General features: G+C 43.8%; 104 protein-coding genes and 1 tRNA gene (1 of these 105 running past the window's edge). 70 read left to right on the top strand and 35 right to left on the bottom strand.

Translation table 11 applies throughout. The features are described 5' to 3' along the window. A protein-coding gene (locus RT064_RS02120) for a PhoX family protein (protein WP_313060878.1) crosses the window boundary here: on the bottom strand, positions 1 to 1217 show its 5' portion. It extends 757 nt beyond the left edge of the window; only the first 1217 of its 1974 coding nucleotides appear in the window; the start codon lies at positions 1215 to 1217; the stop codon falls past the left edge of the window. A gap of 361 nt (positions 1218 to 1578) precedes the next feature. Here RT064_RS02120 and murG point away from each other — a divergent pair, with 361 nt between their 5' ends. The 7 genes from murG to lpxC all read left to right on the top strand — a co-directional run bounded on the left by murG (position 1579) and on the right by lpxC (position 10237). Then, positions 1579 to 2697, top strand: a complete 1119-nt coding sequence (gene murG, locus RT064_RS02115) for an undecaprenyldiphospho-muramoylpentapeptide beta-N-acetylglucosaminyltransferase (RefSeq protein WP_065253591.1) — start codon at positions 1579 to 1581, stop codon at positions 2695 to 2697. Positions 2698 to 2845: 148 nt separating this feature from the next. Then, positions 2846 to 4255, top strand: coding sequence for a UDP-N-acetylmuramate--L-alanine ligase (murC, locus tag RT064_RS02110; RefSeq protein ID WP_313061176.1), 1410 nt, complete (start codon positions 2846 to 2848; stop codon positions 4253 to 4255). A gap of 235 nt (positions 4256 to 4490) precedes the next feature. Continuing rightward, positions 4491 to 5414 carry a D-alanine--D-alanine ligase gene (locus tag RT064_RS02105; protein WP_076774849.1) on the top strand — a complete coding sequence of 308 codons (924 nt, stop codon included), beginning with the start codon at positions 4491 to 4493 and terminating at the stop codon, positions 5412 to 5414. Positions 5415 to 5611: 197 nt separating this feature from the next. Then, positions 5612 to 6487, top strand: coding sequence for a cell division protein FtsQ/DivIB (locus RT064_RS02100; RefSeq protein ID WP_313060874.1), 876 nt, complete (start codon positions 5612 to 5614; stop codon positions 6485 to 6487). Positions 6488 to 6512: 25 nt separating this feature from the next. Next, positions 6513 to 7793, top strand: a complete 1281-nt coding sequence (gene ftsA / locus RT064_RS02095; protein WP_313060871.1) for a cell division protein FtsA — start codon at positions 6513 to 6515, stop codon at positions 7791 to 7793. 149 nt (positions 7794 to 7942) lie between these two features. Continuing rightward, positions 7943 to 9163 (top strand): cell division protein FtsZ, encoded by a 1221-nt coding sequence (ftsZ, locus tag RT064_RS02090; protein WP_313060868.1) that lies wholly within the window; start codon positions 7943 to 7945, stop codon positions 9161 to 9163. A gap of 195 nt (positions 9164 to 9358) precedes the next feature. Continuing rightward, positions 9359 to 10237 carry a UDP-3-O-acyl-N-acetylglucosamine deacetylase gene (gene lpxC / locus RT064_RS02085; protein WP_313061173.1) on the top strand — a complete coding sequence of 293 codons (879 nt, stop codon included), beginning with the start codon at positions 9359 to 9361 and terminating at the stop codon, positions 10235 to 10237. Positions 10238 to 10575: 338 nt separating this feature from the next. Here the strand turns inward: lpxC and RT064_RS02080 are convergent, their stop codons facing one another. Next, entirely contained in the window at positions 10576 to 11064 is a 489-nt protein-coding gene (locus RT064_RS02080; RefSeq protein ID WP_099807562.1) for a DciA family protein, read from the bottom strand. 193 nt (positions 11065 to 11257) lie between these two features. Here RT064_RS02080 and RT064_RS02075 point away from each other — a divergent pair, with 193 nt between their 5' ends. After that, the gene (locus RT064_RS02075; RefSeq protein WP_313060862.1) at positions 11258 to 11956 is read left to right on the top strand and encodes a M23 family metallopeptidase; all 699 of its coding nucleotides are present in this window, start codon (positions 11258 to 11260) and stop codon (positions 11954 to 11956) included. Between the two features lie 86 nt (positions 11957 to 12042). On the opposite strand, the gene RT064_RS02070 is transcribed toward RT064_RS02075, so the two are convergent. Next, a complete protein-coding gene (locus RT064_RS02070; protein WP_313060858.1) occupies positions 12043 to 12813 on the bottom strand; it encodes a DOMON domain-containing protein in 771 nt (256 codons plus the stop codon). Positions 12814 to 12820: 7 nt separating this feature from the next. Then, positions 12821 to 13138 carry a YhbY family RNA-binding protein gene (locus tag RT064_RS02065; protein WP_188874625.1) on the bottom strand — a complete coding sequence of 106 codons (318 nt, stop codon included), beginning with the start codon at positions 13136 to 13138 and terminating at the stop codon, positions 12821 to 12823. A gap of 326 nt (positions 13139 to 13464) precedes the next feature. On the opposite strand from RT064_RS02065, the gene rlmE reads away from it, so the two are divergent. The 6 genes from rlmE to RT064_RS02035 all read left to right on the top strand — a co-directional run bounded on the left by rlmE (position 13465) and on the right by RT064_RS02035 (position 18950). Continuing rightward, a complete protein-coding gene (gene rlmE, locus RT064_RS02060; RefSeq protein ID WP_007116170.1) occupies positions 13465 to 14097 on the top strand; it encodes a 23S rRNA (uridine(2552)-2'-O)-methyltransferase RlmE in 633 nt (210 codons plus the stop codon). 243 nt (positions 14098 to 14340) lie between these two features. Then, complete coding sequence (gene ftsH / locus RT064_RS02055; RefSeq protein ID WP_313061171.1) at positions 14341 to 16242, top strand: ATP-dependent zinc metalloprotease FtsH; 1902 nt, start codon at positions 14341 to 14343, stop codon at positions 16240 to 16242. Positions 16243 to 16346: 104 nt separating this feature from the next. Beyond that, positions 16347 to 17228 carry a dihydropteroate synthase gene (gene folP / locus RT064_RS02050; protein ID WP_313060850.1) on the top strand — a complete coding sequence of 294 codons (882 nt, stop codon included), beginning with the start codon at positions 16347 to 16349 and terminating at the stop codon, positions 17226 to 17228. Positions 17229 to 17275: 47 nt separating this feature from the next. Then, positions 17276 to 17542 carry an FAD assembly factor SdhE gene (locus RT064_RS02045; protein ID WP_007116167.1) on the top strand — a complete coding sequence of 89 codons (267 nt, stop codon included), beginning with the start codon at positions 17276 to 17278 and terminating at the stop codon, positions 17540 to 17542. A 9-nt stretch (positions 17543 to 17551) separates the two neighbouring features. After that, the gene (locus RT064_RS02040; RefSeq protein ID WP_313060841.1) at positions 17552 to 18073 is read left to right on the top strand and encodes a hypothetical protein; all 522 of its coding nucleotides are present in this window, start codon (positions 17552 to 17554) and stop codon (positions 18071 to 18073) included. Between the two features lie 169 nt (positions 18074 to 18242). Then, entirely contained in the window at positions 18243 to 18950 is a 708-nt protein-coding gene (locus RT064_RS02035) for a YidB family protein (RefSeq protein ID WP_313060839.1), read from the top strand. Positions 18951 to 19084: 134 nt separating this feature from the next. Here the strand turns inward: RT064_RS02035 and aroE are convergent, their stop codons facing one another. After that, positions 19085 to 19903: a shikimate dehydrogenase gene (gene aroE / locus RT064_RS02030; RefSeq protein WP_313060837.1), complete on the bottom strand. Its 819-nt coding sequence runs from the start codon at positions 19901 to 19903 to the stop codon at positions 19085 to 19087. Positions 19904 to 20127: 224 nt separating this feature from the next. Here aroE and RT064_RS02025 point away from each other — a divergent pair, with 224 nt between their 5' ends. The 4 genes from RT064_RS02025 (at position 20128) to tmk (ending at position 23918) form a co-directional block, all read left to right on the top strand. Then, positions 20128 to 20889 (top strand): hypothetical protein, encoded by a 762-nt coding sequence (locus RT064_RS02025; protein ID WP_313060833.1) that lies wholly within the window; start codon positions 20128 to 20130, stop codon positions 20887 to 20889. Between the two features lie 60 nt (positions 20890 to 20949). Beyond that, entirely contained in the window at positions 20950 to 21861 is a 912-nt protein-coding gene (locus RT064_RS02020) for an aminotransferase class IV (protein WP_313060831.1), read from the top strand. Positions 21862 to 21947: 86 nt separating this feature from the next. Then, positions 21948 to 23264 carry an endolytic transglycosylase MltG gene (mltG, locus tag RT064_RS02015; protein WP_313060828.1) on the top strand — a complete coding sequence of 439 codons (1317 nt, stop codon included), beginning with the start codon at positions 21948 to 21950 and terminating at the stop codon, positions 23262 to 23264. 12 nt (positions 23265 to 23276) lie between these two features. After that, complete coding sequence (tmk, locus tag RT064_RS02010; protein ID WP_313060825.1) at positions 23277 to 23918, top strand: dTMP kinase; 642 nt, start codon at positions 23277 to 23279, stop codon at positions 23916 to 23918. Between the two features lie 83 nt (positions 23919 to 24001). Here the strand turns inward: tmk and nadB are convergent, their stop codons facing one another. Then, positions 24002 to 25699 (bottom strand): L-aspartate oxidase, encoded by a 1698-nt coding sequence (gene nadB, locus RT064_RS02005; RefSeq protein ID WP_313060822.1) that lies wholly within the window; start codon positions 25697 to 25699, stop codon positions 24002 to 24004. Positions 25700 to 26191: 492 nt separating this feature from the next. Here nadB and RT064_RS02000 point away from each other — a divergent pair, with 492 nt between their 5' ends. The 5 genes from RT064_RS02000 (at position 26192) to RT064_RS01980 (ending at position 30924) form a co-directional block, all read left to right on the top strand. After that, positions 26192 to 27367 carry a metallophosphoesterase gene (locus RT064_RS02000; RefSeq protein ID WP_313060819.1) on the top strand — a complete coding sequence of 392 codons (1176 nt, stop codon included), beginning with the start codon at positions 26192 to 26194 and terminating at the stop codon, positions 27365 to 27367. A 225-nt stretch (positions 27368 to 27592) separates the two neighbouring features. Further along, positions 27593 to 28486, top strand: a complete 894-nt coding sequence (gene dapA / locus RT064_RS01995) for a 4-hydroxy-tetrahydrodipicolinate synthase (RefSeq protein WP_313060816.1) — start codon at positions 27593 to 27595, stop codon at positions 28484 to 28486. Beyond that, entirely contained in the window at positions 28483 to 28782 is a 300-nt protein-coding gene (locus RT064_RS01990) for a hypothetical protein (protein WP_060995311.1), read from the top strand. Before dapA ends, RT064_RS01990 begins: the two co-directional genes overlap by 4 nt. A 141-nt stretch (positions 28783 to 28923) precedes the next feature. Beyond that, complete coding sequence (gene purC, locus RT064_RS01985) at positions 28924 to 29652, top strand: phosphoribosylaminoimidazolesuccinocarboxamide synthase (RefSeq protein WP_313060811.1); 729 nt, start codon at positions 28924 to 28926, stop codon at positions 29650 to 29652. A gap of 195 nt (positions 29653 to 29847) precedes the next feature. After that, a complete protein-coding gene (locus RT064_RS01980) occupies positions 29848 to 30924 on the top strand; it encodes an FUSC family protein (protein WP_313060809.1) in 1077 nt (358 codons plus the stop codon). Between the two features lie 99 nt (positions 30925 to 31023). Here the strand turns inward: RT064_RS01980 and serB are convergent, their stop codons facing one another. Next, complete coding sequence (serB, locus tag RT064_RS01975) at positions 31024 to 32025, bottom strand: phosphoserine phosphatase SerB (protein ID WP_313060807.1); 1002 nt, start codon at positions 32023 to 32025, stop codon at positions 31024 to 31026. Positions 32026 to 32106: 81 nt separating this feature from the next. Here serB and RT064_RS01970 point away from each other — a divergent pair, with 81 nt between their 5' ends. From RT064_RS01970 to RT064_RS01955, 4 genes are all read left to right on the top strand, one after another. Beyond that, complete coding sequence (locus RT064_RS01970) at positions 32107 to 33489, top strand: hypothetical protein (RefSeq protein ID WP_313060805.1); 1383 nt, start codon at positions 32107 to 32109, stop codon at positions 33487 to 33489. 109 nt (positions 33490 to 33598) lie between these two features. Further along, entirely contained in the window at positions 33599 to 33835 is a 237-nt protein-coding gene (locus RT064_RS01965) for a PA3496 family putative envelope integrity protein (protein WP_060995306.1), read from the top strand. Positions 33836 to 33916: 81 nt separating this feature from the next. Beyond that, positions 33917 to 34456: a YecA/YgfB family protein gene (locus tag RT064_RS01960; RefSeq protein WP_313060802.1), complete on the top strand. Its 540-nt coding sequence runs from the start codon at positions 33917 to 33919 to the stop codon at positions 34454 to 34456. A 154-nt stretch (positions 34457 to 34610) separates the two neighbouring features. Next, positions 34611 to 35714 (top strand): RNA-guided endonuclease InsQ/TnpB family protein, encoded by a 1104-nt coding sequence (locus RT064_RS01955; RefSeq protein WP_313060800.1) that lies wholly within the window; start codon positions 34611 to 34613, stop codon positions 35712 to 35714. A gap of 25 nt (positions 35715 to 35739) precedes the next feature. On the opposite strand, the gene argG is transcribed toward RT064_RS01955, so the two are convergent. The 7 genes from argG to RT064_RS01920 form a co-directional block, all read right to left on the bottom strand. Continuing rightward, positions 35740 to 37104 carry an argininosuccinate synthase gene (gene argG / locus RT064_RS01950; RefSeq protein ID WP_036594535.1) on the bottom strand — a complete coding sequence of 455 codons (1365 nt, stop codon included), beginning with the start codon at positions 37102 to 37104 and terminating at the stop codon, positions 35740 to 35742. 162 nt (positions 37105 to 37266) lie between these two features. Further along, entirely contained in the window at positions 37267 to 37743 is a 477-nt protein-coding gene (greA, locus tag RT064_RS01945; RefSeq protein ID WP_036594538.1) for a transcription elongation factor GreA, read from the bottom strand. A 262-nt stretch (positions 37744 to 38005) separates the two neighbouring features. Continuing rightward, the gene (locus tag RT064_RS01940; protein WP_313060793.1) at positions 38006 to 38557 is read right to left on the bottom strand and encodes a phosphatase PAP2 family protein; all 552 of its coding nucleotides are present in this window, start codon (positions 38555 to 38557) and stop codon (positions 38006 to 38008) included. Between the two features lie 154 nt (positions 38558 to 38711). Beyond that, positions 38712 to 41957, bottom strand: coding sequence for a carbamoyl-phosphate synthase large subunit (gene carB / locus RT064_RS01935; RefSeq protein WP_313060791.1), 3246 nt, complete (start codon positions 41955 to 41957; stop codon positions 38712 to 38714). Positions 41958 to 42068: 111 nt separating this feature from the next. Next, on the bottom strand, positions 42069 to 42932 hold the full coding sequence (locus RT064_RS01930) for a PhzF family phenazine biosynthesis protein (RefSeq protein ID WP_313060789.1): 864 nt from the start codon (positions 42930 to 42932) through the stop codon (positions 42069 to 42071). Then, entirely contained in the window at positions 42933 to 44126 is a 1194-nt protein-coding gene (gene carA / locus RT064_RS01925; RefSeq protein ID WP_313060787.1) for a glutamine-hydrolyzing carbamoyl-phosphate synthase small subunit, read from the bottom strand. Positions 44127 to 44380: 254 nt separating this feature from the next. Continuing rightward, positions 44381 to 44614: a hypothetical protein gene (locus RT064_RS01920; RefSeq protein ID WP_313060785.1), complete on the bottom strand. Its 234-nt coding sequence runs from the start codon at positions 44612 to 44614 to the stop codon at positions 44381 to 44383. Positions 44615 to 44748: 134 nt separating this feature from the next. Between RT064_RS01920 and RT064_RS01915 the strand changes: the two genes are divergently transcribed. Both RT064_RS01915 and RT064_RS01910 read left to right on the top strand, forming a co-directional pair. Further along, complete coding sequence (locus RT064_RS01915) at positions 44749 to 46020, top strand: FAD-dependent monooxygenase (protein WP_313060783.1); 1272 nt, start codon at positions 44749 to 44751, stop codon at positions 46018 to 46020. Next, positions 46017 to 47264: an FAD-dependent monooxygenase gene (locus tag RT064_RS01910; RefSeq protein ID WP_313060782.1), complete on the top strand. Its 1248-nt coding sequence runs from the start codon at positions 46017 to 46019 to the stop codon at positions 47262 to 47264. The genes RT064_RS01915 and RT064_RS01910 overlap by 4 nt, the downstream gene beginning before the upstream one ends. Positions 47265 to 47339: 75 nt before the next feature. Here RT064_RS01910 and RT064_RS01905 read toward each other — a convergent pair whose 3' ends face one another. Next, on the bottom strand, positions 47340 to 48554 hold the full coding sequence (locus RT064_RS01905; RefSeq protein ID WP_313060779.1) for an OmpA family protein: 1215 nt from the start codon (positions 48552 to 48554) through the stop codon (positions 47340 to 47342). 523 nt (positions 48555 to 49077) lie between these two features. Between RT064_RS01905 and RT064_RS01900 the strand changes: the two genes are divergently transcribed. The 4 genes from RT064_RS01900 (at position 49078) to purE (ending at position 52454) form a co-directional block, all read left to right on the top strand. Beyond that, the gene (locus RT064_RS01900) at positions 49078 to 49707 is read left to right on the top strand and encodes a rhomboid family intramembrane serine protease (RefSeq protein WP_007116139.1); all 630 of its coding nucleotides are present in this window, start codon (positions 49078 to 49080) and stop codon (positions 49705 to 49707) included. A 113-nt stretch (positions 49708 to 49820) separates the two neighbouring features. Continuing rightward, complete coding sequence (locus RT064_RS01895) at positions 49821 to 50756, top strand: metallophosphoesterase (RefSeq protein WP_313060777.1); 936 nt, start codon at positions 49821 to 49823, stop codon at positions 50754 to 50756. 105 nt (positions 50757 to 50861) lie between these two features. Beyond that, positions 50862 to 51776: a bestrophin family protein gene (locus tag RT064_RS01890; protein ID WP_313060774.1), complete on the top strand. Its 915-nt coding sequence runs from the start codon at positions 50862 to 50864 to the stop codon at positions 51774 to 51776. Between the two features lie 120 nt (positions 51777 to 51896). Next, a complete protein-coding gene (purE, locus tag RT064_RS01885; RefSeq protein ID WP_313060772.1) occupies positions 51897 to 52454 on the top strand; it encodes a 5-(carboxyamino)imidazole ribonucleotide mutase in 558 nt (185 codons plus the stop codon). A 1-nt stretch (position 52455) separates the two neighbouring features. Here the strand turns inward: purE and RT064_RS01880 are convergent, their stop codons facing one another. Both RT064_RS01880 and RT064_RS01875 read right to left on the bottom strand, forming a co-directional pair. Then, positions 52456 to 53118, bottom strand: a complete 663-nt coding sequence (locus RT064_RS01880) for a DUF3226 domain-containing protein (RefSeq protein WP_313060771.1) — start codon at positions 53116 to 53118, stop codon at positions 52456 to 52458. Next, complete coding sequence (locus RT064_RS01875; RefSeq protein ID WP_313060768.1) at positions 53118 to 54191, bottom strand: AAA family ATPase; 1074 nt, start codon at positions 54189 to 54191, stop codon at positions 53118 to 53120. Before RT064_RS01875 ends, RT064_RS01880 begins: the two co-directional genes overlap by 1 nt. A 151-nt stretch (positions 54192 to 54342) precedes the next feature. Here RT064_RS01875 and RT064_RS01870 point away from each other — a divergent pair, with 151 nt between their 5' ends. From RT064_RS01870 to RT064_RS01860, 3 genes are read left to right on the top strand one after another with little or no spacing between them, the layout of a single operon-like run. After that, positions 54343 to 57288, top strand: coding sequence for a valine--tRNA ligase (locus RT064_RS01870; RefSeq protein WP_313060766.1), 2946 nt, complete (start codon positions 54343 to 54345; stop codon positions 57286 to 57288). A gap of 34 nt (positions 57289 to 57322) precedes the next feature. Beyond that, on the top strand, positions 57323 to 59398 hold the full coding sequence (locus tag RT064_RS01865; protein WP_313060764.1) for a DEAD/DEAH box helicase: 2076 nt from the start codon (positions 57323 to 57325) through the stop codon (positions 59396 to 59398). Further along, positions 59395 to 60105 (top strand): DUF2290 domain-containing protein, encoded by a 711-nt coding sequence (locus tag RT064_RS01860; protein ID WP_313060762.1) that lies wholly within the window; start codon positions 59395 to 59397, stop codon positions 60103 to 60105. Before RT064_RS01865 ends, RT064_RS01860 begins: the two co-directional genes overlap by 4 nt. Before the next feature lie 58 nt (positions 60106 to 60163). Here the strand turns inward: RT064_RS01860 and polA are convergent, their stop codons facing one another. Next, positions 60164 to 63010 carry a DNA polymerase I gene (gene polA, locus RT064_RS01855; RefSeq protein WP_313060759.1) on the bottom strand — a complete coding sequence of 949 codons (2847 nt, stop codon included), beginning with the start codon at positions 63008 to 63010 and terminating at the stop codon, positions 60164 to 60166. Between the two features lie 357 nt (positions 63011 to 63367). On the opposite strand from polA, the gene RT064_RS01850 reads away from it, so the two are divergent. From RT064_RS01850 to RT064_RS01840, 3 genes are all read left to right on the top strand, one after another. After that, complete coding sequence (locus RT064_RS01850; RefSeq protein ID WP_313060756.1) at positions 63368 to 64183, top strand: thioesterase family protein; 816 nt, start codon at positions 63368 to 63370, stop codon at positions 64181 to 64183. A gap of 22 nt (positions 64184 to 64205) precedes the next feature. Beyond that, complete coding sequence (locus RT064_RS01845; protein ID WP_313060755.1) at positions 64206 to 64859, top strand: methyltransferase domain-containing protein; 654 nt, start codon at positions 64206 to 64208, stop codon at positions 64857 to 64859. A 101-nt stretch (positions 64860 to 64960) separates the two neighbouring features. After that, complete coding sequence (locus tag RT064_RS01840) at positions 64961 to 65326, top strand: hypothetical protein (protein WP_313060753.1); 366 nt, start codon at positions 64961 to 64963, stop codon at positions 65324 to 65326. Between the two features lie 96 nt (positions 65327 to 65422). Here RT064_RS01840 and RT064_RS01835 read toward each other — a convergent pair whose 3' ends face one another. Continuing rightward, positions 65423 to 66640, bottom strand: a complete 1218-nt coding sequence (locus RT064_RS01835) for an alpha-hydroxy acid oxidase (protein ID WP_313060752.1) — start codon at positions 66638 to 66640, stop codon at positions 65423 to 65425. Positions 66641 to 66828: 188 nt separating this feature from the next. Further along, complete coding sequence (locus tag RT064_RS01830; RefSeq protein ID WP_313060750.1) at positions 66829 to 67116, bottom strand: glutaredoxin family protein; 288 nt, start codon at positions 67114 to 67116, stop codon at positions 66829 to 66831. 135 nt (positions 67117 to 67251) lie between these two features. Between RT064_RS01830 and mtgA the strand changes: the two genes are divergently transcribed. The 5 genes from mtgA to RT064_RS01805 all read left to right on the top strand — a co-directional run bounded on the left by mtgA (position 67252) and on the right by RT064_RS01805 (position 71642). Then, complete coding sequence (mtgA, locus tag RT064_RS01825; protein ID WP_409519519.1) at positions 67252 to 67992, top strand: monofunctional biosynthetic peptidoglycan transglycosylase; 741 nt, start codon at positions 67252 to 67254, stop codon at positions 67990 to 67992. An 87-nt stretch (positions 67993 to 68079) separates the two neighbouring features. Continuing rightward, positions 68080 to 70278: a polyphosphate kinase 1 gene (gene ppk1 / locus RT064_RS01820; RefSeq protein ID WP_313060747.1), complete on the top strand. Its 2199-nt coding sequence runs from the start codon at positions 68080 to 68082 to the stop codon at positions 70276 to 70278. A 351-nt stretch (positions 70279 to 70629) separates the two neighbouring features. Next, the gene (locus RT064_RS01815; protein WP_313060744.1) at positions 70630 to 70833 is read left to right on the top strand and encodes a hypothetical protein; all 204 of its coding nucleotides are present in this window, start codon (positions 70630 to 70632) and stop codon (positions 70831 to 70833) included. 127 nt (positions 70834 to 70960) lie between these two features. Next, a complete protein-coding gene (locus RT064_RS01810; protein WP_313060740.1) occupies positions 70961 to 71311 on the top strand; it encodes a hypothetical protein in 351 nt (116 codons plus the stop codon). Between the two features lie 76 nt (positions 71312 to 71387). Beyond that, a complete protein-coding gene (locus RT064_RS01805; RefSeq protein WP_313060737.1) occupies positions 71388 to 71642 on the top strand; it encodes a hypothetical protein in 255 nt (84 codons plus the stop codon). A gap of 113 nt (positions 71643 to 71755) precedes the next feature. Here RT064_RS01805 and RT064_RS01800 read toward each other — a convergent pair whose 3' ends face one another. Continuing rightward, on the bottom strand, positions 71756 to 72403 hold the full coding sequence (locus RT064_RS01800) for a MiaE family protein (RefSeq protein WP_409519518.1): 648 nt from the start codon (positions 72401 to 72403) through the stop codon (positions 71756 to 71758). Positions 72404 to 72672: 269 nt separating this feature from the next. On the opposite strand from RT064_RS01800, the gene RT064_RS01795 reads away from it, so the two are divergent. The 7 genes from RT064_RS01795 to RT064_RS01765 all read left to right on the top strand — a co-directional run bounded on the left by RT064_RS01795 (position 72673) and on the right by RT064_RS01765 (position 81914). Continuing rightward, on the top strand, positions 72673 to 74850 hold the full coding sequence (locus RT064_RS01795; RefSeq protein ID WP_313060734.1) for a malate synthase G: 2178 nt from the start codon (positions 72673 to 72675) through the stop codon (positions 74848 to 74850). 242 nt (positions 74851 to 75092) lie between these two features. Next, positions 75093 to 76103: a porin gene (locus RT064_RS01790; RefSeq protein WP_313060732.1), complete on the top strand. Its 1011-nt coding sequence runs from the start codon at positions 75093 to 75095 to the stop codon at positions 76101 to 76103. Positions 76104 to 76265: 162 nt separating this feature from the next. Further along, complete coding sequence (locus tag RT064_RS01785; RefSeq protein ID WP_313060730.1) at positions 76266 to 77315, top strand: porin; 1050 nt, start codon at positions 76266 to 76268, stop codon at positions 77313 to 77315. 391 nt (positions 77316 to 77706) lie between these two features. Beyond that, positions 77707 to 78720, top strand: coding sequence for a porin (locus RT064_RS01780; protein ID WP_313060728.1), 1014 nt, complete (start codon positions 77707 to 77709; stop codon positions 78718 to 78720). 147 nt (positions 78721 to 78867) lie between these two features. Further along, positions 78868 to 80496 carry a CTP synthase gene (locus RT064_RS01775; RefSeq protein ID WP_313060726.1) on the top strand — a complete coding sequence of 543 codons (1629 nt, stop codon included), beginning with the start codon at positions 78868 to 78870 and terminating at the stop codon, positions 80494 to 80496. Positions 80497 to 80616: 120 nt separating this feature from the next. Beyond that, positions 80617 to 81480 carry a 3-deoxy-8-phosphooctulonate synthase gene (gene kdsA, locus RT064_RS01770; protein ID WP_313060723.1) on the top strand — a complete coding sequence of 288 codons (864 nt, stop codon included), beginning with the start codon at positions 80617 to 80619 and terminating at the stop codon, positions 81478 to 81480. 140 nt (positions 81481 to 81620) lie between these two features. Then, positions 81621 to 81914: a heavy-metal-associated domain-containing protein gene (locus RT064_RS01765; protein WP_007116109.1), complete on the top strand. Its 294-nt coding sequence runs from the start codon at positions 81621 to 81623 to the stop codon at positions 81912 to 81914. A 9-nt stretch (positions 81915 to 81923) separates the two neighbouring features. Here the strand turns inward: RT064_RS01765 and RT064_RS01760 are convergent, their stop codons facing one another. After that, the gene (locus RT064_RS01760; RefSeq protein WP_313060720.1) at positions 81924 to 82352 is read right to left on the bottom strand and encodes a MerR family DNA-binding protein; all 429 of its coding nucleotides are present in this window, start codon (positions 82350 to 82352) and stop codon (positions 81924 to 81926) included. 107 nt (positions 82353 to 82459) lie between these two features. Between RT064_RS01760 and copM the strand changes: the two genes are divergently transcribed. From copM to RT064_RS01730, 6 genes are all read left to right on the top strand, one after another. Beyond that, a complete protein-coding gene (copM, locus tag RT064_RS01755; protein ID WP_313060716.1) occupies positions 82460 to 83203 on the top strand; it encodes a CopM family metallochaperone in 744 nt (247 codons plus the stop codon). A gap of 40 nt (positions 83204 to 83243) precedes the next feature. Beyond that, positions 83244 to 83456, top strand: coding sequence for a heavy-metal-associated domain-containing protein (locus RT064_RS01750; protein WP_062333783.1), 213 nt, complete (start codon positions 83244 to 83246; stop codon positions 83454 to 83456). A gap of 52 nt (positions 83457 to 83508) precedes the next feature. Continuing rightward, the gene (locus RT064_RS01745; protein WP_313060713.1) at positions 83509 to 85806 is read left to right on the top strand and encodes a heavy metal translocating P-type ATPase; all 2298 of its coding nucleotides are present in this window, start codon (positions 83509 to 83511) and stop codon (positions 85804 to 85806) included. Between the two features lie 179 nt (positions 85807 to 85985). After that, positions 85986 to 87326: a phosphopyruvate hydratase gene (gene eno, locus RT064_RS01740; protein ID WP_313060711.1), complete on the top strand. Its 1341-nt coding sequence runs from the start codon at positions 85986 to 85988 to the stop codon at positions 87324 to 87326. Between the two features lie 146 nt (positions 87327 to 87472). Then, entirely contained in the window at positions 87473 to 87823 is a 351-nt protein-coding gene (locus RT064_RS01735; protein ID WP_313060709.1) for a septum formation initiator family protein, read from the top strand. Between the two features lie 76 nt (positions 87824 to 87899). After that, the gene (locus tag RT064_RS01730; protein ID WP_313060706.1) at positions 87900 to 88733 is read left to right on the top strand and encodes an IspD/TarI family cytidylyltransferase; all 834 of its coding nucleotides are present in this window, start codon (positions 87900 to 87902) and stop codon (positions 88731 to 88733) included. A 168-nt stretch (positions 88734 to 88901) separates the two neighbouring features. Here the strand turns inward: RT064_RS01730 and RT064_RS01725 are convergent. The 3 genes from RT064_RS01725 to RT064_RS01715 form a co-directional block, all read right to left on the bottom strand. Continuing rightward, positions 88902 to 88977 (bottom strand) — tRNA-Glu (locus RT064_RS01725). Positions 88978 to 89225: 248 nt separating this feature from the next. Further along, positions 89226 to 89411: a hypothetical protein gene (locus RT064_RS01720; RefSeq protein WP_313060704.1), complete on the bottom strand. Its 186-nt coding sequence runs from the start codon at positions 89409 to 89411 to the stop codon at positions 89226 to 89228. Positions 89412 to 89498: 87 nt separating this feature from the next. Further along, positions 89499 to 89645, bottom strand: coding sequence for a hypothetical protein (locus RT064_RS01715; protein ID WP_313060702.1), 147 nt, complete (start codon positions 89643 to 89645; stop codon positions 89499 to 89501). A gap of 89 nt (positions 89646 to 89734) precedes the next feature. Here RT064_RS01715 and RT064_RS01710 point away from each other — a divergent pair, with 89 nt between their 5' ends. Together RT064_RS01710 and RT064_RS01705 are read left to right on the top strand one after the other, a co-directional pair. Further along, complete coding sequence (locus RT064_RS01710) at positions 89735 to 91894, top strand: ornithine decarboxylase (RefSeq protein ID WP_313060699.1); 2160 nt, start codon at positions 89735 to 89737, stop codon at positions 91892 to 91894. Positions 91895 to 92233: 339 nt separating this feature from the next. Continuing rightward, on the top strand, positions 92234 to 92746 hold the full coding sequence (locus RT064_RS01705) for a hypothetical protein (protein ID WP_313060696.1): 513 nt from the start codon (positions 92234 to 92236) through the stop codon (positions 92744 to 92746). 1 nt (position 92747) lies between these two features. Here the strand turns inward: RT064_RS01705 and RT064_RS01700 are convergent, their stop codons facing one another. From RT064_RS01700 to RT064_RS01690, 3 genes are all read right to left on the bottom strand, one after another. Then, entirely contained in the window at positions 92748 to 93386 is a 639-nt protein-coding gene (locus RT064_RS01700) for an anthranilate synthase component II (protein WP_313060692.1), read from the bottom strand. A gap of 126 nt (positions 93387 to 93512) precedes the next feature. Beyond that, a complete protein-coding gene (locus tag RT064_RS01695; RefSeq protein WP_409519514.1) occupies positions 93513 to 94925 on the bottom strand; it encodes an anthranilate synthase component I family protein in 1413 nt (470 codons plus the stop codon). Positions 94926 to 95149: 224 nt separating this feature from the next. Next, complete coding sequence (locus RT064_RS01690) at positions 95150 to 95446, bottom strand: Trp family transcriptional regulator (RefSeq protein WP_060996241.1); 297 nt, start codon at positions 95444 to 95446, stop codon at positions 95150 to 95152. 443 nt (positions 95447 to 95889) lie between these two features. Between RT064_RS01690 and RT064_RS01685 the strand changes: the two genes are divergently transcribed. Beyond that, on the top strand, positions 95890 to 97878 hold the full coding sequence (locus tag RT064_RS01685; RefSeq protein ID WP_313060687.1) for an oleate hydratase: 1989 nt from the start codon (positions 95890 to 95892) through the stop codon (positions 97876 to 97878). Positions 97879 to 98033: 155 nt separating this feature from the next. Beyond that, positions 98034 to 98672 carry a glutathione S-transferase family protein gene (locus RT064_RS01680; protein ID WP_313060685.1) on the top strand — a complete coding sequence of 213 codons (639 nt, stop codon included), beginning with the start codon at positions 98034 to 98036 and terminating at the stop codon, positions 98670 to 98672. 129 nt (positions 98673 to 98801) lie between these two features. Here the strand turns inward: RT064_RS01680 and RT064_RS01675 are convergent, their stop codons facing one another. Beyond that, complete coding sequence (locus RT064_RS01675) at positions 98802 to 99758, bottom strand: ketopantoate reductase family protein (RefSeq protein ID WP_313060683.1); 957 nt, start codon at positions 99756 to 99758, stop codon at positions 98802 to 98804. 85 nt (positions 99759 to 99843) lie between these two features. On the opposite strand from RT064_RS01675, the gene RT064_RS01670 reads away from it, so the two are divergent. The 4 genes from RT064_RS01670 to rpmG all read left to right on the top strand — a co-directional run bounded on the left by RT064_RS01670 (position 99844) and on the right by rpmG (position 101906). Continuing rightward, positions 99844 to 100470, top strand: coding sequence for a DUF2059 domain-containing protein (locus RT064_RS01670; RefSeq protein ID WP_313060681.1), 627 nt, complete (start codon positions 99844 to 99846; stop codon positions 100468 to 100470). 6 nt (positions 100471 to 100476) lie between these two features. Beyond that, positions 100477 to 101178 carry a dethiobiotin synthase gene (gene bioD / locus RT064_RS01665; RefSeq protein WP_313060679.1) on the top strand — a complete coding sequence of 234 codons (702 nt, stop codon included), beginning with the start codon at positions 100477 to 100479 and terminating at the stop codon, positions 101176 to 101178. A 300-nt stretch (positions 101179 to 101478) separates the two neighbouring features. Then, positions 101479 to 101715 (top strand): 50S ribosomal protein L28, encoded by a 237-nt coding sequence (rpmB, locus tag RT064_RS01660; protein WP_007116088.1) that lies wholly within the window; start codon positions 101479 to 101481, stop codon positions 101713 to 101715. Between the two features lie 35 nt (positions 101716 to 101750). Next, the gene (rpmG, locus tag RT064_RS01655) at positions 101751 to 101906 is read left to right on the top strand and encodes a 50S ribosomal protein L33 (protein WP_007116087.1); all 156 of its coding nucleotides are present in this window, start codon (positions 101751 to 101753) and stop codon (positions 101904 to 101906) included. Between the two features lie 206 nt (positions 101907 to 102112). Here the strand turns inward: rpmG and RT064_RS01650 are convergent, their stop codons facing one another. Then, a complete protein-coding gene (locus RT064_RS01650) occupies positions 102113 to 103570 on the bottom strand; it encodes a C13 family peptidase (RefSeq protein ID WP_313060676.1) in 1458 nt (485 codons plus the stop codon). A 346-nt stretch (positions 103571 to 103916) separates the two neighbouring features. Here RT064_RS01650 and nhaA point away from each other — a divergent pair, with 346 nt between their 5' ends. Next, positions 103917 to 105134 carry a Na+/H+ antiporter NhaA gene (nhaA, locus tag RT064_RS01645; RefSeq protein ID WP_409519517.1) on the top strand — a complete coding sequence of 406 codons (1218 nt, stop codon included), beginning with the start codon at positions 103917 to 103919 and terminating at the stop codon, positions 105132 to 105134. A gap of 113 nt (positions 105135 to 105247) precedes the next feature. Then, positions 105248 to 105652, top strand: coding sequence for a hypothetical protein (locus RT064_RS01640; RefSeq protein ID WP_313060671.1), 405 nt, complete (start codon positions 105248 to 105250; stop codon positions 105650 to 105652). A gap of 34 nt (positions 105653 to 105686) precedes the next feature. Here the strand turns inward: RT064_RS01640 and RT064_RS01635 are convergent, their stop codons facing one another. Beyond that, entirely contained in the window at positions 105687 to 106724 is a 1038-nt protein-coding gene (locus tag RT064_RS01635; protein WP_062333830.1) for a LysR family transcriptional regulator, read from the bottom strand. A gap of 451 nt (positions 106725 to 107175) precedes the next feature. Between RT064_RS01635 and RT064_RS01630 the strand changes: the two genes are divergently transcribed. Next, on the top strand, positions 107176 to 108765 hold the full coding sequence (locus RT064_RS01630; RefSeq protein ID WP_062333833.1) for an isocitrate lyase: 1590 nt from the start codon (positions 107176 to 107178) through the stop codon (positions 108763 to 108765). A 77-nt stretch (positions 108766 to 108842) separates the two neighbouring features. Here RT064_RS01630 and RT064_RS01625 read toward each other — a convergent pair whose 3' ends face one another. From RT064_RS01625 to RT064_RS01610, 4 genes are all read right to left on the bottom strand, one after another. Next, the gene (locus tag RT064_RS01625) at positions 108843 to 109943 is read right to left on the bottom strand and encodes a potassium channel family protein (protein ID WP_313060664.1); all 1101 of its coding nucleotides are present in this window, start codon (positions 109941 to 109943) and stop codon (positions 108843 to 108845) included. Positions 109944 to 110329: 386 nt separating this feature from the next. Continuing rightward, positions 110330 to 110863: a chalcone isomerase family protein gene (locus tag RT064_RS01620; RefSeq protein WP_313060661.1), complete on the bottom strand. Its 534-nt coding sequence runs from the start codon at positions 110861 to 110863 to the stop codon at positions 110330 to 110332. A gap of 216 nt (positions 110864 to 111079) precedes the next feature. After that, positions 111080 to 114034 carry an excinuclease ABC subunit UvrA gene (uvrA, locus tag RT064_RS01615; RefSeq protein ID WP_313060659.1) on the bottom strand — a complete coding sequence of 985 codons (2955 nt, stop codon included), beginning with the start codon at positions 114032 to 114034 and terminating at the stop codon, positions 111080 to 111082. A 114-nt stretch (positions 114035 to 114148) separates the two neighbouring features. Further along, the gene (locus RT064_RS01610) at positions 114149 to 114532 is read right to left on the bottom strand and encodes a helix-turn-helix transcriptional regulator (RefSeq protein ID WP_138018807.1); all 384 of its coding nucleotides are present in this window, start codon (positions 114530 to 114532) and stop codon (positions 114149 to 114151) included. Positions 114533 to 114642: 110 nt separating this feature from the next. Here RT064_RS01610 and RT064_RS01605 point away from each other — a divergent pair, with 110 nt between their 5' ends. Next, on the top strand, positions 114643 to 114792 hold the full coding sequence (locus RT064_RS01605) for a hypothetical protein (RefSeq protein WP_159675909.1): 150 nt from the start codon (positions 114643 to 114645) through the stop codon (positions 114790 to 114792). 10 nt (positions 114793 to 114802) lie between these two features. Next, positions 114803 to 115093 (top strand): hypothetical protein, encoded by a 291-nt coding sequence (locus tag RT064_RS01600; protein ID WP_138018808.1) that lies wholly within the window; start codon positions 114803 to 114805, stop codon positions 115091 to 115093. The last annotated feature ends 250 nt before the right edge of the window (positions 115094 to 115343 follow it).

Below are 115343 nucleotides of genomic sequence, written 5' to 3'. Positions count from 1 at the left end.
GAGGTATCATTGGGGTCAGTGTATTTAACATCCATGATATCGGTTGGTACTACCATATTGGCTAGGGCTTCGATTTCAGCACTGGTCGCATGTCCCAGATGCATCCATTTGATGCTAAAATCGCTGGCAGCCGCAGGGCCGCCTTTTGCTGACGTTTGGCTGATTTTGGCAACATAGAGATTACCTGCAGACAGGTCAGATGCTTTATCGGCAACAAACATGAATAAACCACTGTTAGTGAAGTCATCGCCCATCAACGCAGTACGTTGGTCAGGCATCACTTGAATCAGTTCGTGAGAGATACGACCTAGATTGAAATGTTTTTTCGCGATACCAGACCCATCCGCATTGACTACGATTTCTGGTAAATGACCATAATGGTATGGGTTTGCTTTGGTTTCATCACCGTATAAGTTTTTACTAAATGCTTTAAATTGGGCGCTGTTTTTAGCCATGAAAGCGTCTGGTTCATACTCTTCTGATGACAAATGCGTATTCCATGGTGAAAGTGATGCACCACAAGTAATCCATAACCCATACACTTTTGACATATCCACGTTGTGGTATTTGACGACTTTGAGTTCGCCTGTTTGTGGGTTTTGGTCAAGTGTTACTACCGCAATGGGTGAAGGTAGTGTACCGTAAGTATTGCTGCCGGCTTGGTCTTTACTTGTATATTCAAATTGCACCACCGCAAATACGGTATTACCTGTTACACCTGCAACACGTGCGCCTTTAACTGTCAATAATGAAGAACCATCGGGACAATCAGAGAAAAACTGGCGAGTAGAGGCTAGCACTGAGCTATCCATGATGGGCTTGTTATAGATATCAAAATAGCCGCCTGCAATGATGTCATTACCCTTTAAGTCTTTTAATTTATCGCCTGTTTTAAAAAACGGTTGATACTGTAGCTTATATTCAGTCGTGGTATTGTCATCAAAGGTTGCTTTTAGCTTTGAATCGACATACACCGTTGCCATATTGGCGGGATTTGATAAATTTGGTGCAGCCATACCGACAAATTCAGTGGATTTGATGGTTTTTTGTGTATTATTGAGTATGCCTGCTGTGCTATTAGTATTACTATCACTCCCACAACCTGTTAATAGGGTGGCAACAGAGCCTGTGGCAAGTGGCAGCGCAGGCACCCCTGCCAAAAAACGAATGACATTACGGCGGCTAATGGTTTGGTGTAATTGATTAACTTCAGTCATGAGTGAATTCCTTGCTGATAGCAGTTAGCAGTTGGCTACGAAATAAATTTTATTGAAATAATGCAGAAACAATTATGCTGAGTATGGTAAAGGGGATATGTGACAGAGGCTTGACTGATTCATGACAGAACGGTTACAGCCAAACATCAAGTATGAAATATAAGCTATGAATTATAAATGGATATGATGACTGCAAAATCTTGATGCTACTTAGCAATTCAAGTGATTTACTTTATTATTGGGTGAAATAATGCTATGATTTTGCCATTTTTATGGTGATTGTTTTGCCCGATAAACGGTCAGTCATACGGGGTTTTCGAATCCCCACCTCACCTAGATTGGATTGGTCAAGGATAATAAGATGAGTGAGCCAACGATGCAAAAACCGCGCGTGCTGATGATGGCAGCAGGCACGGGTGGGCATGTGTTTCCAGCGATTGCAGTGGCTCAAGCGTTACAACAATCAGGTGCCCAAGTGCATTGGCTCGGCACCCTAGTCGGTATGGAAAATGAGTTGCTACAACATTACGACTTTACCTACCATGCCATTAATATGCAGGGGTTACGCGGTAACGGTATCAAACGCTTATTTAAAGCCCCGTCAACCTTACTCAAAGCAACATTAGCGGCTATCAAAATCATCAAAACCAATAAAATCGACATCGTGGTAGGGTTTGGTGGTTATGTGACCGCACCTGGCGGATTGGCCGCCAAATTTTGTAAAATACCAATTCTCATTCATGAACAAAATGCCATCGCAGGCATGAGTAATAACTATCTATCTAAGCTTGCTAATCAAGTGTTAGAAGCCTTCCCAAATACCTTTACCGAACTACCTTCTAATAAAGTAATGACAGTTGGCAACCCCGTACGTGAAGCTATCGTACAAGTACCGCCACCAGAAGCCCGTATCGATGTCAATGATACCAGTCCTTTAAAGCTATTGGTCATTGGCGGTTCTCTGGGTGCTCAGGCACTAAATAATCATATCGCGCCCACGCTAAAAAAATTAGAAAGTATGCCAGACGCCAAGCCGTGGCAAGTGCGGCATCAATGTGGTAAAAACAACCAAGAGGCTACTCAAGCGGTATATAGCGAAGCACAGCTCCAATCAACCCAATATGAGATTTTGCCATTTGTCAAAGATATGGCAGAAGCATACAGCTGGGCAGATGTGATTGTCTGCCGTGCTGGGGCGCTCACGGTCACAGAAGTTGCTACGGTTGGATTGCCTGCGGTGTTTGTGCCGCTGCCCCATGCAGTCGATGATCACCAAACGGCCAATGCCAAAACCCTATCAGAACATGGCGCCGCGTTTTTAATGCCGCAAAAAGAATTAACGGCAGAGAGTTTAAGTGCTATTTTAGCCAAGCTCGACCGTCATCAAATCTTAGCGATGGCAGAAAAAGCACGTGAATTTGCCAAACCCAATGCCACACAGCTGGCTGCCGATGCCATTTTATCCCAATTAAAACCCTAATTATTTTTTACAACTTATAAGTCATTTATCATTGAGCCTGTCTATGTCAAAATCAGCCAAAACTGCCACTGCCCAATCTACTGAAAAACCTGAAAAAACCAAAACTGTCACCAAAAAAATTGCCAAGCGCGTGGTCGAAATTCCAGAGATGCGTCGTATTCGCCACGTGCATTTTGTCGGTATTGGTGGGGCAGGGATGTGCGGTATTGCCGAAGTTGTCCATAATCATGGCTATATGGTTAGCGGTTCAGACATCAAAAAAAGCCCAGTGACTGACCGTTTGACCCAAATGGGCATTCAAGTGTTTATCGGGCATGATTCCAAAAACATCAGTGAAGCCGATGTGGTCGTGGTGTCATCAGCCATTGATCATACCAACCCAGAAATCCAAGCCGCCTTGTCAGGACGTATTCCTGTGGTACGCCGCGCCGATATGCTAGGTGAGCTGATGCGTTACCGTCATGGTATTGCAGTAGCGGGTGCGCATGGCAAGACTACCACCACTAGCCTGCTTACCATGATTTTAACCGAAGCAGGATTAGATCCTACTTACGTGATTGGTGGCAAACTTAACGCGTCAGGCAAAAATGCGTCATTAGGTCAAAGCCGTTATTTGGTGGCGGAAGCGGATGAGTCTGATGCGTCATTTTTATCGCTGCGTCCGATGGCAGCGATTGTCACCAATATCGACCAAGACCATATGGAAACGTATGGCGGCAGTTTTGACAAACTAAAAGCCGCGTATGTGCAGTTTTTACAAAATATGCCGTTTTATGGGTTGTCAGTATTGTGCGGTGATGACAAAGAGTTGTACGGACTGATTGATAAAATCGCGCGCCCTGTGTTGACTTATGGGCTGGAAAAACATAACGATGTGCAAGCCATTGATGTGGTGGCGGACGGCACTAAAACCCATTTTACCGTACTGCGTAAAGACCGTGAGCCACTGCCGATTACTTTGAACATTCCCGGTATTCATAATGTCTATAACGCGTTAGCGGCTATCACCATCTCCACCGATGAAGGTGTCAGTGATGAAGCCATTTGCCAAGCGGTCAAAAAATTTGCCGGCGTGGGCAGACGTTTTGAAAACAATGGTAACTACCCTGTCAAAGATGGCGCAGGCGATGTGCTATTGATTGACGACTATGGTCACCACCCAACCGAAGTGGCAATGACCATCAAAGCGGCTCGCCAAAGCTATCCCGATCGCCGCTTGGTGATGATTTTCCAGCCTCACCGTTTTACCCGTACCCGTGATTGCTTCGATGATTTTGTGGACGTATTGTCACAAGTCGATGTGTTGATGCTACTCGATGTGTATAGCGCAGGTGAAGCGGTGATTGAAGGCGCGGACAGTCGCAGTCTTGCCCGTACCATTCGCACCCGCGGACAAGTTGAGCCGATTATGCTAAACATCAATGACATGGATCAAATCCGTCAGGTGCTAGGTAGTATGTTAAAAGGCAATGATTTGCTGATTACCCAAGGGGCGGGTAACGTGGGTCAACTTTGTCTGGATTTGGCAAAAAACAATTTATTTCTCGCGGAAAAATAACCGTTTGATTGAACAACCGCTTGATTGAAAACCACGCGGTAAACGGTTATGAAACTTAAGGTATTGAAAAGCTGATGTAGCTTGCCCATGCTGCCAGCAGGCGATTATTTTATGAGTGAAAAAAATTACTAAGACATACCCAAACCATAGCTAAGTCATAACCAAGCGATAGTTTAAAAATTTGTGTGAAATAATTATAGCAATAAATTCGGTTAACAAAAGATTAGGAATCAATATGTCAGAGCTTATCGATGTCAAACAATTTGGTAAAGTGGCGGTTGTCTGTGGCGGCTGGAGTGCCGAGCGTGAAGTGTCGCTGACCAGTGGTCAAGCTGTGCTTGATGCGCTACTCGCTAAAGGCGTGGACGCCCATCACTTTGACCCCAAAGAAACAGATATCTCAAAACTGCGCGACTATGACCGCGTATTTAATGTGCTGCATGGCACTTTTGGCGAAGATGGTAGCCTGCAAGGGGTGCTAGACGGTTTTAATATTCCGTATACCGGTTGTGGCGTGTTAGCCTCTGCGATTGCCATGGATAAGTTTCGCAACCGCCTAGTTTGGCAAGCGTTAGATTTACCAAACGTACCTTATGTCGTGCTTGACGACAATACCGATTTTACCGCTATCGAACAGCAGCTAGGTTTACCACTGTTTGTCAAACCCGCCGCTGAAGGCAGTAGTGTCGGCGTCTTTAAAATTAAAGAAGTGGGCGAGCTTGCCAAGACTTACCCACAGCTCAAACAATACCACGGCGCTATTTTGGCAGAAAAAGCCATCACAGGCGGTGAGTATGCTTGCTCAATCCTCGGTGATGAGGTGTTGCCCAGTATTCGCATCATCCCAACGACCGAGTTTTATGACTACGAAGCCAAATACAATCGTGATGATACCGTCTACCAATGCCCATCAGATTTGAGCGAGGCGCAAGAACAAACCATGCAACAAATCGCCAGAAAAGCGTTTGCCGCCATTGGGGGTAAAGGTTGGTCGCGTGTGGATTTTTTACGAGATGACGAAGGCACGCTATATCTACTTGAACTCAATACGGTGCCAGGTATGACCAGTCATAGTCTGGTGCCGATGGCAGCAAAAGCGCGTGGCATGGATTTTGCGACGCTATGCGTGCGTATCTTAGAACAAACGTTGAGCAATTAAGTCGTTTTCGTTTATATTTGTTTACAAAAAAAGTACTTGAATTGTCTAGAAGCGTATTATCTATTTACCATTCATTTCATTGAATTTGCTATGATATGCTTCTTGGCATAAATCCTTGTAATATTTTTAGTTATTGTGATTTTTGTTGTTGAGATTTTAGTAATTAATAATTTTAGACCGAGTTATGATTGGTCAATATGGCAAATTCATTTGTGGCAACTGCTTCTCTAGATAATACGCTCCCTAATCGCTTTCATCAGCTGCTGCCAAAGTTGTTAATGCTTGGCGTTGTGTTATTGTTGCTGATATTAGCGGCTTTGGCGATTAATGTGTTCAACAAATTACCCAATGCAGCAATTAGTTTGCAGCATAAGGGGTTAAATACCCAGCAAACCCTGCAGCTTCAGCAATTATTGGGCGAAAAAGCCGACACAAATCTGCTCAAAGCTGATTTGCAAAGCTATCTAGCAAAACTTGAGACGGTAGATTGGGTAGGGCAAGCCGATGTGCGCCGTGATTGGCAACAAGGTATTGTGGTCAATGTAGTACCGCGCCAAGCCGTTGCCAAGTTTGGTAGTGAACGTTTAGTCGATGCCAATGGTACGGTATTTAAACCTGCCGATAGCAATGACTTAAATAACGCCAGCTTGATGCAGCTACAAGGCGATAGCCAAAATGCCGTTGTCATGATGCAGCAAATCAAGCAAGTCAGTGATTGGTTTATGCCACTGGGTATGAAAATTGAAGAAGTTATCGTAACGCCTAGAATGGCATGGTTATTTCGCTTTGATAACGGACTTCGGGTACTGGTTGATAATGACAATACGTCAGAAAAACTGTATCGACTGAGCATCATGTTACAAAATCAGCTTAAACCACAGCTTAAAACGCTGCAAACGGTGGATTTACGCTATAAAAATGGCATGGCAATTACCAAACGACCTGTGATACAGCAAGCGAGTGATACAACTGCTGTCAATAAATCGGCTGATACTAAACTCGTGACCGATGCCAACTCAACAACCGATTCGAAAACCAAAGCCTTAAAAACCACCGCCAACCCCAGCCATTAGGTGAAACATAATTTTGTAGTGTTCTATGAAAAAGCCAGATCTGATCGTCGTCGTCCACCTAAGTGCTACTGCTATTCATACTGTGATTGGTCAAATCCACAGTGCGCAAGATATTCGTATTATCGGTTTATCTACCGTCAAAAACCATGATTTCGCGCAAGGTACCATTCGCCACCGCGAACGTCTAAAATCTGCTATTAAACAATCTATTCAAAACGCTGAAGACATGGCAAATTGCCGCGTAAACAGTGTTTGGCTTAGCTTCTCTACCCCAGATTTGCAAAGCGTCAATAGCGTGGGCGAAGTCAAAATCAAACACGATATCGTACAAGCCAAAGACGTGGTTGCCGCGCTAACCCAAGCCAAAAACAAGCATCTCCAAGATGATTTGTATTTGATGCATTATGCCCAGCAAGGTATTGCCTTAGATGGCAACGCTGAAATGATTGATGATGCGATTGGAATGCAAGCGAGTGACTTGATGGTGCTCTATCATCTGATGATGATGCCGGTCAAAGGTCGCCAAAATTTACAGCAACTGCTGCAAGAATGTGATGTCAGTATCGACCAAATGCTATTTGATGCCGTATCTACCGCCGAATATGGTTTATTACCCGAAGAAAAATACCATGGCGTATGTTTGATTGATATTGGGGCATCGACGACCAGTATCTGCGTCTACCGTGAAGATAAGCTGATTTATACCCATTGCTTTGCCGAAGGCGGACATCACGCGACACTGGATATCTCTATGCTGCTAGATGTCACCATTGCTGAAGCAGAGAATATGAAAAAATCCCAAGCCAATGTCGATCGTCATGGGATTGACTCAAGCCAATTTTTTACCATCAAGCGTTCACAGCATGACGATGAAAAAACCATTAATATGCTTGAGCTCCTTGAAGTCACGGAAGCCCGCTATATCAGTATTTTAGGTCATATTAAAAAAGAGCTGGATAATGAAGGGCTAAGTGAGTTTTTACAACAAGGCTATGTGATCACGGGCGGTGGTGCTGAAATGCGTGGATTATTGCCATTAGCCAAAAAAATCTTTGCCAATAAAGTAAACAAGGTCAATCAACACTCAGCGATTTCTGCCTATACCCAATATGGTGATGATGACAAGCTTCGCACCATTGCGGCGATGATTGGTGAGCGTAAATACCAAACCGCGTTTGGCACACTGTTATATAGTCAAAGTGAGGCGTTTCATCATAGCGAGAAAAGCTCACCTGACTCGTTGCAAGTTAAGCCCATGCGAGAAAAACTCAAAACTGTGAATAAATTTTTTGGTAAATTTTTCTAAAAAAGAGATATTTAGTATTTTAAGAGTGCTCATGTTATGATTAACTCTAAAATCCACTAATTGTGTAATGATTTAATTGATATTTAATTTAATATGTTTGCTATTTATGTTGCTCAAACCTACTTGACAGCATACGGAGATTTTCAATTATGGAAGCGAAGTTTAGTATTGTACAAGATCACACTGATACATTTGCCGATTCAGCCCGTTTAACCGTCATCGGTGTCGGTGGCGGCGGTGGCAATGCCGTTGAAACCATGGTACAAAATGGTGTAAAAGGCATTACCTTCGTCTGTGCCAATACCGATAGACAAGCGCTTGACCGCCTGTCAGCACCCAATAAAATCCAGCTCGGTATCAAAAATAACAACCGCGGCTTGGGGGCAGGTGCCAACCCAGAAGTAGGGCGTGAAGCAGCTGAGAGTGATGAAGAACAAATTCGCCAATTGTTAGAAAATTCTGACATGGTATTTATTACCGCGGGTATGGGCGGTGGTACAGGTACAGGCGCTGCGCCAGTCATCGCCAGACTTGCCAAAGAGCTGGGCGTCTTGACCGTTGCCGTAGTGACCATGCCATTTACCTTTGAAGGTGGCAGACGCAATAAAGTGGCTAGAGAAGGTATTGAGCAGCTTTCTAACTTTGTCGACTCCATCATCACTATCCCTAATGATAAATTGATGACAGTGTATGGCAAAATCTCTATGAAAGATGCCTTCAAAAAAGCCGATGAAGTGTTACTTCAAGCGGTGCAAGGTATCTCTAATATGATTTCAAAAGATGGTTTTATTAATATCGACTTTAACGATATTCGCACGGCAATGACCTCACGGGGTCATGCGATGATGGGTATCGGTAAAGGCAGTGGGGAAGACCGCGCTGAGATCGCTGCTGAAAAAGCCATCAAAAGCCCATTGCTTGACAACTTATTACTTAAAAATGCCAAAGGTCTATTGGTCAACGTGGTGGCTAGCTCAGATTTCAATTTTGAAGAGCAAGAACGCATCACCCAAAAAGTGCATAGCTTGGTGGATATTGACGAAGCCAACATCTTCTACGGCGTGGTATTTGATGAAGACATGGGCGATGAAATCCAAGTAACCGTGGTGGCAACCGGTCTTACACTAGATAATACCCCAAAGCACCCAGCGAGAGATTTTGTCTCAGATGCCTCTAGCACTCATAAAGTGGAAGCAGGCACGCATGAACCTGCGTATGCGGCACGCCGTGATATACCACAGTCCATTCCTGCACCTCAGCCACCTGTACAGCAAACTATCGAGCCTGCGCCAGCGCAACCGCAATCCTCGCAGCCACAACGTACAGGCAACAGTATTCAAGACTATCTACGTCGCCAGCAAAACCGCTAAAATACCGTATGAATTTTCAAAAGCCTCACACCTTAATCGGTGTGGGGTTTTTTTATCACTGTAGTCAATCATAAAGGTCGATAAAATCAATCAAGCATCACTATGATGTAGGAAGGGACAATGGTAGAATAGCCAAATGTAACAAATTATATCAACCTAGCTTTGGCTAAGGATGAATGCAATCTACTAGGGGGCATTATGCAGCAGCGTACTATTCAACAACCCATCAATCTTGAAGGCATCGGCTTACATAGTGGTAACCCTGTACACCTGCGCTTTTCTCCTGCACCCGTTGACTATGGGATTCAATTTTTACGTAGCGATGTGGCACAGGCAAAGCCCATTCCCGCTATCTATCATGCGGTAACCGATACCATAATGTCCTCAAATCTCACCAATGAATTAGGTCAGCGCATTGGGACAGTCGAGCATTTGATGAGTGTAATCGCTGCGCTTCAAATTGATAATTTACAAATCGAAGTTTCCGCCCCTGAAATTCCAATTATGGATGGTAGTGCCATCGAATTTGTGAAGGTATTGCAACAAGCGGGTATTGCCGAGCAAACGTCTGCCAAACGCTATATTCAGGTGTTGCAACCAATTGAGGTTCGCGTGGAGGATAAAATCGCAGGATTTCGTCCCTACAATGGATTTGTATTAGATTTCCAAATTGACTTTAATCACCCTGCTTTTAATGCCTCACATCAAAAGTTTAAATTGGATTTTAATGAAGGCAATTTTATCGAGCATATTGCCAAAGCGCGCACATTCGGCTTTTTAAAAGATATTGAATACCTAAAAAGCAATAACTTAGGACTGGGTGGTAGTATGCAGAACGCCATTGTTTTAGATGATAGCGGTGTACTTAATCCTGAAGGGTTACGTTTTGACGATGAATTTGTACGCCATAAAGTACTAGATGCGATTGGTGACTTATACCTTGCCGGGCACCAAATTTTGGGCGAGTTTTATGCTTATAAGTCAGGACATGCGCTCAATAATAAATTATTACAGGCTTTATTTAGTGATGAAAATAATTATAAAGTTGTAACAAAGCATGACAATGTTAACTAGATTTATTTAACTTTATTAATTTTATTGTGTATTTTTACTAATTAAAAAACTTCACCTATTGTTTGATTAGTAACATTTTTTCATCAACAAGTTATCATTTTATTACACTAATTAAACCCAACCATTCAATTTTATCATTTAATTTTTGGATATCTTTTTTTAGCCATTGGCTACTATAAGCGCCCTAAAAATAAAAAAAAAGATATCTCTATCTCTCCTATTAATTGTAAATTTTTTTCTAGTTTTTTACTTTCACTTGCACAAGCCATCAATGCATTGATAAATCTTGCAATATCAGCAACATAATTTACATAAAGTTACATTGTAACTTGGTTATTTTAGTCTTTTATCAGTTTTTGTAACGCCGCTCTAAGTGGCTCGTTGTCCGTGACAAGGTCACATAGCTGTGTTATATTTCGCTTCGTAGATTCGCTTAGCTCACACTTCTTTACATTGCTAACATTGTGATTACACTGTAAATTTGGCATTTGCGAGTCATAACTAGCTTTGACAATCACCACGCGAAAACGTAACTGATTAAATTGATGAAAATTGTTATCGAACGCTTGCAGTGTGGAAAGTAGGTGCTGCTGGTTGTAATTGAGGTGATTGGCAAGGGTATGACTATTTGTACTAACCACAAGTCTAAACGATTCACAAGCAATCACTTGTAAGCTTGCTAAGACTTCTTGAGGCAACACGTTTTGCCAAGCGCTGCGAACATCGTCCGTCAACTGCTGTAACTGCTGCAGCTTTTTTTGAAACGGTAATTGATAATTGGCAAGACGCTCAGTGCGAGAAGCAAGATGGTTGGTTGGTTTTTTCATAGTCAATGAGCAGTGTGGTGGTTAGTTAAGCGACAAAAATTTTAATTTAGTCTTAGTATTGGGTCTTAGTGTTAGTGTAGGTGATTTTAAGACCAAATTATAGTGAATTAAATCTTGCCAATGCGCGGTAGTAGCGTTCACAGGACATTGGCACAGGGTTTAATAGCATAAGGTTTAACAAAGGATAAAAGAGATGAAGTTAGCTCTAATCGCATTGCCAGTTGTTGCTTTAACTACAATGAGTGTTGCACAAGCTCAAATTCTATCGATTACCAATGCCGGTAAAACCAGTCAAGTTATTGTCCGTGAAGACGATGGTGAAGATTATTATCTGCCTTCAGATGCCGTCAATGCGGCTATCAAAAATCTAAGCCAGCAAACCCAGCAAAAAGAAGACCGCCTCGCAAGTTTAGCACAAAAGCTATCGACTCAGCCAACCACCACCATCATCAATATGCCTACAATGGGCAGCTATGCGGGTAATGGCATGTTGGCGTTACGCCCAATTACGTCATCTGCACGCATGAGTTCAGGTTTTGGCTATCGTATCCACCCGGTCACTGGTAAATCAAAGTTTCATAAAGGGATGGACTTTGCTGCTCCCATTGGCACCCCTATTTATGCCACCGGTAATGGTGTGGTGACTTTCTCAGGTTGGGGTACAGGGTATGGTCGTTATGTTGAAGTGGATCATGGCAACGGTACTGTCACGCGTTACACACATACCTCTGCAAACTATGTTAACGTTGGCGATACGGTGTATGCAAACCAGCAAATCGCGGCAGTAGGCAACACGGGTCGTTCAACAGGCGCCCACCTACATTATGAAGTGCGCCAAAATGGTCAAGCCATCAATCCACAAACTTACTTAGCAATGGCGCCAGCGCGTTAATCGTGACACTATCTCGGCATATAAAAAAACTGGCTTAAAGCCAGTTTTTTATTTTTCGCTGTGCTATGGTTTAAAACCATCATAATTTAGGTGTTTATCCAGTGTGCCTTGTTATGAAAGTCCGCTGGTTGTGCATGCTGTATGGCCCAATAACTCATTTCATCGACGGTTGGAGCTGAGTTATCTGCTAATCCATTGTCTGGCGGTCGCTGAATCACACGCGTTGGATTTAACGTATAATTACCATTTGCACCCACTAACTTGTCCAATGCTGATTTGGCAAATGTCATACCGACACGAAAAGTACCAACGCTAAACGCATATTGCTGCTCTAACGCTCGTACATGGGTGAGGAGCACTGGACTTGCAGAACACCAAAAAACAAGCGGAAGCTCGCTATCTTGTGTAACCGCCTGGCTAAAAAAATTGATATCCTCACCATAAGTCAGCGCTGTGATAGGCAAGCGCCGAGGGGGTAATGCATTCGGTGTCCGATAGCTGTCAAAATAATAAAGATTAAACTCACCATTGGTCGCCAAATTGACCTCAAGATACGGGCTATCCGCTTCGCTATCTTTGGCAATAAAACACTCAAAACAATCTGCTTGCCATAAATAATCTTGGCGCATCACGCGTTCAAGTACCAATGGGCTAAATGTCGGAAAATTTGCCCATAGACCAGCTTGTAGAGCGGTTTGACTATCATCAATCTTGGGATGGGTAGCATCAAATAAGAGCGTTAAAAATTTACTATCAGCGACCACATGTACTGAGAGCCGGTAGTCCAGTGTTGCCGATACGGTGAGTGGTTCAATCGTGCTCGTCAGTGCGAATGTCACACCCTGTAACGTGTCCATTGTAGCCTTAGCCAAAACGTGCCAAGTTTGATAACTTAGGATTGGCGTCCAGATTGCGACGTAATAATAACACCATACGACCGATACTGGTGACCAAAATCGCATCAGTGGCTTCAGCAATCGCATTTGCCACAGCGTCACGATCTGCTTTGCTACCGGCTGGGATTTTTACTTTAATCAGCTCATGATCGGTCAGTGCGCGCCCAATTTCTTCAATAACGGTTGGGGTAACGCCTTGACCCCCAATCATTACCACCGGGTTTAGCTGGTGACCGATGCCTTTTAAATGTTTGATATCCGCATTTGATAAGCTTGAATTTGCCATAACTGTCAATTGACCTATAAAAAAATTAGTCAGCATTATACCATATTAATCATTTTGCCTAATAAATTATGGGCAATACATAGGCAAAAACACATAGACAAAAACGCTGCCATGACTTATCAATCTGCAAAAATCACTGAATTAAAAAAATCAATAGCCAATCCATGAGTTAACACAAGCTAACTGGGTGAAATATGCTAAAATAACAGCCTTAACCCTTGAGATTGTCAAAATTTACCGATGGTCATTCTAGGATGGCTTTGGGTTTTTTAGCCAAATCCCAAGTGAAGAATTTTTAAACTATAAAGGGTAGTTTGTAGAGAATTATGGCAACGCGTATTACTAACAAAAAATTGTCCAAAAGTAGCCGTGCGTGGATGAAAGAGCACATTGACGACCACTATGTCAAACTTGCCCAGCGCGATGGCTATCGGGCAAGAGCGGCTTACAAATTGCTAGAAATCAACGAAAAACTGCAGCTGATTAAAAAAGGCATGACGGTGGTCGATTTGGGTTCTGCCCCAGGCAGCTGGTCGCAAGTTGCTGGCAAACTAGTCGGGGACACTGGCAAGCTTATTGCCTCAGACATTTTGCCGATGGATACGCTAGAGAATGTGACCTTTATCCAAGGTGATTTTCGTGAGCAAGCAGTGTTTGACAACATTATGGCAGAAGTCGCTGATAAAAAAGTGGAAGTGGTGCTGTCTGATATGGCGCCTAATACCTCGGGGTTTTCTGCAGTCGATCAGCCACGCATGATTTATTTGTGTGAGCTTGCTATGGACTTTGCCGAGCAAGTGCTCCCTGAAGGTGGCACCTTAGTGATTAAGGTATTCCAGGGCGAAGGCTCTGACGCCTTACGAAAAAATATGCAGCAGCGTTTTAGTAAAGTGCGCAGTATCAAGCCTGCAGCGTCACGCGCACGCTCAAAAGAAATGTATTGGATTGCCACCAAATAAGGTAATTTGCTTCAGTCTATCCCTGCACTTAACTAGATAAAAATTGGTAATATGTTTTTACTAGAAAATAACAGAGAATTCGCTTGATAATGTTAAGGTAAATCCATATATCATGCTATATTGAAAGATTAATGTAACGTCTATTTTTGGTGAAACATCTACCTATCTTTGGTAAACATTTTGATTTAACCCCACTTTTTAATCAACCCCCTAACGCGAAGGATGAAAAACAACGTGAGCGACATGGTAAAAAATACCTTATTGTGGTTAGTTGTGATAGGGGTATTAGTGCTAGTCTTTAGCAATTTTGATACCCGCAACGAACCTGATAAGCTCAATTACTCCCAATTTGTCACTGCAGTGGCAACTGACCAGGTCAAAAGTGTCAAAATTGATGGTGAGCAAATTTCTGGTGAAAAGAAAAACGGCTCAACTTTTGAGACAGTGCGTCCTGCCGTCACTGACACTGAGCTAATGCCAAAGCTTATCAAGCATAATGTTGAAGTTCAAGGTGCCACGCCTGAACGTCAAGGCCTAATGATGCAATTACTGATTGCAAGCTTCCCAGTGCTATTGATTATTGGTTTGTTCTTGTTCATCATGCGTAACATGGGCGGTGGTGGTGCAGGTGGTGGTCGCGGTATGGGTCCGATGAGTTTTGGTAAATCTAAAGCCAAAATGTTATCAGAAGACCAAATCAAAGTGACATTTGCAGATGTGGCAGGGTGTGATGAAGCCAAGCAAGAAGTGACAGAAATTGTTGACTTCTTACGTGACCCAGAGAAATTTACCAAACTTGGCGCGACTATCCCACGTGGTGTGTTGATGGTAGGCCCGCCCGGTACTGGTAAGACCTTGCTTGCTAAAGCGATTGCAGGCGAAGCTAAAGTACCATTTTTCTCAATTTCAGGTTCTGACTTTGTTGAGATGTTTGTGGGTGTCGGTGCGAGCCGTGTTCGTGATATGTTTGAACAAGCCAAGAAAAATGCCCCTTGTATCATCTTTATTGACGAGATTGATGCTGTTGGTCGTCATCGTGGCGCAGGCATGGGCGGTGGTCATGACGAACGTGAACAAACTTTAAACCAGTTATTGGTGGAGATGGATGGTTTTGAAGGCAATGATGGGGTAATCGTGATTGCGGCAACCAACCGCGTCGATGTACTCGATAAAGCATTGTTGCGCCCAGGTCGTTTCGACCGTCAAGTGCAAGTGGGATTGCCTGATATCAAAGGTCGTGAGCAAATTCTTCGTGTACACATGAAAAAATTGCCCTCAACAATTGGCGTGGACATTCGTTCATTGGCGCGTGGTACCCCAGGTTTTAGTGGCGCACAATTAGCGAATTTGGTGAACGAGGCGGCGCTATTTGCTGCACGTAACAACAAAGCGTCAGTCGATATGAATGACTTTGAAGAAGCCAAAGATAAGCTTTATATGGGTCCAGAACGTAAATCGATGGTACTGCGTGAAGAAGAGCGTCGTGCAACGGCTTATCATGAAGCAGGGCATGCCTTAGTGGCTGAAATGCTACCGGGTACCGACCCTGTGCATAAGGTTACTATTATGCCTCGCGGCTGGGCGTTAGGTGTTACTTGGCAGTTGCCAGAGCATGATCAGACCAGTGTTTATAAATCAAAAATGCTAAATGACATTGCGATTTTATTTGGTGGTCGTATCGCTGAAGAAGTATTTATCAATCAGCAATCGACTGGCGCGTCAAATGACTTTGAACGTGCTACCAAAATGGCACGTGCGATGGTTACTAAGTACGGTATGTCAGATGCCATGGGTGTGATGGTGTACGAAGAAGATGAAAATCAAGGTTACTTTGGTGCCTCATCTCGCACTATCTCAGAAGCGACTCAGCAGAAAGTTGATGATGAAGTTCGTCGTATCCTAGAAGCGCAGTATGATATCGCACGTGCATTAATTGAAGGTAATGCGGATAAAATGCATGCCATGGTCGATGCGTTAATGAAATGGGAAACTATCGACCGTGACCAATTGCAAGACATTATGGCGGGTATCCCACCACGCGAGCCTAAAGTTTATCAAGAGCCTGTTAGAGTAAATTTTGATAAACCAAGCAATCCACCGTCAAGTGGTTCGGGCTTAACGCCGCCGCCGTTACCTGCAATGTAAATTATCCATGATATGAATTACCCAAAAACCGCTACCGACTTGATAGCGGTTTTTTTGTTTTTCACTTAAAATAGTAAAAAATTTTAGTCATCATTGTGGACATCATGCAGTTACAGCCCATTCCCAACTTTGCCATTCATTATCATAATCAAACGCTTGATTTATCTTATCCCCATATCATGGGTATTTTAAATGTCACCCCAGACTCATTTTCTGATGGTGGTCGATATAATCATATCGACCAAGGCTTGCGTCATACCGAGCAGATGATCAAAGACGGGGCGACGATTATTGATGTGGGTGGTGAATCTACTCGCCCAAATGCCAGTCCCGTGAGTGAGCAAGAAGAAATTGACCGCGTCATTAAAGTCGTTGAAGCGATTAATCATCACTTTGGTGAGCAAGTTTGGATATCGGTCGATACCAGTAGCCCAACCGTGATGACACTCACCAGTCAAGTCGGCGCCAAAATTTGGAATGATGTACGAGCCTTGACGCGCCCCGATGCCATTGCTACCGCTGCCAAACTAGATATCCCTGTTATGCTCATGCACATGCGCGGTGAGCCAACGACCATGAATCAGCTAGATAATTATCAAGATTTATATACCGATGTTATTACCGAGTTACAGCAGCGCATTGATGAGGTTATGGCGGGTGGGGTCAGACGTGACAATCTTATCATTGACCCAGGGTTTGGCTTTGCCAAAAACGCCCAGCAAAATCTGGCATGGCTGAATGAATTTTATCGGTTGCATACGTTTAACTTACCTGTCATGGTGGCATTATCCCGTAAACGCTTTGTTGGCGAAGTCCTCAAATCAGCCAATCTACCCCATGACCCTACCGATAGAGATGTTGCTAGTATGGTTGTAGGGCTATTTGCTGTGCAGCAAGGGGCATGTATATTGCGTACCCATAATGTAGCAGCGACTAAAGCAGGGCTTGCGATGTGGCAAGCGACGCAACAGGCAAAAGCTTTATAAAAATTTAAAAATTACATGAATTTAATGCGCAACAACAAGGATTTATCATGAGTGACAACCAGCCAGAACCTACATTAGAGCAGCGCAAAGTCATCTATCGTGCCAGACGCGGTCTAAAAGAACTCGATTATTATTTTGACCCGTATGTAAGAGCGCACTATCTACAAGCGGACTCACAAGAGCAGCAAATTTTTGCAGAATTGGTGAAAGAAGAAGATCCTGATTTGCTGGATTGGTTTTTACACAATCAGCCGACCAAGCCAGAATTTGCTGATTTGATAGCCAAGCTCAAATCATTAAAAGCATCTTCTTAATGGACTAAGATGAACGAGCGCTACTTATCGCGTCATAACACCTCATTTATTGACATTGATGCCACGCTCAAACCCAGTGTGGATAAAAAACTGGTTTGGGGGGCGTGTTTATGGGTGGTAGTTGGCATTTTAACCCTGGTGCCTTTGGCACTTACCTACAAACTTTTGCTAGGTATGGTCGCTATAGCCAGTCTCTGGTTCGGGCAAGTCTCTAGTTGTCACTTATTGGCTATTTCATCGTCACACGCCAAACCGCAAACTAACAATCAAACCTCACCCTATGACAATTTTGATTTTTTAATCTGGCAAATCCAGTGGGTACGTGGGGTTGTCAAAGTACCTAGACATCGTAAGCAAGCGGTGTGGCAGGCAAGCTTGAGGGGCATCGCTGATATGGGGTGCTTGGTTATTTTAACGTTTGAGTTGATAGAATCAGCGCCAACTAAAATCAGCGTAACCATTTGGCAAGACCAAGTGGATCGCGATACATGGCGGCAATTTAAGGTGCTAGCAAACACGCTGGGGCGATAACAAAAATGGTATATAAGTTATATTCAATATTGCTACAATTAAATCAACCAAGTGTTGAGGCGACTGCGCATTTTAGCTTGAACTTAAGTGCAGTTGGCAATGGGCATGCGTCAGCGCGGTATCATTGGTGATATACAATAATCATTGAAAAAGATAAAAGGGAATGACCATGGGTCTATTAACAAGTCTAGTAACACAAGTGGCGCAAAGTGCCATTCAAAGCAAAATGGGCGGTCAAAACCAAGTAGATATGGGCGGCCTAGGGAATATTTTTGGTAATGTATTAGGCGGCGGGGTGCAGCAGCCACAAATGCAGTCAAACGGTTTTGGGTTGGATGATATTATCGGTATGGCAATGAACCAAAATCAAGGTATGTCACAAGGTGGCGTGCTAGGACAAGTGCTGGGTAGCGTGTTAGGAGGAGGCATTGGCGGCGGCCTAAGCGGTGGTATGGGCAATAACGTGGGTATGAATCAATTTCCACAAAGCCAAAGTGGCTTTGGTGGTAAAGGTATGTTAATGGCGGCTTTGTTGCCAATCGCGCTGATGTTTATTCAGCGTAATGGGGGTCTATCAGGCGCTTTTAATAAAATCCAAAATATGGGATTTGGGCATCAAGCTAACTCTTGGATGAGTGCGGATCAATCGAACCAACCGCTAGATGCTAATGATATCAATCAGCTATTTGATAATAATGAGTTGGCGCAAGTTGCGGCACAAACTGGTGTCGACCAAAGCGAAGTCCGTCAAAGTATGGCGGAGCTTTTGCCACAGTTATTTGACAACTTGACACCACATGGTGATACCCAAACCGAAAGCCAAGCCAACAAAGAAATTAGTGATATTTTATCGCAATTAGGCAATGCGAATCGCTAAATTAGCCTGACTAAAAAAGCCAGTTTTATCACTGGCTTTTTTTATTGGGTTTTCTTGCGCTCTCTTGGGTAAATTTTGGTTTTGTCTATTTTATCTAAAGCGTAGGCGAGTGCGTAGCGGTTTTTATGAGAAAGCTAAAAGTGAAAATTCGTCAAATCCACTTGTTTACCCGTCCAAAGCGTAAAACTTAATGCCCCTTGATTGACCAGCATTCCTAAACCATCCGAGGTTTTGGCATGTTTCGCCTTAAAAAAGTCCAAAAACGCCGAGGGTTTGCCATACATCATGTCATAGGCAAAATCGACCGTCATATCCTTGGCAAACGGCAATGTGTCACCGCTTAGACCTATCGACGTTGCATTGATAATCACCTCAATATCGTTGGGCAAATCCGTCAAACTTGAAAAGGTGAGCTTATCGGTATCAAATAATCGGGTTAAATTCTCTGCTTTTTCTACTGTGCGATTGGCAATATGCAGCGATTTTACTTGCGCATCTAGCAACGGTAAAATCGCGCCACGAGTCGCCCCACCTGCCCCCAAAATAGCAACTTTTGCGTCTTTTAACCTGACGCCTTGCGACAATAAATCCGCCACCAAACCGCGACCATCGGTATTGTCGCCATACAGTTTGCCCGCTTTGATGGCAAGGGTATTGACTGCACCCGCCAAGCGCGCGTATTCAGATAGCTCACCGCGCTGCTGGCACAGCGCAAATGCCATCTCTTTAAAAGGTACGGTCACATTTGCCCCTGTGCCACCGCCTGCAAAAAATGCTTCGATGACAGCGGTAAAGCTGTCAACATCATTGGGACAATATTGGCGTTGGTAAGTCAAGGTGATGCCCGTTTGTTGGGCAAAGGCTTGGTGCAAATCAGGCGATTTGCTATGGGCAATCGGATTGCCAATTACCATGCAGTGATAACGGACATTTGAATCAGGAATTGATGACATGGGAAAACCTATAATACGATGAGTAAAATTACCAATTCCCCTCACTTTACAATAACTGTGGCTGCTATATCAATGCTGGGTTTTGATTGGGTGGGTGTAAAGTGTAGCACTTCATCGATTTGGCTAAAAATAACAACAAAAGCGTACTGTTAACCGCTATCAATGCCTTGTTACAATGCGCTATTCACACCAACCCGTTATACAATATACGTTTACAAAACACAATGAAGCTAATTGCCCGCAAACCGCTTTTTTTACCGCGTCAAAACCGCTCAGAACATCCGATAGACGCTACTCAAAAAGACACTACCAAAAAAGGCGCTAACCAAAATAAACCCACTTGGTCAAAAAATCTTGGCTGGGGTTGCGTTATCTTAGCACTCACCTTAACTGGCTGTGATAAGGTTAAACAAATCGCCTCACAACGCAATGCCAGTGTGACCGCTAGCACTACCGCATCGACCACAGCCGCCAATCCGTCTACCAGCCCTACCTCGCAGCCAACACCTGTGGTCTATCCCATCAATGAGTGGCAGCAACAAACGCTGGCAAACAAAGTCAGTATCCACGATACCGAAGCTGTGACGTTACTATTAGGTCAACCCATCACGATTGATAAGCAAAGTTTGGACTACCGAAGCAATGTGGCAAGTAAATATAGTTTTGCTAAAATCGGTGAGCCGTATTTTGATTTGCTTGATTCGCCTATGTATATCGAGTTACAGTGGTATTATGCCAGTGCCTATGATAATGCCAGCGTTAAAAACATCAGCATCCAGCATGCCAAAACAGCGTTTCATCTGACCCAAAATTGGTTTGGGCAAGATGGCTCAGATATTGTTGCGCAAATGGTGCAAGGACAGCCGATTAAAAATGCGAGCTACCATGGAATTTTGGTAGAATTAGCACGCTGTGACAATTATCATTGTGATTTGGTGGTCAGAAAACCCACTGTCACCGCCAAAATCGCTAAAAAAAGCGGCTAATTGATGCGGCTTTCACTGTCATATAGTCAACTATCAATTTAATCAAGTAGCCAAATAACCATGTGGTATCCATTATCTGATGTTCAGTATGCCAAGCAAACGCCAATCACCGCTATCGATATTGACTCACGGGTCATAGCGTATGGCGATGGGTTCTTTACCACCATGGCGGTGGTGGCAGGACAAATCAATTGGCTGAGTTACCACTTAGATAGAATCGACGAGAGTGCCCATGCGTTACACCTCAATTTAACCAACGCGGACTTAGACGCAGCTAATTTAGAATCTCCCAATCATACTATCCGAGCGTACTTTAATAGCCAGTTAGCCAATTTTGCAAAAACCCTCAATCACGGTATGCTCAAGCTAATAGTCTGCCGAAAAAACCAACCTATCAAAGGCTATGGATTTTGTAACTCTGAATTTGACGCTTTTATTAAGCTTATGCCCACCGATAAGCCATTAGCACAGCAAGCCAATCAAGTCATCATCCAACCTGCCGCTACAGCGATTTGTCTTACTCAGCAAATTGCTTGTTTACCAAAACCCTTGGTAGGACTTAAGCTACTAAACGCCCAAGATAAAGTGATGGCAAGTCACGAGCTGTGGCAGCACCAAACCCAAAATGCACAAATGATTGATGGGCTAGTACAAGATGTGATGGGGTATTGGGTAGAAGGTACCTTTTGTAATGTGTTTTATCAGCTTAATCATGAAAACGTGTGGTATACACCGACCATCAACCGTTCGGGCGTCAAAGGGGTGATGCGGCAGGTGTTATTGGCTAAGTTTGCCAAGTACAATAGGGCGCACGAGGAGCGATATTTAGCCAGCGAGGAGTTAGCCAATATCACAAGCTTGTTCTTTTGCAATGCTGTACGGGGAATTTTGCCCATTGAAGCATTGATGCTACCCAATCGGCAGTCAACCGCGCTTGATTTGACCCCAATCTATGCGGAAAAATTAACTTAAATCGTGTTACTGGTAACTAAAAAAAATTGCTATTTTTGTCATTAATTGTTAAATTCTCGCTTATTGAGTCAATATAAGCCTTCTCTATGAACGACCCATCTGATAACAACCTGTCTAGCACCTCAGACGGTTCTAAGCATCATCCCACTCAGCACAGTGACGCACCTCACGCCGCAGATATTCCAGATTCTCAATTGCAGGACAATCATAGCAAAGATAAGGGTATCGATGACAAGGATATCACGGATAAGGATGACGAAGACCCGCATAGCAAAAACGTCAATGGCAATGATGCTTGTCTGATTAATCGTTCAACGCGAGAATTCAATGACAACATCACCGGTAGAAACAAAAAAAATAAATACCGTCTACTGGGGCTACTCGGGTTTATTGTATTGGTGCTGGGCTGGTTGTTATTTGCTTGGTATAACACCCTATATGGCACTATTACCCAGAAAAAGCAGATGGTGACTATCAATAAAGGTCAAACCTACTATGCGCTAGTAGACGACTGGGATAAAAAGAAAAAGCTGTTCGTGGCGCCACTTGCTAAACTATATATCAAAATGACGGTGGATAAACCGCTTCATTCAGGAGTTTATCAACTGCCTGAAAATCCAAGTTTTGCCAATTATTTAGCCATGCTACAACAAGGTGAGAAAGTCGCTTTTATCAAAGTGCAAATCATTGAAGGAAAAACAGCCAAAGATTTATATCAGCATTTGATGGACAATAAAGGGATTAAAAACGAAGTCATTCATGGCAGTAAAGTTGACGTTGATAAACTTGGGCTCAATATCCCTGCTGACTATCACCCAAATGGCAACCTTGAAGGTTGGTTCTCACCAGATACCTATTATTTTAATGAAGGCAGTAGTGATAAAAAAGTCCTAACGGATTTATTTACCCGTCAACACACAGCATTGATGGAAAACTGGAACAATCGCCAAGCCAATCTGCCGTACAAAACGCCGTATGAAGCGCTGATTATGGCATCGATTATTGAAAAAGAAACCAGTGTTGGAAGTGAGCGTGGTGAAGTGGCAGGCGTGTTCGTCAATCGTCTGAAGAAAAACATGCGCCTGCAAACCGACCCCACCGTGATTTATGGCATGGGCGATCGTTACGATGGTAATATTCGCAAATCTGACCTTGAAGAAAAAACCGCTTACAACACCTACCAAATTGATGGCTTACCACCGACACCGATTGCCTTGCCAAGTATTGCATCCATTAAAGCGGCACTTCACCCAAATCAGACCGATTCGCTATATTTTGTGGCAACGGGCAATGGCGGTCATAAATTTACCAGTAATTTAGAAGACCATAACCAAGCGGTGCAAGACTATCTGCGGGTGATGCGTGAAAAACGCGCCAGCCAAAACAGCCAATCAGCTCAGTAAAAAACGATACCCATGCAAACAGCTGCGAAAGCCCCTATTAGCGAAAAATTTATCTCATTTGAAGGTACCGAAGGGGTGGGTAAGTCCACCTTAATAGCTAATGTGGCAGCGCATTTGAACGCGCAAGGCATCGACTTTATCAAAACCCGTGAACCGGGCGGCAGTCCGTTTGCTGAGCAGTTACGCGCCATGTTACTTGACCCAGCAACGACCATGACAGAGGACAGTGAACTGCTATTGATGTTTGCGGCGCGTGCCGATCATGTGGCGCAAGTGATTGTGCCCGCGCTGGCTCAGGGTAAATGGGTGCTGTGCGACCGCTTTACCGATTCCACCATTGCCTATCAAGGATTTGGGCGCAAACAGGGCGATAGGGCAGAACTTAGCAAAATTGAATTACTGATTAGGCAGTTTGTGGCAAAAATGCCAGATATCACCATTTGGCTAGATTTACCGGTGACAGAAGGGATGAACCGTGCCAAAAATCGCGGCAAACTAGACCGCTTTGAGCAAAATCAGCTAGCGTTTTTTGAGCGGGTGCATCAAGGATTTGCTTATCAAGCAGCACAGCAACCGCAGCGCGTCAAACGCATTGATGCGCAGGGTACAGCCGATGAGGTATTGGCAAAAGTGCTAACGCAGCTGGGTATTTAATGTCATTATTAAGTACTATAAAGTTTTTAGCAATATTGTAAAAAAAGGGGATGATAAACTTCCCCTTTATTATTTAAACCATACTATGGCATAGATGGCGTTAGAATCACATCTGCCGCGACTGGCAAAGTTTGCGGAAAGTCTTTGTTGTAATGCAGTCCGCGCGATTCGTGGCGACGTAGCGCCGAGCGTACAATCAGCTCAGAGACTAGCAGCAAATTACGCAATTCAATCAGATTTTTACTGACCACAAAGTTGGCGTAGTAATCATTGACTTCTTGTTTTAACAACAAAATGCGGTTGAGTGCGCGATGCAGGCGTTTATCCGAGCGCACAATACCAACGTAGTGCCACATGCTTTGGCGCAGCTCATCCCAGTTTTGCAGCACGATGACTTCTTCGTCAGGGTCGGTCACATCTTGGCTGTCCCAGTCAGGGATAGCAGGAATGGGGGGAACGCGATTTTCTGCAAATGCGGCGGCAATATGACGCGCTGCACTCATCCCGTACACAAAACATTCTAACAACGAGTTACTCGCCATGCGATTGGCACCATGCAAACCCGTAAAGGACGTTTCGCCCATGGCATATAGATTGAACACATCGGTTTGGGCGTTTTCATTGACCATCACCCCACCACACGTGTAGTGAGCGGCGGGTACCACAGGGATTTTATCTTGGGTCATGTCAATGCCCAGCTCTAGTAGCCGCTCATATAGCATAGGGAAATGATCTTTAATAAACGCTGGTTCTTGATGCGTAATATCTAACCAAACATGACGTATTCCCAAACGTTTCATCTCAAAGTCTATGGCGCGAGCCACGATATCACGCGGTGCCAGCTCACCCCGTTCATCGAAACGAAGCATAAAGCGCTCACCTTCTGGGTGTTCTTTGGTTGCTGGCAGGCGCAGGTAGGCACCTTCACCGCGCATGGCTTCGGTAATTAAAAACGAGCGCGCTTCTGGATGATAGAGACAAGTAGGATGGAACTGATTAAATTCCAAATTCGCAACGCGGCATCCTGCGCGCCATGCCATCGCGATACCATCCCCTGTAGCAATATCTGGGTTGGATGTATACAAATACGCTTTTGATGCCCCGCCGCAGGCTAAGGCGATAAAAGGTGCGGTAAAGGTCAGCACTTGATTGGTGGTCAAATCAAGCGCATACAGCCCCACGGCACGATTGGGCTCGGTAATCGGACTGTAGTTGTGTTTGCTAAGTTTATGGGTGGTGATGACATCAATGGCAGCAACATACTCAAACAGTCTGACATTCGGACATTGTTTGACACGTTTGGCTAACGAGGTAGAAATGGCCACCCCAGTGGCATCTGCCGCATGGATGATACGACGTTTGCTATGACCGCCTTCACGGGTCAGGTGCAAGGTTTCGTTTTCATCCAAGGTAAATTTGACACCTTGTTTGAGCAAAAACTCCACCGCTTCTCGACTATGCTCTACCGTAAAACGTACCGCATCTTCATGACAAAGACCTGCCCCTGCAATCAAGGTATCATCGACATGCTCATCAACCGAATCATCATCCGATAGTACCGCTGCCACACCGCCTTGGGCATAAAAAGTGCTGGCTTCAGTGACCTTGTCTTTTGCCAAAACCGCAATCGATAGATGGCTTGGTAAGGATAAAGCTAACGATAAACCTGCACCGCCACTGCCGACAATCACCACATCAAACGATTGGCGATTGTTAGCCTGTGCTTGCGGCTGGAGAGTTTCTTTGATAGGGGAGTTTGACACATTAACGCTTGCTGTCATAACGCTGACGTCCTTCAAATTAATGAGTTAAAGAGCCAAAAAATCTAAGCAATCGCTGAGCAAATTGGGTCACCGTGCTACATTTAAAAGGCTATTTTAAAAGCTATGGTTAAAAGGCTAGGTTTAAAAAGCTATGTGAAAATAAAACTATCATATCAGCTTTTATAAATGATGGCGGATTTTTTCTATGGGTTGTTTAAGTAGCAATCCCATCCAAATCGCCAATGTTGACGGTTAAACAGGGTGCGACATACGCAAATGCGCTCGTCTTTGTTTTGCCGTCGCTACCAGACAACGCGGTCAAAACGCAAAGTTAGGCATTTTTGGATGAATTAAATACAAAAAATTCGCCTAGCTGTTCATCCATTTTTTGCGATATGATGACAGTTTAAATTGTCATATTCATGATTGCCATTTATAATGGGCGGTTTTTTTTATACGTACTTGTCATGCAAATTATTGATTATTCAGTAAATTTAGGTAACGCTTTATATGGGTAGTAGCATGATTGGCAGTTGGCTAGGTCATCTTGGCGCGTTCATTGCCGTCTTGGTAATCCTATGGTCGTGCCTAAAAACCGTGCAACTCAAAGCCCGGACGGATAACCTGCAAATCTTGCTGCAACTGGTCAGCTTTTACGCGCGCTATTGGTTTGTTTGGTTGTTAGTGTGGGCAAACGTGCAACTGCTATATGACAACCAAGCTATCTACTGGCTGCTTATCGCGTTATCGCTATTGTATATCTATATGAGCTGGGTTGAGCCCAATCGGCTGCGCGTTTCGCGTTTTTTAATTAATTTGACCGTATCTGCGACCTATCAGCCCGCGACTGATATTTCACTGCCGGCGTCATCGTCACAATCTATCAAACGACAACCTATCAAACGACAAGCTGCAAAAATTGCGGTGCTGAGTGATATCCACATTGGTATATTTTCTAACCCCCATCAGTTGGCGCGTTTGGTGAAATGCCTTAATCGCTTAGATGTTGATGCAGTGCTGATTTTGGGTGATTGGTTATATCAAGCGACAACTTTGGATGCCCACCTAAGCCCATTTAAAACGCTAAACAAACCTTGCTATACCGTCCTTAGCGATGCTGATACCCAGCAGGTTGTCGATGATGCGCAAAATAGCGAACCTGCTAGCAGCACGTCATTAATCAATATCTTGCCAACGTTCGGTATTCAATTATTGCCTGAGCAAGGCTTGCGTATTGCCGGGATAAAAATCATAGGCATTCATAATGGCAGTACAATGGATTTACCGCGCGTGATTGAACAGCAGCGCAGCGCGGGACAGCCATTAGTCATTGCCACCCATGATATCAAGCAGTTAGAAGCCAATCCGCGAACGTTAAGCGACGCCAACAACGATACTTTGGTGATTGCGGGACAAACCCATGGGGGTCAGGTCAATATACCTATACTGACACCGCTGATGGTCAGAGCATTGACAGGCAATAAACTGGCGGCGGGGTTACGCAGACCAGATACAGCCAAACAATCCGACAATCATTCCAAAGCATTCAATGAGGATGAAAAACCCAGCAAACGCTACCAAGTATGGGTGAATACCGGGATTGGCGTGACAGGGTTGCCGTTTCGGTTTAACTGCCCCCCTACCATTGATGTGCTAACCATCCAGGTTCAAACGGCTGATGCTTAACCCATATTATTCGCCACTGTAAGCCAGCGACTATAAACCAGTTGCTGCCTTATTATCGGGTTGAGTGGGTTCTATAACCTGATTTGCTACAGCGGCGTAGAAACTTGCGTTTGCTATCAAAGCGCTTAAACTTCGCCCCAAATGTATGCTACACTAGACAAAAATTTTCAAAAAATTGTCGCAGCTGTTACATATTCTACTTAAGGTTTGGTCCAAGGTATTGTTATGACCCCCATTTCAGATAAACTACAAGGCTCTATGGTCGCGTTGATTACACCTATGCATAGCAATGGTGACGTCGATTGGCAATCATTGGCAAATCTCATTGATTGGCAAATCGAGCAAGGTACAGACGTACTAGTATCGGTTGGTACGACCGGTGAATCCGCAACCTTATCGATGCAAGAGCATGTGGACGTTATTGAATTTACCATGAAGCAAGTGGGTGGTCGTATTCCCGTCATCGCGGGTACGGGTGCTAACAATACCGTTGAAGCCATTGAGCTGACCCAGCACGCCAAACAAGCGGGGGCTGATGCCGTGCTGTTGGTTGTGCCTTACTACAATAAGCCGACCCAAGAAGGGCTATACTTACACTATAAAGCCATTGCTGAAGCCGTAGACATTCCTCAAGTGCTATACAACGTACCCGGGCGCACTGTTGTTGATATGCAGCAAGCGACTGTCGAGCGCCTAGCGGACATCGAAAATATCATCGCAATTAAAGATGCGACGGGTGACGTGGCGCGTGGTGCCAAACTGATTGAAGCAGTAAAAGGTCGTATGAGCGTATTGTCAGGAGATGATGAAAGCGCGCTAGCGCTGATGCGTCATGGGGCAAAAGGCAATATTTCAGTGACCGCCAATGTCGCGCCAAAAATCATGAGCCAAATTTTTGGCTTGGCACTCAAAGGTGATTTCGAACAAGCCGAAGCATTAAACCAAAAAATAGCCCATTTACACCAAGATTTATTTATCGAGTCAAGTCCCATTCCTGCAAAATATGCCTTATACAAAATGGGTCATATTGAGCAAGGTATCCGTTTACCATTAACTTGGCTTACCCCAGAACATCAACAAGTGATGGATGAAGCACTTGCCAAAGCAGGTTTACTATGAAAAAAACACTCAGCGCTAACCACAATCGATTCAACGCCCAGCTAGCCCTAGCGATTATTGCCTCTGCTAGCATTGCTATGACAGGCTGTACTACTTTTAAACGTAAAGTTGGCGATAATTCTTTGGACTATACCAAAACCAAAAAACTTGAACCCATCCAATTACCGGCAGATGCACAAACGCTACCTTTTACGCCAGTTTATGCCGTGCCGCAATCGGGTGAAAATACGTTAAAAATCACAAAAGAAGGTAGTAAGCGTTTTGAGCTACCGCGTCCAATTAGTACCGTAAAATAGAAAGTGGCTGATAGCATCTATGATCTATGATAGTTGGCAGCTTGTGTTGCTAACCGCGTATCAGCCAATCAATGCAACTGTCATAAATTAGCTACACTGAGCCAACCTTAGCCAATCTTAAACAGCCATTTGGGAATTACCATGCAAAAACTCGATTTACTTTATAAAGGCAAAGCAAAATCAGTCTTCGAAACTGACAATCCAGATTATCTGATTTTAGAATTTCGTGATGATACCTCTGCGTTCAACGGCGAGCGTATCGAACAGTTAGCGCGTAAAGGCAAAGTCAATAACCGCTTTAATGCCTTTATCATGCAAAAACTCAGCGAAGCAGGCATCGAAACCCATTTTGAACAGCAATTATCGGATGAAGAAGTGCTGGTCAAACGCCTAACAATGATTCCCGTCGAGTGTGTGGTACGTAACTATGCGGCAGGCAGCCTAGTACGTCGCTTAGGTCTACAAGAAGGTCAACCTTTAAACCCACCTACCTTTGAATTATTCTATAAAGATGACGGTCTGGGCGACCCGATGGTAAATGATTCTTTAGCGGTATCACTCGGCTGGGCAACGCAAGCTCAACTGGATGAAATGAAAGCCTTAACCTTCAAAGTCAATGATGTGTTATCAAAAATGTTTGATGACGGTGGTTTGATGTTGGTGGATTTCAAACTAGAATTTGGGGTATTCAAAGACCGTATCGTACTGGGCGATGAGTTCTCGCCAGATGGTTGCCGCGTCTGGGACAAACAAACCAAGAAAAAACTGGATAAAGACCGTTTCCGTCAAAGCCTAGGTGATGTGGTCGAAGGTTATGAAGAAGTTGCCCAGCGTATTGGCGTGTCTTTGGTTGATGAGTCAGATCGATAAATCGGACGCATTCATCAAGCTAGCTAATCGCTACAGCGAATCTAATTAAGTCCAATTAAATTTGGATAACATGTGAAATAGATAAACATCTAAAACTGGGGCTTGCTCCAGTTTTGTGTTTTTAGCAGGTTATTTAAGTTTAAATTTAAGCTTAATTTTTTATCCCTCAATATGATTAACAAAAGAGCCTTTCATTTGGATAACCCTATCACTCATCAATATATCAAGCACCCGCTCACCACCTTGACCCAATTCAATCGCAATCCCAGACCTTGGCATATGCCGTTGTTTGTGGCATTTGCGATCAGTTTTCCAGTGATGGTCGGCGCGTATCTAGGTGATTTGCGCATGGGGCTACTCGCGTCACTCGGTGCGATGGTAATTTTAAACTTACCCTACACTGGGTCGTTATTGTCTCGCATGACCACGGTATTGGCGTGTAGTTTTGGGATGGTGGCGTGTTTTGCCGTTGGCTTGGTCGCCCACAACGTGCCCATCTTGACAATTCCCCTGATGTTTTTTGTGACCTTTTGGTGTACGCTGTTTAGCCGTTATTATAAGTTACCTCCGCCTGCTGGGCTGTTTATCATCATGGCTTCAGCGATTGCGCTGTTTATGCCCGCACCCGTGGCACAAATCCCACAGCTGATTGGCGTGGTGGCATTGGGCGCGTTGTTTGCGGGGATGGTGGCGTGTTTTTATGCGTTACTGCTGATTTATAACAAGCCTGTCTTGCCGCTAAAGGCACCGATGCCCGTGCGAGAGATTTTGGGTGATACTTTTATTGTATCGGCGTTTATCGCTTTATCATTGCTGCTGGCGCTGTGGCTAGAGATGCCTAAGCCCTATTGGGTGCCGATGAGCTGTTATGTCATCATGCAAGGGATGAATTTTCAAAGCATGTGGGTCAAGCAGATACATCGGATTGTGGGTACCGCGATTGGTATGCTGCTAGCTTGGCTACTGCTATCAGTGCATTTGAGCGATATGGGTGTGGCGCTAGGCATTTTTGGCATGATGTTTTGTATTGAAACTTTTGTGGTACGCCATTATGGGGTGGCGGTTATTTTTATCACCCCACTGACCATCTTTTTGGCAGAGTACAGCGCGGTGCAACCTACCGCAATCAGTGAGATTATCGTCACGCGGTTTTGGGATACCGTGCTCGGCTGTCTCATGGGTGTGCTAGGCGGTATTGTCATTTTATCACCGATAGTGAGGCAAAAATTACAAGTCAGCGTCGATAAAATCGTGGCGAAATTGCCAATTTAGCTTTTTTATCCAAAAAAACAAAAAAGCCACTCGATAATCTGGGTAGCTTTTTTATAATCTTTAAAATTCATTTTTAAAAATAATCTTTAAAACTAACCGCTAACATGAATCGCTCAATCCCAAGACAGTCATTACCCCATCGAGTCCTGCGACGGTTACCGCATAATCTGCTTGGTCGCGCACAATCGGTTTGGCGCGATAGGCAATACCGATATCAGCTAGTCCTAGCATTGGCAAGTCATTAGCGCCATCGCCGACAGCAACAGTCTCTGACAGCTTAATGCCTAGACGCTGTGCCACGGCTTGCAAAATTTCGGCTTTACGCTTGCCATCGACAATCGCTGAGGTGATTTCACCTGTCACTAGATTATCGACGATATCTAGGTCATTGGCATAACTTTCATCCATCCCTAAGCTGTTTTTCACGTATTCGGCAAAATAGTTAAAGCCGCCTGAGACCAATACCACATAGTAACCATGATTTTTCAGTGCGCTAATCAAGCGTTTTGCCCCTGGACTAAAGGTAATGTGATTGGCAATAATATCTTCGAGCACCTCACTTGATAACCCTTTAAGTAAAGCCACACGGCGAGTAAAGCTTTCGGCAAAATCAATTTCCCCACGCATGGCAGATTCGGTGATCGTATCGACTTGCTCACCAATCCCGGCTTTTTTTGCCAATTCTACAATCACTTCTTGCTCAATCAACGTTGAATCCATATCAAACAACGCCAGTTTATGCGGGCGCACCAATGTCGCAAGAGGCATGACATTGATATCTACGTGATAGAGGTTGTTGGCAGCGACTTGTTTGACCCGTTGCGGTAAGTCGCTGATATCGCTATCTGACTCCAGCGTCACAATCCAGCGAATCGTCGTCACAGGGCTGGTTTGCTCAGCTTGGGCGAGCGTGTCATTGGCTTGCCAATCAAGCTCATTGACTAAGGTGTCTTGATGTAAGAGGCGAATGGCAGGATGAAGGCTTGCAAGGGTTTGGCTAATTTGGCTCAATAGCCCCAATTCAAACTTGGCAGCGCTTAGGGTAATCGCGTAACTATGGGGAAAATGCTGATTAAGTTGATACAAAAAATTCGTCGTCATGGTAGTTTACCCCTTGTATGCCAAAAAAATAAACATGATAATGTAGCATTTAATCGCTCCTAAAGAAAGTTTAATCTACCCATGAATCATCTAGCCCCCCGTCAAGGCAAATTCGCTATTGTGCTACTTATTAGTTTTTGTTTACATTTTTTGATGCTGACTTTTAGTAGTGAAAAATCCCAATACGAGCAGCGTACCCAAAAGGGTGAAAAAATTGTTGAACAGTTAGCCAAAGAAGCCATGGTGGGAATCACGAGCCAAGATAGAATTAGCCTGAGCGTCTTGGCAAACCGCTACCAAGTGGATCAAGAAGTCGCCAAAATTGTCATCAGTGACCAAAACAACCAGCCGCTGGTGCAAACGGGACAAGCGCAAAACGAAGTGGGGCAGGTGATTGACAAGCCCATTATCCAAAACAACCAAGTTCTCGGTCATGCCACCATCACCATGAAAGCGGTCTCCAAAGGCGAGATTGTCAGTAGTCAATGGTTGTTTGTATTAGGGTCAGCAATTTTGCATGGGTTTTTATGGCTGATTTATGGCTATATGGCGCGTCCAACGCAGGAACAGCTTGCGCAATTGGGTGAAAAAGTCCAGCAGCATATCGCGCTTGCGCGTGGTAGCCTAGCATCCACGAGCCCTGTATTGACAGCGGGTGGTGAATTGCAGTTAGACGAAGACACCTTGTACAATAAAGCAGGGGATAGCAGCGCCACCGCGCAACCTGCCGCCACTGGCAAAACCATCAATGATTTTTTAAATCGAGAAAAATCAAAATCCGTTAAAGACATTCCCCAAATCCAGCCCACAGCGACCAACATGACTGACAATCTGGCTCAAGAAACGACGGTAGAAAGCCAAAAACAACCCGAAATCGAATTACAAATTCATTTTTACGACCAGTATCATCTGCTAAAACGGGTGGCACCTGAAGTTGCAAAACCGTATTTTCAATTGTGTAATCAGCTATTGATGCGCGCATCAAACAGTTTATTTAACTCGTCAAACAATGTGTTAAATCGCTATATCAAAGACGTGTATATCAAAGACAACTCGCATTTTAATGCCAACGGCGCGGTCGTTCATCTAGCAGGTAAAGCCGAGCAATTGCCACTGGCAGCGGTGTTATTGTCAAAATTGTTGATTATCCTCAACCAAGTGGTATACGAAAAACACCGTGAGCTATCGCGTTTTGCTTTGCCATTAACCATCGGTACCAGTATCAGTCATCAATTCGATGACGTACAAAAACTGATGGCAAACCACGCCAAAGAAGATGGTTTATTACTCCTATATCCACTGGATTTACTTAAAACGTTAGATGGCAAAGTGCAGTTTAAAAACCTGCAACATCCGACCACTATCACAGAGCGTGAGATGGTTTGGTACAACGGTTTATCAGAAACCTTGATGACCGAACTCATTGCCAAACGCGATGAAATTTTGACCGCCACAGAAAAATAAACGAATCATGGCTATTTTTTCTTTCGCCACTTGACTTGACTGACAAAACCCATTATAAGGCTTTATGAAATTGCAAATTTATCGAATCGACCAGCGAAAGGAGCACTAAATGGCTGATCCAGATATTGATGATAGCTTTGAAGATGACAGTTTTGATGATGACGATGACGCGCGACTGGTGGATGACGACGCATCGGGTCGAAGTCGGGCAAGTAGTCTTGAAAAACGTCGTTTGATTGATAATTTATTGGAAGAAAAGCGTCTAGAGCGCTCACTTAAAGACAGTTTTGATGACGATCTTGATGACTTAGACGATGACGACGATTTTGACGATGATGAGTTGTAAGTCAAGCAAAAGGTTAATACACTAGGTATTAACCTTTCTTTTTTCAATCCGCTTTTTTGATAGCATACTAGGATAACCACCATGGATTTTGATGATTTAATCGATTTTTTAGACAGTGATGATAATGAATTTGGGCTATCGAGCATCGCTACACACGGCTTTTTAACCGCCTCTATCGTCGGCAAACCTTTAAACAATTGGCAAACCTATCTTTTTGAAGGGCATGAAAAACAAGTCAAGCCAGAGGTGTTATCAGCCATTGAACAGTGGCGTGATGAGCTGCAAGCCATGCTGCAAGATGAGCGTGAAATTGAGCTGCCTTTTGATGTCGACGAAACTGATTATCTCGATATTGAAAACTCAGAAATCAGCGAATGGTCGGTGGGCTTTGTTGATGCCATGTATGCCAGCGATGACGAAGAAGATGATTGGTTTGATGATGACGACAGCGAAGAAGATGTGGCAATGCTGACGTTACCGATGATTTTGTTTAGTGGCATTGATGAAGACCAACCTGATATGCAAGAGCTACTCAAAGACCCAGAGACCATGAGCCAAATGGCAGGTGCGATTGAGAAAAATATCGTTGAGTTATTTTTGTTATTTCATACCAACGACTAAATGATGGGTTGTAATAAGCTAAGGGCGTATTAAATACGCCCTTTTTATCCTCTGTTGCCGTAAAACCACCGACTTTAGGCGGTGGATATAAGGCAACTTAAGCAACCATGCTCATGCACTATAATACTTGCATGAATTTTGTTAAAATAAACCCATGAAAACACTCAAGTTGCGCATACGAGACAAACACATAGCGAAGCTTAACCGCCTAAGCGGTTCGGTTAATTTCGTGTGGAACTATGTTAATGACTTGAGTTATAAGCACTTACAAAAGACTGGTAAATTCTTTTCAGCTTATGATTTGAACGACTACACCAAAGGTAGCGGTGAACTGTTGGGTTTGCATAGTCAGACTATTCAAGCCATTAACGAAACTCACGCCAAAAGCCGTAAACAGTTTAAAAAGGCAAAGTTAAACTGGCGAACCAACAACCCAACATCAAAGCGTAAAAGCTTAGGTTGGCTACCATTCAAGCAATCTGCCATCAAGCATATTGCCACACACCAAACTGGTAAAAAGGGCTTAAAATCTACCTTACAACTATCTTTAGCCAAAGGGCAAAAGCTAGTCATTGATCTATGGGACAGCTACAACCTTAGCCTATATCAAATCAACACGCTGGAAATTGTCCAAGACAGCCGTAACCGTTGGTATGCCTGTATCACCGTCAAACAATACCCTAAAACTACTTGCGGAATGGGTAGCGTTGGGATTGATTTAGGCTTAAAAGACAGTGCCACCGCCTCAAATGGCGATAAACTACAAATCAAGCAAACGCTCAAATATGCCAAAGCGTTAGCCACCGCCCAACGTGCCAAAAACAAACAGCGTGTCAAAGCGATCCATGCCAAAATCAAAAATACACGCCAAGACCTAATCCACAAATTCACCACCCAATTAGTCAAAGACAATGCCCTAATCGTGGTAGGTGACGTTAGAACTACCCAATTTAACAGTAAAAAAGGCAAACTAGCCAAATCGGTTTACGATGCAGGTTGGTTTGAACTCAAGCGACAACTGACCTACAAATGCGAGAACGCAGGTTGCCGTTTTGAAATCGTGAATGAGAAATACACTACCCAAACTTGCTCGTGCTGTGGCGATATGTCCAGTAGTCCGAAAGGTAGAGCAGGTTTGCGAATAAGAGAATGGACTTGTGTAAAGTGTGGCACACGGCATGATAGAGATATTAATGCCAGTCGGAACATTCTTGCGGTCGGGCTTGACCGTCTTGTAGAAGGAATCCCCTCACTTTAGAGAGGGGAGGAAGTCAATTACCGCATTATTTTTGCTCTAGTTGTGGTACGTCTGAGCCGTGGGCATTGGATAACAAACCTGATTGGCTATATAACGCCAATTTAGCCCGGGTATCTGAAATATCTAGATTGCGCATGGTAAGCTGACCGATACGATCCATTGGCGTGAACGCCGCATCTTCCACTTTTTCCATTGATAGACGTTCTGGTTGGTAGGTCAAATTGTCAGATTTAGTATTTAAGATGGTATAGTCATTACCGCGGCGTAGCTCGATGGTGACTTCACCCGTGATAGCTTTGGCGACCCAGCGCTGGGCGGTTTCACGAAGCATCAAGGCTTGTGAGTCAAACCAGCGACCTTGGTACAACAAGCGACCTAGGCGTAAACCATTGATACGGTACTGCTCGATGGTGTCTTCGTTATGAATGCCAGTGACCAAACGCTCATAGGCAATGTGTAACAGCGCCATGGCAGGGGCTTCATAGATACCCCGTGATTTGGCTTCGATGATACGATTCTCAATTTGGTCACTCATACCCAGACCATGACGACCCCCGATTTCGTTGGCTTTTAAAATCAAATCCACTGGGCTATCAAAGGTTTCGTCATTGATTGCCACGGGCATGCCTTGTTCAAAGCGTACTGTCACCGTTTCTTTGTCGATTTTGACATTTTCATCCCAAAATGCCACACCCATAATCGGCTCAACGATGTGCATGCTGGCATCCAAAAACTCCAAGTCTTTGGCTTCATGCGTCGCGCCGAGCATATTTGAGTCGGTTGAGTAGGCTTTTTCTTTGGACATTTTGTAGTCAAAGCCATTGTCGATTAAGAACTGTGACATCTCGCTACGACCGCCCAATTCATCAATGAAGGTTTGGTCAAGCCACGGTTTATAGATTTTAAGGGCAGGATTGGTGAGTAGACCATAACGGTAAAAACGCTCAATATCATTGCCTTTATACGTTGAGCCATCGCCCCAAATGTTGACATCATCTTCTTTCATGGCAGTCACTAGCATAGTGCCTGTAACCGCACGACCCAGTGGCGTGGTGTTAAAGTAGGGCATACCACCGGTGCTCACATGAAACGCACCGCATTGGATTGCGGCAATACCTTCAAGCGCCAATTGCAAACGGCAATCAATCAAACGTGCTTTGACCGCACCGTATTGGTCGGCTTTTTTGGGAATGGCGTTGTAATCGTCTTCGTCAGGTTGACCTAAGTTCGCGGTATAAGCGTATGGCAGCGCGCCTTTTTGCTTCATCCAAAGTAGCGCAGCTGAGGTATCAAGTCCGCCTGAAAACGCGATACCGACTTTTTGTCCGACGGGGACAGATTGTAAAATGGTGGCGTTATTGGTGGCATTGTTTGTGGTATCGTGGCTCATAACCTTTCCTATCAAGTCATCAAAAAATAATCTGTAAAATCAACCTATCGAATTATTGTAACATTTTTGTCAACGCGTTTTTCGCCATTTTTTGACAATTACCCATAATTTGTCACAATAAAAAAGCCAATCATTTGATTGGCTTTATCGGCTAAATAGCGGCTATTGGTACAAAACTTCGACGATTTCGTATTCGACTTCACCGCTTGGGGTTTGGATTTTGGCTTCATCCCCTTCTGATTTGCCAATCAGACCGCGCGCGATAGGCGAGTTAATCGAGATTTTGTTGGCTTTAAAATCCGCTTCGTCATCCCCCACAATTTTATAGCGTTTTTGCTCTTCGGTGTCGAGATTTTCAATCACTACCGTGACGCCAAACACCACGCGACCATCTTGCGGTAGTTTGAGCGGGTCGATGACTTCAGCGCCGCCTAATTTTGCTTCGATATCGCGAATACGGGCTTCACAAAATCCTTGCTGCTCACGGGCAGCATGGTACTCGGCATTTTCTTTTAAGTCGCCATGTTCGCGCGCTTCGGCAATCGCCGCGGTAATACGTGGACGGTCAACGGTTTTGAGCTGTTTGAGCTCTTCTTCTAAAGCCGCGTGACCTTGAGGCGTCATTGGATAACGTTGCATAGGGGATTCCTTTTGTCACAAATAGGGATTCAAACGGCAAGATTGCCAAAGTAACAAGTCACAAAAAATGGTCATCAACTCTCGTGATTGACCGTTATCTATTTTGTATAGATGAAAAAAACCATGCTAGACAGGACTACTGCCTAACAAGGTTCTAGTAAAAAATTTGCTGTGCTGTGTCAATCACCACAATAACCGTATTTTACTTGATAACGGCTTGTGATGCAAAGCATTCACTCAATTGACTGTATGAAATCTCACATTACCAAACTGAGCTGATGGTAACACCCACGGCTTTATTTTCATACCAAGGTAAGATAGTGGCATTGTCAAACGGTTGCGTCATCACCAAACCACTGATGACACCCAGTGCGCAGCCAGCAACCACATCACGGGTATGGTGCTTGTCGGCATCCACACGTGACCAGCCCACATAGGCGGCAGGAAGCATTGCCATCGAGCCATAGCGCCAGCCATAGCGTTGACCGATGAAAGTCGCGCCCGCGCAAGAATCACTAGCATGCCCTGATGGAAACGAGTAATCCTCGCCATTGGGACGTTCGCCCCACGCGGTGTCATTGGTGGCGTATTTGAGCGCATAGGTAGCCGCCAAATTGGTTGCCATGGTTTTGCCTAATTGAAAGACGCCTTCTTGGTCATGTTTGGCAAGTGCCATGCCTAAGCCTGCTACCGGGATAGCAATATGCAATATATCGCCCGCTTTTTCGCTATCGCTTTTGGCATATACCGTTGTCGTTGGCGCTAACGCAGCAGCGAGCAGTATGATATTAAAGGTCTTCGAAGGTTGTCTCATGGCATTCACACCCTGATTATGGTTGGTGGTCAAAACATTGATAAACGTGGCTGTACTTAGGGCAAACCCAGTGTACAGCCTAAAGCTTAGGATTATCTTAGCCCATAAAAAAATACTGACGGCGCTGGCTGTCAGTATTTTAAAGTAGCGGTGGTTAACCCTGTGTCTGGGTATGTAGCGCTTGAAGCTTATACACATCAAATGGCAGTTGCACTTTATACGCTTGGGTAACTGCTGCCGCGGCATTTAAGGTAGTCACATTAAATACTTTATGCTGTAAGGCTGAGCGGCGAATCGAGAACGAGTCTTCATGCGCTTGTTTGCCTTCAGTGGTATTGACCACAATCGCAATCTCACCGTTTTTGATGGCATCGACGATATGTGGGCGACCCTCGGTAACTTTGTTGATGCGCTCACAGGGGATACCTGCTTCGATCAAGATTTTTTGTGTACCTGAAGTTGCCACAAGTTTAAAGCCATAGTCGGCAAATTGTTTTGCCACTGGTACCAGATTGGCTTTGTCGCTTTCACGCACCGATAAGAACACTTTTTTAACTTCATGTTCCACTGGCAAACCGGGCAATCTATCATTACTGCCGATGATGGCTTTGTAGTAAGCCTCACCAAAGGTCTGACCCACGCCCATGACTTCACCCGTCGATTTCATCTCAGGGCTTAAGATGGGGTCAACGCCTGGGAATTTGGCAAAAGGGAAGACCGCTTCTTTGACCGCAAAAAATGTTGGAATCACCTCAGTGGTAAAGTTTTGTTCCACAAGCGTTGTGCCCGCCATACAACGCGCAGCGACTTGCGCAAGTGAAGTGCCGATGCATTTTGATACGAAAGGCACCGTACGTGAGGCACGCGGATTGACTTCAAGGATATAAACCACACCATCTTTGACCGCGTATTGGACGTTCATCAAGCCCACCACACCCAGCTCTTTTGCCATCGCCACGGTTTGTTCGCGCATCACATCGCAAATCTCTTGGCTAAGTGAATACGGCGGGATTGAACACGCTGAATCGCCGGAATGCACGCCCGCTTGTTCGATGTGTTGCATGATACCGCCAATCACCACATTGGTGCCGTCAGAGATACAATCGACATCCACTTCAATCGCATCATCCAAGAAGCGGTCAAGTAACACAGGGGCTTCGTTGGACGCTTGTACGGCTTCACGCAAATAACGACGCAGTTCGTTTTCGTTATAAACGATTTCCATCGCGCGACCGCCCAACACGTAAGAGGGACGGACAACTAGGGGATAGCCCACTTGCGTCGCTTTGACGATACCGTCTTCGGTACTGGTCGCCAAGGCATTGGGCGGCTGAGTAAAGCCTAATTGCTGAATCATGTGTTGGAAACGTTCACGGTCTTCTGCACGGTCAATCGCATCTGGGCTGGTACCGATGATATGCACACCTGCAGCTTCCAGTGCGCGCGCTAATTTTAATGGCGTTTGTCCACCGTACTGCACAATCACGCCTTCGGGCTTTTCGATGCGCACGATTTCAAGCACATCTTCTAACGTAATAGGCTCAAAGTACAGACGGTCAGAGGTGTCATAGTCAGTGGAAACCGTTTCAGGGTTACAGTTGACCATGATGGTCTCATAACCATCTTCACGCATTGCCAAGGCGGCATGCACACAGCAATAGTCAAATTCAATACCTTGACCAATGCGGTTGGGACCACCACCGATAACCATGATTTTTTTGTTGTTGGTTGGATTGGCTTCACATTCTTCATCATAGCTTGAATACATATAAGCGGTTGAAGTTGAAAACTCCGCAGCACAGGTATCCACGCGTTTGTACACAGGATACACGCCCAAATCCCAACGTTTTTTACGCAGTTGTTTTTGTGAAATACCAAGGAGCGTTGCCAAGCGTAAATCTGATAACCCTTTACGTTTGAATTGACGCAAATTGTCACTGTTCAAACCGCCAAAGCCCGTTTCTTTCACCAATTTTTCCGTTTTGACGATGTCCTCAATTTGCACTAAAAACCAAGGGTCAATGCGAGTAAACTCAAACACCTCATCTACGCTCATGCCAAAACGGAAGGCATCAGCAATGTAGAAAATACGGTCGGGTGTTGGGGTTTTTAATTTAACTTTTAAGGTACTGCGAATAGTATCGTCGTCTTGATTGAAATCAAGATACTCATCAAAACCATTCACCCCAATCTCAAGACCACGTAACGCTTTTTGCATCGACTCTTGGAAGTTACGACCAATCGCCATCACTTCACCCACCGATTTCATTTGGGTAGATAAGGTACTGTCAGCTTGGGGGAATTTTTCAAAGTTAAAGCGTGGTACTTTAGTCACCACATAGTCAATGGCAGGCTCAAAGCTGGCTGGGGTCAAGCCGCCTGTAATGTCATTGCTGAGTTCATCAAGCGTGTAACCGACGGCAAGTTTTGCCGCGATTTTGGCAATCGGGAAACCCGTGGCTTTAGATGCCAAGGCGGATGAACGGCTGACACGTGGGTTCATCTCGATGACGACCATACGGCCTGTTTTTGGGTCAATACCAAATTGTACGTTTGAACCACCGGTCTCCACGCCAATCTCACGCAGCACCGCCAATGACGCATTACGCATGATTTGGTATTCTTTATCCGTCAAAGTCTGAGCAGGTGCCACAGTGATAGAGTCGCCTGTATGCACACCCATAGGGTCAAAGTTTTCAATCGAACAGACGATGATACAGTTGTCTTTTTTGTCACGGACAACTTCCATCTCGTACTCTTTCCAACCGATTAGGCTTTCGTCAATCAATAGTTGGTGAGTGGGCGATAAGTCAAAACCACGCTCACAAATCTCGACAAATTCGTCACGGTTGTAAGCGATGCCGCCACCCGAACCCCCCATGGTAAACGACGGACGAATGATGCAGGGAAAGCCGACTTTGGCTTGAATAGCGAAGGCTTGTTCCATGGTTTCGGCCACTTCGGCGCGTGGGCACTCTAAGCCGATTTTTTTCATTGCTTTATCAAATAAATTGCGGTCTTCGGCTTTTTCGATGGCGTCTTTGGTCGCACCAATCAGCTCACAGCCATATTTTTCCAGTACGCCATGCTTGTCCAAGTCTAACGCACAGTTGAGCGCGGTTTGTCCGCCCATGGTTGGCAAGATAGCATCAGGGCGTTCTTTATCAATGATGCGCTCTACCGTTTGCCAGGTGATAGGCTCGATGTAGGTGGCATCTGCCATGACGGGGTCAGTCATGATGGTGGCGGGGTTTGAGTTAACCAGAATGACGCGGTAGCCTTCTTCACGTAAGGCTTTACAGGCTTGTGCGCCTGAATAGTCAAATTCACAGGCTTGTCCGATGACGATAGGACCTGCGCCAATGATAAGAATGGATTTGATGTCGGTACGTTTTGGCATTGCTTTACACCCTTTTTAACTGCATTACGTAAAATTTAAAATAAAAAACTGAGTACTAACTGATGTTTTAAAATCCTAATTTTAAAAAAAGCGCGATTAACGCACTTTTTATTATAAATAAAACTCACCTTTGCCCACTTCGATGACATTGCCACCCACAAAAATGTTTTGCTCGTTATCGACGTTGAGCGTCAAGCGGTTGGGTCTGTCCATGTCATCGCCTTGGTGAATGGCTTTGCTTATCGGATAGTGATTTTGGCTAATAAAATACGCCCCCAAATTGGCACATGCCGAACCTGTGCCGCTGTCTTCTACAAAGCTATTATTTTGCTCAGAAAACATCCGTGAATGGATAATGTCACCATCATCAAACCAATAATAAATAGACGGCTCTTCGGTGGTTTTAAAGGGATTATCAATGTTTAACTCACGAAGTTTTGCCATATCAATTTGCACATTGGCTAGCGCTGGGCGATTGGTTAGTTCAACCAAGATTTGTTGTGTGCCGCTATTGATAAAATAAGCATGACCTACAAAATCGTCCGTATTTATGCCGCTTAATGCTGCCAAACTAGCCTTATCAGCATTAATTTGCTTAGCCTGATAACCCTGAATTTTGATTTGTATACGGCTATTACTGGTAAAAATTTCTACGGCCTTGGCTTGTGTATTAACCACAAATTGACTGGGCAAGTCATTGAGACTTTTTAAAATAAATCCCGAGCCAAGCGTGGGATGACCTGCCAGTGGCATTTCATAATTTGGGGTAAAAATACGTAAATTGGCGACGGCTTTTGTACCATGTAAATCAGTGGGCGCAAAGATAAACACCGTTTCACTCAAGTTAAACTGCTGAGCAATCGACTGCATTTGCTCATCATTTAGCCCATCGGCATGGGGAAATACGGCAAGCGGATTACCACCAAAATGGCTTTCGGCAAAGACATTAACCAGGTGAAAAGGGTATTGTTGCATTTATGCTTTCGCCTTTGCCATCATAGCTGCGAATTTATCAAACAATGGCGCACAGTCATGGGGTCCTGGGCTTGCCTCTGGATGTCCTTGAAAACTAAACGCAGGCTTATCGGTCAGCTCAATGCCTTGATTTGACCCATCAAACAACGAGCGATGCGTCACTTTAATATTGCTAGGAAGCGTACTTTCATCCACCGCAAAACCGTGGTTTTGTGAGGTAATCATCACCGTACCTTGCTCGATATCTTGCACAGGGTGGTTGGCACCATGGTGACCAAATTTCATCTTCAAGGTTTGCGCGCCGCTAGCCAGTGCCAATAGCTGATGACCTAGACAAATCCCAAACAGCGGAATATCAGTCTCGGTGATGATGTGTTTGATGGCATCAATGGCATAAGCACAAGGTTCAGGGTCGCCAGGACCATTGGATAAGAAAATACCATCTGGGTTATGTTTGAGTACCTCGCTGATAGGCGTTTGGGCAGGCACAACGGTGACATGACAGCCGCGGTCAACGAGCATGCGCAAGATGTTGGTTTTGACGCCAAAGTCATACGCCACAATGTTAAATTTTTGCTCGATGTCAGTGCCCAATTCTTTAAAGCGACCACAAGTTGGGCTCACTTCTGGACTCACCAATTGCCATGAGCCTTGCGTCCACGTAAAACCTGCTTGGTCACAGCAGACTTTCGCCAAATCCATGCCTTTGATACCGGCAAAGCTTTTGGCAAGTTCGATTGCTTTGGCTTCATCGAGCTGACCGTCGCTATCGGCAGTCATGATACAACCGTTTTGTGCGCCTTTTTCACGCAGTAGGCGAGTGAGTTTACGGGTGTCGATATCAGCGATGGCAACGGTGTTATGGTTAATCAGATACTCGTTTAGTGATTGGTTTGAACGAAAGTTACTGGTCGCCATGGTCAAATCACGGATAATCAGTCCGTTTGCCCACACTTTATGAATACGACCTGACTCTGTGTCTTCATCGTTGGTGCCAGTGTTACCGATATGCGGGTAAGTTAAGGTGACGATTTGCTGGGCGTAGCTTGGGTCGGTCAAGATTTCTTGGTAACCTGTCATCGCTGTATTAAACACGACTTCACCAACGGTGTGTCCGCTAGCACCGATGCTGCGACCATAAAAAACCGTACCATCTGCCAATGCCAAAATTGCTTTTGCGTAATTCGTATTCACCTAGTGCCTCCGCTCGTATCCTGTGTTCTACCTATGTGTGCGACGGTAAATTATGCCCAGTCAATGCAACTGTAAAAAGTATCGCCCACAAAAAAGCGAGAAGACATTGATTTTAAAGAAAATAGCTAACTGGTTTTAATGCGTTACCAGTCTGTGCCATTAACTTTATCATGCCAACTCGCTAAGGTTTGATTTTGCCTATTTTAACAGAACATCACAAAAAAAGGTAGCCAAAATTTTTGTCGAAATACAGTCTAAAAACTACGTAAACTTGGTTGAAACAAACCGACCACAAACCAAATCGTTTTAACAATCCAAATGATCAGTACATACAAGCGGATTTGCTCGGCGGTCCAATCTAGCGAAAACCAGCCAATTAGCCACCACGATTGCCAACCTTCTAGCCATTTTGCGCCATTTCCCAGCAGCACCCAACCATAAAATATACTGCTAAGCAAAAACAGCAACAACCATTGCAGCACTGGCATTTTGCTTATTCCTTTAACATTTACTTTATGGATTTTACCCAATTGCCGCCACAAAGCGCGTAAGGATTTGTGCTAAACTGGTAAAAAATTCTGATAAGGTGCGCTTTAACCGCCCTTTAAAAAAGAGAACAAGCATGAATATTCTTACCCCTCAAACTGTGGTGATTATCGGCGGCGGCAATGTGGGTTTATCCTTTGCTTTACTGCTTGCCGACAAAGGCATCTCAAGTACGTTACTAGAAAAAGCCAACTATCCGACCATCAGCCCTGATGATGACTTAGACCGCGCGCAATTTGACAGCCGTAACATCGCGCTGTCACGCCGTACGGTACAAATTTATCGTGGTATCACCTTTAATGGCAAAGCGCTATGGGATGATTTACAAAGCCATGCCTGCCGCATTGATGAAGTCGCTATCAGTGAAGAAGGTAGTTTTGGTAAAGCCACCCTCAACAAAGAAGCCGAAGGGGTGGAAAGTTTTGGACAAGTGATGGAAAACGCGTGGCTCGGCAAAAAATTACTGCTTGCCGTGCAAAACAATCCGCTGATAACCCTGCTAGACGGTGCCACTTTGACTGATATACAACAGACGGCAACCGATGTCACCATTCGCTTTGACCAAGCTCATCAATCTAACCAAACCTTAACGGCTGATTTATTGGTGGCTTGTGATGGTCAAAACTCGCCAAGCCGTCAACTACTGGGCATTGGCGCAACGGCACACGATTATCACCAAGTCGGTGTCGTAGGCGTGGTCATGACGGACAAACCGCACCATCATCAAGCGATTGAACGCTTTAATAAAATGGGCGCAGTTGCTGTGTTGCCTTTAGTTGATGCATTTGATATCGGTCAAGGGGATGGACGACAAGCCCAGCAAGGCTACCGCCGCTCTGTGGTGTGGGTGTGCCCAAAAGGCGAAGAACAGCGCTATTTGGATGACGACCAATACTTTCTTGACACCATTCAACAAGCCTTTGGCAGTCTAGCAGGCAGGTTTGTCAAAGCGGGTAAACGCGGCGCGTATCCACTGGTGAAAATATTGGCAGATAGTCAAGTCAAAGGTCGCTGCGTCATCATGGGCAATGCTGCCCACACCTTGCACCCTGTAGCAGGACAGGGCTTTAACCTATGTATGCGCGATGCTGATACGCTCGCCAAAATGCTGGCACAGCAAGTGATGCGCGGCGAAGATATTGGCGATAGTAGTATGCTACAAACTTATGCCAAACGCCGTAAAGCTGACCAAAAACGGGTAGAAATTTTCTGCGATACGGTGGTGTATGGTTTTATGCACCAAAATCCCTTGCTCAAAATTGCGCGTAATGTCGGACTTATTGCCTTTGATAAACTGCCATTTGTGAAGCCCGCTGTGGCTACCTTTGCGATGGGGCTGAAATCATGAAAAACACTACATTAATCATCGGCGGTGGTGTTGTTGGCGCGACATTGGCGTTAAAGCTTGCCCAAGCGCGCCATCCTGTCACCTTAATCGATGCTCGCCCAAAACTTTTAGCAGCCGATTGGCGTGACAAACTCACCCAGCGTGATGCTCGTGTCTATGCCCTAAGCGTTGCCAGTATCAACCTACTCAAAGAGGTCGGTGCATGGCAGCGTATCGAACAAAGCAAACGCAAAGCCGACTATACCCAAATGCAGGTATGGCAAACCAATGGCGTGGGAGAGCTAAATTTTGGTGATGCTCAAACACCGCAATTATTGGGCAGTATGGTTGAGCCTTTTATCATCGAAAAAGCACTGTATGACGGTTTTGACGATGAGTATCTTGTCCATCAGGGTCAATCCTATTTGCGCCATATTGCAGGGCATAAGGTCACTGATATCGCTTGGCAAGGTGAAGATTTGGGGTATCAAGTTAGCTTAGATAATGGCACCACGCATCAAGGTAAGCTATTAATCGGGGCTGACGGGCGCGGCTCTATGGTACGCCAAGCGGCAGGGATTGGGTTAGATACTTTGGCGTATCAGCAAACGGCAATCTGCTGCGCCATCAAAACCGAGCAGCCACACAAGGCGACAGCCAGGCAAGTGTTTTTGCCGACAGGGCCTTTGGCACTTTTACCGCTGGCAGATGTGACGGCTGATGATCGGGCAAATCCGCAACATTGGCAATCGGTGGTATGGACATTGCCGACCAATGCCGCACTTGATTTACTCACGCTGACGCCAAAAGCGCTTGCCAAGGAACTCGCCTTTGCCAGTGGGTATGCTTTAGGGGACATCACTGAGATTGAGTCAATCGCCAGTTTCCCACTGGGGGCCCAACATGCCAAAAATTATGTCAAAGCCAACTTGGCGTTGCTTGGCGATGCCGCGCATGGGGTGCATCCTTTAGCGGGACAAGGTTTAAACTTGGGTATGCTCGATATCATTGCCTTGAGCGATATTTTACAAAAAGATTATCAGCGGTCAGGCAACAAGCTATGGGCAAGTTTTGCCACCTTACAGCGTTATGAGCGTCAACGCTACGCTAATAACGCGATGATGATGCACAGTTTTTCAGGGATTAATTGGATTTTTGGTACACAGTTACGTCCGATTCAGCAGCTACGCAGTGAAGGCGTGAGCGCGGTTAGCAAAATCACACCCTTGATGAAATTCTTTACCCAAAAAGCCAGTGGCATCTAAAAATTTTTACCAGCAAAAAAAATCCTCGATAACTTATCGAGGATTTTTAACGATGAATCAATCGTGAAAGGTGATTTATTTCGCTGGGCTTGCAACCGTCGTAACAGTTGTGGTACCAGTGGCAGGAACAGCGTTGTCATCAACAATGTATGCATCGACACGGCGACCTTCTTGGTCTTTACCTGCAGCACCTGTCGTGTCTTGAGGTTTGATCAATTCAAGTTGTAATTGTGGCACACCATTAGCTATCAAGAATAATCTAACCGCTTGGGCACGCTCTTTTGCTAATTTTTCATTGGCAGCAGCATTACCTGTGCTGTCAGTATAACCACTGATACCGATTTTTTTGCCTTGTTTAGCGGCTTCAAGGATATCATTGGCTTTTTCTTTGGCATTACCAGCAACTTGTGCTTTACCCGTAGCAAAGTAGAAGCTTAGGCGACCATTTTCAAATACTACTGAAGGTTCAGTGCTAGAGATAGTTGTTGCCGTGGTTTCAGTGGTCGTCATCGTGGTGCCAGATGCCATTGGCATGCTTGCTACCGCCATGTCAGTGGTTGACGCTACAGGCATTGCCATGCTATTTGTTGCACTTGCTGCAGATACTTCAGTCGTGGTAGTGGTTGTCGTTGTTGACGCAGTGGTCGAAGCCACAACTGGCGTCGCGACTGGCTCAGTTTTGTTACATGATTTTAACAATGCCCAAGCGAGTGCGCCTAAAATCAATAAACCAATGATTGGCAATAACATTTTCATCAAGCCGCCTTCTTCAGCTTTCGGCGTAGCAACCAAATGCTCCTCTGTACGAGTAGTCGTTTGGACAGTAGGCGTGGTGGCTGCATGCACAGGCGACAAATTCAACATAGTCAAAATGCCCGCTGGGATAAATGCATATGCCCAAGCAGGAATCACAGAAGCCACAGACGCAATATTGTTTGATAAGAAAGTATTGAGCGGTGTTGTACCCGCAAGTGAGCGTAATTCACGCAGTACCAGCGGCGCGGCACGGCTTACCAATGAACTAGTTTCTTGCTCTGGTACACTGTAATGACGTGAAAGCTGTTGCACTAACTCTGTACGGTGGGTAGTATCTGGTAGTACACGGTCAAAAAAGCCGTGGTCATCATCAGCGATAGTTGCATTAGCAAAGCTGTTAGAGACGTTACCATCAGCAAGACGGGCAACCAAGATAGCGTATAATTTTTCTAATAAAGATGAGCGGTTTTCGTCAGTTGCATTATTTAAAAGAACGGGTGTTACTGTACGGGTTAAATGTTCAATGATATTCATAATTCAAGCCTCAAGAAAATGAAGGGTTATCAACCACCATAAAACCAATGTATTATTTTTATATCCAGCACACTAGCCAATAATTCTATTATATGTTTTCAAAAATTATTATTTATGGTTGTTGGGTTTATTATTGTATTGCTATTTAATTTACGCTTAACAATACTGAGAAAAACTGCCGTAACTCAACAGATTTTGTTAAGTCTTTTGCAGTATTACTCAAATATAGCTAAGCTAATAAATTAAAGCAAAATCGGCTAGCCTTCAGTTATGTTAAGGTAACTATTGCGTAAATATTGTGTTAAAAATTCAAATCGTCCCCATTTTGGGTAAACTTGGGTAAAAGTGTGTTGCTAAAATTTGAAGGGTTTGTCATTAGATTCATGCTACAGGGTAAACGTTATAACACAAGGCAGATTTATGTATTACCTATCATCAATAAATTCACATTTGGCTTATTGAGATAATACGCTATCTTTATCATAATCCTACTTACCATTATTTATTGCTATTTTGAGGTGCTATGTCACTTTTTTCTAACCATACTTTGTTTATCATTATCATTACGGTGGTCGTCAGTTTATTAGCTTGGCAATCACCCCAACTGATGCAAAGGTTAATTTTTTATCCGCCTGCAGTGCAGCGTGGACAAGTTGATCGCTTTGTCACCCATGGTTTTATCCATGCCGATGGCATGCACTTATTTTTTAATATGTTTACTTTGTATTCGTTTGGACAAGCGGTACAGGGATTGTTCATGTCCAAACTCGGCAGTCTAGGGTTTGTGCTATTTTATCTTGCCGCTTTGGTGGTGGCGATTGTGCCAACCTATCTAAAACAAAAGAACAATCCTCGCTATAGCAGTTTAGGCGCATCGGGCGCTGTTTCAGCAGTAATTTTTAGCTATATCTTGATGAATCCTTGGTCGACATTGTTGCTGTTTGTGATTCCTGTACCTGCGATTGTGTTCGCGGTGGCATATGTGGCGTATAGTGTATGGGCGGATGGACAAGGTCGCGGCAGTATCAATCATTCGGCACATTTGGTGGGTGGTATTTTTGGTATGTTAGCCACGATTGCCATTGAGCCCGGTATTGTGGCGCATTTTTTTAACCAATTAATGCACCCAAGATTTTTAGGCTTTGGTGGCTAACATTTAGGGGCAAAAAATTGCGTGGCACAGGTTGTACAGCCACAGATTGCCTATTTAACAGTCGCTTGGCTAGTTAACGCTAAAGTCGTAAAAAGCAGTAAAAGGTAAAGAACATGATTTATGATGTGATTGGTGATGTACATGGTCAGGCAGATAAACTCATTGGGTTACTGACGCAGTTGGGCTATCAAGATAATGGTCAGTGTTTTCAAGCGCCTCCTAATCACCAAGCGATTTTTATCGGCGACTTGATTGATCGGGGCAGTCAACAGCTGCAAACCTTATCTATCGTATTTGCGATGATTGACCAAGGGCAAGCGCTCGCGGTCATGGGTAATCACGAGTATAATGCCTTAGCTTACGCCACACCCGATGCTCGCGATGCTAGCCAATATTTAAGACAACATGATGATAGACATACCTCACAGCATCAAGCGTTCCTTGATGAAGTAGGGTTTGGTAGTGAGGTGCACCAGTTTTGGCTCAAGCGGTTTTATGAATTACCACTGTGGCTAGCGTTGGATGATGCGTGTTTTGTGCATGCTTGTTGGGACAGTGATGCGATGGCAATTTTAAAACCGCTGTTAACGATAGATAATCGCTTGACGCCTATTGCGCTACAAAAAACCAGTGAGGAAGGCACGCCACCTTTTGAGGCACTGGAAAGAGTGCTTAAAGGTGTGGAAGCACCGCTACCTGAAGGCATTCATCTGGTCGATAAAGAGGGTCATCAACGTAAAAATGTACGAGTGCAGTGGTGGCAGCCTAATTTGTCGTTTCAGCCGATTCATCAGATTGCGCGCGCCAGTCAAGAAGATTTGATTCATATCCCTAAAGACACGCTGACCGCTGAGATTGTGTTTGGGCTTGACCATGACAAACCTATTTTTGTCGGGCATTATTGGCTCAATGGCACGCCTGAGCTACTTAGTCATCAAGTGGTCTGTGTGGATTATTCTGCTGCCAAAGATGGGTTTTTGACGGCTTATCAATTTGATACCGATCATCCGGCTTTGAGCTCAGCGAATTTTATTCAATATCAGCATTAACCCAAAGCTAAACGGTAAACTGGGTGTAACATAAATTAAAATATTTGTTTAAAGCTTACGGCTAAAAATGATAGTCAGTGAGCAAACGATTAAGATGGGTTAGGTATGATTCGACGTCCGATTGAGCCGCTAAAGATGCTGTTTGTGCTGCAAGGCTCGTACTTTAAACGGCTGATTGTGCCACAAGTTTTGTTGTTTATTTTCTCTTTCCTTATTTATTTTTATCAAACCCATATCGCCACCGACCCTGTACCGCTCAATCCTTCGGTGTTTGCGATACTTGGTATCTCTCTTGCGATTTTCCACGGGTTTTGTAATAACGCAGCGTATGATCGATTTTGGGAAGGGCGTAAACTATGGGGCACGCTGGTTTGGCTAAGCCGCAACATCGCCCGCCAAGTGATGACACTCTCCAATGTCAGCATGGCGGAAAAACAAGCCTTTATCCGCCATCAAATCGCTTTTGTCCACAGTCTACGCCAACAGCTGCGGGGTGAGGATAATACAGCAAATCTGCAGCGGCTGTTAACGGTTGAAGAACAGCAAGCCGTGGTTGGGCAAAACTTTATTGCCTTACGCTTGACCCAAATTATGGGGCAGATGCTCGCCAACTGGCAAGCCGAGCAAAAAATCGATGTTTGGCAGTGGCAAAGCTTGGATAATACCTTGGGTGAAATTGCCCATATCCAAGCGGGCTGTGAACGCATTAATAACACACCGATTCCCTATGCCTATTTTGTGCTGCTGCACCGTACTGTGTATCTGTATTGCTTTATGCTGCCGTTTGGACTGGGCAACACCATTGGCTGGGTAACGCCATTTGTAGTCAGTTTTGTTGGCTACACCTTTATGGCACTCAATGAAATCGTCGATGAAATCAGCGAGCCGTTTGGTACGGGGGAAAACGAATTGCCCTTAGGGATGATGTGCGATACGATTGAGACGCAGCTAGCCATGCTTAGTCATCAAAAATTTGCCCCTGAACAAAAGCCGCGAGTACCCGCCAATGTGGTGATATAGTTGCCTCATAGATTTTGATTTTCAAGGGTAAAAAATCATGCTATATTAAGTTTTAACCGTGCATTTCATGCACGTTTTTTTATTTTAAGTCCGTCAATTTTTTGGCAAAAGGAATTTTCCATGTCAGCAAGTCAGCCAAACGCCCAAACACACCAGCTACCACCTCCCATCCCATCGCCACAAGGTCAAGTCAAAGTCGGTATCATCATGGGTAGTCAATCTGACTGGGAAACCATGCAAAACGCCGCGCAAATGTTAGCGGATTTTGGGGTGCCCTTTGAGTGTGAAGTGGTATCGGCACATCGCACCCCTGATAGATTGTTTGACTATGCCAAAACTGCCAAAGCTCGCGGACTGTCTGTGATTATCGCAGGGGCAGGCGGCGCGGCGCATTTGCCCGGGATGTGTGCGTCTCAGACGGATTTGCCTGTGCTTGGTGTACCTGTCAAATCCTCCATCCTAAGCGGTTGGGACAGTTTGCTATCCATCGTGCAAATGCCCAAAGGGGTGGCGGTGGGTACGCTTGCCATCGGGGCAGCGGGTGCGGCAAATGCAGGGCTGCTGGCAGCGCAAATTTTGGCGATTGGTGATAGCACCCTTGCGCAAAAAATCAGTGATTTTCGCGCCAAACAAACCCAAACGATTTTGGCGAATCCCTTACCAGGGGTGATAGGTTAAATTACTGAAAAGTGGTGACTAGCCAATGCTTGAAGTTTTGATAAACAGGATTGTCCGCGGCTATCAATTCTAAACTTTTTGATAAGTCTTGTGTGGGCTTTGTTTGAGTCGAGAGCCAAGTAAAAATTCGAGCCTTGTCCATTGCGGTAACTGGGTTTTTAAAATGCGATGTCCCTAGACTTTGGATAAAGTTTTCAATTTGGGTAAAGTGACTTTGTTGGTCGGATGACATCGCCATTTTTACCCAAGTTTCAAGGTATCCCTCAGCTTGATTATTTGGCATTAGCCAAACACCGATTGGATTATCGTAATCCGAATTTTCAAAGTAAAAGCCTAAATTATCGTTTTTTTGCTGGCGTTGATGAAAACCTAAAGGGTTCAATCGCTCGCTAATTTGTTGTAAATTTTGACTTTTGATATCGGTTTTATCGGTAAAATCCATATCAACTAAAATGCCAATATGACTGACTTGTCCTGTTTCCAGAAGTTTTGCCAATCTTGGCAGTTGTTGGAAAACGGCTTGTTTTGTTGTGTAGGCAGTTGATTCAAAATCTTGTGGTGTTGCAACATCAATGTTTAGTTGAAGATTTAGTTTTTCATGACGCAAAAATGCTTGGATAAATGATTTATCCGATTCCGCTTCAACAATCAGGTGTTTTATCATTATCTAACCTCAATGTTCATTTTAGTTAGATTGTATAAGTCATCTTCATCAAATACGGTAGCGATAAGTTTGCCTTTATCAGATTTGCGGACGCTGTGACCCATGCGAAATAATACGCCTTCCATGTCGGTGCGGTCTTTGGCGACTTGGGAAAAACTTTCGATACAGTCCCAACTGTGGGTAGTGGCAAATACTTGGATGTTAAAGCGGTGGGCGAGTTCAAAGATAAGTTCCCAAACTTTGGGCTGAACGCTGTAATGTAGTCCGTTTTCAAATTCATCTATTAAAAGGATACTATTTTTTGACTTTGGAATTTCTAAAATAATCTGTAATAGTCTGAAAATTCCATCACCCATTTGATGTAATGGTATTCTTCGTTCAATATTTTTAAGTCTAACAAATGGTATTCTTGTTTCAGAATCCACCAAACTTAGAAAAGCCAAGTTAGTTATATCGCTATCAATCAACTTAAGCATTTCCAAAACTAAATTTTCATCATCTGTTAATGCAATTTTATCCCATGAAGAAGCAAACAAATTTAAGTCAATGTTATTAGTAGTGATATAACCAAAATTAAAAGCTTTCTTTTTCATATGATGTGAATTTTCGGACATATCCATAAATAAAGCTCTATTACTTATAGCTTTGACTTCAAAGTTCATAAAATTTCTATCATCAATAAAATAGGTAAATGAATATCCTTTTTCTCTATCTATGTCCAAATTATTATTTTTATCATTCTTAACATAACCAAAAGTTAAATAATGGCTTTGATTTCCAATATAAGTCCAATTCAAAAAGGGGTCTTCATTAGATTTACTTATAATATTTTCAATTGAAAATACCTTAGATTCTGTGTCTTTTGTATTTAGATGACGATATACATTTCTATTATTTGAAATAAATAGCATTACTTCAGGATTAAACCCACTTGCTAATAAAGCTAAGGCTTCAAGAACGGTACTTTTCCCCGAATTATTTTTTCCCACAATCAAATTCACATGACCCAATTTCTCAATTGTCACATCTTCCAAAATCCGAAAGTTCTTAATCTTTAGAGAGTCTAAGTGCATAACGCAAACCTTACGAGTTATTAACCCATTTATTATTTTATCAACCGCTATCTTACCCACAAAATACTCTACAATCTAGGCAATTTACGGTAAAATCCGTTAATTACCTTTTTGACATTCCTTTCTTTTTTATTGCAAAAGTTGACCATCTATGAGCACGCAACATCAAATCGCCCAAGCCTTAACGTCTTTAGAAAACGCTTACAACCCAAGCGACGTCGAAAACGGCATGTACCAAGTGTGGGAAGACAAAGGCTACTTTCAGCCAAGCTATGACAAACAACAATCGTTTTCTATTGCCCTGCCACCGCCGAATGTTACAGGCTCACTGCACATGGGGCATGGCTTTAACAATGCCATCATGGACACGCTCACCCGCTATCACCGAATGCTGGGCGAAAATACCCTCTGGCAGCCAGGTACCGACCACGCAGGGATTGCCACGCAAATGGTCGTTGAGCGTCAATTGAACGCCCAAGGCATCAAACGCCATGATTTGGGTCGTGAAAAATTCCTTGAAAAGATTTGGGAGTGGAAAGCCGAGAGTGGTGGCAACATCACCCGCCAAATCCGCCGTCTAGGTAGCTCGGTGGACTGGAGCCGTGAGCGTTTTACCATGGATGATGGCTTGTCCAATGCCGTCAAAGAAGTGTTCGTGCGTCTGTACGAAGATGGGCTGATTTATCGCGGTAAACGTCTAGTCAATTGGGATACCAAACTGCAAACTGCGTTATCCGACCTTGAAGTAGAAAACCATGACGAAAAAGGCTCACTGTGGCATTTTCGCTATTATTTGACCGATAAAAACGCCAAAACCCAAGACGGTAAAAATTATCTTGTCGTTGCCACCACCCGCCCCGAAACCTTGCTCGGTGATACCGCCGTTGCCGTGAACCCCGAAGACGCACGCTACCAGCATCTTATCGGGCAAACCGTCACGCTACCGATTACCGGTCGCATTGTGCCGATTGTGGGCGATGACAAAGCGGTGGACATGGAATTTGGTACAGGCTGTGTCAAAATCACCCCTGCCCATGACTTTAATGACTACGAAACAGGCAAACGCCACAATTTGCCGATGATTAATATTTTTGATAATTCAGCGCATATCTTGCCAGAGATGCAGATTTTCACTGATTTACAAACCAAAGAGCCACAGCTTGAGACCACACCTAGCGAGTATGCAGGACTTGAGCGGTTTGCCGCGCGTAAAAAAATGGTTGAGCAAAGCGAGGCTGAAGGCTGGCTTGAAGAAATCAAACCGCATGATTTAAAAGTGCCTAAAGGCGACCGCAGTAATACCATCGTTGAGCCGTGGCTCACTGACCAATGGTATGTGTCCATCGAAAAACTGGCAAAACCTGCCATCGAGGCGGTGGAAGACGGGCGCACCGAGTTTGTCCCTGCCCAGTACAAAAATATGTATATGGCGTGGATGCGCGATATCCAAGACTGGTGTATCAGCCGTCAGCTCTGGTGGGGACACCGTATCCCTGCTTGGTACGATGACGAAGGCAATATCTATGTCGGGCGTGATGAAGCGGAAGTGCGCCAAAAATACCACCTTGCTGACAGCCTAGCGCTGCGCCAAGATAGTGATGTACTAGACACTTGGTTTAGCTCGGCATTGTGGACGTTTAGCACCCTTGATTGGACAGGCGAGCTAAACTTTGAGGACTATAGCCAAGCGCTCAAAACCTTCCACCCAACCAGCGTATTGGTCACAGGTTTTGACATCATTTTCTTCTGGGTTGCCCGTATGATGATGATGACCCTGTACTTCATCAAAGACAAAGACGGCAACCCGCAAGTGCCGTTTAAGACGGTGTATGTGCATGGCTTGGTGCGTGATGGACAAGGGCAAAAAATGTCCAAATCCAAAGGCAACGTACTTGACCCGATTGACCTGATTGACGGCATTGATTTAGAAACCCTAGTCGCCAAACGCACCACGGGTCTTATGAACCCCAAAGACGCGCAAAAAATCGAAAAAGCCACGCGCAAAGAATTTGCCGACGGTATCCCTGCGTTTGGCACGGACGCGCTGCGCTTTACCTTTACCTCGCTTGCCAGTACGGGACGTGATATCAATTTTGACCTCAAGCGCATTGAAGGCAACCGCAATTTTTGTAACAAGATTTGGAACGCCACCCGTTTTGTGCTGATGAACTGTGTCGATAAGGAAGGAAACGCCCTCAACATCGATAAAACTGCCAATACTGCATTGTGGGAATTGCCAGAGCAGTGGATTATGAGCCGTCTAAATTCCACGGTGAAAGCCATCCATGAGCACATGAGCCAGTACCGTTTTGACTTGGTGAGCCAAGATATCTATGAGTTTATCTGGAATGAATACTGCGACTGGTATGTCGAGCTTGCCAAATCGAGCCTGAATGACGATAGCGTAAGCAATGAGCGTAAAGCCCAAATCCGCTATGTGCTGCTCAACTGCCTTGAAGTCGCCATGCGCTTTACCCACCCGATTATGCCGTATATCACCGAGAGCATTTGGCAGACCATTGCCCCTATCATCGATAAAAAAGCGACTGACAGTATTATGACTGCTGCCTTCCCAACAGCGGATGACAGCCTCATCAGCCTACAGACTGAGCATGACATGACGTGGCTACAAGCGCTGATTGGGGCGATTCGTAACATCCGCGGTGAGATGAAGCTTGGCAATGCGGTGCGTCTGCCTGTGCTACTTGATAACATCAGCGATGAGGAAACTGCGCGCCTAAGCCGTATTGAAAATCAGTTTAAATCGCTTGCCAAAGTCGATACGCTGACTATTGTGAATGCGGGTGACGGCTCTGATAAAGAGTTACCGTTGTCGTCATCAAGTATGGTCGGTCAGTTAAAAGTGCTCGTGCCGATGAAAGGCTTGATTGACCCAACGGCGGAGCTTAATCGCCTTGCCAAAGCGCAAGAAAAACTTATCAAACAAGCTGAAAGTCTGCGTAGTAAGCTGTCTAATGAAAGCTTTGTAAGTAAAGCGCCTGCCAATGTGGTGGAAAACGAGAAAGCGAAACTTGCGGAGATGGATAGCCAACTTGCCGAAATGCATAAGCAAATTGAGCAGTTAAAGGCGATTTGATTTTAAACACAAATTCAATATAAAGTGAAAATATATGATAATTATTGCCGATGAATTAAAACTTAGACAGGATTCAAGTGCTAATCTACTGATTAAAACTATCGAACAATTTAAAATTGAAGATTGTAACGTTTATTACAATTTTCCATTTTATCGTGGTGAAACTTTAGATGATGTTGTAAAGGCTCATGTTTTACTTGTTTCGAGGGAGTATGGTGTAATTTTCTTTCGGTGCTTGGAAAGTATTAAAGATTATAACAGTACTGAAATTAGAAAATTGGATGATTTAGATGGACACATAATGTCCAAAATATTTAAAAGGGATGAATTCAAAGTAGATAGAAGAACTTTTAAAATCAATGTCACTCCTAAAATATTTATTACTAATTATAGTGGCAGTGAGCCAGATATAATTTCTCAAGAGCAATTAAGATCAACTATTTTTGATAATAAAGTTGAGGAACTAAGCGTTGATGAATTCAACCTGTTAGTTGCTGTAATTGAAGGTACAGTTAATCTAAAAAAGAAAAGTGATAGGGCATTATCTCAAGACAAAGAAACTTTAAATAAAGGTAAAGTGCTTTCTATTATTCAAAACAGGGAAGCGACTTTCGATATTGAGCAAAAAAGAGCAGCATTAAATATTATTGATTCCCCCCAAAGAATTAGAGGGTTAGCAGGGTCGGGTAAGACAGTAATATTAGCTATGAAAGCCGCACTCTATCACCTTCAAAACCCAGAAGCTAAAATACTTTATACATATTACACTAAGGCACTGTATGAACAAGTAAAATATTTGATAGAAAAATTCTATAGAGATTTTTCTGACAATCAAGAGCCAGATTGGAACAAAATTCACATTTTACATGGTTGGGGTGGGAATAGCTTAGCTGGAGTCTATTCAGAAGTCTGTTTTCATAATCAGATACCAAGAATTTCATTTACTACAGCAAAAAACGCTCGTCCAAGTAACCCATTTTCATATATTTGTGAAAGATTAAACGAACATGAATTAAAAGAGATTTATGATTTAACTTTAATTGATGAAGGACAAGACTTCAATCGTTTCTTCTATCAAATATGCTATAAAATTACAAGGTATAAAAGAATAGTCTGGGCATACGATGATTTTCAAAATATTTTCGATATAGAAATGCAAGATGAAAAAGAAACGTTTGGTAAAAATGAGAGTGGAGAATATTTTGTAGATTTTAGTAGAAAAGATAATATCTTACAGGACATAATCCTTCACAAATGTTATAGAAATCCAAGATATGTTCTTACAAGTGCATTTGCACTAGGACTTGGTATCTATAACAATAAAGTTTTGCAACGTTTAGAAAATAATAAGCATTGGGAAGACTTAGGTTTTAAAGTTTTAGCAGGCGAATCAAATGAGGGTGATAATATGGTTATTGAACGACCATTAGAAAGTAGCCCAATTGAAACTAATGATTATTTTGACACTGATTCTATTTCTATAAATTTATTCAACTCCTTGGAGGAAGAAACAGATTATATTTGTAATGAAATTTTTAATGACATATTTAATGAGTCTCTGAATCCAGAGGATATTTGTGTCATCTCTTTAGACCAAAAAAACGTTGCTAATTATTTTGATAGTCTTAGTAAAAAATTGACTTCAAGAGAGATAAGAGTTTTCAATCTTTTAAATGCACCTAACAATAACACTAACTTTTCTGTTAAAGGAAATGTTACTTTATCAACAATTAATAAAGCTAAAGGGAATGAAGTAGGAATGGTTTATGTCTTAGGTGTTGATTCGGCATTTAATAATAGAGATTCAATACGTAATAGAAATCAATTGTTCACAGCAATTACTCGAAGTAAGGGCTGGGTAAAACTTACAGGTTTTATCAATGGTGGAAGTTATTGTTATGAAGAAATGCAAAAACTTAAAGCAAACAATTACTTACTAAATTTTATTCAACCAAATTATAAAACTACCAAAACAATTTTAAGAGGTATGGATAAAGTCCAATCTGAATTAAACACAGTTTCAAGAGTATTAGAAGGATTATCTGCACAAACAGGTATTCCAATCGAAGAATTAATCAAAAATCTTGACTTTACAGGTCAAAAGAAATGATAAACAAATCTGTTTTTAAGATTTCAATTGACGAATCTATTAAACATTTGAAAGGACTAAATTTATTCAAGGATATTGGTCCGAATCAAATTGGATGTTATTCTAAAGAATTCAAAAAAGTTTGTAGAGGTAATAAACATATTGATATCTACAATTGTATCGTGAAAAATTTGGATTATGAAATTATTTTGAATGATGATTCATTTTTTCAATTTTCATGGGACAATGAATATTTAAGATACTCTTTTATTCAAAACCCCAATATTTCTTTTTCTAAAACTGATTATCTTAATCAAGTGTTTTCTTTAGAAGAAATTGATGAAATGTCTGATAGTGATTTAGATGAATTAGTAAATGAAGACGATTATGAGCAATTTTTGAATGAGCAGATTCAAAATAATAATCCCATTTATATCAGATATGATTTTGACAGGAAAGGTTACAAACCCTTATTACATTCATGTTCTCATCTTCATTTTACTTTGAGTGAAGATATGAGAATATCTTCGCAACGCATTTTTACTCCGCATATGTTTACTTATCTATGTGTTAAACTGTGTTACTACGATAGTTGGAAAAGTCATTTTGAATTGAAAGAACAAAATGCTATAGCATCTGAAATTTTAGATATTAAAAATAGAGCATTGTTAATAAGTGATAAAGATATTTGGAATGATATTGAAAAAAATGAAATGTATTTATTTTAAAAATTATTTATTAATGAAAACCCACAAAATCTGTGGGTTTTCCTTTAAGCTTAAAAAATTAATGCGCCTCATCCCAATTATCACCAATACCCACTTCAACCACAAGCGGCACGGCAAAATCCACATCCCAGCCTTTTTCCTTAGCGGTTTTTGACAACACATCTTGCATGGCGTTTTTTATCAACTCGGCAATCGCCTCGGCTTTATCCTCATCGGCTTCAAACACCAGCTCATCATGCACCTGTAGTAGCATTTTAGCGTGCTCTGTGGGCAATACCTCATTCACCGCAATCATAGCAAGTTTGATGATATCGGCAGCTGAGCCTTGTAGTGGCGCATTAATCGCCGCGCGTTCTGCCGCTTGGCGCACGCCGCGGTTGGGGTGCTGCATATCGGGGGTGAATAGCTTACGCCCCAAAATCGTGGTGATATAGCCTTGGTTTTGCGCAGCCGTGCGGGTGGCTTGCATATAGGCACGCACCGTAGGGTAGCGGGCAAAGTACAGCTTGATATAGTCTTGCGCTTGCTGGCGAGTGAAGCCCAACTGCTTGGCAAGCCCAAATTCACTCATGCCATAGAGTAGCCCAAAGTTCACCGCTTTGGCTTGGCGGCGTTCTTCGCTCGTCACATCATCGAACGCCTTGCCCAAAATCTCAGCGGCGGTGGCGCGGTGAATGTCATGCCCTTCCTGAAACGCGCGAATCAGCACAGGGTCATTGGCAAAGTGTGCCATCAGCCGAAGCTCGATTTGCGAATAGTCGGCTGATAGCACTTTGCGACCTTTGGGGGCAATAAACGCGCCACGAATCAACCGCCCAGTATCGGTGCGAATGGGGATATTTTGCAAATTCGGCTCAGTCGATGACAACCGTCCTGTGGTCGTCAACGCTTGATGATAACTGGTATGCACGCGGTCGTTGCTGTCTGCCACATTTGCCAACGCGTCTGTATAGGTGCTTTTAAGCTTGGACAGACTGCGATGCTCAAGCACGGTTTCAATCAGCGGATGGTCGATGGTGGCAAGCACCGCTTCGCTAGTGGAATATTGACCTGTTTTGGTTTTTTTACCGCCTGTAATACCTAAACGGTCAAACAGCACTTCACCCAACTGCTTTGGACTGGCAAGGTTAAAGGTTTCGCCCGCTTGCGCAAAGGCGACTGTTTCAAGTGCTTGGATTTTTTCATCAAAACGCGCGGATAGTTCCCCCAAAAACGCTTTATTGAGCAAAATCCCGTCATGCTCCATTTGGCACAGGATTTGGGCAACGGGGATTTCTAGTTCATGAAGCAGCTTGGCGTTGTTCGGTTCGGCGTTGAGTTTTTCGCTAAACAGTTCAAATAGCTGATAGGTGATATCGGCGTCTTCACAGGCGTAGTCACTTGCGACGGTTAAAGGGACTTTGTCAAAGGTGATTTGCTTGGCGCCTTTGCCTGCCACATCTTCAAAGGTGATGGTTTGGGTGTGTAGATAGTGGCGCGCCAAGTCGTCCATACCGTGACGGGTGGCAACAGCATTAATCACATAGCTGGCAAGCATGGTGTCCATCGCCCAGTTGCTCGGCTCGTTGATTAAGTCGATGTCATAATTTGCCAAAATATGCGCGTCGTATTTTAAGTGCTGACCGATTTTGCCGATTTGAGGATTTTGTAAAATCGGTTTTAACTGGGCTAAAACGTCCTCGCGGGCAAGTTGTTCAATCCGATTGCCCATCTCATCAACGTGGGCAACGGGCACATAGTAGGCTTCATGCGACTGCAGCGCAAACGACAAGCCGACAAGCTCTGCATGTTGCCAATTTACATCGGTGGTTTCGGTATCAATGACAAAATGCTTTGATGCGCCAAGGCGTTGGATTAACGTATCAAAATCGGCCTGGCTGGTGACAGTGTGCCACTGCTTGTTGGCAGTATTTTTGCTATCTTGGCTAGTTTTAATCGCTTCCACCACGGCATTTTGAGCAGACTCAGCGGCTTTAAAATTACCGTTATTGGACGGGTGAAACGGATGATTGAGCGACGCTATTTCGCTTTTAAATTCCAGTTCGGTAAAAATTGCGCGTTTTTCTGCTATGTTAAAACTTGGGTCAGTCGGTAGTCGCAAAGTCTCCCAGTCAGGCACGATATCAAGGTCGGTGATAATGGTCGCCAAGCGTTTATCTAGCGCAATACTGTCGGTGCTTTGCAAAAAGGTTTGTTGTTGCTTGCCTTTTAATTGGTCGACATTGGCAAGGATATTGTCAATGCTGTCGTATTGTTCAAGCAGTTTTTGCGCGGTTTTTGCGCCGATGCCTGCGACACCTTTGATACCATCCGATGCGTCACCCATGAGGGTGAGATAGTCGATGATTTGACGGGGCTCGACACCAAATTTTTCTTTGACCCCCGCGATGTCATAGCGTTTGTCATCAAAGCTGTTTTCCACGATGACGCAGGGATTGACCAGTTGGCACATATCTTTGTCGCCTGTGGAGATGATGACATGATGACCTTCTAGGCAAGCACGGTGGGCGAGTGTGCCGATGATGTCGTCAGCTTCTACGCCTTCAATCGCGAGTAGCGGTATGCCCATCGCTTGTATCATCTTGTGGATGTAAGGGATTTGCTCGGCAAGTTCGGCGGGCATTTCTGGGCGGTCGCCTTTATAAATGGGGGAAAGCTTGTGGCGAAAGGTGGGCGCTTTGGTATCAAACGCCACCGCCATGTGGGTTGGGCGGTATTTTTCCATCAGTTTTTTGAGGGCGTTGAGCGTGCCGCGGATGGAGTTGGTGTGTAAGCCTTGGGTGGTTTGCATGGTGACAGGCAAGGCGTGAAAATTGCGGAACATATAATACGAGCCGTCCACCAAGATAAACGGCGGCTTGTCGGTGTTGATGTGATCGGTATCAAGTAGGGCAGTTGCAGTCATAGGATTACTTATCTTTATGTTGTTAAAATATAGGCTAATATCAAAATATAAGACAGTGTCAAAATACAGAAAAATTTTATATTATCCGCGTATTATACTGGCTTTTTGCGGCTAATCGTTAAGCATTTCAAACTCATTCATTGGCAGAAGGTGGATAGATTTTGGCGGATGCAAATCGGGTGTATGCTAAGCAAGTACGAAGTTTGGCGGGTCATCATGGCGGCAACTTTGCAAAAATTCCACCAATAGCCGATAGCCAATGTGCTACAATTTTTTAGCAATTTTAGGCGTTTTACCAATTTTTAGGCACAACCAATTTCTATGGATAAGCAATTTTTAGTCACAAAAGGGAACTTTATGGGCAATACCTATTACACACTGCTTGACCGCACCATAACCGATGATATCACCACATCAAACTACCGCTGCAATATCCACTGCCAAGGCGCATGGAATGACAACGAACAACATATGGCGGCAGCGACAGGACTGTTGGCTTACGAGCTTGAACAATTCAAACCGCGCAGTGATATGCGTATCGGACGCATCAGTCTGGATATTTTTGGGCTGATTCATTTTGGCGATGTTAGCGTGACCACCCACATTATCCGCCCGGGTCGCACTATCGAACTGGTCGAAACTACCATGGCAGCCAATGGCAAAACCTGTATCGTTGCCCGCGCGTGGCGTATGCAAACCAGCGACACATCAGAGATTGCAGGGCTTGAAGATGAGCGAATTGGTCATCCAGAAAGCTATCCGAACTGGGATGGCATGAAGCATTGGGGCGGTGGCTATATCGACAGTATTTATCTTAAAGCCGACCCCGACAACCGCCAAGGCGACGGCATCGTGTGGATCAATACCGATATCGACATGGTCGAAGAAAACGGCGAAACAAAGCCCACATCCGACTTTGTGCATTTGATGGGCATGGTCGATACCGCCAATGGCGTGGTACCGCGTATTCACCAACCCAATACCATTGAATGGTTTTTCCCTAATTTAGATTTGCAAATCCATCTGCATCGCATGCCTGTTGGGCGTTGGCTAGGACTTGAGACCGTGCAACAATTTGGGGGCGATGGCGTGGGTCTGACCAGTAGCGTGCTGCATGACGCACACGGCGCGTTTGGTCGTAGCGAGCAAATTTTAACCATTCGAAAAGCCTAAAAAACTATCAGGAGCAGCAATCATGGAAGATAACAACACATTAACTGAACACTCAGTCAACGACGCCGAATTTTGGCAAAAACGCTATGATGATGGCTATACTGGGTGGGACATCGGTAAAGTTTCGCCACCCCTGCAAGCCTATATCGAGCATTTACTCGACAACGGCGTGAGTAAATCGGCACGGATTTTAATCCCGGGTGCGGGCAACGCCTACGAAGCAGGCTATCTTCACGAACAAGGTTTTAGCCATGTTTATGTGGTGGATTTTGCTAGGCTCCCTTTGGATAATTTTGCCAAGCGCTATCCCAGTTTTCCCAAAGCGCACCTGCTACAAGCGGATTTTTTTGGCTTAGACCCTACGCAGTATCAGTTTGATTATATTATTGAGCAGACGTTTTTTTGCGCGATTGACCCCAGTAGACGCAGCGATTATGCCAAGCAAATGCAAAAGCTCCTCAAACCCACGGGTAAATTGGTGGGCTTATTGCTAGATAAGCATTTTGAAAGCAATCCACCGTTTGGTGGCGACAAGCAAGAATATGAAACATTATTTCAGCAGTTTTTCACCATTGATAAACTGGCGCCTTGCTATAATTCAATTAAGCCCAGACAGGGTAGCGAATTATTTTTTATCCTAAGCCAAAAGAAGGTAGAGAACGCACGTATTTTTTAAGGGTTATACTACTAATCGTTAAACCACTAATTTTTCAACTGCTAATCGTTACACTAGCATTTTTTTGGCGATACATACTGATACACATTGAGGCAATCAAAATGATGTTTCTTGAACTTCATGAAGGCACGATTGGTTTGGAGGATATGAAGCGTATCGTCCACAAGTTACTTGAGAACAAGGCGGTGTTTAGACAGTTAAGCCCCGAGCTTTACAGCGATTTGGCTTATATCATCACCCCGACGCTCGCAAGCGACCACAATGAAGCCAATATCCGTGCCAAATTTCGCGAAGTTGTACAGAATTTTGTGATTCAAGGCGACAATGGTCAGCCCATGCGGTTTTATCTTGATGAACAGTTTAATCGCTTGTACTTTGGTGATGAAGCAGGCTGGAAAGAAGCGCAGGGTTTTGAAGCGCGGGAAATGGATGCAAGCCTGCTTCAAAAACAATTACCTAAGCTTTAAAATCAGCTTTAAAATCAGCTGTTAACAAGAGATTAGCAAAAGGACGGGCAAAGTGCGCAAACACTTCACATCCGTCCTTTTGTTTAATACGCTAGATTAACTACGCTCTCGCACAATGAAGGGACGAGTCAGTAAGTCTTCATACGTGCCTTTGATGAGGATATCTTTGCTCACCTGTTGGATATTGGTATAGCCACCAAATGCCATACTAATGTCCATCTCGTTATAGATAATTTCAAGCGCGCGGCGCACACCGTCCTCGCCATACGCCCCCAAGCCATACAAAAATGCCCGACCAATCATGGTGGCTTTTGCGCCAAGCGCAATGGCTTTGAGCGCATCTTGACCTGAGCGCACGCCACTGTCTAAGAAAATCTCGCAGCTAGTGGCATGGGTGCCACTTTCTGCTTGTACGGCTTGTACGATATCTGCCAGCATTGAGATACTCGATGCCGCGCCATCAAGCTGACGTCCGCCGTGATTTGACACCACTATGGCATCGGCGCCACTGCGTACCGCCATCACAGCATCATCAGGGTCAAGGATGCCTTTGATGATGAGCTTGCCACCCCATAAGTCTTTGATCCATGCCACATCATCCCAGCTTAACGTCGGGTCAAACTGCTGCGATGTCCAAGCACCCAGCGATGACATGTTTTCCACGCCTTTGACATGTCCGACGATATTGCCAAAGGTATGACGTCTGGTGCCAAGCATATGCAAGCACCATTCAGGCTTGGTCATGAGGTTTAATAGGTTGGTGAGGGTGGGCTTGGGTGGGGCAGACAAGCCATTTTTAATGTCTTTGTGTCGTTGTCCCAGCACTTGTAAATCTGCGGTCAAAATCAATGCCGAGCAATGGGCTGCTTTGGCACGGGCGATGAGATTTTTCATAAATTCACGGTCGCGCATCACATACAACTGAAACCAAAAAGGCGCTGTGGTATGGGCGGCGACATCTTCAATCGAGCAGATACTCATGGTGGATAGCGAGAAGGGTATACCAAATTTTTCTGCTGCCCGCGCCGCATGAATCTCGCCATCTGCCCACATCATCCCAGTAAATCCTGTAGGCGCAATGGCCACCGGCATAGTGACGGGTTGACCAATCATAGTGGTGGCTAGGCTACGTCCATCCATGTTGCGGAGCACTTTTTGGCGTAATTTGATACGGTCAAAATCGGTTTCATTATTGTAATAGGTCGTCTGCGTCCACGACCCAGAGTCTACATAATCATAAAACATACGCGGCACTTTACGCTCTGCCACGCGGCGCAAGTCTTCGATATGCGTCATTTTGGATAAGTCTTTCATGGTGGGTCCTTTGTAAAGGGGCTAGCTACGCTATTGAAATAACACGCATAAGAGTTATTAGGTTGTGATTTATTAGGCTGCAATGCGAACAATGGGCGATAAGCGTTAGAGAGTTGATTATAAAAAAAATTTGCCAAGACATAATGAATTAAATTTTTAATATTATGCCAATAATCTATATTGGCTTTTCAGCTTAACGCCATAATATCCATGATGGAAAAAGGGTAATATAGCGTCTTGTTAGCGGTGACTAGCACAGGTATTTTATCAGCAAATTCCAGTATCTCTTGTTCTGGTAACTCGGCAATATCAATCGACTGCCATCGTATATCGGCAACGGCTTGTGCTTGCAGCAATAAGCTTTCAGCGATTTCACACAGATGACAGCCGACTGTGCCATATAATCGCCAAGTAGTTGGGTCAGCCATAATGTGATCGTGGATGTTTGTGATGTTTTGCGCGTCGAAGTCGGACATATTCTGCCTTAGCATATAGCCAAAAATGCCATAATACGTTATATTTTTAGCTTAAGCCATCGCTGCTTTTGCCCCCGCCGCTAGGAATACATCGTGCCTAAATCCAAACCAACTACCAAAAAAACTGCTACCAAAATGTCGTTAAAGCCCAAAGGTGTCAACACAGCTTTACCACCCACCAACCGCGGTATCGGGTTTGGCGGCTGGTTTAAGCGTATTTTGCTCATAGTTATTGCCTGCTTTGTTGCGTTTCATGTAATAGTTGCAGCCTTATTGGTTGGCTGGAAAACCCAGCCTATCAACAACAGCATGTTCATGATACTGTATCGCTTGGGCAATTTTGCCCCTGTCAGTCAGACCTGGGTGGATGATAATCAAATTTCGGTGAATGTAAAACGCGCGGCGATTGCCAGTGAAGATGCCAACTTTGTCAATCATGCTGGCTTTGATGTGCAGGGCATTGAGAATGCGATTAAGAAAAATGAAAAAGCGGGAGCTATCAGCGCGGGTGGCTCAACCATTAGCCAACAGCTTGCCAAGAATTTATTTTTATACCCCAACCGCTCGTATTTTCGCAAAGGCGAAGAAGCGTTAATTACTTTGATGATTGAAAATCTGTGGACCAAAGAGCGGATTTTGCTTGCTTATCTCAATGTCGCAGAGTTTGGCAAAGGCATTTATGGCATTGAAGCAGCCGCTCAGCACTACTACCATAAGTCGGCAGCGCATTTGACCAAGCGACAAGCCGCATCTTTGATTGCCATGTTACCTAACCCCAAATATTTTGAAGACAACCGTAACGACCGCCGCCTGCTTAACAAAACCCAAATTATTTTAAGGCGCATGGGTGCGGCAGATTTGCCCGACACGGAATAGTCAAAAAACTCATGTATCATTACACGCTTATCATTACATTGTTAACTTTACACTGTTAAAAATGCTTGACCATAAAAGGACTGTGCTATGCCAAACACTGCCAAACAAGATAAACCCAGCGAAGAGCATGTATCACAAATCAATCCGATACTAGGCTTTAACAGTATTTGCTACCCAAACGTGTTTGAATCCCAACAAGACGATAGCGAGCTGTACTTTAATCGTGAATTGTCACTGTTACAGTTTCATCAGCGGGTACTCGCCCAAGCCACCAATCCCCGCCATCCACTACTTGAACGACTGTTTTTCTTGATTATTTTTTCATCCAATTTAGATGAATTTTTTGAAATCCGTGTCGCAGGCTTGATGCAAAAAGTACAAATGGGCGATGTGGTGAGCAGTATCGATGGGATGCGTCCCAGTAAGGTTTTGTCATATATCTCTGAAATCGCCCATCATGCGGTGGATGAGCAATACCGTATTTTGAACGATGAAATTTTGCCTGCACTGGCGGAGCAAGACATTCGCTACCTAAAACGTGATGAGTTGACCCCAGAGCAAGCCGCATGGGTAAAAAAATACTTTGCCGAACAAGTCGCGCCCGTGCTGACGCCGATTAGTATTGACCCTGCCCATCCTTTTCCTAGATTGGTCAATAAAAGCTTGAATTTTATGGTGGGCTTAGAGGGCAAAGATGGCTTTGGTCGTGATATTAACATGGCGATTGTGCCTGCACCTCGAAGCTTACCGCGGGTTATTCGCTTACCCAATGAACTGACAGGTGGTAAAGAACATCACATCATGCTAACCGCAGTGATTCACGGGCATATCGAAGACTTATTCCCTGGTATGACGGTCACTGGCTGCCACCAATTTCGTTTGACGCGTAACGCCGATTTAGATTTATCCGACGATGTCGAAGACTTGGCGAAAGCGTTGGAAGGTGAGTTAGAGAACCGTCGATTTGGTGCCAAAGTGCGCTTAGAAGTGACCACCTATTGCCCACAGCCGATGGTGGATTATCTACTTGATGAGTTTGGTTTAAGCCAAGAGCAACTATACCGTGTCAATGGTCCTGTCAATCTGACGCGTTTGTTGTTTGATTTTAAAATCCCAAATTTGCGTTATCAGCCGTTTAATCATGCCATTCCCAAAGCGTTTCGCCGTGATAGCTTGGATAAAAATGAAAACGTATTTCATGCCATTCGTAAGCAAGATGTATTGGTGCATCACCCGTTTCATTCGTTTTCACCTGTGGTCAACATTTTGCGCCAAGCCGCCAATGACCCGCATGTATTAGCCATTAAACAGACCCTTTACCGCTCGGGGACAAACTCTGAAATTGTCCAAGCGCTGGCCGAAGCTGCGCGTAAAGGCAAAGAAGTCACCGCGGTGATTGAGCTACGCGCGCGCTTTGATGAAAAATCCAACATCGAAGTAGCAAACTTTCTGCAGCAGGCTGGGGCAGTGGTGGTGTATGGCATCGTCGGCTACAAGACCCACGCCAAGCTGATGATGATTGTGCGCCGTGAGGAAGATAAAATCCGCCGCTATGTGCATTTGGGCACAGGCAACTACCATGCGGGCAATGCCAAAGCTTATACCGACTATGGTCTATTTACCGCCAATGAAGCAATCACCGAAGATGTGCATAAAATCTTTAACGAACTCACAGGCATGGGCAAACCAGCCAAAGTGCAAAAATTACTGCACGCACCCTTCACCTTACATGATAGACTCATGGGTTTTATTGACAACGAAATTGCCCATGCCAAAGCAGGCAAAGAGGCGCATATCATCATCAAGGTCAATGCGATGACCGAAAAACTACTGATTGACAAGCTATATGAAGCATCGCAAGCAGGCGTTAAAGTCAATCTAATTATTCGTTCAATGTGTTGTATTCGTCCGCAATTACCCGGCATATCCGACAACATCACCGTGCGCTCTATCGTTGGGCGTTTTTTGGAGCATACCCGCGTGTATTATTTTGCCAATGGGCATCAAAATCCCAATGCTAATGGCAAACGCACTCACCGTTTATATTGCGCCAGTGCAGACTGGATGGATCGCAATTTGTTTAGCCGCGTTGAAGTGGCTTTCCCCATTGAAGACCCAATCGTCTTCAAACGCATTATGGAAGATTTGCACAATTACCTCAAAGACAATGTTAATGCATGGGAGCTTGATGCCAAAGGCACATGGCGAGCGATTACCCCTCGTGAAGGTGAAGCAGCATTCTCGGCACAAGATTATTTATTGACCAAAATCACTAGAAAAAGCTAATGTTGCTAGTCATAGGTTTTGAGTCAATTACACCGCTATCTAGAGAAGATGGCGGTTTTTTTGATGAGTGCTGCGCTGATTTACACCCAGCGTTCAAAATTTACCGAATAGTAATAAATCTACCAAAATTTCACACAGCTAAACACTTATCACATAGTGATAACAGCTTGTTACGCGAACACTTATCATAAACTGGCTTTATTTGCTACTATCGAACTTATAAAAGCAAAAGTATAAAAGCGATTGAATTGGCTATTTTTTTACATAAATTTAATCGTGCTCTATTTAGAAGTCTTTGATTAAAATCTTTGACTTGAATTGATACTAATAAAAAACATAAGGAAAATTATCATGTCACAGAATCAAGCACAAAACCAAGCACAGAATCAATCAAGTAACCAAACCGAGATTCAAAAAGCCACAGAAAATGTGGATCCTAGTCAATTATCAGAAAATTTGGATAAACAGAATAGCGTGAAAGGTGAGCCACAAGACTTAGACAAAAGTGAAAGCACCCCTTTTATTGACGAATCATTGCGTACTGACAATCACTAGAATTTTAATTGTTAAACTTTTGAATACTAAGCTTTTAATCATTCAGTTTTGATTGACTAATTTATACAGCTCAACTCATAAAAATAATAACTTATTGAGCGATAACAATTAATTAAAGGAATAAAAAATGCAGAATCAAAATAATGTAGAAATTGTGGATCCAAAAACAGGTGTCGCTGTGACCCCGCAAGCCGTTATAGTAGAAGACAGTGTCACCCACCAATCAGGGGATGGTGTCACTACAGGCATGTCCCCGTCAATGGAAACACCCGATATTTTTGATAATACTCCACAAGCGGCGGTGAAAGTCCAATCCGCAGAAGACGTGGCGAATGGCGAATTATCGGATGAAAATGTGGCGCGTATTTCTGAGGAAGAGGCGCAGAAATTACAGCAAATTGCCCAAGCCAATCTTAATGCAGAAAATTCACTTCATACGTTATCAGACGGTAGTGTAGATATCGACCGAGATCACTAATTTTCGATATCATTAAGTTAAATTTAAGCATGTTGTTGGGTGGATAGCCAAAATTGATACCAAAAAAGGAATGACCATGAATTCACCAGAAGCACAAACCAAACACGTTAATTTAGGCGATAAGTCTGCCGAGTTCGTCGATCGTCGTGACCAACCGGGACAAGCATTCGATGATAATGTCAATGAACATACCATTGGCGGGGACGCGGTTGGTAATGAGGGGCTAAAGAGTGACACCATTAATGAGCGCAATCTTTATAGTACCCCAGAAAATGCCCAAAAACGCACTATAAATCCTGATGGCTCTATTCCAAGCGTTGGTAGTGAGTGACAGTAAGTGGCAGTGAGTAAGTCTGAGGATTAAATTGTAATAGCTAACCATCTACCCCATTTGATGGTTAGCTTTTTTTATCATTACAGTCTACAAAGCGCTTACGAAAACCCTTACGCAATCCAACTAGGTACCCCACTATGAAAGCGTAATTCATCATCGGGTTCATTGATGAGCTGCGTTTCTACTTGACGAAAAAAAGCCACCCGCGCATCAATCGGCTCGTCACTGATACTTTGTGCTAATGCCAAATAATCTTCAAAATGACGACTTTCTGATTTTAGCAAATAGCGATAATATTTTGCCAAACGCTCATCCTCAATCACTTGTGACAGTGCCCAAAAACGTTCACACGATCGGGCTTCGATGAAAGCACCAATAATTAACGTGTCTATCATCGCTTGCGGCTCGTAAGTGCGTTTATGTTTGAGCATACCTGCGGCGTAGCGACCTGCAGCAATATGTTGCCATGCTTGTCCACGTTCTGCCATCAATCCCATCACTTGCTCATAATGGAGCATTTCTTCTCGAATCAGTTGAGCAAGCTTTAATTGCAGCTCGGTATGCGACATATAGCGAAAAATCAAATTCATCGCGGTGCCTGCGGCTTTTTTTTCACAATTGGCATGATCTTGGATGATGGTCGGCAAATCTGCCATCGCGGCTTTGAGCCATTTATCCGACGTCGTGCAACCCAAAAATGCCAAAACAGGGGTGATGTCGATGGGTTTTGGCTGATAGACAGAGTTATCGTTATCCAAGTCGATGACGGCTAATTCATCAAAACTGCCGTCCGTTTGTACTGGGTTATTGATAAGAGCGGAATTTGACAAGGGGTTACTCACTTATTGGCACGTTAATAAAGCGATATTTTACCAAAAATCAGTGATAAAACCCTTAGCACAAAAATTTATATATAACGATTATTTAAAAAATAAATAGTTTTTATTTCTTTATTTTTATAAATGATGTTCGTATAATCAAATGTGAATTTTTTGCTATTTTAGGTCAAAACATAAGGAAAAATGCCATGTCAGAACGCGTTCAAAAGGGTAGTCTAGCAATTGATACACAGCTTTATAACTTCATTGCCAATGAAGTTACGCCAGTCGTGGGCATCGATAACGAAAAATATTGGCAAGAATTTGAAAAAATTGTCAAAGCATTCCAACCCCGTAATAAAGCATTGTTGGCAAAACGTGACGAGATTCAAACCCAAATCGATGACTGGCATGACAACAACCCCGCTAGCAACGGTCAAATCGACAAAGCCGCTTATACCCAATTTTTAAAAGACATCAACTACATCGTACCAGAAGGCGATGACTTTTTGGTTGAAACCCAAAACGTGGATGACGAAATTGCCCATATCGCAGGACCACAGTTAGTGGTACCTGTACGCAATGCCCGTTATGCGCTAAACGCAGCAAATGCGCGTTGGGGCAGCTTGTATGATGCGCTATACGGTACTGATGTCATCGATGAGACCAATGGCGCAGAAAAAGGCAAAGGCTACAACCCTGTTCGTGGTGCCGAAGTCGTAAAATACGCCAAAAATTTCTTGGATGCCAACTTTGCCTTAGCGGAGGGTAAATATGCTGACGTTACCGGTTTTAAAGTTGAAGACGGTAAATTAGTGATACTCCAAGGTGACAAAACTACCTCATTAGCTCAGCCAGAAAAATTCGCAGGTTTCCTAGGCGATGCGGCAAATCCAACGGGTATTTTGCTGAAAAATAACGGCTTACATGCCGAAATCCAAATTGACCCATCAAGCCATGTGGGTAAAGATGACCCTGCAGGCATCAAAGATGTATTGATGGAAGCTGCGGTTACCACCATTCAAGACTGTGAAGACTCAGTCGCTGCCGTTGACGCCGAAGAGAAAGTAGAAGTATATCGCAACTGGTTTGGCTTGATGAAAGGCGACCTAAAAGATAGCTTTGAAAAAAATGGCAAACAAACCACCCGTACCATGAACCCTGACCGTGAATACACCGCGCCAGATGGTGGTAAAGTTACCTTGCACGGCCGTTCAGTGATGCTGATTCGTAACGTCGGTCACTTGATGACCAACCCCGCGATTTTAGTCGATTTTGAAGGCAAACAAGAAGAAATTTATGAAGGCATCATGGATGCGCTAATCACACCCCTGTGTAGCCTGCCAGATATCTTGGGTAAAAACAGCTTAAGCAATTCACGTACAGGTTCAATGTATATCGTAAAACCAAAAATGCACGGTCCAGAAGAAGTGCAATTTACGGTGGATTTATTCTCTGCAGTAGAAAAAGCGTTAAACCTACCCGAGAATACCTTAAAAGTCGGTATCATGGATGAAGAGCGCCGTACTACCGTTAACTTAAAAGAATGTATCCGCGTTGCTAAAAACCGCGTTATCTTTATTAACACAGGCTTTATGGATCGTACCGGTGATGAGATGCACACCAGTATGAAAGCGGGCCCCTTTGTCCGTAAAAACGACATGAAAAATACCGATTGGCTTAATGCTTATGAGCGCTGGAACGTAGACATGGGTGTCAAATTGGGCTTACCTGGTAAAGCGCAAATCGGTAAAGGCATGTGGGCAAAACCTGACAACATGAAAGAAATGGTTGCCACCAAGTCCAATCATCCAAAGTCAGGCGCGACTTGTGCCTGGGTACCATCACCAACAGGCGCAACGCTTCACGCCATGCACTACCATGAAACCAACGTCATGGACGTGTTAGATGATATCAAAAACCGCGAGCCTGCCAAGCTAGATGACATTTTAACCGTGCCACTTGCTACGGATACCAACTGGACAGATGAGCAAAAAACTGCCGAGCTTGAAAACAACATTCAAGGTATTTTAGGATATGTAGCGCGCTGGGTTGACCAAGGCGTTGGCTGTTCTAAAGTACTGGATATTGACGACGTTGCCTTGATGGAAGACCGCGCTACCTTGCGTATTTCTAGTCAGCACGTTGCTAACTGGCTAGCGCATGGGGTTGTGACGCCACAACAAGTGGATGACGTACTCAAACGTATGGCAAAAATGGTCGATGAGCAAAGCAAAGACGATCCGGCTTATATCCCAATGGCAAATGATTATAACACTTGGGCATACAATGCAGCTCGCGATCTTATCTTTAAAGGTACAGTACAACCCAGCGGATATACTGAGCCATTGTTGCATCAAGCCCGTCTTAATCTCAAAGCTAACTAGATTTTAGCAATTCAAACCTATCAATTATTCAAAAAACCATCAGATTTGTAACTGGTGGTTTTTTTATGGCATAAAAATATTGCAAAATGTTTCAGAGTGAATTACTCTACTTTCACAAGGAAAGTTTTAGATTTTGTTAACCGTTTCATTGTTTTGTAACAAATTGTTGGCAAAATCTATCTATACAAAAGAATTGCTACGCATCTGTGTAGTTTTACCTAGGATACTGTGGAGAAATCCTTATGAAAAAAATCGCTCTAGTTTCTGCTATCGCTCTAGCTTCAATTACTGCTGCCCATGCTGCCCCTACTGTATATGGTAAAGTCTTATTAACTGGCGAATATACAGATGTTGATGATAAAACTGCTGCAAATAAAGATACTAGTACCACAAAATTGGTTTCTAACTCTTCGCGCATTGGTTTTAAAGGTGAAGATGATCTTACTGACACTACTAAATTAGTCTATCAATTGGAATACGGTATTGATGTTGATGCTGATACAAATGGTAAAGGTCAATTTTACTCACGTAATACTTTTATTGGCTTAGCGCACAATACAATGGGTACTTTAATTGCGGGTCGTCATGACACCCCTTTTAAATTAGCTAAAGGCGGTGTTGATGTATTCAATGATTACGATAACGTAGCGCTAGGCAAGCTAATGGTAGGTGAAAACCGTGTTAACAACGTGATTGCTTATAAATCACCAACATTGGTAGGTGTGCCAGTTACATTTATGGCTGCTGCAGTATTATCTGAAGAAGATAAAGATGCTGATGTTGCTAATACTGATATCGATGAGGGTGCAAACGGTTATTCTGCATCTTTAGCTTATGATCAAAATGGTGTCTATCTAGCAGCAGGTTACGACAATAATATTCAAAGTAGTAAAACTGATAGTGCATGGCGATTAGCAGGCTCTGTAGACATGGGTAAAATCAACATGGTGCCTGGCCTCACTTTAGGTGCATTGTACCAAGAAACAGATGTGGCTGATAAATCAGATGATGAAAAATCTTGGTTAGTAAGTGGTAAATACAAAATTGGGGCAACGCCATGGGCGGTTAAAGCACAATATATTGACACTTCAAACCAAAGTGGTGTGAAAGACCGTGATGCTCAAGAAATTGCATTAGGGGCTGAATACACTATCAATAAAGCTACTAAAGGTCACTTGTACGCGGCACAAATCGATACTGATAATGTTTCAGATAAAACGATCGTCGGTGGTGGCTTAGAGTATAAATTCTAATTTAATTATCTAAATTAGACGCCTTTAAAAAGACTAATCAGATTGACTGGTTAGTCTTTTTTGTTATTATCCATTTCCTTCGTAAAATTAAATACTAACCCAGCGTATTTATAGCGCAATCAATGTAACAATAGCAAAGTAACAATAGCGAGTAGCAAGCACATGATAAAAAACCTATGGTTTGTCCCAATCGGGCTATTAGTCTCAATGGTCAATACCCAAGCAGCACCCCTCATTTATGGTAAAGTCTTTTTGACCGCAGATTATGTTCAGACCGATTATGACAAGGATTATCGGGTGACTAAAACTGATACTCAGTCACCGAAGGATGAAAAAATTACTGAACTCAATTCCAATTTTTCTTATTTGGGCGTCAAAGCACAGCAACCCTTAACCAATGATACGGATTTAATTTATCAGCTTGAGTATGGCATTGATGTCGATACCGACAGTAAAAATAACAAGGGACAGTTTTACTCTCGCAACACCTATCTTGGTTTGTCTCATCAGCAGTATGGTACCTTGCTGTTAGGGCGGCATGACACCCCTTTTAAGCTACTAAAAATGCGTGTAGATAAATTTGGTAATCATGGGGCAACCTTAAGTATTGACCATGCAGGACCAGAGGGCTATAGCAATTTGGGGGGTTATCGCGCTAACAATGTCGTCATGTACAAATCGCCTGATAATAAAAACACACCCATTACTTATATGGCAGCCGTGAGTTTATCGGAAGTTGATGATAATCAAAATAATGGCAATACTGAAAAAAATGAATCAAAAAATGGTTATTCATCGTCGTTAGCGTATGAGCAACATGGGCTATATGCGGCTGCTGCCTATGATAAAAATATGGGAGTGGAAGATAGTGCTTGGCGCATCGTCACTACCCTTGATACAGGCAAAGCCTTAAAGGCTATCGATGGTCTTACGGTGGGTGCAATGTACCAACGTGCCAATATTTATGACGCTAATCAACACGCAAAAACCGTTTTGATATCAGGTAAGTACGATATGCAACATACCCCTTGGGCAATCAAAGGGCAATTCATCCGCACGGATTTTGGCAGTCAAGCAGTGAGTGAATTAGCGATGGGTAGTGAATATAAATTTAATAGAGCGACGATAGGTCATATTTACGCGGGTCGAATCAGTCGGGATAATTATAAAGATGATACGATTGTTGGGACTGGTATCGAATACAAATTCTGATGCTAATTCAATAAAGAATTGCAATTATTTTACAAGCTAACTAATTTTTTAGTTAGCTTTTTTATTAGCAGAATGAAGTTCGCTATTCGGTTGACAAAAATCAACAATTATCAATTTGATTAAAAATAAATCACAAGTGATATAAAAAGTGTAAAAACTATTGCAAAATATTTCAAAATTGTTATCCTAGTATTTAGAAGTATGTTTTTAGTAATTAGTAAGAATAAATTGTAAATATATTCAAACTTTATTGCTAAACTTATACAGTTAATAGTTGATGCTATTAATAGTAATCAAAGTAAGAATTTTCTTGCTTTGGTTGTTCGGAGAGGTAGTGGTGCTGACAAGTCACCAGTTATCTAAAATTTATTTTTCCTGATAGAGATGTCCTATGAAAAAATTACTTTTAGCCACAGCCGTCGCTGCACTTTCAGTTTCTGCTGCCCATGCTGCTCCTACCGTTTATGGTAAAGTTTTGCTATCTTTAGACTATAAAGATTTCTCAGGCGACAACGGTTATGATGACTCAACTACTTCATTGAACAATAACGGTTCAAAAATTGGGGTAAAAGGTGCTGAGGCTTTGACCGCCAACACTGATTTAATCTACCAGTTAGAATATCGTGTTCATCCTGATGATGGTGGAAAACAACAATTTACCTCACGTGATACTTATATTGGCTTCTCTAACAAACAATATGGTACTTTATTAGCAGGTCGTTTAACTACAATTGATGATTCAATCAATTACGCTAACGTGACTGCAGCAGGTATTATTGATGCTGAAGGTAACCACGGTGCGGATGATGTATTAGCGACTATCACTGCTCCACGTGCAAATAATGCACTTGCCTATATCTCTCCATCATACAATGGCTTGAACTTTATGGGTATGTATTCAATGGATGAAGGTGCAAATTCTGCCACCTCTGACCTAGGTCTTACCAGTGATATTTGGGGTGTAGGTGCAAAATATGAGCCAAATGCTCAGCCTTATCGTGCTGGTGCAACTTATATGCAGACGAACCAAGATGGTAATAGTATAAAAGACCTTCGTGTCAGTGGCGCTTATGATATTACTCCTGCTACTACAATCGGCGCATTGTACCAAACCACTGATTTCGACACAGATGATAATGAACAAGCATTTGCAGTCAGTGCTACCTACAAAACAGCTACGCCTTGGACTGCTTATGGACAAGTGGATGTAGTGAATAATGCAGGCGGTGAAAATGGTAGAGACAAACAACGTTATACACTAGGCGGTAAATATGCCTTTAATGACCATACCACTGGTCATGTATATGGTGCATATGCTAAATCAGACAATTATGTCACTGATGCTGGCACTGTGACAGATATCGACGGTTTTGGTATCGGTACTGGTATCGAATACAAATTCTAATCTTTACTAGAATTTGCTATCAAAAAATCCACTCAGCGATGAGTGGATTTTTTTATGAGTGAGCGATTTATTGATAAAAATAATTTTTTGCTAAACCTAGGCATTTTCGAGTAAAATTCTTTTTTACCAACGAGCGAAATAGATAACATGACAAAATTCATCTTTGTAACTGGCGGTGTCGTTTCTTCACTTGGCAAAGGTATCACCGCTGCATCGGTAGCCGCGATTCTTGAGGCACGTGGTCTAAAAGTCACCATGACCAAAATGGACCCTTATATCAATATTGATCCAGGTACAATGAGCCCGTTTCAGCATGGTGAAGTATTTGTTACCGAAGATGGCGCAGAGACTGACCTTGATTTGGGTTATTACGAGCGTTTTTTACGCCACTCAAAAATGACGCAACGCAACAACTTTACCAGTGGGCGTATTTATTCAACGGTGATTGAGAAAGAACGTCGCGGTGATTATTTGGGCGGTACGGTACAGGTCATTCCGCATATTACCGATGAAATCAAAGCGCGTATCCGTGCCAGTGGCGAAGGCTACGATATTGCGATGATTGAAATCGGTGGTACTGTCGGTGATATTGAAAGCTTGCCATTCATGGAAGCGGTGCGTCAAATGCAAGTTGAACTCGGTCGCAACAATGCGATGCTGATGCATTTAACCCTAGTACCTTATATCGCGAGTGCAGGCGAGAGCAAAACCAAACCAACACAACACTCAGTCAAAGAATTACGTAGCATTGGCTTGCAGCCTGATGTGTTAATTTGTCGTAGTGAACACGCGATTAGCGATGATAATCGCCTAAAAATTGCATCGTTTACCAATGTTGAGCAACGAGCCGTTATCCTTTGCCCAGATGCCAAATCCATTTATCAAATTCCAAGTATCCTGCATGCCCAGCATTTAGATGATTTGATTTGTGAACGCTTTGGGTTAGACACCCCAGAGGCGGACTTAAGTGATTGGCACCAGTTTACCCAAGCGTTGTTAAATACCCAAGAAACCGTAACTGTGGCAATGGTGGGTAAATATGTCGAACTGCCTGATGCTTATAAGTCAATCAATGAAGCCTTGCTACATGCGGGCGTGGCAAACAATGTCAAAGTCAATATTGACTATGTCGATGCCGAAAAACTTGAAAATGATGACAGCCTGTTTGAGCATATTAAATCTGCCGATGCCGTGCTTGTTCCTGGTGGATTCGGTGAGCGCGGCACCCTGGGTAAAATGAAAGCGATTCGCTATGCCCGCGAAAACAATGTGCCTTATTTGGGGATTTGTTTGGGTATGCAATTAGCCGTCATTGAGTTTGCGCGCAATGTATTAGGTTTAGACGCCAACTCAACGGAGTTTGATAAAAAAACCAAAGCGCCATTGATTGGTTTGATTACAGAATGGTTTGATGAAAAAGGTGAACTACAAGTACGTAGTGATGCCTCAGATTTGGGCGGTACCATGCGTTTGGGTGCCCAAAAAGCCGAGCTTGTGGAAGACAGCAAGCTGCGTCAAATCTATGGCAGTCCTGTGATTACTGAGCGCCATCGTCACCGCTATGAAATGAATGGTCGCTATATCGAACAGCTGGAAAATGCCGGTATGAAAATTTCTGGTTATTCAGCCAAACAGCATTTGGTCGAGTCAGTAGAGATTGCCAATCACCCTTGGTATGTCGCGGTACAATTCCATCCAGAATTTACCAGCCAGCCCCGCGGTGGTCATCCATTGTTCAATAGCTTTGTTGCAGCCGCTAAACAAGCCAAAAAATAGTATTTATGATGCACAACAAAACCATCTGTTACAGGTGGTTTTTTGTTTTTAGCCATTGCCTATAGCCAATTATGCTATAGTGACAATCAATAAAAACTTTAACAACATACTGAGAGCCCTATGACCACTAACTTACCGACACCACAATCTCATATTCAGCTCAATGATATCACCATCGGCAATGATCAACCGTTTGTGCTGTTTGGCGGCATGAATGTACTAGAAAGTAAAGATTTGGCATTTGAAATTGCTGAAAGCTATATTGACATCTGTAAACGCTTAAATATCGGCTATGTGTTTAAGGCAAGTTTTGATAAAGCCAATCGCTCAAGCTTGTATTCATTTCGTGGTCCAGGTCTGGAAAAAGGTATCGAATGGCTAAGCGATATCAAAAAAGCCTTCAATGTGCCCATTATCACTGACGTACACGAGCCGTACCAAGCTGAGCCTGTGGCAGTAGTGGCGGATATTATCCAGTTGCCCGCGTTTTTGAGTCGCCAAACCGACTTGGTAGCAGCGATGGCAAAAACCGGTGCGATTATTAATGTCAAAAAAGCACAGTTTTTGGCACCCCATGAGATGAAACATATCATCAATAAATGCCTAGAAGCCGGTAATGATAAAATCATCTTGTGCGAACGCGGCAGTGCGTTTGGTTATAACAATCTCGTTGTCGATATGCTTGGCTTTGACACCATGAAAAAAATGCAGGTTCCCGTGTTTTTTGATGTGACCCATAGCCTTCAGCAACCGGGTGCGCGTGAAGATAGTGCAGGCGGTCGCCGAGAACAGATTACCACGTTAGCACGCGCTGGCATGGCAACAGGATTGGCAGGGTTATTTTTGGAAGCGCATCCAAATCCTGATGTTGCCAAATGCGATGGCCCTTGTGCGCTGCGGCTGAGCCAGCTTGAGCCGTTTTTAGCCCAGTTAAAACAGCTTGATACCTTAGTCAAAGGGTTTGAGGTGCTAGATACTCATTAATTTTTATTCAAGTGTTTAACACAAATTTGCAACGCCTTGTTATCAATAGATAACGAGGCTTTTTTTTGGCTATGTTATAGTGCTAGGTTATAGGACTATAACAATATTTTATCACCCACAGCATAAATACAGGAATGACCATGGCAATTCAAACAGTCGCGTATGATTTAAAAGGCATTCATGACCCTGCAGGCTATGAGGAAGTCATGAAGGCGTTGACCACCATCGGCGGGGTGCAGGCAGTGCATCTTGAGCCTGAAAATCATCGCGTGATTGTAAGCTTTGATGATACCCAGACGTCAGTTTTTGCCTTCAAAGCTGCGCTGACCAATGTCGACTATATCACCGAGCCGTTCCCGATTGAAGCACCTGCCAACCCTGCCAACAATCGCACTTTAGCGGGTGATTTGGCAAAAGATGGAAGACTTTCCTAAATCGCTTGTTCAGTGGCTATGCTCGGTGCGGCAAGCTTGCTTGGTCACTGAACCATCTTGTAAGCCCTCTAGAATACTACAGGTAGGCGAGCCATCTCCCAAACAACTATCGTGCCAGGCTTGTAGCGTGGCTTTCATTGATTGTAACCGCTGTATTTTATCGCTTAGTTCATCGATGTGATTGCGGGTTAACGCTTTGACTCGGGCATTGCTACGCTGCTTGTTATCTTGTAGAGCCAATAACGCTTCAATCTGCGCTAACGAAAATCCCACATCACGGGCATGTTTGATAAATTTTAGACGATGTAATTGGTTAGTGCTAAAGACACGGTAACCGCTGTCAGTGCGTTGGATAGTTTGTAATAAACCGAGTTTTTCGTACTCACGAATTTGTCTGGGCGATAACTCAGTCAATTTAGCGACTTCATTAATATTCATTTTTTGCTTGACCTTGACCTAATGTTAAGGTTTATAGTAATACCACAGTGTGATAAATCAATCTTTTTTTCAAAAAACGTAAAAAAAGTAACCTGAAGGATATTAAAATGAATAACATCGTAGTTTTGCCATGCGTGGTTGCATTAGTGCTAGGTATGACGGCTTGTACAAAAAATGACACTACCCAAACTGCAATGACTGCATCAAGTAGCCATGCTACAAGTACCAATGCGATAAGTACCCATGCAAGTATGACCCAAGCGCAGTCAATGCATCATATGGCTTCGGCAGCGGGCACGCAGTCACAATCACAGCCGCCGCACATCATGGCTTATATGGATATCATGAATAAAATGCACCAAGCCATGTCAGCAGGGGTGCAAGCTAAGAATGCCGATGTCGGCTTTGCCAAAGGCATGATACCGCATCATGAAGGCGCAATTGCGATGGCAAAAGTGGAGCTGCAATATGGCAAAGATGCCGAGATGAAAGCCCTTGCGCAAAAAATCGTCGATGCCCAGCAAAGTGAAATTAGCGTGATGCAAAACTGGTTGGACAAGAACGAATCAAGTCAGATAGCGGCGAGCAATGCCAAAGAAATAACCCAAGCTTATCAGCAAAAAGACATGGGCAACCATGATACCATGATGCAAGGGACTATGGACGCCAATCCTGATATTGCCTTTGCCAAGGGTATGATACCGCATCACCAAGGCGCGATTGATATGGCAACGATAGAGCAAACCTATGGTAAAAATCCAGCGATGCTAGCACTCGCCAAGCAGATTAAACAAGCGCAGACGCCAGAAATCAAACAAATGCAAGACTGGCTTAGCAAACAAGCCCATTAATTAAAAAAATAGCCACGTAAACGTAAAAAAGGAGCGTAGTATGACAACCCAAACCATCACCTTAAATATTCAAGGCATGACTTGTGGCGGCTGCGTCAAAAGCGTAACCAATGCCCTCAATCAAGTGGCAGGGGTGCAATCTGTCGATGTCAGCCTTGACCATAACAACGCAACCATCAGCTTTGATGACAGCCAAGTACAACAAAGCACGCTTAAAGAAGCGATTGAGGACGCTGGCTTTGACGTAGTATAACGACGCCACACAAAGACACCATACAAGGACTACATACAAGACAGACACTATCATGACTACCCAATCGATCACCCACGCGTCAGACAACGCCCATACCGAGCAAATCATTCTTGATATTGATGGCATGACTTGTCAAGCCTGTGCCAGCCGCATCGAAAAAGTGCTCAATAAAAAGCCTGCAATCGTGCAAGCCGATGTCAATTATGCCAATGAAGTGGCGCAGGTGCAGTTTGATGCATCACAAACCAACGCCGAGCAGATTGTAGCATGGGTGAAAAAGACAGGCTATGAGGCAAAAGTACAGCCGCAGAACGCGCTATTTGCGCATGAAGCCCATGAGCAAAAAGCGCCCTACAACTTGATTGCGGTTTGGATTTGCTTGCTGCCTTTTTTGATTGGCATGGCGGGCATGATGATGGGCAGTCATGCACTGATGCCGCCGCTATGGCTACAATTTGTGTTGGCAACTATCGTACAGTTTGGCTTGGCGATACCGTTTTATAAAAGTGCCTGGGCGAGTATCAAAGGCGGTCTTGCCAATATGGACGTGCTGGTAGTGCTCGGCACACTGACAATTTGGGCGTATTCAACCTATAGTTGGTTAAGCTATCTGCACACCACAGCCCAAATGGGGCATGATGGGATGGCGCATAGCATGCCCCATGTGTATTTTGAAGCCAGCGTGATGGTAATTGCCTTTGTCAAAATGGGGAAATACTTAGAAACCCGTACCAAAAAACATAGCCTAAATAGCATCAATTTACTATTAGCGCTCACCCCTGAGCAAGTGGAAGTTAAAAACCCCAATCCACAAAGCCAAGATGCGCAGTGGCAAACCCTGCCCCTTGAGCAAGTCACGGCCGGTCAAATTTTACGTGCTAAAGCAGGTACTCGCATTGCCACGGATGGCATCGTCACCGCTGGCGAAGGCTGGTGTGATGAAAGCCATTTGACGGGTGAATCTGTGCCACTGAGCAAAAAAGTGGGTAGTCCCGTGCTGGCCGGTGCCATGGTAGAAAACGGCAGCTTTGAATACCAAGTCACCGCCAAAGGCAGTCAAACACGGCTTGGCGATATGATACAAGCGCTCAACGACGCCCAAGGCAGTAAAGCCCATATCGCCCGTATCGCCGATAAAGTCGCGGGGATTTTTGTGCCGGTGGTGGTTGCCATCGCTTTGTTGACTTTTTTTGCCAATTATTGGTTCTTAGGCGCGTTTGACACGGCACTCATGCGCGCGGTGGCGGTGCTCGTGATTGCTTGCCCCTGTGCATTGGGACTGGCGACGCCGGCAGCCATCATGGCGGGCATGGGTGTGGCAGCACGCTCAGGGGTTTGGTTTAAAGATGCGCAAGCCTTAGAAGCGGCAGGTGCAATTGATACGGTAGTATTCGATAAGACAGGCACCATCACCCAAGGTAAACCCCAATTATCTGCAGCGTACCTAATAGATGACAATTTAAAACTGTTTAACTTAGATAAAGCAGCTCTGCTGCAGCTCGTTGCCAGTGTCGAGCGTCATGCGAACCACCCGCTTGCGACCACGCTAGTGAACTATGCCAAATCCTACACTAAGCAAACTGATACGCCTCAAAGTCCAGCAGCATTTACCATAAGCCATGTAGAGACAGTGCTCGGGCAGGGGATACAGGCACAGGTAGCCACGATTGGGCGGGTGAAAATCGGCACGCCAAGTTTTGCCAATCTTCAGTTGCCTGCAGCGACTATCCAAGCCAATCCCGTTTGGCAAATTGCCAGTCAAGTGGCAGTAAGTATCAATGACACCCCTGTGGCAGCCTTTGCGCTAGCCGATGAGCTCAGACAAGACAGCGTTAAGGTGATTGCGTCGCTACAAGCCCATCATTTAGATGTGGTAGTGATGAGTGGTGACAAGCAATCGGTGGTGGATTATGTGGGTCAGCAGATTAACGCCAGCAAGGCACTTGGCGAGCTGTCGCCACGTGACAAAGCGCAGCGCATTGATGAATGGCAACAACAAGGCAAAAAAGTAGCAATGGTGGGCGATGGGGTGAATGACGCGCCTGCGATGGCAACGGCGACCGCAAGTTTTGCGGTAGAAGGCGCAACCGATATTGCCAAGCATAGTGCCACGGCAAGGCTGATGGGCGAGTCGCTCAAACATGTCGATTATGCGGTCAAAATTGCCCGTGCAACCCTGCGTAATATTAAGCAAAACCTATTTTTTGCGTTTATCTATAATTGTCTTAGTATACCGTTAGCGGCGTTTGGTCTACTCAATCCGATGATTGCGGCCGCGGCGATGGCGCTGAGCTCGATTTCTGTATTACTCAATGCCTTGCGACTCACCCGCATGAAAGTCATTTCCTAACGGCTTATGGTTATTTTGACAACCTGTTGGGGCTGATTTTACTTGGCTGCGTATGACTATGCATGACCTATAGGCGATAGTGATAAGCTGCTAAAACCTGTTAAAATATGCTATGATAAACCCATCCCATTTGTATTTTAACACTCCCATTGTTGATTGTGACAGCCAAGGAAAACACCATGTACGCTGAAGAAACCACCACCAATAACCAAATCAAAGATATCATTGCCCGCGAAATTTTGGACTCACGCGGCAACCCAACCATTGAAGCCGATGTGATTTTAGCGGATGGTACTATCGGTCGTGCAGCAGCACCATCGGGGGCATCGACAGGTTCACGTGAAGCGCTTGAGCTGCGTGATGGTGACGCATCACGCTATCTGGGAAAAGGGGTCAAAAAAGCCGTTGCCAACGTCAACCGCGAAATTCGTTCATCACTGGTTGATATGGACGTATCAAAACAACAAGACATTGACAACAAATTATTAGCGCTTGATGGCACGGAAAACAAAGAAAAATTGGGCGCCAATGCGACCTTAGCAGTATCTTTAGCAGCAGCCCGTGCCGCCGCACAATCACAAAAACTGCCACTTCACCAGTACATTGCCAACCTACGTGGGCAAACATCACTATCGATGCCTGTGCCGATGATGAACATTCTAAATGGCGGTGCCCACGCGGACAACACTGTTGATATCCAAGAGTTTATGATTGAGCCTGTTAATTTCACCAGCTTCAGTGAAGCCTTGCGTGCGGGTACAGAAGTGTTCCATAGCCTAAAATCTGTGCTAAAAAAACAAGGCTTGAACACCGCCGTCGGTGATGAAGGTGGCTTTGCACCAAACTTACGCTCAAACGAAGAAGCGATTACTGTCATCATGCAAGCAATTGAGCAGGCAGGTTATACCGCAGGTAAAGATATTTACTTAGCGCTTGATTGTGCCTCATCAGAGTTCTACCATAAAAATGAGCAAGGGAACGGTCAATACGTACTTGAAGGCGAAGGCAATAAAGCCTTTAGTTCAGAAGGTTTTGCGGATTATTTAGCAGGTCTTGTCAGCCAATACCCAATTATCTCGATTGAAGATGGTCTAGATGAAAGCGATTGGGATGGCTGGGCGTACTTAACGCAAAAATTGGGCGATAAAGTACAGCTCGTGGGTGACGACTTGTTTGTGACCAACCCAAAAATCCTACAAGAAGGTATCGACAAACACATTGCCAATGCGATTTTGATTAAATTTAACCAAATCGGTACTTTATCTGAAACTTTAGACGCCATTTATCTAGCGAAGAAAAATGGCTATGCCACCGTCATCTCACACCGCTCAGGTGAGACTGAAGACAGCACCATCGCTGACTTAGCCGTGGGGACAGCTGCAGGTCAAATCAAAACAGGCTCACTGTGCCGTTCTGACCGTGTTGCCAAATACAACCAACTACTTCGTATCGAGCAGATGGTCACCGCAAGCTACCACGGTACTGACGAGTTTATCGGTTTACGCAACCCAAAAGCCTAATTTTAAAAGCTTAGCGCCAAAAGCTTAAATTTTAAAGCTTGATAAAGCATTGAAGTGATAAAAACCTTAACCCATGACATTGAATTTGCTACAATGCGTGGGGTAAGGTTTTTTTATGCCAAAAGTTTTTATTATTGAGTGCTGTCATGACTTATTTGCGTCAACTGTTTATGATTATTTTTGCGGTGATTGTGTTGGTATGTCTACAATACCAGTATTGGTTTGGCACCAATGGTCGTGGCGATTTGGCAGCGTTAAATAAACAAATCAGCGAACAGCAATCCATCAATAGTGATCAGCAAAAAGCCAATGAGGTATTGCTTGCCGATGTTAAAGACTTAAAAAACGGACTTGAAGCAGTGGAAGAACACGCTCGCTCTGATTTAGGCTTAATCAAACAAGGCGAAACTTTTGTGCAAATGTCGACCGCTAGCAGTGTCTACAGTACCGATGTGCTCACACCGACCGCCCACAACACCGCCACGCCTCACCCATAAAAGCATAAAAACTGCCAAAGTTATATTTGTCTCAATTTTTACTGTCAACTGTTTACTTTATTGTTGAAAAGACGCCATGTCAGAACTTAACGCGATACCTGCCAATTTATCTAACAACCTTACGATTGACACCGTGGTCGTCGCTGCAGGCGTTGGCAAACGCTTTGGTAGTCAGATGCCAAAACAGTACACCCATATTGGCGGTCAGACGGTGCTCCAACACAGCATAGCGGCGTTAAGCAAAGTCCACCAGCTAAACACTTGCTATTTGGTGATTTCTGAAGAAGATACGATTGCCAAAACACTTAGCTTTAGCATGCCAATCGAGTGGGTGATAGGTGGCAAAGAGCGAATGAATTCGGTGTTTAACGCCGTGCAAACGATTTGGCAAAAATATCAAGATCCACGCTGTGACAAGACGTTCAATGAACAAGCTTTCAGTGATAAGGACAGTCATCATGCGTATGATAATCATTGGGTGCTGATTCATGATGCTGCGCGTCCTTGTGTCAATCCAAGCGATATAGAAAAATTGATCACACAGACCACGCAGCAATTTTTGCAACAGTCACAGCAAGAGCAAAAGCAGGAGTCGGCGGGTGGCTTATTAGCAGTACCGGTGCGTGATACGGTCAAACAAATCATCCATTCACAAGACAAAGTCTTGGCACAAAAAACGCTTGATCGCAGTCAGTTGTGGCTAGCACAAACCCCGCAGATTTTCCCATTGGCAACACTGTATGATTATCTAACCCAAGCCATTGAGCAAACGATTGCGTTTACCGATGAAGCCAGTTTATTTGAGCATTTTGGCAAACAGCCGTTATTGGTGGAAGGCAGTCATAGCAATATCAAATTGACTTTTCCAGAGGATTTGCAGTTTGCGCAGGTGTATCTGGCAAAATCTTAGCAAAAATGGCTTGGTAGCAAATTGAGGTCACCGCTAAAAAGCGCATAACAAAAGAAGGTCATAAGCAAAAAACGGCAAAGAGAATTTATCAAGCCACAAAAACAAAAAAGCCATACTAAATTAGCATGGCTTTTTAACTGTATTTTTTAGTGTTACCACTAAAAAAATTGGCGTCCCCACGGGGATTCGAACCCCGGTTACCGCCGTGAAAGGGCGATGTCCTAGGCCTCTAGACGATGGGGACACTAGCACGCTTAGTTTATAGCGTGACCTCGACCGCTTTCACCGTTAATGTCGAAGTGGAGCGTATAATATATATTTTTATTTTTGCCGTCAACTGTTTTTTATGTATTTTTTTATATTTTTAACAATTAGCCCATGATGCGGTGACCCATGATACTTGATAGAGCGGCATGACAAGCGCATTAGCCAACTAATGCGCTTAATTACAGTGCTTTCTAAAAAGTGTTGTATAAAAATTTTACACCGTGCTTATGAGTGATTGTTTTGATGCGACTCAGATGTTGTATGATCACGCGTTATATGAGATTGCGGCGGCAGATTAGCGGCTTTATTTTTTAAATGATAGCGAATCCAGAAATGCGTTACGATGCTAGTCACAATCGATAAACTGATAAAACCCAAAATAGTCATCCAAATATTCATTTGTACGCCCATAGTGACCTCCTTTTCTTTTATCACCTTTTTATCAAATGGCATTAGCTTTTATCAAATATTGTTCAGGTTTAGTGTAGCAGGTCTGGCTTACAGTATTGAGCCATTCACGTAATGATGTGTGGTAGCGATGTTACTGGCTATTTTGCTTGTGCCAATCGTGATATGAAATAAGAAATAGCCAGTTTGCAGCGATACTTTTTTCGCACTTTGTGCCAGTTTTACGTTACTATTCATCTTTTTAACCGCTTATTTTATTAATGCCATTTTATGACAACGATGATGGCGTTTTGGCAATTGACACGATTGCAGCAAGGAAAATAATTATGAAAGTAGTCATCAGTGATGGCATTGAATACGCCCTAAATCTTAATTATCGTACCATCGATATTGAATCGACCGACTATACCAATATTGCAGCAATTGTGGTCACGATGACAGACTTGCCGCGTGTGTATCAAGATATTGAAGATTTGGGGTTTGCTATTCCGATATTTGTGGCGATTGAATATGGTGATGTAGTGCCTGATGAATGGCTACCCAATGTGTATGGTGTGCTAGAGCTGGCAGATGATCAAAAGTTTTATAACGGACAATTGGTCAATGCGGCAGCGGCGGATTATATCGCCACGCTCGATCCGCCCTTCTTCCAAGCCTTGATGGACTACACTGACTATGGCAATGCGGCGTTTGACTGTCCTGGGCACCAAGGCGGACAGTTTTTTCGTAAGCATCCTTCTGGCAGACGCTTTTATTTATACTTTGGGGAAACGCTATTTCGTGCCGACTCTTGTAATGCCGATGTCCGTCTTGGCGATTTGCTAATTCATGAAGGCCCAGCGTATGAAGCACAAGCGCATGCGGCGAAAGTTTTTAATGCGGATAAAACCTACTTTGTGCTCAACGGCACTTCCTCTTCCAATAAAATTGCGATTGGTGCCTTAGTGGCGCATGGTGATTTGGTGCTGTTTGACCGTAACAATCACAAATCTGTGTACCAAGGCGCCTTAACCATGGCAGGTGGTACGCCTGTGTATTTAGAGACCGACCGCAATGCTTATGGTTTGATTGGCGGCATTCCTGCCCATTGTTTTGAGGAAGCCGAAATCCGTGAGCGTATTCGTGAAGTTGCGCCCGATAAAGCCGATGATGCCCGCCCATTTCGCTTGGCGGTAATTCAGCTGGGCACGTATGATGGCACTATTTATAACGCCCGCCAAGTGGTAGATCGCATCGGGCATCTGTGTGACTATATTTTGTTTGACAGTGCTTGGGTGGGTTATGAGCAGTTTATCCCGATGATGCGTGATTGCTCGCCACTGCTACTTGAGCTGGGTGAAAATGATCCTGGAATTTTGGTGACCCAATCGGTACACAAGCAACAAGCGGGCTTTTCTCAAGCATCACAAATCCATAAAAAAGATAACCATATCAGCGGGCAAGCCCGTTATGTCAATCATAAACGCTTTAACAACTCGTTTATGATGCACGTGTCGACCTCGCCGTTTTACCCGTTGTTTGCCTCACTCGATGTCAATGCCAAAATGCATGAAGGTAAAGCCGGTCAGCGCATGTGGCATGAGTGTGTCATCGGCGGTATCGAAGCACGTAAAATGCTGCTAGACACTTGTACCATGATTTTGCCATTTGTCCCACCTACAGTAGATGGGCAAGCATGGCAAGACTACGATACCGAAACCATTGCCCATGATATTCGTTTCTTCCGCTTTGAGGCAGGGGCGCGTTGGCATGATTTTCAGCATTATGCCGATGACCAATACTTTATCGACCCGTGTAAATTGCTACTGACCACGCCAGGCATTGATATGCAAACCGGTGAATATGAGGACACAGGGATTCCTGCCGCGATTTTGGCACATTATCTGCGTGAAAGCTCAGTCATTCCAGAAAAAGCCGATTTAAACTCGATTTTATTCTTACTGACGCCTGCCGAAACCTTGGCAAAATTCCAACACTTGGTCGCCCGTATCGTCAGTTTTGAAAAACATATCCGCGAAAACAGCCCCGTCACCCAAGTGTTACCGACACTGGCTAAGGCATACCCGCAGTACCGCAAACTGACCATCAATGAACTATGCCAACTCATGCATAACTTCTATGCTAAGCATCAGCTCAACAAACGACAAAAACAAATGTTTGAGCGCGAACATCGCCCAAAAGTCGCCATGAGTGCATTTGATGCCCATAACGCCTTTATCCGTAATGAGGTTGAGCTGGTATCGCTGCATGACATCAAAGGCAGAATCGCCATGGAAGGGGCGCTACCGTATCCACCAGGGGTTTACTGTATTGTACCCGGTGAAGTGTGGGATGGGGCGGTGCTTGATTACTTCTTGGCATTGCAAGAAGGCGTTAATCGCTTGCCAGGCTTTGAGCCAGAAGTGCAGGGCGTGTACTGGGAGTATGACGACCAAGGTAAAAAGATTGCCTATGCCTATGTGTTAAAACAGTCCCACCAAATTTGATTGACGGTTTTTGATTCATAGGCTTTAATTGACCGGCTTTGATTGAAAAAGCCTAATGCTTGATAAACTTAGTCGCTTGATTGTGTTTATCGCTTATATCGCTTTTAACATTTTTATCACTGTTATCATTGAGTGTGAGCAGCTTGACAGCCGCGAGCATCAGTAAGGTCTACATTTGGCGCGTTTGCAGCAGTAACCAATGGCGCAAAAATTGGTCTGTATAGATTGCTCTGTATAGATAGGTGCGATGTTATTTAATTAAATGATAATCATTATTATTTACATTCTCAATCTATTATTGGATAATGACGGCTCAATTTTTTAAGAGGCAGTCAAACAATGACAATGAAAGATTTTCGTATCTATATGAGGCTTGGGCACCGCTATGTTGGATTCTTTATGGTTGGCATTATGCTGGTCTATTCGCTAAGTGGGATGTTGCTGGTATTTCGCGATACTGATTTTTTAAAGTATGACAACCATATCCAAACCAAAGTAGCGACTAACCTTGATGATAAAGGCTTGGCAAAGGCGCTTAAAATGCGTGGCGTGGACGTGACCAAACGTGAAGGCGATGTGGTGTATTTTAAAGAAGGGCAATACAACGCAGTGACAGGTGAAGCGGATTATACGGTGAAAAAACTGCCTGTGGTATTAGATAAAATGGTGAATTTTCATAAAGCGCCATCTAAAGGTAGTATGGGTGGCCTCAATGTATTGTTTGGCTTGAGTTTATTGTTTTTTGTGCTATCGAGTTTCTTTTTATTTGCCCCAAGTTCAAAAATCTTTAAACGTGGTTTGGCGTTTGTTGCCGTTGGGGCGGTGTTGTCGGTGATTTTGTTGATGTTGTAAATTACCCTAACAAAAAGTTTTTTAGCAGGGTTTTGGCGCCTTCGGTGGCGAAGGATTCTGGGTGATATTGCACCCCTTGAATCGGATAGTCACGGTGGCGAATGCCCATGATTTCATCGCCTGCTAGACTGGCATCTTTGAGATTTTTATCACTATGTTGCTCACTAAATACCACACTGGTCACTACCAAACAATCGGGGAGTGAGGCGGCATCGACCATCAGTGAATGATAACGCATGATGTCAAGCTGCTGTGGTAAACCTTGATACACGCCTTGACCATCGTGGCGAATCGGTGACGTCTTGCCATGCATGGGCACATTGGCTCGCACCACTTGACCACCAAAAAAATGCGCAATGCCCTGCATGCCAAGACACACGCCTAGTAGCGGCGTGGTTTTGCCAAGCTCAGTAATGACCTCACCACACACGCCAAAATACGCAGGGTCATCGGGCGAGCCAGGACCGGGCGAGATAATAATGCGGTCAGGATTCATGGCTTGGATATCCGCCAAGCTAATCTCATTATTGCGTTTCACAACCACGTTAAAAGGCTGATTGTCTGCGGCTAAAATCTCACCAATATATTGGTATAAGTTAAAGGTAAAAGAATCGTAGTTATCAATAATTAACACTTGCATAGTCAACTCTAAAAATAGGTTTGGCGGTTATTCTAAACGTTTAAAATACTGCTATATATCTTGCTATCATGCCAATCCATCATAACCCTTGTCTGTCTTAAGCTATCGTTATGATTAAAAACTAGCTTACGACACTGGCGCAAAATTGGACAGTACCACTTTCATCGCAGACAATTTTCGCACGATTTCTTCATATTCGTCTTCAGGATTGGAGTCATACACATTGCCGCCGCAAGTTTGCGCATACGCTTTTTCACCGTTGATAAACAGCGAGCGAATCGGGATAGCAAAAATACAGTCCCCATTAAAACAAAACTGACCGAGTGCGCCACCGTAAGCGCCACGACCATCGGGTTCGAGCGTATTTATAATTTTCATCGCTTCAATTTTGGGTGCACCCGATAGCGTACCTGCGGGAAAATTACTGGCAAGCGCGGTGAACATATCATGATTAGGGTCAAGAATACCGACGATTTCACTGGAAATATGCTGGACATGTGAAAAGCGCTTGATATCCATTAAGTTACGTACTTTTACCGTCCCAAAGCGTGCCACCCGCCCGATATCATTACGATGTAAGTCCACCAACATATTATGTTCGGCGATTTCTTTGGGGTCATTGAGCAAGGCGCGCGCTAATTGGCGATCTTCGGTCTCATCCTTGCCGCGCTTGGTGGTGCCCGCCAGTGGGAAGGTTTCCATCTCACCATTGCGCAATCGGAACAACAACTCAGGCGATGCGCCAATAATTTTTTGGGCGCCAAATTTGACATAGTACATATGCGGTGACGGGTTGACTTCGCGCAGTTTACTATAAATTGGCATGCTATCGCCTTGGATGCGATAATGCGACTTGAAACCCACTTCACACTGGAAAATTAGCCCAGCTTTAATGTCTTCTTTGACTTTCATCACCGCTGCCGCATGTTGCTCGCGGTTCATCCCATCGCCCAAATGTTCAGCAGTGGGCTGCGTATAGTCAGGCGAAATAGCGGTCAATAATGACTTGATTTCGTCAATACGATTGCTTTGGTGGTCGGTATCGTAATAATAATAAAAAATTTCACCGGTCATCTTATCAAGGCTTAACCCATCTAAGTACACCCCGAATTTGAACGGCTCGAAATCATCACTGGTTTGAATATTAAGGGTCGGCTCAAAAAAATTGACACTATCAAATCCCAAAAAACCGACCAATCCGCCGGTATGGCTACGCGAAATCACATGTTGTGGGGTGATGTCGCGCAGTAGTTGGTAAGGATTGTCACAGGTATAATCCGTGCTTTCCCCCGTGCGATTGTTGGTGATAGTCAAGGTATGGCGGTCTTTTGCCAACACCGTCATCGCAGGGTCAAAGCCGATGGCGTGATGACGTGAGATATAGCTTTCTTCGCCCAACGATTCCAGTAAAAAACAGGTAGCGTATTTGGTTTCGATACGTTTAAAGAGTTCAAAAAAATCAATGTCTTGTGCAAGTTTAATCAGGTTTGGTTTGCTGGCAAGGGCGATTTTGGGTGGTTTGGCGTGTGTAGTCATCATAGTGTCTTAAATTTATAGTATGCTAAATTTACATTATCTTAAATTTTAATCAATGTTTCAGTGTTCTAGTATGATGATACATTGTAATCAGATTAACCCCTGCTTGCAACTCTTTTATGGCATGCCAGTTATTTTCTCACTGATTTTTATCCCCCTTTTAATCACGCTAAAGTATGTATGCTACTGTGATGGGCTTATTTACGCTTAAAGCCATTATCACAAATTTATAGGTTCAAATGACTCAGATTTGGCAATAATTGGTTGATATCATGTTGACCATACGCTTTGGCACCCCGTGATACGGTTGCAATGCCCACTCCTAAGCGCTCAGCGATTTCGCGTTGTGGTAGCGCTTGCTGAAACAAGGCAAAAATCTGGATGCGATTGGCGATTTCTTTTTGTTCTTTTTCAGTCAGTAGCGCTGCCAAAATTTCGCGGATAAAGTCACTATCATCGGTTTGGCTCAGTAGCTCAACCAAATAATCATAGGCGGGTAGAGATGATGGCGAAGTGTGCGGCATAGTAGTTTTTTTGAGTAAAAGATAACAAGTAAAGCATTTCAATGTTCTAGTATAGTGATACATTTTACGAAGTTTAGCAAGTGAACTCAATCGATTTTTATCCCTTTAAAAAACTAAAGAGGTGCGATGACTGGTTACGTTTGATTACAAAAGAGCAAATAACTGAATGTTTAATCAAAGCTTAGTCGACACAAAGTCGCTTTAGCGAGGTTATACGATGTGATTATAATAAAATCGCTTAGTTAAAAATCTAAGTGAGTTTATTAATTATAAATAATGATTATCAATCATAATTTTTATAAGCGCGCCGTTATTTTTAGTCATTGTGTAGCAGTCTTAATGGGCATTTAAGGTCAATGTCAAAAGGTAGCAGCGCGGTTTAAAGAATTAGCTAACGCTAATGTTATTCAACACTTATCTTATTCAAAATAGGGCACTTCATTATGACAACCAACGCTAAGAACAACAGTGATTTTTTGAAAAATATGGTTTTTAAAAAGGTCGATCACCAACCACAGCGCGCGGATTATCAATCTCATCAACCTGGCAATTCGATGCCGTTTAGCGATGCCCATGGTAACTATCAGCGTAATATCGGCTTTGATACCGGACGTTTTAAAGACAGTAAAGTCTATATTGTCGGTGGCGGTATTGGCGGTTTAGCAGCCGCGTATTATTTTATCCGAGATGCCCATATCCCAGGCGAGAACATTACCTTTTTAGAAGAATTAGCGGTGCAAGGCGGCTCACTCGATGGCGCTGGTAATGCCGAAGACGGTTATATCATGCGCGGCGGTCGTGAGATGATTACCACCTACGAGAATTTTTGGGATATGTTCCAAGATATACCGGCGCTAGAGTTACCAGAGCCTTATTCAGTCCTTGATGAATACCGCTTGATTAATGATAATGATCCCAACTATTCTAAAGCACGGTTGATTCATAACAAAGGTGACATCAAAGATTTTCACAAGTTTAATCTCAACAAAGCCGACCAACTTGCTATTGTCCGTTTATTACTAAAAAACCAAGACGAACTCGATAATCTCACCATCGAAGATTACTTTAGCCAAAGTTTTTTGGACAGTAATTTTTGGACGCTATGGCGTAGTATGTTTGCTTTTGAAAACTGGCACAGCTTACTTGAGTGCAAGCTTTACATGCACCGTTTTTTGGAAGCCTTAGATGGTATCAAAGATATGTCAACCCTGTTATTTGCCAGATACAACCAATATGACAGCTTTGTGGTACCTGCGCAAAAATTTTTAATCAATAAAGGCGTCAACCTACAAAGTGACACGTTAGTGACGGCGGTTGATTTTGAGCAGCAAGGCGACAAAAAAATCGTTAAAGGGCTGACAACTACCCAACAAGGTCAACAAGTCCATATCCCTGTACGGGATAATGATTTTGTGATTATTACCACAGGGTCAATGACAGAAGATACGCGCTATGGCACCAGTGACACTGCGCCTGATATCCGTTTCGCTGATGATACAATGGGAAGAACGAAAGGCTGGGTACTATGGAATGACCTTGCCAAACAATCCGCTGTGTTTGGTCGTCCAGAAAAATTTAACCGCCATGTGCCCAAATCTGCCTGGATGTCAGCAACATTAACCTGCAAAGACTCGGCACTTTTACGCAAAATCAGCGAAAAATACTGTGTCAATCCGCCACTATCAGGCAAAACGGTCACAGGCGGTATTGTTACCATCACCGATTCCAACTGGCTTATGAGTTTTACTATTAACCGCCAACCGCAATTTCCTGACCAACCCAAAGACGTCGTGGTGATGTGGTTGTATGGGCTATTGATGGACAAAAAAGGCAACTATGTGCCAAAAACCATGCCAGAATGTACAGGGCATGAAATTGTGACGGAGCTACTATACCACCTAGATTTGCTTGAACAAAAAGATGATATTTTAGCCAATACTATCGCTAACACCGCCTATATGCCGTATATCACTTCGATGTTTATGCCACGTGCCAAAGGTGACCGTCCACAAATCGTACCCGAAGTCTGCACCAATTTAGGTCTCATTGGTCAATTTGTTGAAACCAACAATGATGTGGTGTTCACCGTTGAAACTTCGGTACGCTCGGCGCGGGTCGCGGTGTACACCCTCACAGATAGCAATAAGCAAGTGCCTGATATCGTGCCAACCCAATACGATATTCGCAACATACTCCGCTCTGCCAGTACACTCAACGATGACCAAGGCTTCATCGGGGAGGGCATACTGCGCCGAGTGCTCGCCAATACCTATTATGAGCACATCTTGCCACCCGTCGCCAAAAAAGCGCACAAAGACAGCTCGTTAATGCAGACGCTTGCCGAGCAATTTGAAGTATTCAAAGCCTTTTGGCATAAAGAAGGTCATAAAGACGAGCAAAAAGATGAGCAAAAAGCGCAGGATAAAAAATAAGCTTTGATATACTTTTGTCCTCAAACCGAAAAATCCTCCTGCCGTCAGGGGGATTTTTTATCAGTAAAATTTCCTTTCCGCTTAAAAACCCTATTTCGTAAAACGGTGGTTTCAAGTATATTAAAGCTAAAATCACACATCATAAGGAACAAGTGATGAAACTATATACCATGAATGCCCCGCCAAACCCGCGCAAGGTCGACTTATTGTTAAAAGTCAAAGAGCTTGATATCAATGATATTCATAATTTACAAGTCATCAACGTGGATATTGGCAAAAACGAGCAAAACTCGCCGGAGTTTTTGGCAGTTAATCCACTCGGGCTGTTGCCTGTGTTAGTGCTTGATGATGGCACTGTGCTCAACGATTCACATGCCATTTGTGAATACCTTGATAGTCGACTTGCAGGCAATGGTAAGCAAGTGATGGGCTCAGACCCTATACAGCGCGCCAAAATCACCGCCATGTCACGCAATGCGGAGTTTCATGTGCTATATAACATGATGCTGGCTTTCCAGCATGGGCATCCATCTCTCGCGTCGGTGGGCAACCAAGTGCCTGGTATGGCAGAAGAGAGCATCAACCGCGTCAAAAAAGCATTGCCGTACTTTGACAAGCTATTATCGAGTCATAAATACTTGCTCGGTGATCGACTCACCTTCGCTGATATCGTGTTGTATGTTGGCTTGGATTTTGGGCGAGTGATGAAGTTTAATCCCAAAGATGCCAGTGTGGTGGGTGACCATGTGGCACGTTTTTATGCGCAAATGAATGAGCGTTTTGGTAAAAAATAACGCTTGTTGAGATAAAAAAGGGCAAGGTAGATGCCCTTTTTTTATTTGTAGTGGTTATTCATTGCTTTTATTCATCGCTTCTATACAGCGTTTTTTGCAACGCTTTTTTCAATAGCGCTAGGGTTGTCATTACGACTGATTGTTAGCCATTAATGCACTAATGCCATCATATAGGGTGTCGTTGACAGGGGTTTCAATGCCATGCTTATCCCCCAATTCGCGAATTGTCCCTGCAAACAAATCAAGCTCACAGCGTCGCCCTGCTTTTAAATCCTGCCGCATCGAGGGCATGCCTTTAGGCTCCAGCGCATCCATAATCGCCAACCATTTTTTGAAATCTTCGTCAGTTAAGGTTACGCCTTCAGCGTGTGCCACTGCCATCACCTCACGCATGGCAGCTTTGAACATGTCGCGCGCTTCACCCGCTTGTTGCACGGTATCGAAGGTACCTTGATACAATGCCACAGTTTGATTGACGCCGGTATTTAACATCAATTTGCCCCACAACTGACGCGGCATGTCATCGCTCACTGAGTGCGGGAAATTGACTTGATTAAAGAGGGCATCGACTTGTTGCACGCGTGCGCGTTCAGCGCTATCAGTTGTCATCGCGCCAATGACCAATTGTCCATGATCGCGATAAATCAGTTGGCTACCATTTTGCCCATTTTTTTCATGCCGCTCATTTTTCATGGCGTCCATTTGCTGCGCCACACAATACACAATGCGCTCATCACCAAAGGCGTTTGCCAACACTTTTTCGCTGGCGATACCGTTTAGGGCAGAAACAATCAGCGTATTATCGCCAAGCTGACTTTCAATCAAGGGCAATACGTCATTGAGTTGATAAAACTTGGTGCAGACGATGACCAAGTCGGCGGGCGTGGTGATGGCGTTGGGCGTGACATAGTTGAGTGTTAATGGCTCGCCATTCACCAATAAACCTTGCTGTTGGTAGCGGTTGACACGGTCAGTATCGGCGACGATACGCAGGTTTTCAAAAGGCATATTCGGCGCTAATAGACTGGCAAATAACGCCCCTAATGAGCCAAATCCAACAATGGCAATAATCGGTGAATCGTTCATCTTTTTTCCTGTTATTTTGCGACATTGATTAGAGTTGTGATAAAGTTTAGCAGATTTTTGCACGTATTTTAAAAGAGGAATCACAATGAAATTATTAAAAATGGCTGTGCTTATGGGTTGTTTATCTATTTTGTCCTTTTCACAAGTTACCCAAGCGAAAATTACTGTCGTTGCTGGGCCATTGGCTTATCCCGCAAATCAAATTCCTAGCGATGAATCGCTAAAAAAATTGGTACAAGTTCAGCAAATGGACAAGACGTTTAGCGAGATGATGGAGCAGACTAAGGGCGTGATGAGTCAAGCTATTGAGCAAGCGACTAAAGACAGCTTAGCTAACCAAGAACTTACCGCCACTCAGCAACAGCAAGTGCAAGATGCTATCGGTGAATTTATGCAAAAATCGATTGATATGCAAAACCAACCGCAAGTACGTGAGCAATTTATCCATGCTTTTATCGAAACGGCAAAAACCACTTATAGCCAAGCAGAAGTTAATTCAATGATTGAATTTTATGGTTCGAATATTGGGCAATCAGTCATTGCCAAACAATCGCAATTTGGTAAAGCTTATCTTGAGAAAATTATGCCGGTTGTTATGAAAAATCAGCAACAAACTTTGCAAGAGCTAATGCCAGCGTTTGAGCAAAAAATTGAAAAAATCACCCAATCATCTCAAAAAACCACCCAAACCATTAACCATAAAAGCAAGTAAGAAATAATGAATCTATCCAATGTTAACGATGCTTCATGTGCACTAAACGGCGCGTATTTTGTCACAGGTACCGATACCGAAATCGGTAAAACCACCACCACTGCGCAATTGGTCAAGAATATAGCCCAGCAAGGCAAAAGTGTATATGCCATTAAGCCAGTCACCGCAGGTCTGGAAACCGATGACAACGGGCAAACATATAGCGATGATGCAAGGCGCATCAATCAATTTGCCAATGTCAAACCACCGCTGTCTGCCATTGCGCCTATCCAGCTAGCGACACCTTGCTCACCGCATATCGCCGCCCAAATTGATGACGTCACACTCACCAACACCCAATTAGTCGATACCATCAATAACGCCATCGCAGCCTATCCTGCCGATGTGATTTTGGTTGAAGGGGCAGGCGGCTGGTTTACCCCTATTAATGAGCAAGAAACGCTTGCTGATGTGGCAGCCGCGCTCAAATACCCTGTCATCCTGGTCGTTGGTATCAAGCTTGGCAGCCTTAATCATGCCATGCTAACGCTCCAAGCAATTTGGCAAGCAGGGCTGAAAGTCGCTTTGGTTATTTTTAACCAATTACAAAGCGATACGCCTTTTGTCGATGCGCAAATTGACTGGTTAAGTCAGCAAATTTTACGCCAGTCTGCTGGGCATCAAAACCCGCCACCCTTGATGGTCAAACAAGGCGTTTTAACCCATTAAATTTTTATCCAATCACATTGCATTTTGGCATAAGTTATGGTATAAATAGCGGCTTTAAATTTACTAGCGATTTTTTGACGCTTGCTTAAAATGGTTTTGATTGACGCAAGTCAAGTGACTAGCCGTGAGTAGCTAATTTTAAGTGCGCCGCCAAAAGATTAATTATTGATTCAAACTGAGATACTCAACACTAGAATCGTTGAAACCCTAGCTTTTTTAGCTTCAATGATATGCGAGATGTGCGAGTATCAGTTGTGACAGGCATGAGCAGCCCTCATGCACACCGATTAGGAGTAAGCCATGTCTCGAGTATGCCAAGTGACTGGAAAACGCCCAGCGGTAGGTAACAATGTTTCTCACGCAAACAACAAAACCCGCCGTCGTTTTCTACCAAATCTACACACCCATCGTTTTTGGGTAGAGAGCGAAAACCGCTTTGTTAAGCTTCGCTTGACTACCAAAGGTATGCGTATCATTGATAAAGTTGGTATTGACCAAGTTTTAACTGATATGCGTGCTCGTGGCGAAAAAATCTAATTTTTGCCTTTTCATATTCTTAGGGAGCAATTGCGATGCGTGATAAAATCAAATTAGTTTCAACTGCAGGTACGGGTTATTTTTACACCACGACTAAAAACAAACGTACCATGCCAAACAAAATGGAAATCAAAAAATTTGATCCAGTGGTACGTCAACATGTTGTATTCAAAGAAGCTAAAATCAAATAATTGACTGACACAGTCTATTTGACGCGCTATTTGATAAAAAAGTGGGTAACTTAGGTTAACCCACTTTTTTTATGCACAAAAATTATAAAATCGCTAAAAAATGGCAGAAAATATCAGTTGCTCCCAATCGCTACCGTGATGGACTGTAAGATAGGTGCTAAGGCGTCTTGGCAGCTAAAACAGCCGAAACGGTCTATGTTACTTGGTTACTTGTGCAGTTGGTGGCTACTTAAGGTATGGGCACCGCTAGTAGCACTGGCGGCAGTCGATGGCGCTATCACAACCGCAGGTAAGGGTTTGAGACTGTTTTCAAATTCTGGCAATACCGCTTTAATAGCATCACCCATCACCAATTGCGGCTCAGACGGCTCAAAGCCCATCATTTTTTCCCGTTCAGCAATGCGTTTGCTGGCGGCTTCAAACGCAGGTTGAAAACGGCGAAGCTTGGGTAAGCTTTCAGCAAAAAATGCTTGTCCAAAGTAAGTATATTCGGCTTCATTAGAACAGCCAAACGATGATTTATTCGCCGCTGAGGCAGTAATGACTAGGGTGTCTGGTGATTTTAACTCATTGATAAATGAGCCAGAATAACAGGCGGATACCACAATGACGCGCCATTTAATGCCAGATTTATCCAATGATTGGCGTAGCCATTTGGCATCGACATTATCGAGCGCTAGCGGTGGGTTCGACATCTCAATCACCTTGTCACCCCCATGCGAGGTTAAGGTCAAAAATAGCACGTCTTCATTGACATCCATTTTTTTGGCGATACTCTGCAAAGCGCGCTCAATACTGGTTTTACTGGCAATCGGCAGCGCAGACAGGGTATTGGCGTTGTTAATGAGTGCCACCGAGCGTCCTGCTGTGCCAAATTGATGGTCAAAGTAATCTTTGGTCAGCTCAATTTCTGAGCGGAACACATCTTGCTCGCCATGACCTGCGACACCCATAAAGTACCAATCATGTATAGTCGGGCGTTGCGGCTGCACGTTATTTAGCATATCCGCCAGAAGCTCAGGCTGGGCATAAAATGCCGCTTCAGTGACCACGGGTGCGACGGGGTCAGATTGAAAAATCGGCTCAGATTGCACGTTTTTTTGCCACACACTGAGTACGGCAAACGCACCCAGCATAATCAGGACACGCTCAATCCATGACCAGCGTAATTGATTGCCAAAAATCCACAGCAGCGATAATGACTGCCAGACAAACGCTAATACGAACACAATACCAATCGTATCAAACGTCCATTCAGGTAGCCAGCCTAGATCTGATATAAACTGAATCAAGCTTTGCACCAGCATCATGAAAGTATCAGCACACAGCCACAAAATCGCCGGCACAAAAATCAGCATGGCATTAAAATGCCGTTTGGCAAGAATCAATCCGGCCACCAACATCACCATCGGCCACACCAAATAACTAATCAGCCCTTGTGGATTAAAATGGGTGGCATCTTCAGCAACGAGCCACGAAAACAGCAAATTACTCGCCAGTGCCGTCAATCCAAACAACAAAAACTGCCATACGGTGGGCTTGACCCAATAAAACGCGCGTTTTGAACCTATTAGCATGTGACCCGTGGCACGGATATTGGCGATGACGTTATGTGAAAAACGTTTGAGCGGGGTTAAATCAAGATCGGTAAGAGAAGTTGGCAAAATATCCACACTGTTGAAAGGCTGATTCTAAATCGGTAGGAGAGTAGCGATAAAATGATAATACAAAATAGCGATGGGGTGTTAACAACTTTATCAATCATTCGTGTTTAGAATCTTAACTATCAACGCCAGCAAAATATACGCCTAAAAAATTAATTTATCTAAAATAGTGAATAAATGAATAAAATTTTCTATTAAACTAAAATTATGAAATTATTTATCATAAAAATAGATTATATGATATAATAAAATATATGCTATGATGGTATTGTAGGCTATTTTATTTGCTTTAAGTGTTTTATATTTCATAAATAAAAATGGTATTAAAAAGAGTTTTAGACGGATGATAGTATTTAACCAATTTAAAAAATTTTTGGCACACGATATGGCGGCGGGTATCGTGTTGGCGTTTGCCGCTGTGTTGGCGATGCTGGTAGCAAACTCTCCGATGAGTGACATATACGAGCATTTTTTGCATCTGCCTATTTCGATAAAAATCGGCTCTTTTAGTATCGATCATCATTTACTACATTGGATCAACGATGGCTTGATGGTGGTGTTTTTCTTTTTAGTGGGGCTGGAGCTTAAGCGGGAAATGCTAGTGGGTGAACTATCAGACGTCAAAAAAGTCGTCTTGCCTGCGATTGCTGCAGTCGGTGGTATGATGGTACCGGCAATTTTTTATGCCGCCTTCAATTATCAGCACGCAGATTTGATGAAAGGTTGGGCGATTCCTGCCGCGACAGATATTGCGTTTGCCTTAGGTGTGCTGACTTTACTGGGCAATCGCGTGCCCGCCGCGCTCAAAGTATTTTTGGCATCGATTGCTATTTTTGATGATATTGGCGCAATTATCATTATTGCATTATTTTACTCATCGGGGCTGTCCATGGGGGCACTGGCTTGGGTTGGGGTATGTTTGGTGATATTGTGGCTCATGAATCGCTTTAACGTCACCCGCACCACCGCTTATATAATGATTGGCGTTTTGCTATGGGCGGCCATGTTAAAGTCGGGGTTACATGCGACGCTTGCCGGTGTGCTGCTTGCGCTGTTTATCCCAATGACAGACAACAAGCACCCTGAGCATTCACCCCTCGAATCGGTTGAACATGATTTGCAAGACACAGTCAGCTTTATTATTTTACCGATTTTTGCGTTTGCCAACGCGGGCATTTATCTCGGTGGTACGGGGCTGTCCTCGCTGCTTCATACGGTACCGCTCGGCATTGCCCTAGGGCTGCTGCTGGGCAAGCCGATTGGGGTGATGTTATTTAGTTGGCTTGGCGTCAAGCTTGGGTTAGCCAGCTTGCCTACCAATGTTGATTGGCGACAAGTATTTGGCGTGGCGATTTTATGTGGTATTGGCTTTACCATGAGTTTGTTTATAGGTGGGCTTGCCTTTTCGGGACTTGAGGTCAAACCGTTTGACGAACGACTCGGCATTATCTTAGGGTCGTTATTGGCAGGTATGTTGGGGTATTTTTATCTTAAGAAAGTCTTACCAACCCAAGCGCTGACACAGCAGGTGAGTAATCCTGAGGACGATACCTATATTCGCTAAACTATTTACCCAAGGGTAGTGTAACGATAAATAAAACCTACAAATGATAGCAACGAATATTGCTATCATTTTTTTATCCCAATAATTTTGTGACCAATAATAAGGAAAACAACATGCTAACTAATAAGATAAAGGGTAAAAAAGCCGCATGGTTGGGCGGGGGTGTGGCGATAATTGGTCTATTGGCAAGTTGCGCCAGCGTGGCGTACCAATCGCTGCAAAATGGTAAGTTAAACGATATCAAAGAAAGCATTGATAGTGTGCCCAAAAAAACGCTGACGCTAAAAGGCACCTTTACCCAAAGCTTAGAGCAATCTGAATTTAATGACGGTACCACCAAATACCATGTATTTGACCCAAACAATCTATTAGCCGAATATGCCAAAGCGCAAGGTCAAACGGGCGTGTCGATTAGTTTACCTGTCTGTATTGAAGGGCGGGTAACTGAAAAAGGACGTTACGGACATTTAGGAAAATATCCGTATGAGCTGTGGGTGGATAAAATTTGCCAGTCCTAGACAGTCCTAGATAAGCAGGTTGTCTGACCCTCAATCATTGACGGTCAGGATCAATTTCAACCAAATCAATGGGCTGGGTATGCAGCGAACCATCTTGAATCGCGGTTTGTAGCGGATACTTGATGCGATCTTCGGCGATGATTTGTCGCGACACATGTTGAATCAACTGACGTAACCAACGATGCGCAGGGTGATGCTGTAATAGCGGCGACCACGCCATCGTCAATTCAAACTCTGGAATAAAAAATGGCGGCTCTTTAATTACGATATCATCATTATTAGCTTGCATGCGCGCCACCCGAGTCGGCAGCGTAGCAATTAAGTCTTTATTGGCGGTGAGCATGGCAGGCATCTGATAATGACGAGTAAAGACACTGATTTGACGTTTTTGACCGAGGCGTTGTAACGCCGCATCAATCGAGCCAAGTCCACCAGATTTTTCGGGATTGACCCCAAAACCTACACCCATGCCTGTTTTAGACACCCAAACGTGCTGAGCTTTAAGATAATTTTTTAGGTTAAAGCGATTGACATATGGACTATCAGCCGACAACAAACAACTAAAAGTATCACGCCAAATCAGCACTTGGTGAAAGCTTTGTGGTACCTCGTTAAAACGATTAATCGCCAAATCAACACGCCCTTGCTCCATATCTCGATAGGAGACATCCGATGGCGTTAAGAAGTCTAAAATCACGTTTGGGGCTTCACTGCGCAGCGCTTTAACTAGCCTAGGCACCAGCGTCGCTTCGGCATAATCTGACGTCATAATCCGAAATACACGACTTGAGGTATAAGGACGAAACTCAGTACGCGGCTCTAATAGCTGGGTTAAATCCGCTAACAATTCGCGTACGCGCGGCTGTAATTCAAGCGCCCGCTCCGTCGGTGTCATGCCTTCAGATGAGCGAATCAACAACGGATCATTAAACAACTTACGCAAACGACGTAAAATATTACTCATGGCTGGTTGGGTAATGCCGAGTTGCTCAGAGGCTCTGGTGACGTTTTTTTCTCGAAGTAACACATCAAGATGCACCAAAAGGTTCAAATCCACACGTTGTAAATCCATAAATTACTGTTTGTCTAGTTAAAAGTTAAGAAAAAAAGGCTAAAACCGCTAGTTTTAACAGGATTAAAACCTAGCAATAAAACTTAAGTTATTGATTATATTATACTATATTTTAAATAAATACTAAAGATACGAATCATTAAATAGCTAAATTATGAATTAAAGGGTATAGTGCATTCATTCCATTATTTAAGCCAACTTAAAGCTTTATTAGTGCCAAAATAGAATTCTTAATTTTAACAGACTATTTAATATCACTGTAAGAAATATCACGTATTTTGTTAAAAAAATTGTTAGGCTATTTGGCTATTTCGCTTGTTTCTTAAACATTATTTCTATTTTCGGTGTTTAACGCTCACTAAATATTGGCTTATTTAAGACTTTTGCTATTATCACAACACAACAATCATCCTAAGTTTTTTTATCCCACCGTCCTCAACAGGAGACTGCTATGTCAACTTACGTTTCAGCGATTGACCATATCCGCGAACTAAAAGCCAAATATGGTAACTGGAAAAACATCAGCGAAAATGATGCTGCGCGTTTGGTTACCCAAAACCGTTTCAAAACAGGTTTAGAAATCGCTCAATACACTGCCGACATCATGCGTCGTGATATGGCAGCTTATGATGCTGACAAATCAAAATACACCCAATCTCTTGGTGCATGGCATGGCTTTATCGGTCAACAAACCATGTATGCGGTTAAAAAATACTTCGGTACTACTGAACGTAAATATATCTACCTTTCAGGTTGGATGGTTGCTGCGCTGCGCTCAGAATTTGGTCCACTACCTGACCAATCTATGCACGAAAAAACCGCTGTGCCAAAATTAATCGAAGAAATCTACACTTTCTTACGTCAAGCGGATGAAAAAGTGTTAAACGATTACTTCCGTGAATTAAAAGCGGCGCAAGAAGCAGGTCAAGACACTAAAGCCATCTTAGACAAAATCAACAATTTTGAATCACACGTCGTGCCAATCATCGCTGACATCGACGCAGGTTTTGGTAACGAAGAAGCGACTTACTTACTCACCAAAAAAATGATCCAAGCAGGTGCTTGTGCTATCCAAGTTGAAAACCAAGTATCAGATGCTAAACAATGTGGTCACCAAGATGGTAAAGTTACCGTACCACACGAAGACTTCATCTCAAAACTCAACGCGATTCGTTATGCGTTCTTAGAGCTTGGCATTGACAACGGTATCATCGTTGCCCGTACTGACTCTGAAGGTGCGTCATTAACGCAAAAACTTCCTGTGTCACGTGAGCCAGGCGACCTTGCTTCACAATATTTAGACTTTTTAGAAGTTGAAGAAGTGACTTTAGAAAATGCAAACGAGTACGATGTGCTATTAAAACGTGATGGCAAATTGGTTCGCCCAACTCGTATGCCAAACGGCTTGTACTCATTCCGCGAAGGCACCAATATCGACCGCGTGGTACTTGACTGTGTGACTGCCCTTGAAAACGGTGCCGATCTACTATGGATTGAAACACCAACGCCAGACGTCGCGCACATCAAATCAATGACTGACCGTATCACTGCGCAAGTGCCAGATGCTAAGCTTGTTTACAACAACAGCCCATCATTCAACTGGACGCTTAACTTCCGTAAACAAGTCATTGCAAAATGGGAAAAAGAAGGCAAAGACATTTCAGCTTATGACAAAGCAAACTTAATGTCTGCTGACTACGACAACACTGAGTTGAATACCGCTGCTGATGAACTAGCGCGTACCTTCCAAGCTGACGCGTCACGTGAAGCCTGTGTATTCCACCATTTGATTACCCTACCTACTTTCCACACGGCGGCATTAAGTACGCACCAGTTGGCAAAAGGTTACTTCGGTGATAAAGGTATGTTAGCTTACGTTGAAGAAGTACAACGTAAAGAAATCCGCGAAGGCATTGCTGCGGTTAAGCACCAAGCCATGGCAGGTTCTGACATTGGTGATGATCACAAAGAAATCTTCTCAGGTGAGATGGCACTTAAAGCGGGCGGCGCCAAAAACACTGCCAACCAATTTGGTCACTAATCTATCATAGATTGATTGAGTAAAAAAAACACCTCACGGCATGTGGGGTGTTTTTTTATGTTTATGAGCCGATAAAATTAAATGGTCTGCATAATTTCTTGATAGCGAAGTTGGAATTTTTTGATAAAATCAAGGGTGGTTTGAATACCCATAAACAAAATAATATACGGGTTTAAACTATTTTCGTTCGACAACTCAACCGCTTTATCACTTGGATATTCGCTGATAAGTAACATGTCTTGCTGGCGCTGGGCTTGGATATCGGCAAGCTGCTTTTCAAAATTCGGCTCTGCCAAAATATAGCTGCTAGAGTCATAGGATTTGATATCACTTAAATATTGAATACAAATCGATTCCAAATCTGCCCAGCGATAAGTTTCGGTTTCACGCACCAAATTCTCAATACTATTGACCAATTCATCCAAAGCTTGATAATAGTACCAAATCAACGGCTTGCGCGGGTCATCGGTCAAGCGCGCTGAGGCATTAAATAAATGCTGTAAATTAGTGAATGCTAACGCTTCGGGAATAGGCTCATGAATACCAATAAGCTGCTGAGGGACTTTAGCGTCAGGCGCCGCGGGCAAATCAGGTGAGCGGTTTAAATTAGCACGACCCTCACGGTCAGATTGCGCCACTGGGGTTTGCTCTGATTCTATGCCCAGTAGTTGATTAACGCGGTTTAGATAAGTATTCATGTTAAGCGTAATCAAACTATCATGACTGTGCAGGCGCGCAAAGGCATAAGAGATTTCTTTTCTTGCTTCATAGGCGTCCATCAGATTGCTCATGTTTTCTTCACGCTGATAAGTAATCGCATTTAAAAACAAACCTGCGGACACCACCCCAATGGTCGCTTCAATCATCACAAACGCCCGCGTAAAGGTATTGGTTGGGGTGATATCACCAAACCCGGTGGTAGTCACCGTGATGGTACTAAAATACATGGCTTCCAAAAATCCCACGTCTTCATGGTTAAACTGCATATTTGGCAAGGTACTATACAAAAAGCCAAATAGCGGAATCAGCATCAAATAGATAGTGCCATACACAGCAGGCGGCAACGAAAAAATATCATCGCGCACGATAGGTTTGGCAAGCTTATTGAGGGTAAAGGTTTGAGGGGTGTTACGGACTGATATGATTGGTTTAGTGGGCTTTTGCGCAAGTGGTTTCATAAGCTGCCTGATTTTTTTTGCTTTAGGCTAGCATACCCACTCAAAAAGAAACATAGTATTGTAGTAACCCCTAATGGACGACAGAATAAAAGGCTCAAACCAAAAATGCCACTATTGGCATAAAAAGTTGGGGTAAAAATGAAAAAAGCCAACTTACTTGTTATCGGATAAAAGAAAGCTAGGCAGATAAGGGATGAATGCCCATTTATGGGGTTGAATGATGCCAAACATATCAATAACGCTGCTATTCATCGTTGCAATAGTGTTGAATTAGGGTTGCAATCAATACAACCCTAGTAAACCTAGCAAAAAAGTTACTGGCACTATCAATTGGCTAGATTAACTTCCCATGCCTTATAGGAAGTGTAAAAATAAGCAGTGTAACCTTAGTGCTGACCCAGCAAATCCTTTTTCATCTCAAGTGATATAGGATTATCGCCTAGCCAAGCACGAAGAATAGCTTGGTCAAAGCCTTCTTCTTTGATATAAGGAAGATCGCCAACCTCATCATAATTTAAGCGAACGCCATGCTCTGGCGAAAATTCAATCGTAAACATTGCCCCTTCTTTGATGGTGTTGGTTTTGAACAACTCACCAAACACGTCATCAATCACTGAGGCAATTTTTTGATATTCTTCTGCGCTACTATTCGCTCTGATACCCTCTTTGAAGGCGTTTTCGAGTAATGAGCCTTTGATATTGCGGCGAGACACCATGCGCAATTGCTTGGCATAGCGTGAAGTAATGGCTGTTTCGGCATCTTCAGTCATTTCACCCAAATATAGGGCAATATCATAGATACCAATCATAAATTTACTGCGAGCGCTAATACCATTTCGCACGCAGATTTGACCATCTAGTTTTAGGGTAGGGGGAAATAGGGTCTCAAGATCGTTGGTTTTTCCTTTAAATAAAATCATCCTAGCATCCTTATCGTTCTATAACGGTTTTTTCCTTGGATAATATCGTAATATCCTTATCTGGCTTCATTGTGTGAATACTGGGGCGAAATGTAAAGTATTATCAATGAACAGCAAGTCATAGGGCGATGATTGGTTAAAAAAAGGGTTAGACAACAATGTACTAACCCTTACCGCTAAACTTACGCCTGTAACAGACTTATACTGGTAACAAACTTAGGCCTGCAACATCGGTTTTAAGAACCGCCCTGTATGCGAGCGCGCGTTTTGCGCCACGTCCTCTGGCGTGCCCTCGGCAATAATCTCACCACCACCCGAACCGCCTTCAGGACCCAAATCCACAATCCAGTCGGCTGTCTTAATCACATCGAGATTATGCTCAATCACCACCACGGTATTGCCGCGGTCGCGTAGCGTATGCAAGATGTCTAGGAGCTTGGCGATATCATGGAAATGCAAACCTGTCGTCGGCTCATCGAGCACATACAAGGTCTGACCGGTATCACGTTTGGACAGTTCTTTGGCAAGTTTCACCCGTTGCGCCTCACCGCCTGAAAGCGTAGGCGCAGACTGACCCAAGCGAATATAACCCAAGCCGACTTCTTGTAGGGCTTGCAAACGGCGGTAAATTGCCGGAATCGCCTCAAAAAATTCCGCCGCATCTTCCACCGTCATATTGAGCACGTCATTGATATTTTTGCCCTTATAGGTGATTTCAAGGGTTTCACGGTTGTAGCGTTTGCCTTGACAGGCATCGCAAGGCACATACATATCAGGCAAAAAGTGCATCTCAACCTTAATCAAGCCATCGCCTTGGCAGGTTTCACAGCGCCCGCCTTTCACGTTAAAGCTAAAGCGTCCTGCTTGATAACCACGAGCCTTGGACTCGGGCACTTGGGCGAATAGGTCACGAATCGGACTAAATACGCCTGTATAGGTCGCAGGATTGGAGCGGGGAGTACGCCCAATCGGGCTTTGGTCGATATCGACGACTTTATCTAAATGTTCTAGCCCAGTGATACTGTCAAACTCTTCGGCAACATGGGTGGTAGCGTTATTGAGCTGCGTGGTCGCTAGTGGCAATAAGGTGCGGTTGATTAAGGTCGATTTACCTGAACCCGACACGCCTGTAATAGCGGTAAACACACCAATCGGCAAGTTTAAGGTCACGTTTTTAAGGTTGTTACCTTTTGCCCCTGTCAAGGTCAGCATCAAAGGTTTGGCTTCGACTTTACCTTTTTTGGCTTTTTCTTTCTTCTCGCTTTCCGCTTTTTTCGCTTGATTTTTGGTTAAGGGAATGGCGGAGTCTTGCATTTTTTCATATTTATCGTCATTGGCGACTTTGGCTCGGTGACGCACGGTTGGCACGGCGATTTTCTTTTTGCCCGATAAATATTGCCCCGTCAATGATTCGGGATTTTTGGCAATGTCTTTTGCCGTGCCTTCTGCAATGATACTGCCACCATGTACACCAGCGCCCACGCCCACATCGATGATATGGTCGGCTAGGCGAATGGCATCTTCGTCATGCTCGACGACAATCACGGTATTTCCCAAATCTCTGAGCCGAGTCAACGTTTGCAGCAGTCGGTCATTGTCACGTTGGTGCAAGCCGATTGATGGCTCATCGAGTACATACATCACGCCCATCAAACCCGCCCCGATTTGGCTAGCAAGTCGTATCCGCTGCGCTTCACCGCCTGATAGGGTTTCGGCAGAGCGGGCAAGGGTAAGATAATCCAAGCCCACACTCACCAAAAATTCCAAGCGCTCACGGATTTCTTTGATGATTTTGGCGGCGATTTCGCCTTTTGCGCCCTCGAGTTTTAATTGCTCGTAATACGCCATCGCTTCGCCAATTGATAGCTTGACCATTTCGGCAATGGTACGGTCGCTGACTTCCACATGGCGAGCGATTTCGTTTAAGCGTGAGCCGTGACAGGCATCGCAGGTGGCATCGGCAAGGTATTTGGCAAGCTCGTCTCGCACGATGCTGCTTTGCGTGGTGCGGTAACGGCGTTCCATATACGGCAACACCCCTTCAAATGGCACGGTTTTGGTGGATTTGCGACCCCGTTCATCGACAAAGTTAAAAGTCATTTTGTCTTTACCAGAGCCATGTAAAATGACATCTTTGTGCTTTTTATCCAGTTGTTGCCAAGGCGCTTCCATATCAATACCGTAATGCTCGGCAACGGTGGTCAGCAAGCCAAAATAGTAGGCGTGGCGTTTATCCCAGCCTTGAATCGCCCCTTGGTTGAGCGATTTTTCAGGATGCCCGATGATTTTTTCGGCAGCAAAATATTGGCGTTTGCCCAAGCCATCACACACGGGGCACGCGCCATAGGGGTTGTTAAAACTAAACAATTTTGGTTCAAGCTCAGCAACCGAGCGATCGCAGACAGGGCAGCTATGTTTGGCGGACAAAATTTTATCCTCAAACTCAGCGTCCATGTCATGCAAGATAGCAATATCGCTACCGAGTCGTAATGCGGTCTCCAAGCTTTCGGCAACCCGATTACCCAAGTCATCGCGCACTTTGAAGCGGTCAACCACCACATCAATGGTGTGTTTAAAAGTTTTGGCAAGCGGTGGCACATCATCAATGTCATAAATCTCGCCATCGACCCGCAGCCGTACAAAGCCTTGCCCTTTTAGCTGTTCCATCAACTGGATATGCTCGCCTTTGCGGTCATCGACGACGCGCGCGAGAATCATCAACTTGGTGTCTTCGGGCAATGCCATGACGGTATCGACCATTTCGGTGACAGTTTGCGCGACCATCGGCAGGTGGTGTTCTGGGCACATGGGCGTACCGACACGGGCATACAGCAGACGCAAATAGTCATAAATCTCGGTAATGGTACCCACCGTGGAGCGGGGGTTATGGTTGGTGGATTTTTGCTCAATGGCGATGGCAGGTGACAGCCCTTCGATGCTATCGACTTCGGGCTTTTCCATTTGTGATAAAAACTGGCGTGCGTAAGCCGATAAGCTCTCGACGTAGCGGCGTTGTCCTTCGGCGTATAGGGTGTCAAAGGCTAGGCTGGACTTGCCCGAGCCTGATAAACCTGTGATGACGACGAGTTTGTCTCGTGGGATGTCGATGTCGATGTTTTTGAGGTTGTGGGTGCGTGCGCCACGAATTTTGATTGCGTCGTGCTGTGCCATATTGAGCTTCTTATTGTGTGTTTTTGAGTGGGAAATTTGGGTAAAAAGATGGGGTTTTTTATGGGGTAGAAATGGGGTGGTTTCAAGATTGATTAGATTAAAATCTCAATTGGTTTAATAGGTTTCAACTAGCGAATTAACCAAATCTAGCACAATTTTTTGATGAATAGGTGAGAGTAACGCAAAGTTTTTAACTAAATTTTGTTGTTCTGTGGAAAGTGGTGGAATGTGATTAACTGGCACATCATTGCCAAATCTAAGCCAATGAATATCAACGCTTAGCCAATTTGCCAAAGTTTGCAATTTATCTTGATTAGGAACTGAAACGCCTGATAACCAATTACTAGCTGTTTGAATAGAAATATTATCACCATGATGATGTTGATTAAAATTTTTGCATAAAATGGTTGGGCTAATTGGAATGGAATGTTTAGTTATCGATTGTCTTAGACGCTCGCTAAACTCAAATTTATTGTCGTGTTTGTTATATTTTTTCATAAAGAAAAACTAGCAGAAAATAATTCAAATATTTATTGAAAATATTTTCAAATTTAATTATGATTAAATGGCAGTGAAACGTTTTTTTAGTGGAAGAAAATGGAGTTTTTATGAATAGTTATGCAATTAAGTACCAACGTCCTAATTCAAATTCAGTTATTAGCACAGTAGTAAAAGCAAGCAGTGCTAGCCAAGCAAAAGAGCAAATAAAGTCAAGATTTAATGGCGATGTAAAAATCATTTCTTGCGTGGAAAGATAAGGATTCCAAAATGTCTAATGATGATGAAAGAATAGAATTTAAAGATTTGTCTGATAGCGAGAAAGCACAACGGATGAGAGAAAGTGCTAGTTCAATGAAAGATTTTGGTAGTAAAAAAGATTACTATTCCCCTAAAGAAGCTATTGATGATTTAAGATATGCAGATGGAGCAGGAGAAAAAGCTGTTGCTGGTGTGAAACTGATTGGAAAATCATTATTTAATATTGGTAAGTTTGGTGTTAAAGAGCTACTACCTGGAATTTTGGAGCAAGGTGCTAGAAATTTAGAAAAAAGAAAGTAATTGCAAAAATCCTTAAAAAATCGCTCAAACTGAGCGATTTTTTCTTTTTTATAAAACCCTTAAACCTTGCTATACTTTATTGAATCAAGGAACTAGAAAATTTGTGACTACAAAATTTGAGACAATAACATGGCAACGTTAACCCAAGAACAAACCGACTTCCTAAAAAGCCACCATATTCCAATGGACAAAACCTTTGACGCCAGCGGACTATCGAGCAAAGAATACAAAGCCAAAATGAAAGAAAACG

This window comes from Moraxella sp. CTOTU49097 (assembly GCF_032064105.1).
Lineage (GTDB): Bacteria > Pseudomonadota > Gammaproteobacteria > Pseudomonadales > Moraxellaceae > Faucicola > Faucicola osloensis_B.
Note: the sequence above shows the minus strand (reverse complement) of the source record. Positions and strands in the feature narration are given on the sequence as shown.

Bases quoted from the DNA above. Each gene is read 5' to 3' on its own strand.
- RT064_RS01895 (WP_313060777.1), top strand. From the start codon at position 49,821: ATGATTTATGATGTGATTGGTGATGTACATGGTCAGGCAGATAAACTC.
- RT064_RS01695 (WP_409519514.1), bottom strand. From the start codon at position 94,925: ATGATGACTACACACGCCAAACCACCCAAAATCGCCCTTGCCAGCAAA.
- RT064_RS01890 (WP_313060774.1), top strand. From the start codon at position 50,862: ATGATTCGACGTCCGATTGAGCCGCTAAAGATGCTGTTTGTGCTGCAA.
- RT064_RS02045 (WP_007116167.1), top strand. From the start codon at position 17,276: ATGAGTGACAACCAGCCAGAACCTACATTAGAGCAGCGCAAAGTCATC.
- aroE (WP_313060837.1), bottom strand. From the start codon at position 19,903: ATGTCATCAATTCCTGATTCAAATGTCCGTTATCACTGCATGGTAATT.
- RT064_RS01670 (WP_313060681.1), top strand. From the start codon at position 99,844: ATGAAATTATTAAAAATGGCTGTGCTTATGGGTTGTTTATCTATTTTG.
- RT064_RS01865 (WP_313060764.1), top strand. From the start codon at position 57,323: ATGATAATTATTGCCGATGAATTAAAACTTAGACAGGATTCAAGTGCT.
- kdsA (WP_313060723.1), top strand. From the start codon at position 80,617: ATGACCACTAACTTACCGACACCACAATCTCATATTCAGCTCAATGAT.
- argG (WP_036594535.1), bottom strand. From the start codon at position 37,104: ATGAGCCACGATACCACAAACAATGCCACCAATAACGCCACCATTTTA.
- RT064_RS01880 (WP_313060771.1), bottom strand. From the start codon at position 53,118: ATGATAAAACACCTGATTGTTGAAGCGGAATCGGATAAATCATTTATC.
- RT064_RS01750 (WP_062333783.1), top strand. From the start codon at position 83,244: ATGACAACCCAAACCATCACCTTAAATATTCAAGGCATGACTTGTGGC.
- RT064_RS01845 (WP_313060755.1), top strand. From the start codon at position 64,206: ATGGAAGATAACAACACATTAACTGAACACTCAGTCAACGACGCCGAA.
- RT064_RS01625 (WP_313060664.1), bottom strand. From the start codon at position 109,943: ATGAAACCACTTGCGCAAAAGCCCACTAAACCAATCATATCAGTCCGT.
- RT064_RS01955 (WP_313060800.1), top strand. From the start codon at position 34,611: ATGAAAACACTCAAGTTGCGCATACGAGACAAACACATAGCGAAGCTT.
- murC (WP_313061176.1), top strand. From the start codon at position 2,846: ATGCGTCGTATTCGCCACGTGCATTTTGTCGGTATTGGTGGGGCAGGG.
- RT064_RS01850 (WP_313060756.1), top strand. From the start codon at position 63,368: ATGGGCAATACCTATTACACACTGCTTGACCGCACCATAACCGATGAT.
- RT064_RS01690 (WP_060996241.1), bottom strand. From the start codon at position 95,446: ATGCCGCACACTTCGCCATCATCTCTACCCGCCTATGATTATTTGGTT.
- RT064_RS01965 (WP_060995306.1), top strand. From the start codon at position 33,599: ATGGCTGATCCAGATATTGATGATAGCTTTGAAGATGACAGTTTTGAT.
- RT064_RS01780 (WP_313060728.1), top strand. From the start codon at position 77,707: ATGAAAAAATTACTTTTAGCCACAGCCGTCGCTGCACTTTCAGTTTCT.
- purE (WP_313060772.1), top strand. From the start codon at position 51,897: ATGTCAGCAAGTCAGCCAAACGCCCAAACACACCAGCTACCACCTCCC.
- dapA (WP_313060816.1), top strand. From the start codon at position 27,593: ATGACCCCCATTTCAGATAAACTACAAGGCTCTATGGTCGCGTTGATT.
- murG (WP_065253591.1), top strand. From the start codon at position 1,579: ATGAGTGAGCCAACGATGCAAAAACCGCGCGTGCTGATGATGGCAGCA.
- RT064_RS01765 (WP_007116109.1), top strand. From the start codon at position 81,621: ATGGCAATTCAAACAGTCGCGTATGATTTAAAAGGCATTCATGACCCT.
- RT064_RS01635 (WP_062333830.1), bottom strand. From the start codon at position 106,724: ATGGATTTACAACGTGTGGATTTGAACCTTTTGGTGCATCTTGATGTG.
- RT064_RS01805 (WP_313060737.1), top strand. From the start codon at position 71,388: ATGAATTCACCAGAAGCACAAACCAAACACGTTAATTTAGGCGATAAG.
- RT064_RS02020 (WP_313060831.1), top strand. From the start codon at position 20,950: ATGTGGTATCCATTATCTGATGTTCAGTATGCCAAGCAAACGCCAATC.
- serB (WP_313060807.1), bottom strand. From the start codon at position 32,025: ATGACGACGAATTTTTTGTATCAACTTAATCAGCATTTTCCCCATAGT.
- RT064_RS01990 (WP_060995311.1), top strand. From the start codon at position 28,483: ATGAAAAAAACACTCAGCGCTAACCACAATCGATTCAACGCCCAGCTA.
- RT064_RS01810 (WP_313060740.1), top strand. From the start codon at position 70,961: ATGCAGAATCAAAATAATGTAGAAATTGTGGATCCAAAAACAGGTGTC.
- RT064_RS01745 (WP_313060713.1), top strand. From the start codon at position 83,509: ATGACTACCCAATCGATCACCCACGCGTCAGACAACGCCCATACCGAG.
- RT064_RS01600 (WP_138018808.1), top strand. From the start codon at position 114,803: ATGTCTAATGATGATGAAAGAATAGAATTTAAAGATTTGTCTGATAGC.
- RT064_RS01775 (WP_313060726.1), top strand. From the start codon at position 78,868: ATGACAAAATTCATCTTTGTAACTGGCGGTGTCGTTTCTTCACTTGGC.
- RT064_RS02000 (WP_313060819.1), top strand. From the start codon at position 26,192: ATGGGTAGTAGCATGATTGGCAGTTGGCTAGGTCATCTTGGCGCGTTC.
- folP (WP_313060850.1), top strand. From the start codon at position 16,347: ATGCAGTTACAGCCCATTCCCAACTTTGCCATTCATTATCATAATCAA.
- RT064_RS01630 (WP_062333833.1), top strand. From the start codon at position 107,176: ATGTCAACTTACGTTTCAGCGATTGACCATATCCGCGAACTAAAAGCC.
- RT064_RS02100 (WP_313060874.1), top strand. From the start codon at position 5,612: ATGGCAAATTCATTTGTGGCAACTGCTTCTCTAGATAATACGCTCCCT.
- RT064_RS02070 (WP_313060858.1), bottom strand. From the start codon at position 12,813: ATGGACACGTTACAGGGTGTGACATTCGCACTGACGAGCACGATTGAA.
- RT064_RS01640 (WP_313060671.1), top strand. From the start codon at position 105,248: ATGCTAACTAATAAGATAAAGGGTAAAAAAGCCGCATGGTTGGGCGGG.
- RT064_RS01735 (WP_313060709.1), top strand. From the start codon at position 87,473: ATGACTTATTTGCGTCAACTGTTTATGATTATTTTTGCGGTGATTGTG.
- RT064_RS02065 (WP_188874625.1), bottom strand. From the start codon at position 13,138: ATGGCAAATTCAAGCTTATCAAATGCGGATATCAAACATTTAAAAGGC.
- RT064_RS01685 (WP_313060687.1), top strand. From the start codon at position 95,890: ATGACAACCAACGCTAAGAACAACAGTGATTTTTTGAAAAATATGGTT.
- polA (WP_313060759.1), bottom strand. From the start codon at position 63,010: ATGACTGCAACTGCCCTACTTGATACCGATCACATCAACACCGACAAG.
- uvrA (WP_313060659.1), bottom strand. From the start codon at position 114,034: ATGGCACAGCACGACGCAATCAAAATTCGTGGCGCACGCACCCACAAC.
- RT064_RS01610 (WP_138018807.1), bottom strand. From the start codon at position 114,532: ATGAAAAAATATAACAAACACGACAATAAATTTGAGTTTAGCGAGCGT.
- RT064_RS01920 (WP_313060785.1), bottom strand. From the start codon at position 44,614: ATGCCAGTGCTGCAATGGTTGTTGCTGTTTTTGCTTAGCAGTATATTT.
- ppk1 (WP_313060747.1), top strand. From the start codon at position 68,080: ATGCCAAACACTGCCAAACAAGATAAACCCAGCGAAGAGCATGTATCA.
- RT064_RS01790 (WP_313060732.1), top strand. From the start codon at position 75,093: ATGAAAAAAATCGCTCTAGTTTCTGCTATCGCTCTAGCTTCAATTACT.
- RT064_RS01905 (WP_313060779.1), bottom strand. From the start codon at position 48,554: ATGAATATCATTGAACATTTAACCCGTACAGTAACACCCGTTCTTTTA.
- RT064_RS01815 (WP_313060744.1), top strand. From the start codon at position 70,630: ATGTCACAGAATCAAGCACAAAACCAAGCACAGAATCAATCAAGTAAC.
- RT064_RS02035 (WP_313060839.1), top strand. From the start codon at position 18,243: ATGGGTCTATTAACAAGTCTAGTAACACAAGTGGCGCAAAGTGCCATT.
- RT064_RS01915 (WP_313060783.1), top strand. From the start codon at position 44,749: ATGAATATTCTTACCCCTCAAACTGTGGTGATTATCGGCGGCGGCAAT.
- mltG (WP_313060828.1), top strand. From the start codon at position 21,948: ATGAACGACCCATCTGATAACAACCTGTCTAGCACCTCAGACGGTTCT.
- rpmB (WP_007116088.1), top strand. From the start codon at position 101,479: ATGTCTCGAGTATGCCAAGTGACTGGAAAACGCCCAGCGGTAGGTAAC.
- RT064_RS01715 (WP_313060702.1), bottom strand. From the start codon at position 89,645: ATGAATAGTAACGTAAAACTGGCACAAAGTGCGAAAAAAGTATCGCTG.
- nadB (WP_313060822.1), bottom strand. From the start codon at position 25,699: ATGACAGCAAGCGTTAATGTGTCAAACTCCCCTATCAAAGAAACTCTC.
- RT064_RS01875 (WP_313060768.1), bottom strand. From the start codon at position 54,191: ATGCACTTAGACTCTCTAAAGATTAAGAACTTTCGGATTTTGGAAGAT.
- RT064_RS01930 (WP_313060789.1), bottom strand. From the start codon at position 42,932: ATGCAACAATACCCTTTTCACCTGGTTAATGTCTTTGCCGAAAGCCAT.
- ftsH (WP_313061171.1), top strand. From the start codon at position 14,341: ATGGTAAAAAATACCTTATTGTGGTTAGTTGTGATAGGGGTATTAGTG.
- RT064_RS02040 (WP_313060841.1), top strand. From the start codon at position 17,552: ATGAACGAGCGCTACTTATCGCGTCATAACACCTCATTTATTGACATT.
- RT064_RS02080 (WP_099807562.1), bottom strand. From the start codon at position 11,064: ATGAAAAAACCAACCAACCATCTTGCTTCTCGCACTGAGCGTCTTGCC.
- RT064_RS01960 (WP_313060802.1), top strand. From the start codon at position 33,917: ATGGATTTTGATGATTTAATCGATTTTTTAGACAGTGATGATAATGAA.
- purC (WP_313060811.1), top strand. From the start codon at position 28,924: ATGCAAAAACTCGATTTACTTTATAAAGGCAAAGCAAAATCAGTCTTC.
- RT064_RS01730 (WP_313060706.1), top strand. From the start codon at position 87,900: ATGTCAGAACTTAACGCGATACCTGCCAATTTATCTAACAACCTTACG.
- RT064_RS01710 (WP_313060699.1), top strand. From the start codon at position 89,735: ATGAAAGTAGTCATCAGTGATGGCATTGAATACGCCCTAAATCTTAAT.
- RT064_RS01760 (WP_313060720.1), bottom strand. From the start codon at position 82,352: ATGAATATTAATGAAGTCGCTAAATTGACTGAGTTATCGCCCAGACAA.
- RT064_RS01870 (WP_313060766.1), top strand. From the start codon at position 54,343: ATGAGCACGCAACATCAAATCGCCCAAGCCTTAACGTCTTTAGAAAAC.
- RT064_RS01680 (WP_313060685.1), top strand. From the start codon at position 98,034: ATGAAACTATATACCATGAATGCCCCGCCAAACCCGCGCAAGGTCGAC.
- RT064_RS01785 (WP_313060730.1), top strand. From the start codon at position 76,266: ATGATAAAAAACCTATGGTTTGTCCCAATCGGGCTATTAGTCTCAATG.
- RT064_RS01700 (WP_313060692.1), bottom strand. From the start codon at position 93,386: ATGCAAGTGTTAATTATTGATAACTACGATTCTTTTACCTTTAACTTA.
- RT064_RS01795 (WP_313060734.1), top strand. From the start codon at position 72,673: ATGTCAGAACGCGTTCAAAAGGGTAGTCTAGCAATTGATACACAGCTT.
- carB (WP_313060791.1), bottom strand. From the start codon at position 41,957: ATGCCAAAACGTACCGACATCAAATCCATTCTTATCATTGGCGCAGGT.
- rpmG (WP_007116087.1), top strand. From the start codon at position 101,751: ATGCGTGATAAAATCAAATTAGTTTCAACTGCAGGTACGGGTTATTTT.
- RT064_RS01620 (WP_313060661.1), bottom strand. From the start codon at position 110,863: ATGATTTTATTTAAAGGAAAAACCAACGATCTTGAGACCCTATTTCCC.
- ftsA (WP_313060871.1), top strand. From the start codon at position 6,513: ATGAAAAAGCCAGATCTGATCGTCGTCGTCCACCTAAGTGCTACTGCT.
- greA (WP_036594538.1), bottom strand. From the start codon at position 37,743: ATGCAACGTTATCCAATGACGCCTCAAGGTCACGCGGCTTTAGAAGAA.
- RT064_RS01860 (WP_313060762.1), top strand. From the start codon at position 59,395: ATGATAAACAAATCTGTTTTTAAGATTTCAATTGACGAATCTATTAAA.
- RT064_RS02025 (WP_313060833.1), top strand. From the start codon at position 20,128: ATGAAGCTAATTGCCCGCAAACCGCTTTTTTTACCGCGTCAAAACCGC.
- RT064_RS02105 (WP_076774849.1), top strand. From the start codon at position 4,491: ATGTCAGAGCTTATCGATGTCAAACAATTTGGTAAAGTGGCGGTTGTC.
- rlmE (WP_007116170.1), top strand. From the start codon at position 13,465: ATGGCAACGCGTATTACTAACAAAAAATTGTCCAAAAGTAGCCGTGCG.
- bioD (WP_313060679.1), top strand. From the start codon at position 100,477: ATGAATCTATCCAATGTTAACGATGCTTCATGTGCACTAAACGGCGCG.
- RT064_RS01840 (WP_313060753.1), top strand. From the start codon at position 64,961: ATGATGTTTCTTGAACTTCATGAAGGCACGATTGGTTTGGAGGATATG.
- eno (WP_313060711.1), top strand. From the start codon at position 85,986: ATGTACGCTGAAGAAACCACCACCAATAACCAAATCAAAGATATCATT.
- RT064_RS01940 (WP_313060793.1), bottom strand. From the start codon at position 38,557: ATGAGACAACCTTCGAAGACCTTTAATATCATACTGCTCGCTGCTGCG.
- RT064_RS01910 (WP_313060782.1), top strand. From the start codon at position 46,017: ATGAAAAACACTACATTAATCATCGGCGGTGGTGTTGTTGGCGCGACA.
- ftsZ (WP_313060868.1), top strand. From the start codon at position 7,943: ATGGAAGCGAAGTTTAGTATTGTACAAGATCACACTGATACATTTGCC.
- RT064_RS01605 (WP_159675909.1), top strand. From the start codon at position 114,643: ATGAATAGTTATGCAATTAAGTACCAACGTCCTAATTCAAATTCAGTT.
- RT064_RS01830 (WP_313060750.1), bottom strand. From the start codon at position 67,116: ATGTCCGACTTCGACGCGCAAAACATCACAAACATCCACGATCACATT.
- RT064_RS01705 (WP_313060696.1), top strand. From the start codon at position 92,234: ATGACAATGAAAGATTTTCGTATCTATATGAGGCTTGGGCACCGCTAT.
- tmk (WP_313060825.1), top strand. From the start codon at position 23,277: ATGCAAACAGCTGCGAAAGCCCCTATTAGCGAAAAATTTATCTCATTT.
- RT064_RS01720 (WP_313060704.1), bottom strand. From the start codon at position 89,411: ATGGGCGTACAAATGAATATTTGGATGACTATTTTGGGTTTTATCAGT.
- RT064_RS01900 (WP_007116139.1), top strand. From the start codon at position 49,078: ATGTCACTTTTTTCTAACCATACTTTGTTTATCATTATCATTACGGTG.
- copM (WP_313060716.1), top strand. From the start codon at position 82,460: ATGAATAACATCGTAGTTTTGCCATGCGTGGTTGCATTAGTGCTAGGT.
- RT064_RS02075 (WP_313060862.1), top strand. From the start codon at position 11,258: ATGAAGTTAGCTCTAATCGCATTGCCAGTTGTTGCTTTAACTACAATG.
- RT064_RS01675 (WP_313060683.1), bottom strand. From the start codon at position 99,758: ATGAACGATTCACCGATTATTGCCATTGTTGGATTTGGCTCATTAGGG.
- RT064_RS01970 (WP_313060805.1), top strand. From the start codon at position 32,107: ATGAATCATCTAGCCCCCCGTCAAGGCAAATTCGCTATTGTGCTACTT.
- RT064_RS01835 (WP_313060752.1), bottom strand. From the start codon at position 66,640: ATGAAAGACTTATCCAAAATGACGCATATCGAAGACTTGCGCCGCGTG.
- mtgA (WP_409519519.1), top strand. From the start codon at position 67,252: ATGTCGTTAAAGCCCAAAGGTGTCAACACAGCTTTACCACCCACCAAC.